Source organism: Bradyrhizobium sp. LTSP849 (assembly GCF_000938255.1).
GTDB lineage: Bacteria > Pseudomonadota > Alphaproteobacteria > Rhizobiales > Xanthobacteraceae > Bradyrhizobium.
Genome location: NZ_JYMR01000052.1, coordinates 339564 through 453383 on the forward strand (window position 1 = coordinate 339564; position 113820 = coordinate 453383).

The 113820-nt window shown below is 63.9% G+C and carries 108 protein-coding genes and 1 tRNA gene (2 of these 109 running past the window's edge); 46 read left to right on the forward strand and 63 right to left on the reverse strand.

From position 1 onward, the window contains the following. The 7 genes from UB31_RS32360 to UB31_RS32390 form a co-directional block, all read right to left on the reverse strand. On the reverse strand, positions 1-82 hold the 5' end (the start) of the coding sequence (locus UB31_RS32360) for an ABC transporter permease (RefSeq protein ID WP_045007740.1). Its footprint begins 1742 nt before the window's first position; only the first 82 of its 1824 coding nucleotides appear in the window; its start codon is at positions 80-82; its stop codon lies beyond the left edge, outside the window. 53 nt (positions 83-135) lie between these two features. Next, complete coding sequence (locus UB31_RS32365) at positions 136-1290, reverse strand: ABC transporter substrate-binding protein (protein ID WP_045007804.1); 1155 nt, start codon at positions 1288-1290, stop codon at positions 136-138. A gap of 61 nt (positions 1291-1351) precedes the next feature. Continuing rightward, positions 1352-1927 (reverse strand): alkylhydroperoxidase domain protein, encoded by a 576-nt coding sequence (locus tag UB31_RS32370; RefSeq protein ID WP_045013750.1) that lies wholly within the window; start codon positions 1925-1927, stop codon positions 1352-1354. 17 nt (positions 1928-1944) lie between these two features. Then, entirely contained in the window at positions 1945-2544 is a 600-nt protein-coding gene (locus UB31_RS32375) for a CMD domain protein (protein WP_045013751.1), read from the reverse strand. Between the two features lie 32 nt (positions 2545-2576). Further along, positions 2577-3611: a putative FMN-dependent luciferase-like monooxygenase gene (locus UB31_RS32380; protein WP_045013752.1), complete on the reverse strand. Its 1035-nt coding sequence runs from the start codon at positions 3609-3611 to the stop codon at positions 2577-2579. A 350-nt stretch (positions 3612-3961) separates the two neighbouring features. Further along, positions 3962-4744, reverse strand: coding sequence for a MetQ/NlpA family ABC transporter substrate-binding protein (locus UB31_RS32385; protein WP_045013753.1), 783 nt, complete (start codon positions 4742-4744; stop codon positions 3962-3964). A 145-nt stretch (positions 4745-4889) separates the two neighbouring features. After that, a complete protein-coding gene (locus UB31_RS32390) occupies positions 4890-6344 on the reverse strand; it encodes an MATE family efflux transporter (protein WP_045013754.1) in 1455 nt (484 codons plus the stop codon). 158 nt (positions 6345-6502) lie between these two features. Between UB31_RS32390 and UB31_RS32395 the strand changes: the two genes are divergently transcribed. Next, a complete protein-coding gene (locus UB31_RS32395; protein ID WP_045013755.1) occupies positions 6503-7078 on the forward strand; it encodes a TetR/AcrR family transcriptional regulator in 576 nt (191 codons plus the stop codon). 21 nt (positions 7079-7099) lie between these two features. On the opposite strand, the gene UB31_RS32400 is transcribed toward UB31_RS32395, so the two are convergent. The 12 genes from UB31_RS32400 to UB31_RS32455 all read right to left on the reverse strand — a co-directional run bounded on the left by UB31_RS32400 (position 7100) and on the right by UB31_RS32455 (position 20942). Next, complete coding sequence (locus tag UB31_RS32400) at positions 7100-10237, reverse strand: efflux RND transporter permease subunit (protein ID WP_045013756.1); 3138 nt, start codon at positions 10235-10237, stop codon at positions 7100-7102. Further along, on the reverse strand, positions 10234-11433 hold the full coding sequence (locus UB31_RS32405) for an efflux RND transporter periplasmic adaptor subunit (RefSeq protein WP_245306114.1): 1200 nt from the start codon (positions 11431-11433) through the stop codon (positions 10234-10236). The genes UB31_RS32400 and UB31_RS32405 overlap by 4 nt, the downstream gene beginning before the upstream one ends. A gap of 756 nt (positions 11434-12189) precedes the next feature. Next, positions 12190-12477: a DUF1330 domain-containing protein gene (locus UB31_RS32410; RefSeq protein ID WP_045013757.1), complete on the reverse strand. Its 288-nt coding sequence runs from the start codon at positions 12475-12477 to the stop codon at positions 12190-12192. 10 nt (positions 12478-12487) lie between these two features. Next, complete coding sequence (locus UB31_RS32415) at positions 12488-13417, reverse strand: NAD(P)-dependent oxidoreductase (protein WP_045013934.1); 930 nt, start codon at positions 13415-13417, stop codon at positions 12488-12490. A 66-nt stretch (positions 13418-13483) separates the two neighbouring features. Beyond that, the gene (locus UB31_RS32420; protein ID WP_045007749.1) at positions 13484-14761 is read right to left on the reverse strand and encodes an amino acid ABC transporter substrate-binding protein; all 1278 of its coding nucleotides are present in this window, start codon (positions 14759-14761) and stop codon (positions 13484-13486) included. A gap of 30 nt (positions 14762-14791) precedes the next feature. After that, positions 14792-15523 (reverse strand): ABC transporter ATP-binding protein, encoded by a 732-nt coding sequence (locus UB31_RS32425; RefSeq protein WP_045007750.1) that lies wholly within the window; start codon positions 15521-15523, stop codon positions 14792-14794. Next, positions 15513-16277, reverse strand: coding sequence for an ABC transporter ATP-binding protein (locus UB31_RS32430; RefSeq protein ID WP_045013758.1), 765 nt, complete (start codon positions 16275-16277; stop codon positions 15513-15515). The genes UB31_RS32425 and UB31_RS32430 overlap by 11 nt, the downstream gene beginning before the upstream one ends. After that, positions 16274-17272 carry a branched-chain amino acid ABC transporter permease gene (locus UB31_RS32435; protein ID WP_045013759.1) on the reverse strand — a complete coding sequence of 333 codons (999 nt, stop codon included), beginning with the start codon at positions 17270-17272 and terminating at the stop codon, positions 16274-16276. Before UB31_RS32435 ends, UB31_RS32430 begins: the two co-directional genes overlap by 4 nt. After that, complete coding sequence (locus UB31_RS32440; RefSeq protein WP_045013760.1) at positions 17272-18150, reverse strand: branched-chain amino acid ABC transporter permease; 879 nt, start codon at positions 18148-18150, stop codon at positions 17272-17274. The genes UB31_RS32435 and UB31_RS32440 overlap by 1 nt, the downstream gene beginning before the upstream one ends. Positions 18151-18249: 99 nt before the next feature. Continuing rightward, positions 18250-19233 (reverse strand): quinone oxidoreductase family protein, encoded by a 984-nt coding sequence (locus tag UB31_RS32445; RefSeq protein WP_045013761.1) that lies wholly within the window; start codon positions 19231-19233, stop codon positions 18250-18252. Positions 19234-19264: 31 nt separating this feature from the next. Then, the gene (locus UB31_RS32450; RefSeq protein ID WP_045007755.1) at positions 19265-19708 is read right to left on the reverse strand and encodes a cupin domain-containing protein; all 444 of its coding nucleotides are present in this window, start codon (positions 19706-19708) and stop codon (positions 19265-19267) included. A gap of 70 nt (positions 19709-19778) precedes the next feature. Further along, positions 19779-20942: a zinc-dependent alcohol dehydrogenase gene (locus tag UB31_RS32455; RefSeq protein ID WP_045013762.1), complete on the reverse strand. Its 1164-nt coding sequence runs from the start codon at positions 20940-20942 to the stop codon at positions 19779-19781. A gap of 188 nt (positions 20943-21130) precedes the next feature. On the opposite strand from UB31_RS32455, the gene UB31_RS32460 reads away from it, so the two are divergent. The 3 genes from UB31_RS32460 to UB31_RS32470 are packed head-to-tail and all read left to right on the forward strand — an operon-like array spanning position 21131 to position 23807. Then, positions 21131-21775: a FadR/GntR family transcriptional regulator gene (locus UB31_RS32460; RefSeq protein WP_197090878.1), complete on the forward strand. Its 645-nt coding sequence runs from the start codon at positions 21131-21133 to the stop codon at positions 21773-21775. A gap of 31 nt (positions 21776-21806) precedes the next feature. Beyond that, positions 21807-22892, forward strand: coding sequence for an LLM class flavin-dependent oxidoreductase (locus tag UB31_RS32465; protein ID WP_045013764.1), 1086 nt, complete (start codon positions 21807-21809; stop codon positions 22890-22892). A gap of 30 nt (positions 22893-22922) precedes the next feature. Further along, positions 22923-23807 (forward strand): polysaccharide deacetylase family protein, encoded by an 885-nt coding sequence (locus UB31_RS32470; protein WP_045013765.1) that lies wholly within the window; start codon positions 22923-22925, stop codon positions 23805-23807. Position 23808: 1 nt separating this feature from the next. On the opposite strand, the gene UB31_RS32475 is transcribed toward UB31_RS32470, so the two are convergent. Further along, positions 23809-26130 (reverse strand): molybdopterin guanine dinucleotide-containing S/N-oxide reductase, encoded by a 2322-nt coding sequence (locus UB31_RS32475; protein ID WP_045013766.1) that lies wholly within the window; start codon positions 26128-26130, stop codon positions 23809-23811. A gap of 297 nt (positions 26131-26427) precedes the next feature. Here UB31_RS32475 and UB31_RS32480 point away from each other — a divergent pair, with 297 nt between their 5' ends. Further along, positions 26428-28215 carry a peptide ABC transporter substrate-binding protein gene (locus UB31_RS32480; RefSeq protein WP_045013767.1) on the forward strand — a complete coding sequence of 596 codons (1788 nt, stop codon included), beginning with the start codon at positions 26428-26430 and terminating at the stop codon, positions 28213-28215. 148 nt (positions 28216-28363) lie between these two features. Here UB31_RS32480 and UB31_RS32485 read toward each other — a convergent pair whose 3' ends face one another. From UB31_RS32485 to UB31_RS32495, 3 genes are all read right to left on the reverse strand, one after another. Next, entirely contained in the window at positions 28364-28798 is a 435-nt protein-coding gene (locus UB31_RS32485; RefSeq protein ID WP_045013768.1) for a hypothetical protein, read from the reverse strand. A gap of 1068 nt (positions 28799-29866) precedes the next feature. Continuing rightward, positions 29867-30046 (reverse strand): hypothetical protein, encoded by a 180-nt coding sequence (locus UB31_RS32490; protein ID WP_045007765.1) that lies wholly within the window; start codon positions 30044-30046, stop codon positions 29867-29869. Between the two features lie 33 nt (positions 30047-30079). Next, positions 30080-30286 carry a hypothetical protein gene (locus UB31_RS32495; RefSeq protein ID WP_045007807.1) on the reverse strand — a complete coding sequence of 69 codons (207 nt, stop codon included), beginning with the start codon at positions 30284-30286 and terminating at the stop codon, positions 30080-30082. A gap of 324 nt (positions 30287-30610) precedes the next feature. Here UB31_RS32495 and UB31_RS32500 point away from each other — a divergent pair, with 324 nt between their 5' ends. After that, positions 30611-30796 (forward strand): hypothetical protein, encoded by a 186-nt coding sequence (locus UB31_RS32500; RefSeq protein WP_045007766.1) that lies wholly within the window; start codon positions 30611-30613, stop codon positions 30794-30796. Positions 30797-30815: 19 nt separating this feature from the next. Then, on the forward strand, positions 30816-31073 hold the full coding sequence (locus UB31_RS32505; RefSeq protein WP_349643878.1) for a hypothetical protein: 258 nt from the start codon (positions 30816-30818) through the stop codon (positions 31071-31073). 141 nt (positions 31074-31214) lie between these two features. Here the strand turns inward: UB31_RS32505 and UB31_RS32510 are convergent, their stop codons facing one another. Both UB31_RS32510 and UB31_RS32515 read right to left on the reverse strand, forming a co-directional pair. Further along, on the reverse strand, positions 31215-32165 hold the full coding sequence (locus UB31_RS32510; RefSeq protein ID WP_045013769.1) for a restriction endonuclease: 951 nt from the start codon (positions 32163-32165) through the stop codon (positions 31215-31217). A gap of 47 nt (positions 32166-32212) precedes the next feature. Continuing rightward, entirely contained in the window at positions 32213-32437 is a 225-nt protein-coding gene (locus tag UB31_RS32515; protein ID WP_045013770.1) for a hypothetical protein, read from the reverse strand. Between UB31_RS32515 and UB31_RS32520 the strand changes: the two genes are divergently transcribed. The 3 genes from UB31_RS32520 to UB31_RS32530 all read left to right on the forward strand — a co-directional run bounded on the left by UB31_RS32520 (position 32436) and on the right by UB31_RS32530 (position 33831). Beyond that, positions 32436-32822 (forward strand): hypothetical protein, encoded by a 387-nt coding sequence (locus tag UB31_RS32520; RefSeq protein ID WP_045013771.1) that lies wholly within the window; start codon positions 32436-32438, stop codon positions 32820-32822. The two genes, UB31_RS32515 and UB31_RS32520, sit on opposite strands and share 2 nt — an antisense overlap. A 374-nt stretch (positions 32823-33196) precedes the next feature. After that, on the forward strand, positions 33197-33445 hold the full coding sequence (locus UB31_RS32525; RefSeq protein WP_045007770.1) for a type II toxin-antitoxin system RelE family toxin: 249 nt from the start codon (positions 33197-33199) through the stop codon (positions 33443-33445). A gap of 11 nt (positions 33446-33456) precedes the next feature. Then, entirely contained in the window at positions 33457-33831 is a 375-nt protein-coding gene (locus UB31_RS32530; protein ID WP_045007808.1) for a helix-turn-helix domain-containing protein, read from the forward strand. A 117-nt stretch (positions 33832-33948) separates the two neighbouring features. On the opposite strand, the gene UB31_RS32535 is transcribed toward UB31_RS32530, so the two are convergent. The 4 genes from UB31_RS32535 to mnmA form a co-directional block, all read right to left on the reverse strand. Continuing rightward, positions 33949-34025: transfer RNA gene (locus UB31_RS32535), tRNA-Met, on the reverse strand. Between the two features lie 227 nt (positions 34026-34252). After that, complete coding sequence (locus UB31_RS32540) at positions 34253-34615, reverse strand: hypothetical protein (protein ID WP_045007771.1); 363 nt, start codon at positions 34613-34615, stop codon at positions 34253-34255. A 46-nt stretch (positions 34616-34661) separates the two neighbouring features. Then, positions 34662-35300, reverse strand: a complete 639-nt coding sequence (locus UB31_RS32545) for a class I SAM-dependent methyltransferase (protein ID WP_045013772.1) — start codon at positions 35298-35300, stop codon at positions 34662-34664. Between the two features lie 222 nt (positions 35301-35522). Further along, positions 35523-36704, reverse strand: coding sequence for a tRNA 2-thiouridine(34) synthase MnmA (gene mnmA, locus UB31_RS32550; protein ID WP_045013773.1), 1182 nt, complete (start codon positions 36702-36704; stop codon positions 35523-35525). Positions 36705-37016: 312 nt separating this feature from the next. On the opposite strand from mnmA, the gene UB31_RS32555 reads away from it, so the two are divergent. From UB31_RS32555 to UB31_RS32595, 9 genes are all read left to right on the forward strand, one after another. Continuing rightward, on the forward strand, positions 37017-38648 hold the full coding sequence (locus UB31_RS32555; protein WP_045013774.1) for a flagellar hook-length control protein FliK: 1632 nt from the start codon (positions 37017-37019) through the stop codon (positions 38646-38648). A 13-nt stretch (positions 38649-38661) separates the two neighbouring features. After that, positions 38662-39384, forward strand: a complete 723-nt coding sequence (locus UB31_RS32560; protein WP_045007775.1) for a flagellar hook assembly protein FlgD — start codon at positions 38662-38664, stop codon at positions 39382-39384. Between the two features lie 338 nt (positions 39385-39722). Beyond that, the gene (sciP, locus tag UB31_RS32565; protein WP_002714638.1) at positions 39723-39998 is read left to right on the forward strand and encodes a CtrA inhibitor SciP; all 276 of its coding nucleotides are present in this window, start codon (positions 39723-39725) and stop codon (positions 39996-39998) included. A 182-nt stretch (positions 39999-40180) separates the two neighbouring features. Beyond that, positions 40181-41791 (forward strand): flagellar basal-body MS-ring/collar protein FliF, encoded by a 1611-nt coding sequence (fliF, locus tag UB31_RS32570; RefSeq protein WP_045013775.1) that lies wholly within the window; start codon positions 40181-40183, stop codon positions 41789-41791. Positions 41792-41809: 18 nt separating this feature from the next. Further along, the gene (gene fliG / locus UB31_RS32575) at positions 41810-42904 is read left to right on the forward strand and encodes a flagellar motor switch protein FliG (protein ID WP_045007777.1); all 1095 of its coding nucleotides are present in this window, start codon (positions 41810-41812) and stop codon (positions 42902-42904) included. Continuing rightward, entirely contained in the window at positions 42904-43524 is a 621-nt protein-coding gene (locus tag UB31_RS32580; RefSeq protein ID WP_045013776.1) for a FliH/SctL family protein, read from the forward strand. Before fliG ends, UB31_RS32580 begins: the two co-directional genes overlap by 1 nt. Before the next feature lie 3 nt (positions 43525-43527). After that, the gene (gene fliN, locus UB31_RS32585; RefSeq protein ID WP_045007779.1) at positions 43528-43878 is read left to right on the forward strand and encodes a flagellar motor switch protein FliN; all 351 of its coding nucleotides are present in this window, start codon (positions 43528-43530) and stop codon (positions 43876-43878) included. 53 nt (positions 43879-43931) lie between these two features. Beyond that, complete coding sequence (gene flbD / locus UB31_RS32590) at positions 43932-45317, forward strand: sigma-54-dependent transcriptional regulator FlbD (protein ID WP_045007780.1); 1386 nt, start codon at positions 43932-43934, stop codon at positions 45315-45317. Between the two features lie 389 nt (positions 45318-45706). Further along, positions 45707-46855 carry a M20 family metallopeptidase gene (locus UB31_RS32595; protein ID WP_045013777.1) on the forward strand — a complete coding sequence of 383 codons (1149 nt, stop codon included), beginning with the start codon at positions 45707-45709 and terminating at the stop codon, positions 46853-46855. A 128-nt stretch (positions 46856-46983) separates the two neighbouring features. Here UB31_RS32595 and UB31_RS42305 read toward each other — a convergent pair whose 3' ends face one another. From UB31_RS42305 to UB31_RS32660, 14 genes are all read right to left on the reverse strand, one after another. After that, positions 46984-47139 carry a hypothetical protein gene (locus UB31_RS42305; RefSeq protein WP_045007781.1) on the reverse strand — a complete coding sequence of 52 codons (156 nt, stop codon included), beginning with the start codon at positions 47137-47139 and terminating at the stop codon, positions 46984-46986. 99 nt (positions 47140-47238) lie between these two features. Next, a complete protein-coding gene (locus UB31_RS32605) occupies positions 47239-47820 on the reverse strand; it encodes a flavin reductase family protein (protein ID WP_045007810.1) in 582 nt (193 codons plus the stop codon). A 34-nt stretch (positions 47821-47854) separates the two neighbouring features. Continuing rightward, a complete protein-coding gene (locus UB31_RS32610; RefSeq protein WP_045013778.1) occupies positions 47855-48712 on the reverse strand; it encodes an ATP-binding cassette domain-containing protein in 858 nt (285 codons plus the stop codon). A gap of 20 nt (positions 48713-48732) precedes the next feature. Then, positions 48733-49539, reverse strand: coding sequence for an aliphatic sulfonate ABC transporter permease SsuC (gene ssuC / locus UB31_RS32615; RefSeq protein WP_045007783.1), 807 nt, complete (start codon positions 49537-49539; stop codon positions 48733-48735). Beyond that, positions 49536-50699, reverse strand: a complete 1164-nt coding sequence (gene ssuD / locus UB31_RS32620; RefSeq protein ID WP_045013779.1) for an FMNH2-dependent alkanesulfonate monooxygenase — start codon at positions 50697-50699, stop codon at positions 49536-49538. The genes ssuC and ssuD overlap by 4 nt, the downstream gene beginning before the upstream one ends. Positions 50700-50715: 16 nt before the next feature. Continuing rightward, positions 50716-50838, reverse strand: a complete 123-nt coding sequence (locus tag UB31_RS42895) for a hypothetical protein (protein WP_283806048.1) — start codon at positions 50836-50838, stop codon at positions 50716-50718. 2 nt (positions 50839-50840) lie between these two features. Further along, positions 50841-51791: a sulfonate ABC transporter substrate-binding protein gene (locus tag UB31_RS32625; protein WP_045013780.1), complete on the reverse strand. Its 951-nt coding sequence runs from the start codon at positions 51789-51791 to the stop codon at positions 50841-50843. A gap of 553 nt (positions 51792-52344) precedes the next feature. Then, a complete protein-coding gene (locus UB31_RS32630) occupies positions 52345-53514 on the reverse strand; it encodes a cytochrome P450 (RefSeq protein ID WP_045013781.1) in 1170 nt (389 codons plus the stop codon). Positions 53515-53663: 149 nt separating this feature from the next. Beyond that, positions 53664-55820: a PAS domain-containing sensor histidine kinase gene (locus UB31_RS40845; protein ID WP_245306107.1), complete on the reverse strand. Its 2157-nt coding sequence runs from the start codon at positions 55818-55820 to the stop codon at positions 53664-53666. Positions 55821-56147: 327 nt separating this feature from the next. After that, entirely contained in the window at positions 56148-60065 is a 3918-nt protein-coding gene (locus UB31_RS32640) for an autotransporter outer membrane beta-barrel domain-containing protein (RefSeq protein WP_082078703.1), read from the reverse strand. 331 nt (positions 60066-60396) lie between these two features. Then, positions 60397-61188: a helix-turn-helix transcriptional regulator gene (locus tag UB31_RS32645; RefSeq protein ID WP_045013783.1), complete on the reverse strand. Its 792-nt coding sequence runs from the start codon at positions 61186-61188 to the stop codon at positions 60397-60399. Positions 61189-61410: 222 nt separating this feature from the next. Further along, positions 61411-62616, reverse strand: a complete 1206-nt coding sequence (locus UB31_RS32650) for an LLM class flavin-dependent oxidoreductase (protein WP_045013784.1) — start codon at positions 62614-62616, stop codon at positions 61411-61413. A gap of 128 nt (positions 62617-62744) precedes the next feature. Beyond that, positions 62745-63992: an acyltransferase family protein gene (locus UB31_RS32655; RefSeq protein WP_045013785.1), complete on the reverse strand. Its 1248-nt coding sequence runs from the start codon at positions 63990-63992 to the stop codon at positions 62745-62747. A gap of 84 nt (positions 63993-64076) precedes the next feature. Further along, complete coding sequence (locus UB31_RS32660) at positions 64077-65144, reverse strand: AraC family transcriptional regulator (RefSeq protein WP_245306108.1); 1068 nt, start codon at positions 65142-65144, stop codon at positions 64077-64079. 227 nt (positions 65145-65371) lie between these two features. On the opposite strand from UB31_RS32660, the gene UB31_RS32665 reads away from it, so the two are divergent. Continuing rightward, entirely contained in the window at positions 65372-66487 is a 1116-nt protein-coding gene (locus UB31_RS32665; RefSeq protein WP_045013786.1) for an ATP-dependent DNA helicase, read from the forward strand. Positions 66488-66581: 94 nt separating this feature from the next. Here the strand turns inward: UB31_RS32665 and UB31_RS32670 are convergent, their stop codons facing one another. Next, positions 66582-68270 (reverse strand): caspase family protein, encoded by a 1689-nt coding sequence (locus tag UB31_RS32670; protein WP_045013787.1) that lies wholly within the window; start codon positions 68268-68270, stop codon positions 66582-66584. A gap of 260 nt (positions 68271-68530) precedes the next feature. Between UB31_RS32670 and msrA the strand changes: the two genes are divergently transcribed. The 4 genes from msrA to UB31_RS32690 all read left to right on the forward strand — a co-directional run bounded on the left by msrA (position 68531) and on the right by UB31_RS32690 (position 70492). Further along, the gene (gene msrA / locus UB31_RS32675; RefSeq protein ID WP_045007791.1) at positions 68531-69235 is read left to right on the forward strand and encodes a peptide-methionine (S)-S-oxide reductase MsrA; all 705 of its coding nucleotides are present in this window, start codon (positions 68531-68533) and stop codon (positions 69233-69235) included. A gap of 44 nt (positions 69236-69279) precedes the next feature. Then, positions 69280-69699 carry a peptide-methionine (R)-S-oxide reductase MsrB gene (gene msrB / locus UB31_RS32680; RefSeq protein WP_045007792.1) on the forward strand — a complete coding sequence of 140 codons (420 nt, stop codon included), beginning with the start codon at positions 69280-69282 and terminating at the stop codon, positions 69697-69699. 120 nt (positions 69700-69819) lie between these two features. Next, entirely contained in the window at positions 69820-69984 is a 165-nt protein-coding gene (locus tag UB31_RS32685) for a DUF3309 family protein (protein ID WP_082078715.1), read from the forward strand. A 214-nt stretch (positions 69985-70198) separates the two neighbouring features. Next, positions 70199-70492, forward strand: a complete 294-nt coding sequence (locus tag UB31_RS32690) for a hypothetical protein (RefSeq protein ID WP_045007794.1) — start codon at positions 70199-70201, stop codon at positions 70490-70492. A gap of 80 nt (positions 70493-70572) precedes the next feature. On the opposite strand, the gene UB31_RS32695 is transcribed toward UB31_RS32690, so the two are convergent. Both UB31_RS32695 and UB31_RS32700 read right to left on the reverse strand, forming a co-directional pair. Then, on the reverse strand, positions 70573-71127 hold the full coding sequence (locus UB31_RS32695; RefSeq protein WP_082078704.1) for a DUF4112 domain-containing protein: 555 nt from the start codon (positions 71125-71127) through the stop codon (positions 70573-70575). A gap of 61 nt (positions 71128-71188) precedes the next feature. Then, on the reverse strand, positions 71189-71614 hold the full coding sequence (locus UB31_RS32700; RefSeq protein WP_045007795.1) for a DUF5413 family protein: 426 nt from the start codon (positions 71612-71614) through the stop codon (positions 71189-71191). 146 nt (positions 71615-71760) lie between these two features. Here UB31_RS32700 and UB31_RS32705 point away from each other — a divergent pair, with 146 nt between their 5' ends. Beyond that, positions 71761-72006 carry a hypothetical protein gene (locus UB31_RS32705; protein WP_045013789.1) on the forward strand — a complete coding sequence of 82 codons (246 nt, stop codon included), beginning with the start codon at positions 71761-71763 and terminating at the stop codon, positions 72004-72006. A 270-nt stretch (positions 72007-72276) separates the two neighbouring features. Further along, positions 72277-72552, forward strand: a complete 276-nt coding sequence (locus UB31_RS32710) for a hypothetical protein (RefSeq protein ID WP_502691302.1) — start codon at positions 72277-72279, stop codon at positions 72550-72552. Positions 72553-73011: 459 nt separating this feature from the next. Here UB31_RS32710 and UB31_RS41785 read toward each other — a convergent pair whose 3' ends face one another. The 3 genes from UB31_RS41785 to UB31_RS32720 all read right to left on the reverse strand — a co-directional run bounded on the left by UB31_RS41785 (position 73012) and on the right by UB31_RS32720 (position 76407). Beyond that, entirely contained in the window at positions 73012-73164 is a 153-nt protein-coding gene (locus UB31_RS41785) for a hypothetical protein (RefSeq protein ID WP_156175653.1), read from the reverse strand. Positions 73165-73461: 297 nt separating this feature from the next. Next, on the reverse strand, positions 73462-75078 hold the full coding sequence (locus UB31_RS32715; protein WP_045013791.1) for a hypothetical protein: 1617 nt from the start codon (positions 75076-75078) through the stop codon (positions 73462-73464). A 36-nt stretch (positions 75079-75114) separates the two neighbouring features. Next, positions 75115-76407 carry an adenylosuccinate synthase gene (locus UB31_RS32720; RefSeq protein ID WP_045002798.1) on the reverse strand — a complete coding sequence of 431 codons (1293 nt, stop codon included), beginning with the start codon at positions 76405-76407 and terminating at the stop codon, positions 75115-75117. A 426-nt stretch (positions 76408-76833) separates the two neighbouring features. Between UB31_RS32720 and UB31_RS32725 the strand changes: the two genes are divergently transcribed. From UB31_RS32725 to UB31_RS32735, 3 genes are all read left to right on the forward strand, one after another. Continuing rightward, positions 76834-77769 (forward strand): DMT family transporter, encoded by a 936-nt coding sequence (locus tag UB31_RS32725; protein WP_045013792.1) that lies wholly within the window; start codon positions 76834-76836, stop codon positions 77767-77769. 121 nt (positions 77770-77890) lie between these two features. Further along, positions 77891-78406: a hypothetical protein gene (locus UB31_RS32730; protein WP_045013793.1), complete on the forward strand. Its 516-nt coding sequence runs from the start codon at positions 77891-77893 to the stop codon at positions 78404-78406. A gap of 7 nt (positions 78407-78413) precedes the next feature. Further along, entirely contained in the window at positions 78414-79088 is a 675-nt protein-coding gene (locus UB31_RS32735; protein ID WP_050044894.1) for a class I SAM-dependent methyltransferase, read from the forward strand. 3 nt (positions 79089-79091) lie between these two features. On the opposite strand, the gene UB31_RS32740 is transcribed toward UB31_RS32735, so the two are convergent. Together UB31_RS32740 and UB31_RS32745 are read right to left on the reverse strand one after the other, a co-directional pair. Then, positions 79092-82283, reverse strand: a complete 3192-nt coding sequence (locus UB31_RS32740) for an AAA family ATPase (RefSeq protein ID WP_050044895.1) — start codon at positions 82281-82283, stop codon at positions 79092-79094. 212 nt (positions 82284-82495) lie between these two features. Further along, the gene (locus UB31_RS32745) at positions 82496-82885 is read right to left on the reverse strand and encodes a DUF1330 domain-containing protein (protein WP_197090881.1); all 390 of its coding nucleotides are present in this window, start codon (positions 82883-82885) and stop codon (positions 82496-82498) included. A gap of 105 nt (positions 82886-82990) precedes the next feature. On the opposite strand from UB31_RS32745, the gene UB31_RS32750 reads away from it, so the two are divergent. Together UB31_RS32750 and UB31_RS32755 are read left to right on the forward strand one after the other, a co-directional pair. Further along, on the forward strand, positions 82991-83926 hold the full coding sequence (locus UB31_RS32750; RefSeq protein ID WP_045002793.1) for a DMT family transporter: 936 nt from the start codon (positions 82991-82993) through the stop codon (positions 83924-83926). 234 nt (positions 83927-84160) lie between these two features. Then, a complete protein-coding gene (locus tag UB31_RS32755) occupies positions 84161-85138 on the forward strand; it encodes a Bug family tripartite tricarboxylate transporter substrate binding protein (RefSeq protein ID WP_045002792.1) in 978 nt (325 codons plus the stop codon). Between the two features lie 122 nt (positions 85139-85260). Here UB31_RS32755 and UB31_RS32760 read toward each other — a convergent pair whose 3' ends face one another. Beyond that, entirely contained in the window at positions 85261-86946 is a 1686-nt protein-coding gene (locus UB31_RS32760; protein ID WP_045002809.1) for a methyl-accepting chemotaxis protein, read from the reverse strand. A gap of 253 nt (positions 86947-87199) precedes the next feature. Between UB31_RS32760 and UB31_RS32765 the strand changes: the two genes are divergently transcribed. The 5 genes from UB31_RS32765 (at position 87200) to UB31_RS32785 (ending at position 92997) form a co-directional block, all read left to right on the forward strand. Next, positions 87200-88243 (forward strand): C-terminal binding protein, encoded by a 1044-nt coding sequence (locus UB31_RS32765; RefSeq protein WP_045013795.1) that lies wholly within the window; start codon positions 87200-87202, stop codon positions 88241-88243. Between the two features lie 88 nt (positions 88244-88331). Further along, complete coding sequence (locus tag UB31_RS32770) at positions 88332-89678, forward strand: ABC transporter substrate-binding protein (RefSeq protein WP_045002790.1); 1347 nt, start codon at positions 88332-88334, stop codon at positions 89676-89678. A gap of 33 nt (positions 89679-89711) precedes the next feature. Next, positions 89712-90668: a carbohydrate ABC transporter permease gene (locus tag UB31_RS32775; protein WP_045002789.1), complete on the forward strand. Its 957-nt coding sequence runs from the start codon at positions 89712-89714 to the stop codon at positions 90666-90668. Further along, positions 90661-91557 (forward strand): carbohydrate ABC transporter permease, encoded by an 897-nt coding sequence (locus UB31_RS32780; RefSeq protein WP_045002788.1) that lies wholly within the window; start codon positions 90661-90663, stop codon positions 91555-91557. The genes UB31_RS32775 and UB31_RS32780 overlap by 8 nt, the downstream gene beginning before the upstream one ends. Positions 91558-91641: 84 nt before the next feature. Further along, complete coding sequence (locus UB31_RS32785; RefSeq protein ID WP_045013796.1) at positions 91642-92997, forward strand: esterase-like activity of phytase family protein; 1356 nt, start codon at positions 91642-91644, stop codon at positions 92995-92997. Positions 92998-93122: 125 nt separating this feature from the next. On the opposite strand, the gene UB31_RS32790 is transcribed toward UB31_RS32785, so the two are convergent. From UB31_RS32790 to UB31_RS32815, 6 genes are all read right to left on the reverse strand, one after another. Then, positions 93123-93953 (reverse strand): energy transducer TonB family protein, encoded by an 831-nt coding sequence (locus UB31_RS32790; protein WP_045013797.1) that lies wholly within the window; start codon positions 93951-93953, stop codon positions 93123-93125. After that, entirely contained in the window at positions 93953-94402 is a 450-nt protein-coding gene (exbD, locus tag UB31_RS32795) for a TonB system transport protein ExbD (RefSeq protein ID WP_045013798.1), read from the reverse strand. The genes UB31_RS32790 and exbD overlap by 1 nt, the downstream gene beginning before the upstream one ends. Before the next feature lie 3 nt (positions 94403-94405). Then, positions 94406-95179: a tonB-system energizer ExbB gene (gene exbB / locus UB31_RS32800; RefSeq protein ID WP_045013799.1), complete on the reverse strand. Its 774-nt coding sequence runs from the start codon at positions 95177-95179 to the stop codon at positions 94406-94408. Between the two features lie 27 nt (positions 95180-95206). Next, a complete protein-coding gene (gene hutX / locus UB31_RS32805) occupies positions 95207-95710 on the reverse strand; it encodes a heme utilization cystosolic carrier protein HutX (protein ID WP_045013800.1) in 504 nt (167 codons plus the stop codon). A 30-nt stretch (positions 95711-95740) separates the two neighbouring features. Next, the gene (hmuQ, locus tag UB31_RS32810; RefSeq protein WP_045013801.1) at positions 95741-96073 is read right to left on the reverse strand and encodes a heme-degrading protein HmuQ; all 333 of its coding nucleotides are present in this window, start codon (positions 96071-96073) and stop codon (positions 95741-95743) included. 98 nt (positions 96074-96171) lie between these two features. Then, on the reverse strand, positions 96172-98520 hold the full coding sequence (locus UB31_RS32815; protein ID WP_082078705.1) for a TonB-dependent hemoglobin/transferrin/lactoferrin family receptor: 2349 nt from the start codon (positions 98518-98520) through the stop codon (positions 96172-96174). A 263-nt stretch (positions 98521-98783) separates the two neighbouring features. On the opposite strand from UB31_RS32815, the gene UB31_RS42715 reads away from it, so the two are divergent. From UB31_RS42715 to UB31_RS32835, 4 genes are read left to right on the forward strand one after another with little or no spacing between them, the layout of a single operon-like run. After that, positions 98784-98990, forward strand: coding sequence for a hemin uptake protein HemP (locus UB31_RS42715; protein ID WP_045002780.1), 207 nt, complete (start codon positions 98784-98786; stop codon positions 98988-98990). Positions 98991-98996: 6 nt separating this feature from the next. Beyond that, a complete protein-coding gene (locus UB31_RS32825) occupies positions 98997-99950 on the forward strand; it encodes a heme/hemin ABC transporter substrate-binding protein (protein ID WP_045013803.1) in 954 nt (317 codons plus the stop codon). Beyond that, positions 99947-101038 (forward strand): FecCD family ABC transporter permease, encoded by a 1092-nt coding sequence (locus tag UB31_RS32830; RefSeq protein WP_045013804.1) that lies wholly within the window; start codon positions 99947-99949, stop codon positions 101036-101038. Before UB31_RS32825 ends, UB31_RS32830 begins: the two co-directional genes overlap by 4 nt. Then, a complete protein-coding gene (locus UB31_RS32835; RefSeq protein WP_045013805.1) occupies positions 101035-101838 on the forward strand; it encodes a heme ABC transporter ATP-binding protein in 804 nt (267 codons plus the stop codon). The genes UB31_RS32830 and UB31_RS32835 overlap by 4 nt, the downstream gene beginning before the upstream one ends. Here UB31_RS32835 and UB31_RS32840 read toward each other — a convergent pair. After that, positions 101835-103526, reverse strand: coding sequence for a mucoidy inhibitor MuiA family protein (locus UB31_RS32840; protein WP_045013806.1), 1692 nt, complete (start codon positions 103524-103526; stop codon positions 101835-101837). The genes UB31_RS32835 and UB31_RS32840 overlap by 4 nt on opposite strands. 181 nt (positions 103527-103707) lie before the next feature. Further along, the gene (locus UB31_RS32845; protein ID WP_045002775.1) at positions 103708-104328 is read right to left on the reverse strand and encodes a response regulator transcription factor; all 621 of its coding nucleotides are present in this window, start codon (positions 104326-104328) and stop codon (positions 103708-103710) included. 201 nt (positions 104329-104529) lie between these two features. Between UB31_RS32845 and UB31_RS32850 the strand changes: the two genes are divergently transcribed. Further along, a complete protein-coding gene (locus UB31_RS32850) occupies positions 104530-105567 on the forward strand; it encodes an AraC family transcriptional regulator (protein WP_045013807.1) in 1038 nt (345 codons plus the stop codon). Positions 105568-105615: 48 nt separating this feature from the next. On the opposite strand, the gene UB31_RS32855 is transcribed toward UB31_RS32850, so the two are convergent. From UB31_RS32855 to UB31_RS32865, 3 genes are all read right to left on the reverse strand, one after another. After that, positions 105616-106251, reverse strand: a complete 636-nt coding sequence (locus UB31_RS32855; RefSeq protein WP_045013808.1) for a GNAT family N-acetyltransferase — start codon at positions 106249-106251, stop codon at positions 105616-105618. Positions 106252-106272: 21 nt separating this feature from the next. Then, positions 106273-106923 (reverse strand): 3-oxoacid CoA-transferase subunit B, encoded by a 651-nt coding sequence (locus UB31_RS32860; protein ID WP_045002772.1) that lies wholly within the window; start codon positions 106921-106923, stop codon positions 106273-106275. A 74-nt stretch (positions 106924-106997) separates the two neighbouring features. Beyond that, a complete protein-coding gene (locus tag UB31_RS32865; RefSeq protein WP_045002771.1) occupies positions 106998-107705 on the reverse strand; it encodes a CoA transferase subunit A in 708 nt (235 codons plus the stop codon). Between the two features lie 285 nt (positions 107706-107990). On the opposite strand from UB31_RS32865, the gene UB31_RS32870 reads away from it, so the two are divergent. From UB31_RS32870 to UB31_RS32890, 5 genes are all read left to right on the forward strand, one after another. Continuing rightward, on the forward strand, positions 107991-109871 hold the full coding sequence (locus tag UB31_RS32870) for an AsmA family protein (protein ID WP_045013809.1): 1881 nt from the start codon (positions 107991-107993) through the stop codon (positions 109869-109871). Positions 109872-110062: 191 nt separating this feature from the next. Next, positions 110063-111448, forward strand: coding sequence for an ABC transporter substrate-binding protein (locus tag UB31_RS32875; protein WP_045013810.1), 1386 nt, complete (start codon positions 110063-110065; stop codon positions 111446-111448). Positions 111449-111544: 96 nt separating this feature from the next. Further along, positions 111545-112417, forward strand: coding sequence for a carbohydrate ABC transporter permease (locus UB31_RS32880; RefSeq protein ID WP_045002768.1), 873 nt, complete (start codon positions 111545-111547; stop codon positions 112415-112417). Continuing rightward, entirely contained in the window at positions 112414-113265 is an 852-nt protein-coding gene (locus UB31_RS32885) for a carbohydrate ABC transporter permease (RefSeq protein ID WP_045002767.1), read from the forward strand. The genes UB31_RS32880 and UB31_RS32885 overlap by 4 nt, the downstream gene beginning before the upstream one ends. A 112-nt stretch (positions 113266-113377) precedes the next feature. After that, positions 113378-113820 carry the 5' end (the start) of a hypothetical protein gene (locus tag UB31_RS32890; RefSeq protein WP_045013940.1) on the forward strand. 550 nt of this gene lie beyond the right edge of the window, so 443 of the gene's 993 nt are visible here — the first part of the coding sequence; it begins with the start codon at positions 113378-113380; its stop codon lies beyond the right edge, outside the window.

Genomic DNA, 113820 nt, shown 5'->3' on the forward strand with positions numbered 1-113820 from the left:
TCAGCGCGAGCCCGACCGCAACGAGGGCGTACACATTACCGACGATCAGCCCGTTGATCGTGTAGTCGAGCCAGGAAGACACGCGATGGTCCTAATAAGAGAAAAGGGCCGGAGTTGATCACTCCAGCCATCATGTCAGGTCGGCTTGCCGTCCCAAAGCGCGAACTGGCCCTTGCGCACGACGAGCTCGGCGTTCATGGCGCCCTTGACGCGGCGGCTCTCGACGTCGAACGTCGCCGTCCCGAAGATGACGCTCGAGACGTCCTTTACTTTCGTGAAGGCATCCCGAATGGCGCGGCGATCGGTGCCGCCGATCTTCACCACGGCGGCGGCCATGTTCATCGCATCGTAGGCGTAGGCGTTGAAAGCGTCGGGCTCCAGCCCGTTGTACTTCTTCTTGAAGCCGGTGATGAATTTCTGCACCTCGGGCCGTGGATCTTCCGGGAAGTAGCGCGTGCCGACATGGACGTCCTCGACGGCCTCGCCGCCGAGCTCCAGGAATTTCGGCGAGTAGACCGAGCTGGCAGCGCAGATCACCTGCTTCAGCCCGACCTGGCGTGCCTGCCGCGCGATCAGCGCACCGTCGGAATAATAGGAGATCAGGATCAGCCCATCCGGGTTGGCGTCGCGGACACGCACCAGCGTCGAGCGGAAGTCGCGCTCTTCCGCGATGTAGGCCTCGGTGACGGCGATCTCCGCGCCGTACTCCTTGGCTGCCTTGACGAAATAGTCGCGGCTGGTGCGGCCCCAATCGGTGTTGAGGTGCAGCACCGCGAGCTTCTTGAGGCCGAGCTTCTTCACGGCATAGGCCGCCAGCAGCGGCTGCTCGTCGGCCTGGCTGACCGAGGTGCTCCACATGAAGTCGCCGCCCTTGGTGAAATCGGGATGCGAATTGGTGAAGCCGAACTGCACCAGCCCGCCCCGCTGATAGATCGGCGATGCCGCCATCGAGGCCGGGCTTGAGAAATCGCCGAGCTCCAGGACGATTTTGGGATCGGAGACGAATTTCTGCGCGATCGCGACCGATTGCCGCGGGTCGCTCTGGCTGTCCTCAAAGCTGTAGGCAAGCTTGCGGCCGTTGATGCCGCCGCCGGCGAGGATCTCGTCGAGGGCGAGATCAAAGCCCTGCTTCCATTGGGTGCCATATTGCGCATTCGGTCCGGTCAAGGGACCGCTGACGCCGAGCAAAATCGGCTCGGAAGTGTCAGCGAAGGCAGCGCGCGATAATGCCGTTCCTGCCATCACGGCGAGAGAGCCCTTGACCAGGGTTCGGCGATTGATGTTGCTCATGTACGGCTCCATCCCGTCAGGTGTTACAAACAAATGGCAATTCTTGTGCCAGTGAAGATGCCTATTTCGAGGGCTCACCGAGCGACAGCATCAGCCGGTTCGCCCAGTTGAAGAACGACGCACCGTTGACGACATCGACGATCTCCGCATCGTCGAGACCCGCATGCCGCAGCTCAGCGATATTGTCCGGCCCGAACGCGATCGGCGTCGAGGCCAGCGCCACCGACGCCTTGACGATGGCGTTCCAGCGCTCGCCGAGATCGGCCTTGATGCCTTCGTCGAGCAGCCGCTGCACGTCGGCGCGGCGCTTGGAATAGGTGCTGGCAAACCGCGCATGGACGGACGCGCAATAGATGCAGCCATTGTAGCGCGAGGTCGCGGCGGCTGCGAGCTCACGCTCGGCGCGCGGCAGACCGTCGGCGACGTTGTAGAAGATGTCCTTGTCGGTCTTGGTGCGGGCTTCCAGCACCTCGGGATCGCGCACCAGCAGCCGGAAATATTCCGACTTGGCGCGGGCGCGATCAACCAGACCGGCGAAATGCCGCTCGGTCAGCTCCGCCTCCGGCAGCGGCTCGATCCAGGACACCCAGCCGAGCTCATCCTGGGTGAAGACGACGGGCGGATTGATGGTGCTCATGATGCAGCCTCCATTTCTTACGCGTTGGCCGCGGCAAGCGTGCGCAAACCGCTGACGACGCGCACCTGAAACGACAGGAACGCGACGAGCTGGGACAAGGTGACGATGCCGGTGTTCGACCAGCCGGCGCCAAGCAGCGCCTTCATGTCGGCCGACGCTGCATCACGCGGCCGGAACACCAGGAGGTGCGCATGTTCAAGGGCCGCGACAAGCCGGGCGCCGATGGCGGATTTGCGCTCTGCGCTGACGCGATAAATCAAACCGGCCGTGTTCTCGACTGACAGCGGGCCGGCCGGAAACGAGCCATACGGACCCGACGTCTTGCCCCGCGCGACCTCTGCCTCGATCGCCTCTACCAGGGCCGCGCCATTCGCGCTCGCCGCAAGCTTCGCCCGATAGAAGGCAGCCACCGGGGATTCACCATGGAGGCCGGTGACGAAGAGTGCAACCGCCGCGCGTTCCGTCAGTGAGAAGTCGCTGGCGTCAATCGGTTCGAACAGAGAGAGATAGCTCTTCTGCGCGTTGTCGCGCGCCTGCACGCGCTTCGCACGGATCGCGTCCAGCGCCGATCCCGGTTCGATCCCGGCGAGCGTGTCGATGATATCCTTCGTACTCATCAGTCAGCCTCATGCATTCCCTGAAATCCCGACTAGCCCGCCAGGGCCACATCGGGCGCTGTTCTGGTCCAGCCCAGCGCCGGCGCAACCTTGTCCGCGACCAATTCGATCGAGCGCAGGATGTAGGGGTGCGGCGGATCGACCGAATGCGCCTGGAACACCAGATCGGTCACCCGCTCCAGCGTTGCGTCGGCGCGCAGCGAGGCGATGACATCGTCGGCCGCGCCGACATGGGTGTCGAACGCCTTGATCATCTCCTCCAGCGTCTCGCCCGGAGGCAGGTGGCCGCCCTTCATGAATTGCGGCAGCGCACGCCGCAATCCAGTGTCGGCAAGCCGCATCGCCTCGCGGCGGTCGTCGGCGACGAAGATGCTGCGCGAAGCCATGATGCGGGGCTCGCAGCCCGGCGGCAGCGCTTCGAGATAGGCGTCGATGACCGGGTTCTGAATGTCGGCGAGCGTGGCCTTCGGCGCGTCCTTGCTCCGCGGCTGGGTGCGCGACAGCAGCAGGCCGTCGCCGGCCTTGCCGGCGCGCGCGCCGCCCGCCACCGAGAACGTCGCCTGCCAGATGCGCTTGTCCAATTGCGGCCGCTGCGGGTAGAGCGTGTCGCCGCCGTCGAGCTGCTTGCCGGTCAGCGCCGCGCGGACGACCTGCAGGTTGCGCGCAAAAATCTCGTTGCGCTGGGCGCTGTCGAGGCCGAAGGCGGCAAAGGCCGACGGGTTGCCACCGGTGCCGACGCCGAGCTCGAAGCGGCCATCGCAGAGAAGGTCGAGCACCGCGGCGTCTTCCGCCACCCGTACTGCGCTCTCCAACGGCAAGGTGACGATGCCGGTGCCGAGGCGGATGCGCGAGGTCTGCGCTGCGACATAACCGAGAAAGGTGAAGGGCGACGGCAGCCCGCCCTCGCGCTCGTGGAAATGATGCTGCGCGATCCATGCGGAATCGAGACCGGCCTTCTCGGCGCGCACGATCTGCTCGGCCGCAAAACGATATCGATCGGCCGGCGGCGCCTCGTCGAGCAGCCGCGTGAAGAACCCCAGTCTTTTCAGGTTTGCAAAACGTTTCATACGATTCCTGCCGGGCGAGGATTGCCACGGCCCGGATGATGTCGGTTGCGAGAGCCCGAGACAAGCGGGCAATGCGCAAGGCTGCCAATTCGCCCGGATCCCTCCGCCCAAGGGCGGCGGGCAGTTTGCCTACCAACTCGGCGGCATCGCGCCTTGAAGTTAGCCAGGAGGAATTCTTTCATCTTCGGCGTGTGATGGTTGCCTGCTGCAATCTCGATCCGCGGTGTCACGCCGATCTTGATGGTCTCAACCGACCGCGCGGCAAGGACGGCTGCGAGGGCGGACAAGGCGAAGTTCGCGCGCGATTGTAGATCTTGCCTGCGACGCGGTCGCGTGGCTCGCGTTCCGGCCTACCAGCTCGGCAGCACCGCGCCCTTGAACTTGGTCAGGATGAACTCCTTCACCTCGGGCGTGTGATAGCTATCGACCAGGATCTTGACCCACGGCTTGTCCTTGTCGGCGGCGCGCACCGCGATCAAATTGACATAGGGGCCCTTCGGGTCCTCGCGCAGGATCGGATCCTTCACGGGATCGAGTCCAGCCTGCGTCGCGTAGTTGGTGTTGATCGCGGCGGCGTCGACATCGTCGAGCACGCGCGGCGCCTGCGCGGCATCGACCTCGATGAATTTCAGCTTCTTGGGATTTTCGGTGACGTCCAGCACCGTGGGTTTGAAGCCGACACCATCCTTCAGCTTGATCACGCCCTTGTCACGCAGGAGCAGCAGCACACGTCCGCCATTGGTCGGATCATTGGGGATCGAGACCTTGCCGCCGTCAGGGATATCGGCGAAAGCCTTGTGCTTCTTCGAATAGACGCCGATTGGAAAATTCACGGTCAGGCCGACTGCCTCGATCTTGTAGCCGCGATCGGCCTTCTGGTTGTCGAGATAGGGCTGGTTCTGGAATGAATTGGCCTGGATGTCGCCGGCATCGAGCGCGGCGTTCGGCACCACATAGTCGGAAAACTCGATCAGCTGGATATCGATGCCCTGTTTGGCCGCGACCGGCTTCACGGCCTCGAAAATCTGCGCATGCGGGCCTGGCGTCACGCCGATCTTGATGGTCTCGGCCGAAGCTGCAGCCGACCATGCGGCGAGCACGGTTGAGAGGATCAGGGCGGAACGAAACGACATCTTTGGTCTCCGTGAAGGCTGTGACAACGGTTGGAACCGTCTTCTCCTGCCCGGAGTACGAAATCAATGAAAAGAACGTTCATATTTATCGCCCGCGGCGGGCAACGTTTCTCCGTGAGGCGTCAAATGGGAAACAAATCCGGGATCACGCGCCACGCTCGGTGCGCCAGGTTGCCGGCGACAGCATGATCAGCACGCAGATCACCGCGTAGGCGGCGAGCGACACCGTGACCATGGTGGCGAGCCCCGTCATTCCAGCGCCAAAGCTCGTAACCGCGATCCAGCCGCCGCCGGCCGCGATCAGGATCCGCGCGATCGAACCGACGAGCGGGCCCAGTGCACGACCCGTGCCTTGGACCGCGAAGGACGTGACAAAGCCGAAGCCGAGCGCGGCATAAGCCGGCGCGACGATGCGCAAATAGGTCATGCCTTCGTTCACGACTTCGGCGTCATGGCTGAAAAGATGCAGCCAGGCGGTCGGGGCAATCGCCACCAGAAGGCCGATCGCCCCCGTCATGATCATGCCGGCGAGGCCGCTGATCCAGCCGATCTTTTGCGCGCGCGCCGTCTGGCCCGCGCCCATGTTGACACCGACCATGGTCAGGGTCGCGGTGCTGATGCCGAACAGCAGCGGGATCATGATGTAGTCGAGCCGCGAAGCGATGCCGTAACCCGCAAGCGCCGAGGTGCCGAACAGGCCGACCGCGCCGGTGACGAGGATGACGGTGAGGTTGGTCAGCACCGCGTTGAACGCGGTGGGGATACCGACCTTCAGCATGTCGCCGAAGATCTTTGCCCGCAACGGCACGATGCGCAAGGTCAGCCCGGCTGCGCCCGACGACATATAGCGCAGCAGGAACAGCATTGCCGCGCCATAATAGAGGCCGAAGGCGATGCCGGCGCCGCCGATGCCGAGGCTTGGGACCGGCCCGAAGCCGAAGATCAAGAGCGGAGAGACCGGGATGGTCACGATCGCGCCGATCAGCGTCACCAGCGCGGGCACCTTGACGTTGCCGGAGCCACGCAGCGCCGCCGCCTGGAGATTGACGATCCAGACCGGGATAGCGCCGGCGAAGAGATAGCTGGAATAGGTGATGGCGGCGGCAAGCGCCCCATCGCGGCCGCCGAGCGCGCGGAACAGCGCGGGACCGCCGAGGACCGCACCCAGTGTGAACAGTGCGCCCGCAATGATCGCGAGCACAATGGCGTGGAACAGCGCGGCATCCGCGTCGTCGCGACGACCGGCGCCGACCGCACGCGCCACCGAAGAGGCAACGCCGGAGCCGAACCCGCCGTTCGACATCATCGTCATCAGCATGAAGATCGGGAATACAAGCGCGGCGCCGGCCAGCGCATCCGTGCCGAGATAGCCGACATAATAGGCTTCCGCGATGTTGACCGCGGTCTGTGCCACCAGGACGGTCACCGTCGGCGCGGCGAGCTTGAGCAGGGTCGGCAGGATCGGCGCCGTCAGCAGCGCGGCGCGCCGCTGCTCGGTCGCGCTTTGGGCGGTCGCTGCCGCAGGGCGAAGGGGAGCCGCGGGGCGTACTGGGGCCTCCATTGCGGACAACGGCGATGCGGCGACGTCCTCGACTGACATTCGTTGTAGTCCTGTTGTTCCCTGGAGGTCGGCGCCCATCAGGCGACTATTGCATTACGTTTATAATTCATTATTATGATCATAATGCAATAGATAAATCGCTCACGATCCTGTGGCGTTGGCCTCAAGCCGGGCTTCACAGGAGGGAGTCAAGGCCCATGCGCTACGAAAAGGGACACAAGGACGAAACCCGCCGGCACATTCTCGATGTCGCCTCGGCGCAGTTCCGTGAGAGCGGCATCGCCGCGGTCGGCCTTGCCGGGATCATGTCGGAGGCGGGCCTGACCAATGGCGCCTTCTACACGCACTTCTCCTCCAAGGAGGAATTGGTGCGGGAGGTGCTCATGGATTCGCTCACCCGGCGTGAAGAGCGGCACAAGGCCAATCTCGAGAGCGGCGCCGCGCTCGAGACCACGATCCGCGACTACCTCTCGACGCAACACCGTGATCGTGCCGGAACCGGCTGCCCGACCGCCGCGCTCGTCGCCGAGATCGCGCGGCACCCGACGGCGACGCGTGATGCCTTCACAGGGAAGGTATCCGACATCATCGCGCTCATGACGAAGCAGATCCGCCAGGGCTCCGCCGAAGAGCGGCGGCGCAAGGCGATCACGATCTATGCGACCATGGTCGGCGCGCTGCAATTGGCGCGCGCGGTCAACGACAAGCAATTGTCCGAGGAGATTTTGGAGAATGCGGTGGAGGCTGCGGTTGCCCTCGCAAACGGACAATAGCTTCAGACTCGGGCCGGATTGCTAAACTTGTTCCGGCGTCTGCTTCTTGCGCGAGAGCCGTTTTGCCGCTTCGCGCCAGTTCTGGAATGTCACGTAGAGCATCGGCACCAGGAAGATGCCGATCGAGCTCGCCGCGAGCATGCCTCCGAACACCGCCGTGCCGACGGCCCTGCGGCTGATCTCGGCGGCGCCAGTGGCAACCACCAGCGGCACCAGACCGAGGATGAAGGCAATCGAGGTCATCATCACGGCACGAAAGCGCATCTGCGATCCCAGGATTGCCGCGTCCACTACTGAACGGCCCGCTTCGCGCTGCTCCTTGGCGAACTCGACGATCAGGATGCCGTTCTTGGCCGCCAGCGCAATCAGCACCACAAGGCCGATCTGGCCATAGAGGTCGAGATTAAGGCCGGCAATTTTGATGGCGAGATAGGAGCCGAGCACGCCGACCGTGACCGCCAGCAGCACGGGCACTGGAATGGTCCAGCTCTCGTAGAGCGCCACCAGGAACAGATAGGCGAACAGTACCGCGAGGCCGAGGATGATTCCGGTCTGCCCGGAGGCGGCCTGCTCCTGGTAAGCGGTTCCGGTCCATTCAAAGGAGTAGCCGGCCGGCAGTGTCGACTTCGACAGCTCCTCCATGGCCGCAATGGCCGTTCCCGACGACACGCCCGGCGCGGGTCCGCCGTTGACCGTCACCGAACGGAAATTGTTGTAGCGGGTGATGACCTGCGGTCCGGTCACGATCCGCAGGCTCGCGATCGAACGGATCGGCACCATGTCTCCGGTCGCGTTGCGCACATAGATCTGCCAGATATCGGGGATGTCGCCACGATTGGCGGCCTCGCCCTGCACGTTGACCTGCCAGGTGCGGCCGAACAGGTTGAAGTTGTTGACGTAGATGCCGCCGAGCGTCGCCTGTAGCGCGGTGAAGACATCGCTCATGTTGAGCCCGAGCGCCTGAGCCTTTGCCCGATCGATGTCGAGAAAGATCGACGGATTGGTCGCGGTGAAGGTCGAGAACACGCGGGCCAGCCGGGGATCGCGGTTGGCTGCGGCGATCAACCCGCCCATCACGCTGCCAAGCGCGGCCGGATCCTGTCCTTCCAGCGCGTCGAGCTGATATTCAAATCCACCCGACGTCGACAGACCAATGATCGGAGGCAGGTTGAACGGAAGGACGTTGGCCTGGCGAATCTGCGCTCCCTCGCCGAACGTCCGCCGGATCGTCGCCTGCACTGACTCCGCTGCCGTCTGGCGATCGGCGAACGGCTTCATGCGCGCGACGATAAAGGCGGCATTCGGCTCGTTGCCGCCGTCCAGCAGCGAGAAGCCGATGATCGCAAGCACGTGGTCGATCTGCGGCATCTTCTTCAGGAGCGCCTCGACCTGTTTGGTGACCGCACTGGTTCGCGCCACGGAGGCACCGTCGGGCAATTGCACGGCGATGAAGAACGCGCCCTGATCCTCTTCGGGCAGGAATCCAGTCGGCGTGATCTTCGATACGCCGAAAATGCCGCCGGCGAACACCAGCACCGCAACGAGCGACAGCGCAGCCATCCGCAACAGCCGACGCACGCCACCGGCATAGCGGTCCCGGATCCAGTCGATGCCACCAAGCACGCGTCCCATGATGCCGCGCCGCGGGCCGGTATGCCGCAGGAACACCGCGCAAAGTGCCGGAGACAGGGTCAACGCGTTCAGCGCGGAAATCACCATCGCCGCGCTGATCGTCACCGCAAACTGCCGGAACAGCGTTCCGGAAATGCCGGGGATGAAGGCGATCGGGACGAACACCGACAGCAGGACCAGCGAGATCGCGATGATCGGCGCCGTGATCTGCGTCATCGCCTTCTTGGTTGCGTCTGCCGGCGAAAGATCAGGCTCCTCCTCCATTACGCGCTCGACGTTCTCGACCACGACGATGGCATCGTCCACCACAATGCCGATCGCGAGCACCATGGCGAGCAGCGACACGGTATTGGCGGAGTAGCCGAGCGCAAGCAGCACGGCGAAGGCGCCGATCAGGCTGACCGGCACAGCGACCGCCGGAATGATCGTGGCGCGCAGATTGCCGAGAAACAGGAACACGACGATCACGACAAGAATGAAGGCTTCGCCGAGAGTCTTCAGCACTTCCTTGATCGTATCGGACACGAAGGTCGTGGAGTCGTACTGGACGAGATAGGCGAGACCCGGCGGAAAGCGCTCCGACAGCCTGGTGAGCGTGTCCTGCACCGCCTTGGCCGTCGTCACTGCATTGGCGCCGGGAGCCAGATAAATGCCGATCGGCACACCGGGATTGCCGTCGATGCGCGACTCGCTGTCCATGTTCTGGGCACCGATCTCGACCCGGGCGACGTCCTTGATGCGCAGCACCGATCCGTCCGTATTGGCGCGCAGCACGATGTTGCCGAACTGGGTCGAGGTCGTCAGGCGCCCCTGCGTCTGCACGTTGAACTGGAACTGCTGCTCATCACTGATCGGGCGCGCGCCGATGCGGCCGACCGGAGCCTGAACGCTCTGTGCCCGGATTGCCGCGATCACGTCCGAAGGCGCCAGATTGAGGCTGGTCAGACGCTGGGTATCGAACCAGATCCGCATCGAATAGTTCAGCTTGGCGAACAGCGTCGCCTGGCCGACGCCCGGCGTGCGGGAAATCGCGTCCAGCACGTTGATAATGGCATAATTGGTGATGAACAGCGGATCCTGCGCGCCGCTCTTGCTGTAGAGCACGATGAACTGCAGCACGGCGGAGGATTTCTTCTGCACGGTCAGGCCCTGTGCCTGCACCTCCGTCGGGAGCTGCGCGAGCGCGCTCTGCACGCGGTTGTTGACGTTGACAGTATTGATGTCGGGATTGCTGCCGAGCGCGAACGACACGGTCAGGGTATAGCTGCCGTCATTTCCGCTGGTCGACTTCATATAGAGCATCTTGTCGACGCCGACGACTTGCGCCTCCAGCGGCTGCGCGACGCTGGACTCCACGACCTCGGCCGACGCGCCAGGAAAGGTGGCGCTGACCGTCACCTGCGGCGGCACGATATCGGGGAATTGCGCCACCGGAATCTGCAACAGCGCAAGCGCCCCCGCGATCGTGATGACGAACGCGATGACGATCGCAAGCCGCGGGCGGTCGACGAAGACGGACGAGATCATGGAGACGTACCCGCGGACTTTGGTCCAATGCCATCGCGGCTCTTTTGGGTGCCAGTATCATCCGCCGTCGTCTTCATGCTCGACTGCAACAATGCGCTCGCCGGCCCGGGCGATACGGGCTGCCCCGGCCGCACCCGCTGGAGACCTTCGACGATGACCTTTTCGCCAAGCTTGAGACCACTCGTAATCGAGGCGACGGTCGAGGTGGACTGTCCGAGCTGGATGCGCCGCTGCTCGGCCTTGTTGTCGTCACCGACCACATAGACATATTCGCCTTGCTGGTCCGACAGCACCGCCGCCCGGGGGATCGCCAAGACCTCGACCGGCTCAACGCCTTCCAGAAGCACAGTCACGAATTCACTGTCGGTCAGCTCGCGTACCGCGCCCTGAGTCGCAGACCGCTCATAGAGCGGCGGATTCGGGATCGTGCCGCGCAGCGTGATCGTATCGGTATTCTGGGCAATGGTATTGTTGACGAAATTGAGCTGACCGGTCTGCTCGTAAAGCCGGCCGTCGGACAAGCGGATCCGGATTACGACCGCCTTGAAGCCGCCGCGCGTGACATAGCGCTCGCGCAAGATCAGGGCCTCGCGCACGGACACGGGGAAGACGACGTACATCGGGTCCTGGCTGACGATCGTGGTCAGGACGCCGGAACTCGGAGAAACGACATTGCCCTGCGTCACCGCCGTGCGGCCGATCATCCCGTCGATCGGTGAGCGAATCTGGGTGTAGTCGAGGTTGATTTGTGACTGATCGACCTGCGCCTGCGCACCCTGCACTTGGGCTTCGAGGCTTTGCTGATTGGCGACGGCCGCATCGTAGGTCGACTGCTGGCCGGCCGGACCGCTCAGGAGCGTTCGTGCGCGGTCGGTGGTCAGCCTTGCGTTCACGAGCGTTGCCTGCAACTGCGCGACCTGGGCCTTCTTGGCCGCAAGATCCGCTTCGAAGGGGCCGCGCTCGAGCTCGTACAGCAAATCGCCGGTCTTCACCTCGGCGCCTTCGACGAAATTACGCTTCTCCAGGAAAGCTGTCACGCGAGCGACCACGCTGACGCGATTGGGAGATTCGATGCGTCCCAGAAACTCGTTCGACTCGGTAATGGGCCGCTTGACCGTCTCCATCACGCCGACCGCCGGCGGACCGGCCTGGCCTGTCTGCGCCTTCGCCGGGCTGAACGCACCAAGGGAAGCCATTCCAATCACGATAGCACCGGCCGTCCGATTGATCGTCATCTTCAGCACGCTCACTTCCTCGAGCCCACCGTCTTGCACCTGACGCCGGCGCCCGCGCGGGTCAGTTGCGCCGTCGTGACCTCAGTCCGAACCGGCCGACATGGTCGCAAACCGTCGGCGCGGACGCAATAGTCCGCCGCAGGCGCCTGCGAACGCAGACATTGATTCAGAGGGAACCGGTTCACTTTCTCGGGAATAGGACTGGGCGAGCGTGCATGAGGGGCACGCGCATTCACGCCACGGCATCGCGAGCCAATGCGGTATTCCAGCAAGGTAACAAGTTATCAGTTTTCGTTGATCATGCCGTTCGCCGGAGCGCGTGGAAGCCATTCAATCTGAAGCAGCTATCTCGTGGCCGTTTTGCGGCAGCCGCAATGAATCTCTGGCCGGAGCAACACAGCGAAACTTGATGTGCTTGCATCGATCGGGTTAGCGTTGCGCGCGGCCTTACAACTTCCCCAAGTTCGTTTAGTTCGCACTGGATTGCCGCCTGACCCTGCCGTCAGGCGGCGGTCCAGTTACACCTTTCTCAGGTGACGCCGCTCCGCTTTTTCTCCCGCCCTTGGGCGATGCGTCGTTTCCGTCATTTCGACACGCGCAGCTTGGAGCGGGCGTCCCGATCGAGTTGAACTGCACTGCGGCTAGCCCGCGCGCCTTCGCAACGCGACGTTTCCTACCGCAAGAGAGAAACGCCACGAAACAATTTTCTTCGCCGAGCTATTCAATGCCTTCGACAGCCACCATGTGGCGCTCGGACGAGCCGATCGTGTACTTGAGCGCCTCGCTGTATTCGGGCGAATTGTAGCATTTGACCGCAGCATCGAGGCTCGGGAAGCGCGCAACGATGCTGCGCTCGTAATTGCCTCCCTCGAGGATCACCTGCTTTCCGCCGCGCGCGAGAAACACGCCGCCATGTTTTTCGATCGCCGGTCCCGCGAGCGCGGCGTACTTCCCGTAGGTCTCTGGATCGGTCACGTGAACGCGTGCGCACCAATAGGCGGACATGGATCTTCCTTTACGATTGAGGGGACGAAGTTGTGGACGCGCTCGCGCCACCGTGACGGTCGAAGCCGTTCATACGTTCGAGCACAGCGCAGATCGACGCGGTGTCGCGCGCCGCAAAGCCCAGCCCCTCGCCCGCGCGATAGAGCTGCTCCGCGGCGGCATAGACCGGCAGCGCGCAGCCGAGTTCGGCCGCGAAGCTCGAAATGATGGAGAGATCCTTGAGGTGGGTGCGCATGGTGGCCGTCGGCGTATCGTAATTTTCGTCGCGCATCAGCGGTCCGCGCATCTGGAACATGCGTGACGTCGCCGCGCTGTCGGCAAGCGTATCGTAGATCAGGCCAGGAGCGATCCCGGCCTTCATGCCAAGCAGCATCGCCTCCGCCGCGGCAGCATTGTGGATCGTCACGAGATGATTGGCGATGTATTTCATGATGCTGCCAGTGCCGAACCGGCCGAGATAGACCTGCCGCCGCGACATCGCCGCGAACGCCGGCCCGCACCGCGCGAAAGCCTGTTCGTCACCGCTTCCGAGGATCACCAGATCGCCGGTCGCCGCCTGCGCTCCGGTCCCGCTCACAGGGCAATCGAGCAGGGTCTTTCCTGCGCCCTCCATCGCGACGAGCGCCGCGCGTTTTGCAGAGAGAGGGAGCGTCGAACACTCGATCAGAATCTGCCCGGAGCCGCCTGCGCGGATGACGCCCGCGGGGCCCTCGATGACCTCGGCGAGCGCGATTCCGCTCGGCAACGAGGCAAAACTGATCGCGGCAGCTTCCACAACATCCCTCGGCGAAGCTAGCGCTTCGCCACCCATCTCGGAAAATCGATCCCGTGCCGCCGGCACGGGATCGTATCCGACCACGGCAAAACCCGCCTTGACCAAGTTCCCCGCCATGGCGGAGCCCATGATCCCGATGCCGAGCATGCCGATCGTCTCAGTCATGACGTCTCGTTTCTTCTTCTGAACGGTGCCCGGAATGGCGCATGCCCGCGCCATTCCGGTGACGCGTCAGTTCTGTGCGTTCTTCTGCGCATTCGTGAAGGGGTAGATCAGGTCGCCGGACTTGTACTTCGGCGGGAAGATGATCACCTCTTTGCCGGGTTGGGTGAACTGCTGGATGTCATTGCCCTTGATGTTGCGGAACTGGACCGCGAACATGCGAGGCTCGACCCACTCGCCATCGGGACCGAAGGTGATATCGCCGACCACGGTCTGGAACGTGTTGCCGTGGATGTAATTGATCAGCTTCTGCTGATCGACGCCGCCGGTCTTGGTCACGGCTTCACCGAGGATCTGAAGCGCCGAGTAGACGAACGCCGGCACGTAGTATCCTAGCGCGTCGACGCCAACCTCCGCTGCCTTGGCCTGATACTTCTTGAGCATGTCCTCGATGCCCGGGAATTTGACGGTGGGCTCGGGGATATACTGCTCGAAGCTGACGACGCCGTTGAGGGCCTCGCCGAGCTGCTGCTTGATCGCGGCATATTGGGTGCCGACCATGGCGCCGCCGAACACTTTCGGCTCGAGATTGATCTCGTGCGCGGTCCGGATGATGCCGACCGTATCCGACGGATAGGACGCGACGAACACCAGGTCCGGCGACGTCGCCTGGAGGGCCTTCAGCACCGGCGTGAAGTTCACCGTCGTCGGCGGATAGACCTTGTCATAGACGACGGTGAGACCGAGCCGCTTGGCCTGCGCGCGGGCGCCTTCGAGCGCGTTCTTGGCGAATTCCGCGTCCGCTCCGACCAGCGCCACTGTCGTGGGCTTCGGGTCCATCGCGATCGCGTTGTCGAAGAAACCGCGGGTCAGCGAATCCTTGCCGTTCGGTCCATAGGGCTGGATCTGGAAATAGCCGGGGTATTTGAACTGCTCGTTGATCGCCAGCGCGAACATTCCCATGATCAAGCGCTTGTGCTGGATGATCATGGGCATTGCCGGCGCGGTCTGGTTGGTGTTGTTGGACAGCAGCAGGTCGACCTTGTCGACATCGAGCAGCTTCGAATAGATGCCCGGCACGAGCCCGGGATTGCTCTGGTCGTCATAGGCCACGAGCTCGACCTGCCGGCCAAGCAGGCCGCCGGCCTTGTTGACCTCGTCGGCCCAGATCTGCGCACCGAGCAGCGCTGCCTTGCCGTTGCCAGCGAGCGGCCCGGTCAATTGCATGCCGAAGCCGATCTTGATCGGATCCGCCGCGCGCGCTGCGTCGGTGAACGCATACGCGGCAATCATTGTCGAGAGCGCCAGTGTGACGCCCCTTAAAGCTTTCAGCCGAAACATCCTCATGCCTTCCTCCCTTGTTTGTTGTTTCGCGTTCTACGTGCCGAGGTAATGCTGTCGTATCAGATCGCTTTGCTGCATTTCTTCGGCGCTCTCGCCGCGGAACGCGATTTCCCCGTGGACGATCACATAACCCTTGTCGGCGATCCGCATCGCCTGCGTAAAATTCTGCTCCGCCATCAGCACAGTCAGATGATAGCGCTCTTTGAGCTGCGCGATCATGTCGATGGTGCGGCTGACGAACAGCGGGGCTAAGCCCACCGAAGGCTCATCGACAATCAGGATGCTCGGCGCCGACATCAGCGCCCGCGCCAGTGCCAGCATCTGCTGCTCGCCGCCGCTCATCGTGCCGGCCAGCTGCGCGCGGCGCTCGGCAAGTCGCGGGAACGCCTCATAGCAATAGGCCATGTTGTCCTTCAGCCGCGCCCGCGCCGTCGGACGATAGGCACCGAGCAGGAGATTCTCCTCGACCGTCAGGCGTGGAAACAGCCGGCGGCCTTCCGGGACAAGTGCCACGCCGAGGTCGATGATCTCCTCGGTCTCCTTGCCGATGAGGTCGTGCTCCTTGCCGTCGATGGTCGCGACGATGCGCCCCGAGGTCGGCCGCACCACCCCCATGATGGTCTTGATCAGCGTGCTCTTGCCGTTGCCGTTGGTGCCGAGCAGCGTCACGGTCTCGCGGGCGGCCACGTTCATCGACACGTTGTGGAGAACGCGGACCGAACCGTAGCCGGCATGGATGTTATCGATGCGAATGCTACTGGCCAAGATACGCCCCTATCACCCGTTCATCGGCGATGACGTCCTTCGGCGCGCCGTCAGCAATCTTCTCGCCGGCGACGAGCACCACCAGCCGCTCTGAGAACGCCATCACCGCGCGCATGATGTGCTCGATGAAGATCACCGCGACGCCGCGCCTGTTCAGCGCGAGCAGCAGCGCCAAAATCTCGTTGACCTCCGAATGCGAGAGGCCAGCGAGCGCCTCGTCCGAGACCAGCAGCGTCGGATCCGTCGCCATCGCGCGCGCCAGCTCCAGCTTGCGCATCTCAACCTGGGTCAGATCGCCGGGTAGACGGTGCAGCTTGCCGCCGAGACCGAACTCGCCGAGCAAGTCCGTACTGCGGGTCCGGATCTGCTGCTCGGTCAGATGCGTGCCGCCGCGCGCATTGACGGCATAGACCAGCGGAATACGGAGATTGTCGAGCAGCGACAGGCTGTGAAACGGACGCGGCAGCTGGAAGCTGCGGCCGAGCCCGAGCCGCGCACGCTGGTAGGACGACAGCCTGTCGATGCTCCTGCCGGCAAACGAGATCGAACCACCATCGGTCTGGAGCGCACCGCACAGGCAGTTGGTCAGTGTGCTCTTGCCCGAACCGTTCGGACCGATCAGACCAAGCCGCTCGCCGGGCCGGACCGCGAGATCGATCTTGTTCAGCGCCACGAAGCCGCCAAAGCGTTTGGTGATGCCCCGTGCGTCGAGAAGCAGATCGCTTGCCGCCGCGTCCGCGTCGATCATCGTCATTGACTGCTCCGCTTTTCGGCAGCCAGCATCGCAGCGAGGGGATTTGTTTCCGGGTCGGGTTTCTTGCCGCCCATGGAGCGGATCAATCCCAAAATTCCATTCGGCGCGGCGATCACGAAGATCACGAGCAGCACACCGACCACGAGTAGATTGACCGATGACGAGATCAACACCGTCATGGCCTGTTGCATGGTGCCGAGCAGGACCGCACCGATCACCGGCCCGAGCCAGCTTGTGGTCCCTCCGACCAGCGGCATCGCGACGCTGTTCACGGTGTAGGCCAGGCTGAACGACGAGGTCGGCTCGACATAGGTCAGATAGAACGGCAGCGGCGCGCCGGCCATTCCCATCAAGGCGCCGCTGACGGCCGCGGCGACCAGCTTGAGCCGCAGCACCGGAACGCCGGATGCGGCCGCAGCGATCTCATCGTCGCGAATAGCGGCAAGGCCGAAGCCGAAGGTCGAGCGCTCGATCACGCGCGCGGTCACGACGGCTGCGACCGCAAGCACCGTCATCAGGAAGAAGAGATAGGCGACATAGCTGCCGAACACCAGAACCTCGCTCGGCCGCATGATGTAGATGCCACGCGAGCCGCCCACATAGTCCCAGTTGGTGATGAAGGTCTGGACGACGACCGAAAGCGCAAGCGTCGCGATGGTGAAGTAGACGCCGCGCAAGCGGATCGTCAAATAGCCCATCGCAAGACCAACGCCTCCGCACAGCACGCCCGCAATGAGAATGAGCACGGGGATCGGCAGATCGAGCCATTTATTCAGGGCCGCCGCGCTGTAGAGGCCGATGGCCAGGAACGCCGTCGTGCCGAAATTGACGTAGCCGACATAGCCGCCGAGGATGTTCCAGGCCGTCGCCAGCACGACATATTGCAGCACGAAATAGGCCGCGAACACGTAGTACTCGTTGGTCACGAACATGCTGCCGGCGACCAGCGCGATACCGACCAAACAGGCGAGAGCGATGAACCGTCCGTTGGACATCAAGCTCTCCCGAACAGGCCGGCCGGCCTGACCACCAGCGCGATCAGCAGGAAGCCGAATGCGATCGCCGGCGACCATGACGGACCGTAGAAGGTCGCCGTGATGCTCTCCGCGACACCCACGATCACGGCCGCGATGAAGGTGCCCGGCAGCGAGCCGACGCCACCGAGAACGCAGATCGCAAAGATCCTGCCGATATAGTCGCGCCCCATCGACGGCTCGACCGGCTGGAGAATGATGAGGAAGGCGCCGGCCATCGCGGCCGTGGCCGTGGAGAGACCAAAGGCAATGCGCTTGACGCGAACGGGTGAGGCCCCCATGAGCTGAAGCGCGAACTTGTCCTGCGCCACCGCCATGATGGCGCGCCCGGTGAAGGTGCGCGTGAAGAAGATTTGCAGGCCAATCAGGAGCAGGACCGAGGCCAGGAACGGGATCAGCATTCGGACCGGCAGCGAGATCGGCCCGAAATTGTAGGACGGCCCGATATAGGGCGCTTCGACCAGACGATAGTCGACGCCGAAGATTAGCTGAAGCCCGACCTCGGTGATGAAGAGGAGGCCGAAGAAGAACGCAAGGCCGCGGATCAACTGCGTGCCGCGCCGCTCGAAGGCGAATTCATAGGCGCCATAGAGCAGCGTGCCGAGAAAGTAGAACGGAACGGTCGCGAGCACACCGACCAGGATCGGATCCCATCCGAACTTGGAATTCAGCACATAGACGATGAACGATCCGAGCAGGATGAGCGCCGGATGGGCGATGTTGCTGATGCCGAGCATGCCGAATGCGATCGAAATGCCGACCGCCATGGCCGCGTAGAAGCCGCCGACGAGAATCCCGGACACGATGGAATCGAGCAACAATCCCGCGACTTGTCCCATCCGCTCCCGGCCTCCTCCTGTTTGCGCACGCAATGAAAATTATTGTTCTTGTTTCGGCGGTGGCATGGAGGCGGGACTTTTCCGCCGCCATCGATAGCATCAGGGTATCAGCAGCGACGACCCTCGAGTTGATCCGGCCTCAAGATCATGGTGGGCAGTTGCCGCCTCGGACAGGGCATAGCGGTGCCCAATCATCGGCTTGATCACGCCCTTGCCGACCAGATCGAACACGGCGACCGCCGATGCTAGCAGATCGTCGCGCGCAGCGATGTAGGTCGCAAGCGTCGGGCGGGTATAATAGAGAGATCCGTTCTTCTGGAGCAACGCCGCCTCGAGCGGCGGCGGCGCGCCCGTGGTCGCGCCGAAGGTGACGAAGAACCCGCGCGGGGCGAGTGAGGCAAGCGTGGCTTCAAAGCTATCTTTGCCGACGGAATCGTAGGCGATCGCGACACCCTTGCCGCCGGTCAGCGCCTTCACGCGCTCGGGGATCCGCTCGGTCTTGCGATCGATCACGGCGTCATAGCCGTGCGCGAGTGCCAAAGCCGCCTTCTCGCCGCCGCTGGTCACGCCGATCATGCGGGCGCCGAGATGCTTGCCCCATTGACCGGCAATCAGGCCGACGCCGCCCGAGGCCGCATAGAACAGCACCTGCTGCCCCGGCTTGACCGGAACACACCGGTTCAAGAGATACTCCGCGGTCATCCCCTTCATCAGCACGGCCGCGGCAGCCTCATCGCTCACGGATTGCGGAATGGGAACGAGACGTGCAGCCGGCATCAGCCGGTGGGTCGCATAGGCGCCCGGCGCCGAGCCGCCGTAAGCGACGCGGTCGCCAACCTTGAAGTCGGTCACGCCCTCGCCGACGGCCTCGACCACGCCGGCCGCTTCCGCACCTAAGCCTGCCGGCAGATCGAGCGCATAGGAGCCGTCGCGAAAATAGATGTCGATGAAGTTGAGGCCGATCGCAGTCTGCCGCATCAGCACCTCGCCCTTGCCGGGCGCGGCGAGTTCGACCGCCTCCAGTTTCTGGACATCCGGGCCGCCCTGCGCGGCCATGCGAATTGCGTTGGCTTTCGTACCCATACAAGAATTCCTGTGTGCCGTTCCTGGTCTATCAGGATGCCATCTTGATGTCGGCGCCCTGCGGAATCTTCAGCCGCACGCTGTCGGGGATCGTTAGGGGCTGGTTGGCACTGTCGAGGAACTCGACCGTGGCGAACAGGAGGTCCGTGGTCCCGATGTTTTCGACCGCATGCACCATATACTCGCCCGCACCAAATGCGAGATGCTTGGTCTCGCCCTTGTAGTGCTCGACGTCGACGATGCGGCCGTCCTCGAAATAACCGCGCGCCTTGCCCGCGTTGTGCGCCGTCCAGAAATAGGTCAGCACGTGGCGATGGAAGCCGCAACGCTTGCCCGGCGCGATCGACAGATGCCAGACGCGGACGCGATCGGTCTCCGACACCAGCACGCTGCCGACGCACCCGCTGTTGCGCCCCTCCTCGTATTCGCGCTGCACTTCGACGGGCCAGTGCGCGCGTGGATTTGAGTCAGACATGAGCCGGTTCCTTCCAGATGCTAGCCGCTGTCGCGGCCATGATTCAGGCAACGCCGATCAGGCGGCGTCATCACGCCACTTCTTTCTTGGTCTGGGTCACCACCCCGCGGGTCTTGATGACGACCTTGATGGCGTCATCAATGCGGTTGCGCGCGTAATGCAGCGCCATCGGCAAATCCGTGAGCGGGAATGTGTGGGTGTGGATGAGCGTGGCATCGAAACGCTTGGCCGCCATCAGCGCCATGGCGCGGTGTGTCGCGCTCTTGCCTTCACCGCGAATGCCGTAGACGTAGACATTGTTCTTCACCAGCGCGCCGATATCGGCAAGGACCGGCTCGTGCGGAAACGCCGCGAGGCAGATCCTTCCGCCGCGATTGACCATCTTCGCGGCTTCGTTGATTGCCGTGTCGGTGCCGGCACATTCGACGACATAATCGGCGCCGCGGCCCGTCATCTCCTTGACGACGGCAACGAGATCCTCGTTGCGCACGTTGACGACGCGATCGGCGCCGAGCTTGGTGCCGATGGCGAGCCGGGCATCGCGGGTGCCCGACAGGATCACCGGACTGGCGCCAAGCGCCTTGGCAACGGCCACGGCGAGAAGCCCAATCGGGCCCGGCCCCGTAACGACCACGCTCTCGCCGGCAACGAGGCCGCCGAGCTCGGTGAGGCCGTACATGGAGGTGCCCGCGGTCACAACCAGCGTCGCCTCCTCGTCGCTCATGTCATCAGGCACGCGCGACAGCGTATTAATGTGGTTGACGGCATATTCGGCGAAGCCGCCATCGGTCGTGAAGCCGTTGGCGCGATGGCCCTTGTCGACGTTGCCGTAGTTCAGGCCGTAGTTGTGGCAGGAGGTGTACATGCCCTGCCGGCAACGCTTGCACTGGCCGCAGCCGGCATGGATCTCGACCGTGACGCGCTCGCCGATTTTGTATTCATCGACGCCGGGGCCGAGTGCCGCGACCGTGCCCATATACTCATGGCCGGGCGTGAAATTCTTGTTGAACGGCGGCCCGCCCTGGATCAGCGCCGGCGTGCCATGCTCGATGATCTCCAGATCCGTGGCGCAGATCGCAACCGCATCGATGCGCACGAGCACCTCGGCGCGCTTCGGCATCGGCACGGGCTTTTCGGCCAGACGCAATTGGCCGGGGTCACCCAGCACCCAGGCCTTCATCGTCTCAGGAATCGGCATGTCGGTTGACGTGCGAACGCCAGCGGCCTCGACCATCGCAACGATCCTCACCTATTGGTCAACCAATTTTGACAATTGGCCTTTTGATTGGTTGAAGCCTCGCTTTCAAAGCTGCTGCTGTCAACGCCAAAATTCCAGGTCTGTCGTTTTGGTCTTGCATTCGTGAACACAATGCGCGCGAAATAGAGATTGGTTGATATTGGTTGCGAAAGAGGATTGGACCGGTGTTCGATTTGTTGGCTCGATTGACGGAAGACGGTCCCGGCACGCGCCTTCCTCCGGAGCGACAACTCGCGGCGCAGTTCGGAGTTTCGCGCAACGAGATCCGCAAGGCGCTGGCGCGGCTGGAATTGGACGGCCGCCTCTCTCGCGAGGTCGGTCGCGGCACCTTCATTCGCGCGCCTGCGGAAGCTGCGACTTCGAATCTCGACGCGCTGCGCGACAGCACCAGCCCGCGCAATGCGATGGAGGCGAGGCTCGTGCTCGAGCCGGAGATCGCAAGCCTTGCCGCGGTCAACGCCACTTTCAAGCAGATCGAAGGGATGCGCGTGCTGGCGCGGCAGATGCGCGAAGCCGAGACGTGGAAAGACTACGAGACGCTGGACGGGCGGCTGCATCGTCTGATTGCGGAGGCGACTGGCAATCCGCTGCTGTCGGCGATCCATCAGACCGTCGATGACGTCCGGCGCGCCGTGGTCTGGCGATGGCTCGACACCAGGCCAGAGCGTCCGCCCGGGGATTATTCGTCGTTTGCCGAGCACGATGCGCTGATCGACGCGATCGAGCAGCGCGATCGCATCCGGGCGATGGAAGCAATGCGGCGGCATTTAAGAACCACCGTGGACAAGCTGATGGGAACGCAGGCCTGAATTCCCAGACAAAACCAATAAGGTGCCGGCCATGAAACTGGGCTTCTTCACGATGCCGATCCATCCGCTGGACAAGGACTGGAAACAGTCCTTGCAGGAGGATCGCGAAGCGTTCCTGCTCGCCGATGAACTCGGTTTCAGCGAGGCTTATGTCGGCGAGCACATCACCGATCGGGCCGAGAACATCACCTCCTGCGTCGCGTTCCTGGCCTGGATTGCAGCTGCGACGAAACAGATCAAGCTCGGCACCGGCACCGTCAACATGCCGAACGTCCATCCGGCGACTGTCGCCGCTACCATCGCGATGCTGGATCACATGCTCGACGGGCGGCTGATATTCGGCATCAGCCCGGGCGGCCTGCTCTCGGACGCCGAATTGTTCGGCACGCTCGAGCGCGATCGCAACGCGATGTTCCTCGAGGCGATCAACCAGGTCCTGCAAATCTGGGCGAGCGAGCCGCCCTACAATATCGAGGGCAAATTCTGGAACATCACGACGCAGAAGACGCTGATGGCCGATATCGGCCAGGGACATATCGCGCGGCCCTTGCAGCGGCCGCATCCGCCGATCGTCGTCACCGCCGTTGCGCCGTTTTCGAAGGGCGTCACGGAAGCCGCCGCACGCGGCTGGGATCCGATCTCCGCCAACTTCCTGATGCCGGTCTGGGTGAGGAGCCACTGGCCCAGATATGTCGAGGGCTGCAAGCGCGTCGGCCGCACCGTTGATTTTGCCAACTGGCGGGTGGCCAAGAGCGTGTTCGTGGCGAAGGATATGGCGACCGCGAAGGCCTATGCCACCGATCCGGATAGTCCTTACGTATATTACTATCGCTCCCTCTTCACCAAGCTGAAGCGCAACGGGCGCATCGAGCTGTTCAAGACGCGGAGCGAACAGCGGGATGACGAAATCACGCTCGAATCCGTCTGCGACAAGCTGATCATCTGGGGCACGCCCGACAGCGTCGCCGACCAGATCCTGGCGTTTCAGGAGGAGGTCGGGCAATTCGGCACGCTGCTCTATGCCGGCAAAGATTGGAGCGATCGCGAGCTCGCGCGCCGCTCGATGATCCTGATGGCCGAGCAGGTGATGCCGCGCGTCACCGCCGGCACACGATAATTTCAGCCCTTTCACGACAGGAGGCTCGCGATGGCCCTCAGTGACCGCATTCCCTATCAGGCCCTGATCGACCGGCCGAAGCTGAAGCTGCCGAACGGCAAGCGGCTTGCTGTGTGGGTGATCCTCAATGTCGAGGAATGGCGGATCGAGAACGCGATGCCGCGCGTCGTGCTGAGCCCGCCGATGGGACAACCACTGCTGCCTGATGTCCCGAACTGGTCGTGGCATGAATACGGCATGCGCGCGGGCTTCTGGCGACAGTTCAAGGCGCTGACGGATCGCAATATGAAGGTCACGCTGGCTGCAAATGCCGATGTCTGCAACGCTTATCCCCGCGTCGCCTCGGCCGCGCGCGAGGCCGGCTTCGAATTCATGGGCCACGGCTTCATGCAAGGCCCGATGCACAGGCTTCCCGACCAGGCCGACGCGATCAAGCGATCGGTCGAGACGATCGCGAAGTTCACCGGTCGCGCGCCGCGCTCGTGGGAGTCTCCGGGCCTGACCGAGACCGAAGAGACGCTCGATCTGTTGCGCCTCAACGGCATCGAATATGTCGCGGACTGGGTGATCGACGACCTGCCGCAGGACATCGCGACGCCGCACGGCACCATCACGACGATCCCCTATACGGTCGAGACCAACGACATCGTCGTCCACGCGCTCCAGCATCTGCCGTCCGACCAATTTTTGCAGCGTGGTATCGATCAGTTCGATCGGCTGTATCTCGAGGGCGCCGACAATGCGCGCGTGATGGCGATCTCGATCCATCCCTACATCACCGGCGTGCCGCACCGGATCAAGTATCTCGAACAGCTACTCGACTATGTCATCGGCCACGACGGCGTCGCGCTGATGACCGCGAGCGAGATCGGCGACTGGTATCGCGCGGAGATGACGCGGATCGCGCGCGGTTAGCCTAAACCGGATCGAACGCGCGGATCGGCGGCAAATTGCCGGTGAACTTCTCCACCTCCACCGTCGTGAGCTGGCCGGTGCAGCCTTGCGCAAAGGACGAGGTGCCGATGTCGCGGGTGAGCACGTTCGGATTGCCGTGAACGCAGAGCGGCGCCTCGTCCTCGGGATCCATCGGGTCGTACCAGGCGCCGGTCGGCAGCTGCACCACGCCGGGCGCGATGCCGTCGGTGACGTTCACCGCGGCGAGACAAGCGCCGCGTTCGTTGAACAGGCGGATGATGTCGCCATCCTTGATACCGCGGACATCAGCGTCGCGCGGATTCATCCGTGCGACCTCGCGGCCGCGATGTTTTGCGGCGAGCGAATGCCCGCCGAAGTCGAGCTGGCTGTGCAGGCGCGTCACCGGCTGGTTGGCGACGAGGAAGCACGGCGCGTTGCTCTTCGGCATATCGGACTTGTCGAGCCAGACCGGATGGCCCGGACAATCCGCATCGCCATGCCCTGCGATCTTCGCCGAAAAGATCTCGATGCGTCCGCTCGGCGTCGGCAGGGGATGAGCGACCGGATCCTCGCGGAAGCTGCGCAGCCTGCCGCCATCGTCGGGCTGTTGCGGCACGACCAGGCTGCCGCGCTGCCAGAATTCGTCAAAGCTCGGAGCCTCGAGGCCGCGCTTGGCGAGCGAGGCCCGGGTCGGCTCGTAGAGATGTTCGAGCCATTCCCTTGATGTGCGCCCTTCGGTGAAGGGTTCGCGGGCGCCGAGACGATCGGCAAGATCGGCAAAGATATCGTAGTCGTCGCGCGCAAGACCAAACGGCTCGGCGATGCGGTGCATCGCGACCATCAGCGGATCATTGGTGGAATAGCCGATGTCCTCGCGCTCGAGCGTCATGGTCGAGGGCAGCACGATATCGGCGTGCCGCGCCGTCGCGGTCCAGGCGAGCTCGTGCACGACCAGCGTGTCGACCTTCGCGAATGCCTTGCGCAGGCGGTTGATGTCCTGATGGTGATGGAAGGGATTGCCGCCGGCCCAGTAGACCATGCGAATGTCCGGATAGGTGCGCGTCTCGCCATTGTAGCGATAGGTGGTGCCGGGATTGAGCAGCATGTCGGCGATGCGCGCCACCGGAATGAAATCCCGGACAGCATTGCGGCCCTGCCCCAGCGTCGGCCCCGGCACGTCGTTGACGCGGCGGCCGTAATAGCCGATCGCGCCGAGCGAATAGCCGTAGCCGCCGCCCGCAAGACCGATCTGGCCGAGCGCCGCCGCCAGCACCATGCCCATCCACACCGGCTGCTCGCCATGCTCGGCGCGCTGGAGCGAATGCGAGACGGTGATCAGCGCGCGCTTGCCGGCAAGGCGACGCGCGAGCTTGCGGATCGTCTCCGCATCGATGCCGCAGATCGCGGCGGCCCATGCGGCATCCTTGGCCTGGCCGTCGCTCTCGCCGGTGAGGTAGCGCAGGAACACCGGCCAGCCCTCGGTGTAGCGATCGAGGAAGGCCTGATCGTGCAGGTTCTCGTTCACGAGCGTATGGACGATGCCGAGCATCAGCGCGGTGTCGGTGCCGGGCGTGCAACTCATCCATTCGGCGCCGGCCTCGACGGGCAGATCTTCGCGCAGCGGGCTCATCAGGATGAACTCGCAGCCGCGCTTGCGCGCCGCTTCCATGGCACCGCGCTCGACATGCTTGCTGATCGAGCCGCCGGCCACCATCGAGTTCTTCAGCGCCATGCCGCCGAATGCGAGCACGATGTCGGTCTCGGTCGCGATCTGCTCCCAGGTGACGTTGCGCTTGGTGATGTCTTCATAGCCCGCAAGGATCTGCGGCAGCAGCACCGAGGACGCGCCCGAGGAATAGGAATTGACCGAGCGCACATAGCCGCCCAGCGCGATGTTGAGGAAGCGGTGAACCTGGCTCTGCGCGTGATGCAGGCGGCCCGCGCTCGACCAGCCATAGGAACCGCCGAAGACGGCGCCGGGGCCGCGCGTGTCGCGGATGCGCGCCAGCTCATCGCCGAGCAGGTCGAGCGCCTTCTCCCAGCTGACCGAGACGAATTCGTCGCGGCCGCGCCGATCGTCGGGACCGGGTCCGCGTTCGAGCCAGCCGCGGCGAATCGCCGGCTGCGCGATGCGTGCCTGGTGGCGCAAGGCGCCCGGAAAATTGTCGATGATGCCGTTCGGATCGGGATCGCCGGCATAGGCCCGGACCTCGAGCCCGGCGGCGCTGTTACGGGCCGAGAACACGCCCCAATGCGAGGTGTGCGGCTTGAAACCGTCCGACAAATCGAGGCCGGGGTCGGGGAAGCCAATCGTATCATCCATCGCGTGGTCCTCATCGCGGAGCGCCGCGCAGGCGGCTCCGAGGGACACTATAATGAGGCGGCCCGGTTGAGGGCAACGGCCTAACCATGGCCGCGGCTCGGAGCATAGCGGCCTCGCGGAGATCGCAGCCCTTTAGGGCAAGCAGCTTCAACATTGTTATTGCGGCCTTTCATCGCAAGCGCACCATTTCACGCCAACTGCCTCATCTTTGACTCCACGCGGCCCGACGACCCGCGTTAGAGTGCATGTCAGTTGCGGCCGGCGACGACTTTTCTTTGCGAAGGTGGAGCTCATCTGATGAACGAAAACGACATCCGCAACGCCATCGCGGAGGTGAAGCAAGGCACGCTGTCGCGCCGCTCGTTCATCCAGACACTGGCTGCGGTCGGGATCGCGGCGCCAGTCGCGAGCCAGATCCTGATCTGGAACGACGTGGCGATGGCGGACTCCACGCTTGCCTACAAGCCGACCAAGGCCGGCGGCGGCGGCCCGCTCAAGATGCTGCTCTGGCAGGCGCCCACTTTGCTCAATCCGCATTTTGCGCTCGGCACCAAGGACCAGGTCGCCTCGCGCATCTTCTTCGAGCCGCTCGCCGGCTGGGACAAGGAAGGCAACCTCATCCCCTGCCTCGCCGCCGAGGTCCCGACCAAGGCGAACGGCGGCCTCGCGGCGGACGGCATGAGCGTCACCTGGAAGCTGAAGCAGGGCGTGACATGGCATGACGGCAAGCCCTTCACCGCCGACGACGTCGTCTTTACCTGGACATACGCCGCGGATATCGCGACCGCGGCGTACACCACGGGGTCCTACCAGAATATCAAGGTCGAGAAGATCGACGACCACAACGTCAAGGTGATCTTCAAGGACCCGACGCCGTTCTGGGCCGACCCCTTCGTCGGCTCGGTCGGCCAGATCCTGCCAAAGCATCATTTCGGCGACTATGTCGGCGCCAAGTCGCGCGACGCACCGGGCAATTTGAAGCCGGTCGGCACCGGTCCCTACAAGTTCGTCGAGTTCAAGCCGGGTGACCTCGTCAGAGCCGAACGCAATCCCGACTATCACGTCAGGAACCAGCCGCATTTCGACACGCTCGAAATCAAGGGGGGCGGCGACGCGGTCTCCGCCGCCCGCGCCGTGCTCCAGACCGCCGAATACGACTACGCCTGGAACCTGCTGGTGGAGGACGAGGTCCTCAAGCGCATGGAAGCCAGCGGCAAAGGCAAGGTGGAGTTCACGACCTCCGGCGGCCTCGAGTTCATCATCCTCAACACGACGGACCCATGGACCGAGGTCGACGGCGAGCGTTCCAGCGCCAAGACCAAACACCCGACGCTGTCCGATCCGGCCGTTCGCCAGGCGATCAACCTGCTGATCGATCGCGAGGCGATCCAGAAATACATCTACGGCCGCGGCGGCATCGCTACCGCAAGCTTCGTCAACCAGCCCTCGCAGTTCAGGTCGAGCAAGCTGACCTACGAGTTCAACGTCGAGAAGGCGAACAAGATCCTCGACGATGCCGGCTGGAAGATGGGCGCGGACGGCGTCCGCGAGAAGGACGGCAAGAGGCTCAAATATGTCTTCCAGACCTCGATCAACGCGCCACGCCAGAAAACGCAGGCCATCATCAAGCAAGCCTGCCAGAAGGCCGGCATCGACATCGAGATCAAAGCGGTCACCGCCTCGGTGTTCTTCTCGTCGGACGCCGGCAACCCCGACACCTACTCGAAATTCTATTGCGACATGGAGATGTACAACGCGACGCAGCCGCAGCCCGATCCGGAGCGATTCCTCAACCAGTGCGTCTCCTGGGAGATATCGAGCAAGGACAACAAATGGCTCGGCCGCAACGTCTCGCGCTGGTCTGATCCCGAGGCCGACAAGGCCTACAAGGCCGCGCAGAAGGAGCTCGATCCGGTCAAACGCGCCGCACTGCTGATCAGGGTCAACGAGATCTTCTGCGAGGCCAACGTGCTCGTGCCGCTCCTCTCGCGCAACATCGTCGGCGGTGCCGTCAATAGCCTGATGGCGGATATCTCGGGGTGGGACGTGACGACATGGAATCTGGGGAGCTGGTATCGGAGCTGAGGGTGGAGAGAGGATCGCTGCGAACGCTTTCGTCATTGCGAGCGAAGCGAAGCAATCCAGAATCCCTCCGCGGGAAGCCTCTGGATTGCTTCGCTTCGCTCGCAATGACGGAGCAAGGAGCATCGTCAGCATCCTCCAACTCTCGCCGCTATATCTTGCGCTGCCTGATTGACTTCAGCCAATCCGACAAGCGTGGATGCCCTCTGAATCTGTCCTCCAGGCTCGCCAATTCCTGCTGGAAGAGTGGCAGCGAGAGCAGCCTTTCAATATCGGGCTCCCTGATCTTCCAGATCGGCGATGGAAAGAAGCCGTGAACCCTGAGTTCATAGAGCTCGCAGATCGAGTGGATGATTTCATGCACGGCCCGCCGCTCTTCCGCAGTGATCTCGGTGCTGCCAGGCGCCCCGCGTTCGAGGAACGCGGTGACCGGGAGGCGACGCCGCAAGTCGGAGATCCGGTCGGAATATCTCAGGAAGATATCGGCACCCAGACGCCGGTTGTTGGTGTGCAGCGCCGTGTAGATCGCGATACTGCCAACGATGACGGTCCCAAGCGTCATGAATTTGAGAATATGATCGAGCACTCGCAGGTCTCCTTGCACGGCGCGTCGGAATGACCACGGGAAACTAGCTCGATCTGCCGTGAAGTCGAGTGTTGAGGTAGCGCATAGGGTGGGCCGAGCACTCTCCCGGCTCCTCATCCTGAGGGGCGCGGAACGCGCGTCTCGAAGGTGAAGGCCCGGCTCCTGGCCTCAACATCGTCATTGCGCCTATGCTCACAATGACGGAGCGAGATGCATCATCGCCGTTCTCTCATTTGCACTTATAGACACGCCTTCGCGTTCTCGCGGCGCATTTCGCCCGAGCTTTGCTTCGACACTCCACCCACTTGAGCCAAGAGGGCGCAGGGAAGGCCGGGTGCCGGCTGGCACCCGCGGTCTGCTGCGCGAAAGGTAGCGCAGAAGAGACCGCACAGCAGCATACAGGTGTAGCCAATCACTCGGCCTTCCCTGCGCGATGGTTGGACGGCTTATGCCGTGCTCTCCCGGGAGCCGAGTTCGTTCTGGCCTCCCTCACTCCAGCGAAATTCACCGGCACCGCGCCGGTTGACGCGACTGCCGCATCCGCAAGAGCTTGGCCGTAGCAACGACGGCCAGGACCACACGGTCTTGCCGTACGCACGGCTCGCCATTTCGCCGCAGTTTTCCCAGCCCTGTCGACGGAGCCGGAAACTTACAGACGAGACGAACCTGACAGCGCCGCTCATCCAGCACGAAGTTTTGGGCTCACGGAGAGCAATCCGCCCTGCCCGCACTTCTCGCGCCCGACGCTGCCGCGTCCACCGCAAGCCCGGCTCGCGAAAATGACGACACAAGATCGCCTCTCAAGGATGAGCCAGGATGGCCGAGAGATACGCCGTTTCCGAATTTCGGTAAAGTGGAATATTTTTATGAGGAAGGATTGACGGGGCGGCGAAACAGGCCAGGATTTTGCCCGACGGGCGAGCAGCCGGCTGCGCTTCCGGTGGCTTGGCAGCTGGGCCAAGCAAGGGACTTAAGCCACGAGGACGACGTTCTGAAAAGGAAGGCATGCTGAAAAGCAAGGCACGCTGAAAAGGACGACATGCCTGGACCGTCGCCGCAATTCACGGCTCATCCGATAAGCCATCGCCCTTTGTGGATATCGAACTTCACCGAGCCTTCGTCGCGCATTTTCAACAGGAGGGACTGGCAAGCCTCCTCGTTCGCAACATTGGCGCGTTTCATGACTTCGTAGACTTTGAGCGGCTTCTCGCGAAGCGCATTCAGGATATTTTCTCGATCATTCAGCACGACGAAACTCCTCCTACCAACAAGCGCGCAAGATCACTGAAAGTACGATAGCTGATCTTCCGTTACGACCCGCTCGACATTCTCCGACTTGCTCTTGATACGGTAGCGAAGACGTCCATCTGCCTCGATCGGCATACATTGAACGATGGTGTAAATCATGGCTGGATCAAGTGCTGCACGTCCTTGTGGACCTTGGGGCTGGTGGCGAACGTCGTCATTCAGCTTATAGGCATATGCCATGTGCTTACCTCTGAAGTCATCTCCCATTCCTCTAGCGCAGAGCATGCTGTGACGCAATGTAACCATTGCCCTCCGGCTCAGGCTCCTGGAAGCAGAAACAGCGCTGCGCGGTCCGACCGTGTCCGGCGATGTCCTCAGGTTTCGGGCGGGTCTATCGCCCTTTGCAGTCTCCCCACCAGAAGCGTTCATGTGGCAGTTTCGCCGGTGCGCTGGGACCGTTGGGCCGGACGCCCCGCACTTTTGAGGTCGCCGCCTGCGCGACAAACGTCTATTGTTCCCGGGAATCATGGTTTCTGGACCAATCGCAGGCGCAAGGATCGAGCAATGACCAAACGGAAGCGCTCCGCCGAGCAGCAGGTCGCGGATGAAGCGGACCGAAAGGCGCAAAATCCAATCGGGGCGCGGCAAACGATCGCGGACAGCCACGCCGATCCGGAGTTCCAGGAAAACCATAAGCGTCTCAGGGCGGAGCGCCTGGCGCGAGATGCCGGGCCCACAGGCAAGAATTGACCCGACTTTCGAGAAGCATTTGGATCGAGAAAAGATGACAAAAGAAGTTAGTGAATACCAACCGCCGCAGCCGATCAGCAAAGCGGAGCGTGAAGCACGCAAGGCCTTCCGCCAGGTCGATGCGGAGAAGGCAATGTCCGAGCACGCGGTCGCCGAGAAGGCCTTCGCTCAGAATCGAGAGCGGCTGAAGGCAGAGCGGCTGGCGCGGGAAGCCGCAGCGGGCCCGGTGCCAAAAAAGCAACCCAAGACCAAGAAATCCAAGACGAAGAGCGAGTGAACCCGCACGGGCAGCTGCACGACTTGAGATTGCAGGCGGCTCTAAAGCGCCGGCGACTTGGGACCGCATACTTTGATGTAGACAACGACGAAGCCTGATGGGTTTCGCAAGAGTTCTACCTATCCTTGTACTTCTCAAACGTCACTGGAAGGTCGGCGCTTCGGCGTGCCACCGCACCAGGGCGTCCATATCAACCAGCGCTATTCTATCCGACAGCTCGGCCGATTCTATAGCCTCCTCAGTAAACGCGGCTGTGGTGACGATGTAGCCCCGGAAAGCACCCTGCTCTTCGATGACGCCCTTGAATTGCTGAATGGTGGGCCGTCCGACCTTATTGTCAGTCGAATTCCGCTTGCATTGTATGACCATCAAACCATCAGGATGAACGGCAAAGCCGTCGGCACCGAAGTCGTTCGATTTTCGCGTCGCCCATGCCTCAAAGCCTGCGGCTTCGAAGAAGCTCATGGTGTGGCGCTCGAACTGGAAAGGATCCATACCGAGCAGATGTTTCCGAAGGGCCAACTCTTCGACCGGCACGGCGAACCGAGTTGGGTCCATCGGCTGCTCCTTCATCGCAGCCTTCAGTCGCGCACTGGTGCGGCGCAACCGTTCGTCTTGGATTATGACCTCTATGATCTCCGCAATATGAGGCCGTACCTCAGGGTTTGTAATGACAGCTTCGATTATCGATGTGATGCCCGCGGCGCCGAGAAAAATCAGCAACAGCACCGGCACCCCGAGCGCACCGCCGAATGCTGCGATGCCGGCGGCATGTCCGCCGACCAACGGAATAGCAGCCAATGTCGCGGGCAGAGCGATCTTCATCGACAACGGAAGGTCAGATTTCCGGTAATTTGAAACCGCTTCAGAAACACTCTTCGCAATCGCTACGATAGCCGTTCGTGAGTTGATCAGCGAATTCAGCTCCTTGAATTTTTCGACAGGACGCAGATCACTGGCAACGATAGCGCGCGACTCGTTGAGCCATTGTATGGCGAGCACCCGATCTTCAGCCCGCGTCGTATGCTTGATAGCCGAAGCAAAACGGCCAACCAGCCACCTTCTGATGCCCTCTGTAATTGCATCGAACATGATTGCTTTCTAAAATTGTATAGATTTCTATAGTGTCTGCGAACGATTTAGCCAAGGAAATTTGAGATGAGAGCAATATTGATACTCGTCTTGTTGGCCGTCGCCACTTGCAGCGCCCGGTGTGAGGAGACTTCCGCTCCTAGCCGGATCGACGGAATAACCAAGTCAGCGCGTGACATGATACCCGCCATGCCTTCAATGCCGTCCGTATCCTTACCGTCGATGCCCGACCTCTCGTTACCAGACCTTTCAGATGCGACCGGCAGAGTCATGACGGAGTTCAACACATTTACTCAGCAAGTCGGCGACGCGCTGCCGATCCTCGAACAGATGGGTTATGAGGTCACCACGCTCAAAATCACCTGGGGTCTGCCGCCGAAAGCTCGGTTGCGTTTGAAATCAACCGGTAATCCGGACGTTCAAAAAGTGAACGCAATCGCGGCAAAGGCAACGAGCGGCGGCGTACTGATTTCCGCCCTCATCACGAGCGCGGCGACGGCAAAGCGTATCCAGAGCACTATGCGCTTGGGAACGGCGTACCTGGACGTGGATTTCGCGATACCGCCTCGGGTGAACATGAAGTTCGTTAGCGCCAAGGCGAACGACAAGGATGAATCACTTCGCGACGCTGACGAGTTGGAAATTGCTTGCAGGTGACTCTGTGTCGTGTCGATAACCCGTAGGATGGTAGAGCGAAGCGAGGCCGATCACGCTTCTGACCGCGGTGAGGCATGATGGGTTTCGCAAGTGCTCTACCCATCCTACGGGGCCTGAGCCCATTCCAAACAATTCACAGCTTACGAAGCTGCTGACGCATATGAAAAGCCGGCACCGCATGCCGCCTGGGCACGATAGGTGGAAGGTGCGATCGGAGACCTTTCCCTGACATGGTCAGCCAATGGGGCGGCCTGTTGCCTGAAGAAAGCGATCTGTTGGCAAGGGCGCCCGGATCTCGCTTCATCTCTATTGGGATTGACTAATTATCTCTATTGGGATTGACCGCATTGTTGCGGCATGGGATTGATGCTTCCATGAAGGACGTCATTTACAGCGTCGAAGCGGTTCGGGCCTTGCGGCAACATTCGAACCGCAAGGCCGCCATCATGGCGAAGATCGACGCCTATGCAAAGAATCCGGCGGCGCAGGCAAACAACGTCAAGAAGCTGAAGGGCCGTCCGGACTACCGATTGCGGGTCGGCGACTTCCGGGTGATCTTCTCGGAAACGAAAGACACCGTCACCATTCACGATGTCGGACCACGCGGCGGGATCTACGATTGAAGGAAAGCACCATGAACAAGGTACAGCGCATCAAGAGTCCCAGCGGCGAGGACATGGTTGTGCTATCGGCCGCAGATTATGAGCGCTTGGTGGAGGCGGCCGAGGATCAGAGGGACAGCGAAATTGCCGAGCGCTCCCGGAAGGCAATCGAGCGAGGCGAGATAGAGACCTTAACCTCCGCCGAGGCGAAGGAGCTGTTGGCCACCAAGAGCCCGCTTGCTTTCTGGAGGAACAAGCGCGGCCTGACGCAGGGCGCGTTGTCCAAGGCGAGCGGCGTCGCACAGGGCTTCATTTCCGAGATCGAGGCCGGGAACAAGCCGGGCACCGCAGCGACGCTCAAAAAGCTCGCCACGGTCCTGAAGCTCACGGTCGACGACCTGATCTGACGAAATGAACTATCGCAGCGAATTTCCAGGCTCTTCGCCGGACAGTGCCTCACCCAGCCTTGCGGACTGGAATCGCTCGGTTCGCCAATGACTTCAAGGACTGAGCGGGAGGCATTTTGGTAGCGGGAGAGGGACTCGAACCCCCGACCCCAGGATTATGATTCCCGTGCTCTAACCAGCTGAGCTACCCCGCCACAGGGTACGCGGGGGCCGAAACAGGCCGATCTCGCGAACGCGCGGCATATAAGGAAGGGGGCGGCGGGCTGTCAAGCAAAGTGGGGCGTGGCTGGGGGCTGATTTTGGCGGCGGAATCGCGCCTATCAGGCACCAGACTCGCGGACAGTCCCCCTCACCCGAAATCCGCGCTTTTGCGCGGATTTCGGCCTCTCCCCGCAGGCGGGGAGAGGCGAAGGAAGAACCGCTATTTCGGCCGGACCGTCGGGTCGCCGCCGGGGCTACCGGGGGGCGGGATCACGGGCATGGCGCCGTCGGTCGAGGGCGCGGGGGCATGCATTTCGGGGTCTACGCCGGAGGGCGGGCAGAGCACGCCGTCGGTTTTGGCGAGTTTGTCGCCGAGCGGTTCCCGGGACTGGCCGGTGGTGGTGCCGTCGGGCGCGGTGGCGCGGTTCGGGCGGTCCTGGGGCGCGCAGTCGGCGGCGCGTTGCGGGGATTGCGGCGCGGTCGCTTGCGGCGGCGTTGCCGAGGCGGGCGGGGCCTGCGCGATCGCGGCGCCCGAGGCGGCGATCAGGAAGCCCGCAAGGATGAGGTTTGATGTCTTGTTCATGGAGGGGAAACGCGCGGGTCAGGCCCGATGTTCCCGGCGTGCAACATTACGATTTGACGTACCTGATCAGCGAAAAGTGCCCCATCGGCGACATCGGGCGGCGCTCGGCCAGCGTGATGCCGCCGTGCTTGGCGGCCCAATCGACCAGGCGAGCCCACGGGAATTCCGGGCGCCAGCCGAGGCGGCGGGCGAGCGGCGCGAAGGCAAGCTCGGAGAGTTTTCGCAAACCACTCTCGGCGCCGATGTGGTTGACGAGGATCAGCTCGCCGCCAACTTTGAGCACGCGCACGAACTCGTCGAGCGTGCCTTCGGGATCGGGCACGGCGGTGATGACATATTGCGCGACCACCGCGTCGAAATAGCCATCGTGGAAGGCGAGGTTCTTGGCGTCCATCACCGAGAGCACTTCGACATTGGACAGCCGCATCGCGCGCACGCGCGCCTGCGCCTTGCGCAGCATCGGCTCGGAAATGTCGACGCCGCAGATCTTTGTGGTGCGCGCATAGTCGGACAGCGAAAGCCCGGTGCCGACGCCGACGTCGAGGATGCGGCCGCCGATGCGGTCGGCCTCCGCGATGGTCGACTGCCGTCCGGCGTCAAACACCTTGCCGAACACGAGATCATAGACCGGCGCCCAGCGGCCATAGGCCTTCTCGACCCCGGCCCGCGAGATGTCTGCTGCCATGCCCCCTGCCGTTTCTAGAGTTTAATTGGTGAGATCAAAGCCAGCCCCGGGCGCGGTCTGGGCCTCTCCCGCTTGCGGGAGAGGTCGGCGCGTAGCGCCGGGTGAGGGTTCTTTCCGCTCGCGAGATATCGCGTCTGGAGAGAGCCCCCTCCCCAACCCTCCCCCGCAAGCGGGAGAGGGAGCGCACTTCCGGTGCTGCGGCAGCGCGATCCGAACTCATGATTACCCGCGAACCGCTTCAGCGAGTGGCCGCGCTGTGCTGCTCGCGACCTTTGCGGCCGCGCTCTGGATGAAGCCGCCGCCGAGTACGCGGGCCTGGCCCGTGGGCGCGTCGTAGAACACGCAGGCCTGGCCGGGCGAGACGCCCTCCTCGCCGGCGATGAGCTCGACTTCGTAATGACCGTTGCTGCCGCGCAGCCAGGCTGGCTGGGGGCTGCGGGTCGAGCGCACGCGCACGAACATCTCGAGGCCATTGCCGATGGCGCGGTCGATGTCGCCGTCGCCGATCCAGTTGACGTCGCGCAAGCTGATGCGGTGCATCCTCAGCGCCTCGCGCGGGCCAACGATGACGCGGCGGTTGGCCGCGTCCAGCCGCACCACGAACAGCGGCGCGGCTGCCGCGATGCCGAGGCCGCGGCGCTGGCCGATGGTGAAATTGGCGATGCCGTGATGCTGGCCGAGCACGCGACCGTCGAGATCGACGATGTCGCCGGGGTCCATCGCATTCGGCCGCAGCCGGGTGATGATGTCGGTGTAGCGGCCGGTCGGCACGAAGCAGATGTCCTGGCTGTCGTGCTTGTCGGCGACGCTGAGGCCGAAGCGACGCGCGAGCTCGCGCGTCTCGGGCTTGGTCATGTCGCCGAGCGGAAAGCGTAAGTAATCGAGCTGCTCCTGCGTGGTCGCGAACAGGAAATAGCTCTGGTCGCGATCGGCATCGGCAGCGCAGACCAGCGCGCGCGAGCCGTCGTCGCGACGGCGCGAGGCGACGTAATGGCCGGTGGCAAGCGCAGTGGCGCCCAGCTCGCGCGCGGTCTTCAAGAGGTCGCGAAACTTGACCGAGCGGTTGCACTCGATGCACGGCACCGGCGTCTCGCCGAGCGCGTAGCTGTCGGCAAAATTGTCGATGACGGACTCGCGGAAGCGGTCCTCGTAGTCGAGCACGTAATGGGGAATGCCGAGCTTGGCCGCGACGTCGCGGGCGTCGTGGATATCCTGGCCGGCGCAGCAGGCGCCCTTGCGGTGGATCGCCGCGCCATGGTCGTAGAGCTGGAGCGTGATGCCGACGACGTCATAGCCTTCGGCCTTCAACAGCGCAGCCGTCGTCGAGGAATCGACGCCGCCCGACATGGCGACGACGACCCTGGTGTCCTGCGGACGGCCTTCGAGATCCAGACTGTTGAGCATGGGTTCCTGATGCCTTGAGCCGGGACATCGGCGGTCCCCGGGAACTTCGGTTCCCCCGGGGGCTGACTTGCCCGGTCGAAAGCGGCTGAGAGCACCCTTTAATATAGGCGGCCTTCCGGTGAAGCAATCGCGCGGGCCCAAAGCTTAGGGCAATTCTTGCCGGGGCGGCAGAAATGGCGGGGCCGAAGGGGGCCCCGCGGCGCTGGTGCCGATTCATCAAGATATTGATTTTACTATATAAAATGGCTTCGCGTGGAGCTGGCCCGCTCCTTGCTAACCTCCTGCTCCGAAGATGTTTTTGAGGGGTCGCCTGTGGTTGGTGTCACGTCAGACGTAGCTGCGAGCACGCAGGTTTCGAGCGCGCAGCAGAAGCCTGCCCGGTCGCAGAGCTCGAACACCTCCCCGAACGATTCCTTCGGTGCGCTGGTCGACAGCAACACCCAGGCGATCAGCAACAGCGCCTCGTCCTCGACCCAAGACACCGCGCCGCGACGCAGTGATTCCTCATCGTCGTCATCGTCCTCCGCCTCGTCCGACCGGAGCACGCGCGACAGCTCCTCGACCGATGATCAATCCTCGCAGAGCCAGGCGAGCGACAGCACCGATTCCACGACGCCGGCCAGCACCGACACCACGACCGATCCGGCCAAGGCGAGCGGGAAGACCAAGGACAAGTCCGACACCTCCAGCACCAAGTCGGGCGACAAATCCGACAGCTCGAAGAGTGACAAGACCGACGGCACCGATGGCCTCGCCGCCGCGGTCGATGCTTCGGCCAACGCCCAGACCACGGCGACGCAAGCCGTGCCCGATCCGAACGCGATTGTCGTTGCCGCGCCCGTCGTGCCGATCGATCCGAACGCGGCCGCCAACCAGGCCGCCTCCGCTGCCTCTTCGCCGCTGACGATCGCGGCTGCCGGCATCGCCGCCAGCGCCTCGACCGCGGCGCAGATCGCCGGCACCAAGCTTGATGCGACCGCCACCGGCGCCAAGACCGGCAAGACTGGCGATGCCAAGACCACCGATGCGAAGGCCGCACTTGGCGATGCCGCCGCAACGGCCACCGACGCCACCGCAACCGATGCCAAGGCGAACGCCGCACAGCTCACAGCTGTCGACCAGGGCACGCCGAAAACCTCGTTCAAGGCCGCCGCAACGGCGCAGGGCTCGAGCGACGCCTCCAATATCGGCCAGGATGCGGGTAAGACCGCAGCTTCAGCCACCACGCAGACTGCCGCGACGACTGCGACCGCCAACGCCGCCGCGCATCCGCAGACCGCAAAACCGCAGGCCGACGCCGATGCGACCGACGCGAAGGCCGGTGCCGCGGACCACACCGCCGATGCCACGGCGGCCGCACCCACCCCGCACGTCCATGCCGACACGCAGGCCGTCGCTAGCGCGACGGACAGCAGCGCGCAGGCGGCCAACGCCGTGCAGGCACCGCTGACCAATACGACATCGACCGCAACCGCTTCCACCGCGACGCTCACCGCGACCGCGGCGACATCGACGGCGGTGCCGATCAGCGGCATCCCGGTCGAGATCGCGGCGGCCGCGCGCGCCGGCAAGACCCGCTTCGACATCAGCCTCGATCCGGTCGATCTCGGCCGCATCGACGTCCGCATCAATGTCGACCGCAACGGCCAGGTCACCTCGCATCTCACCGTCGAGAAGCCGGAGACGCTGTCGCTGCTGAAGCAGGACGCGCCGCAATTGCAGCGCGCGCTCGACGATGCCGGGCTGAAGACCGGCAGCAACGGGCTTTCCTTTAGCCTGCGCGACCAGAATTCGTCGGGGCAGAACTCCGGCAACAACAACGACAATAACGGCAATGCCCGCCGGCTGATCATCAGCGACGAAGATGCAACTCCCGCGGCGCCCGTGAGCCGTAGCTACGGCCGCATGCTCGGATCGAGCAGCGGCGTCGACATCAGAGTGTGAGGAGTATTCGCAAATGACCACCACGAATTCCGCCACCGCACCTGCCGTCGTCTCCGGCACGACCTCGACGTCATCGTCGTCATCCTCGTCGAGCTCGAGCCTGGGCTCGACCACCGGCGCGACGCTCGCCGGCAACTTCCAGACCTTCCTGACGCTGCTGACGACGCAGCTCCAGAACCAGAACCCGCTCGATCCGCTCGACACCAACCAGTTCACCCAGCAGCTGGTGCAGTTCGCCGGCGTCGAGCAGCAGCTCAAGACCAACGATTCGCTGTCCCAGCTCGTCACCCTCCAACAGACCACGCAGGCGACCCAGGCGCTGGGCTTCGTCGGCAAGACCGCCGTGGTCGACGGCACCACCGCGACCATGACGAGTTCGTCGGCGACCTGGCATCTCAACGTGCCGACCGACGCGACCGTCGATATTTCCATCGCCAATTCCAGCGGCCAGACCGTGTTCACCGGAAAATATACTGCCGGTGCGGCCTCCGACGTTCCCTTCACCTGGAACGGCCAGGGCAATGACGGCACGCAGTGGCCGGACGGAAAATATACGATCACGGCGACGGGCAAGGATGTCTCGGGCAACAATGTCGGCATCGCGGCCCAGGTGCAGGGCACGGTGTCGTCGGTCGACCTGACCCAGTCGCCGCCGCTGCTCACGATCGACGGCAACAGCTACACGCTGAGCCAGGTGAAGAGCATCGTCGCCACCAGCAGCAGCACCGGCAGCTAAGATAAGTGTCGTCCCGGCGAAGGCCGGGACCCATACCGCGTGATGTATCTATGAGACGCAGGTAGCAGTACCGCGAAAGACTCCTCAACTGCGGGTCTTCGCCAAATTTCTCCCTGTGGTTGGGTCCCGGCCTACGCCGGGACGACAGCGAAAGTTAGTAAAGTATTTACGAAGACCGCGCCCGGCCGCCTGAAACCATGTGTTCAGCCCGCCGGGCCGGTCGCGTTCCCGCAAGTTTCAACGAGAATTGTATTGAAGCCTTAGGCTTAGCGGATTTTTAAGCCGCGATGCGTACGGTTGTGAAGTGAGTTCAGTGGTTGAGAGTTTGTGAGTACGCCATGACAGAACCCCATCGCCCGAGGGTAAAATACGTCATCGGGCCGGACGGCAGTCCGCTGACGATTGCAGATCTGCCCGCACCCGGCACCAAACGCTGGGTCATCCGCCGCAAGGCTGAAGTCGTCGCCGCCGTTCGTGGCGGACTCCTCTCGCTCGAGGAGGCCTGCAGCCGTTACACCCTGACGGTCGACGAATTCCTCTCCTGGCAGTTTTCCATCGACCAGCATGGTCTGGCGGGTCTTCGCACCACCCGCATCCAGCAATATCGCCAGTAAGCGATCCGGAAATCTGCGGCTTTTGACGAAAATCGGTCTCGCGATGCGAGGCCGATTTTTTTCATGACGCTACTTTTGTCCGAGCCCTTAACCTTCGTTAACCATATCGAAACCATCACCTAGGCAATAATTGCCCAGTCGGCCTTTCCAGGGAAAGCAGCCGAATCTGTTGGGGCGGTTGCTTGCAAGGTCTTGCGGAATTTTTGAAGGGTATCGGCGCCGCCCGGTTCGGGGCGATGATCGCGGTCACCGCCGCGCTCATCGGCTTCTTTGCCTTTGTCATCATGCGCGTCACCACGCCGCAGATGACGACGCTGTTCACCGACCTCAGCGTCGAAGATTCTTCCGGAATTATCAAAGACTTGGAGCGCCAAGGCATCCAGTTCGAGCTGCGCAATGAAGGCAGCGTCATCATGGTGCCGAAGGACAAGGTCACCCGGCTGCGGATGAAGCTCGCCGAGGGCGGCCTGCCCAAGGGCGGCGGGGTCGGCTACGAGGTGTTCGACAAGTCGGACGCGCTCGGCACCACTTCTTTCGTCCAGAACATCAATCATCTGCGCGCGCTGGAAGGCGAGCTCGCCCGCACCATCCGCGCCATCGACCGCATCCAGGCCGCCCGCGTCCATCTCGTGCTGCCCGAGCGCCCGCTGTTCTCGCGCGAGGCGCCGGAGCCGTCGGCCTCGATCGTGGTGCGGGTTCGCGGCTCGCTGGAAGCGCAGCAGATCCGCGCCATCCGCCACCTCGTCGCCTCTGCCGTCAACGGGTTGAAGCCACAGCGGGTCTCGATTGTCGACGAGGCCGGCACCTTGCTCGCCGATGGTGCTGCGACCGATCCGGAGCAGGCGGTCGGCGACGAGCGCCGCACCGCCTACGAGAAGCGGATCCGCAAGCAGGTCGAGGACATCGTCTCCTCCGTGGTCGGCTCCGGCCGCGCCCGCGTCCAGCTCGCCGCCGATTTCGACTTCAACAAGGTCACCCAGACCTCGGACAAGTTCGATCCCGAGGGCCGCGTGCTGCGCTCGAGCCAGACCCGCGAAGAGCAGAGCATGACCGCCGACAATAACGGCCAGGTCACGGTCAACAACGAGCTCCCCGGCAACCAGCAGAACAGCGGCGCGGCGGCCAAGGACCAGAGCAAGAAGACCGAAGAGACCAACAATTACGAGATCTCCCGCACCACCAAGACCGAGGTGACCGAGGTCGGCCGGGTCAACCGCATCTCGGTCGCGGTCCTGGTCGACGGCATCTACACCAAGAACGACAAGGGCGAGCTCGCCTACACAGACCGCACCAAGGAGCAGCTCGACCGCATCGCCACCCTGGTCCGCTCGGCGATCGGCTTCGACCAGAAGCGCGGCGACCAGGTCGAGGTCGTCAATCTGCGCTTTGCCGATGCCCCCGCCACCGCCCCGATCGCGGAGCCGAGCGGGTTCCTCGGCATGCTCCAGTTCACCAAAGACGATGTCATGTACTTCGTCGAGCTCGGCGTGATGATGCTGCTCGGCCTGGTCGTGCTGTTCATGGTGATCCGGCCGCTGGTCAAGCGCATCCTCGCCTCCGAGGAGGTTGCCGCCGCCATTTCCGGCGCCCTCACCGGCCCCGCCGCCTCGGACGAGGCCGCGCCGGCCGGCCAGGCGCTGCTGCCGAGCGGTGCCGCCAGCGCGATCGACGTCGCCACCGTCCAGGGCCAGGTCCACGCCCAGTCCGTTCATCGCGTCGGCGAGCTGGCCGAGCGCAACCCCAACGAAACCGTCGCCATCATCCGTCAATGGCTGACCGAACCCGCGAAATGATTCGAGAAGTGAACTGACATGGCCGGCAACCTGCAAAACGCCAACTCGAACGACATCACCAGCGTGATCTCGACGCTCGGTCAGCGCGCCGGCAGCCGCGTGGGCAGCGCCAAGACCGAAGCGGTGGCGGGGCCGAAGCGCGCCGCCATCCTGATGCTGGCGCTCGGCGAGCAATATGGTGGCAAGATCTGGTCGCTGCTCGACGACGACGAGGTACGCCAGCTCTCGCTGGAAATGTCGACGCTCGGCACCGTCGAGGTCGACACGGTGGAGGACATGCTGCTCGAATTCGTCTCGCGCATGTCGGCCTCCGGCGCGCTGATGGGCAATTTCGACGCCACCGAGCGGCTGCTCCAGCAATATCTGGCACCCGAGCGCGTCAACGGCATCATGGACGAGATCCGCGGCCCTGCGGGGCGCAACATGTGGGAGAAGCTTTCCAACGTGCAGGAAGAGGTCCTCGCCAACTACCTCAAGAACGAATATCCGCAGACCATCGCGGTGGTGCTGTCGAAGCTGAAGCCGGAGCATGCCGCCCGGGTGCTCGGCATCTTCCCCGAGGACCTCGCGCTCGACGTCGTCAACCGCATGTTGAAGATGGAAGCGGTGCAGAAGGAGGTGATCGAGAGCGTGGAGAAGACGCTGCGCACCGAATTCATGTCCAATCTCTCGCAGACCCGCCGCCGCGACGCCCACGAGGTGATGGCGGAAATCTTCAACAATTTCGACCGCCAGACCGAAACCCGCTTCATCACCTCGCTGGAAGAGGACAATCGCGAATCCGCCGAGCGCATCAAGGCGCTGATGTTCACATTCGATGACCTCGTGAAGCTCGATTCCGGCTCGGCCCAGACTCTGATGCGCAACGTCGACAAGGACAAGCTCGGCGTGGCGCTGAAGAGCGCCAACGAGGACGTCCGCAACTTCTTCTTCGGCAACATGTCTTCGCGCGCGGCCAAGATGCTCCAGGACGACATGGCGGCGATGGGCCCGGTGCGGCTGCGCGACGTCGACGAGGCCCAGGCGCTGCTGGTCAACCTCGCCAAGGACCTCGCCGCCAAGGGCGAGATCATGCTGACCAAGAACCGCGCTGACGACGAGCTGGTGTATTGATGGCCGCTCCGGCAAAATTCCTGTTCGATACCGACTTCGCCGCGCCCGACCGGACGCGCGAGAAGGCCGCGACCGCGGCCGAGATCGCGCAGAAGGTCGCGGAAGCCGAAGCGCGTGCCTATCAGGACGGCTTTGCCGCCGGCCAGCGCGAGGCCAAGGCGGAGAGCGACCGCCGCGTCGCGCTTGCCATGGAAGAAATCAACATCGGCATCCGGGGCATTGCGGCGGGCATCGGCAATATCGAGAGCAAGATGGAGACTGAGGCGGTCGACGTCGCGGTCGCGGTGGCGCGCAAACTCTGCGCCGACCTGGTCGCCGCCGAGCCGCTCGGCGAGATCATGGCGCTGGTCAAGGACTGCTTCTCGCATCTGGTCGCGACGCCGCATCTCGTCGTCCGCATCAATGACGCGCTCTATGACAGCGCGCGCGAGAAGATCGAGCGGCTCGCCAAGCAGAGCGGCTTCGAAGGACGGCTGGTGATCCTGGCCGAGCCCGAGATTGCGACCGGCGACTGCCGGATCGAATGGGCCGATGGCGGCGTCGTGCTGGAGCGCACCGCCATCGCGGCCAAGGTGGACGAATTGGTCGGACGCTATGTCGCGTCCCGCAGGGGGAATTAAGCCATGAGTGACACCGATGGACAGGTCCCGCTGCCCGATCTCAACGGCCCGATGCCGCCGACCGGCAACGACGTCAGCTACAATGAGGAAGAATATGCGGCCCGCGTCGCCGCCGACCTCGAAGCCGTGTTCGACGTGCCGGTGCAGGTCTCGGCGGTGCTCGGCCGCTCCAAGATGGATGTCGGCGAGCTGTTGAAGCTCGGACCCGGCACCGTGCTCGAGCTCGACCGGCGCGTCGGCGAGGCCATCGACATCTACGTCAACAACAAGCTCGTCGCTCGCGGCGAGGTGGTGCTGGTCGAGGACAAGCTCGGCGTCACCATGACGGAAATCATCAAAACTGAACGCGGCTAGCGCCATACAGGGAATGACGCGCGGCAGCGCGAACAGACGGACAGGAGACTGACATGCGGCTTCTCATCGTTGGCACACTCAAGGGCCAGCTCACCACCGCCACCAAGATCGCGATGGAGAACGGCGCCACCGTGACCCACGCCGAGGATCTCGATCAGGCGATGCGCGTGCTGCGCGGCGGCAAGGGCGCCGACCTCTTGCTGGTCGATGTCGCCCTCGACATCCGCGACCTCGTGATGCGGCTCGAGGCCGAGCACATCCACGCCCCGATCGTCGCCTGCGGCATCACCAACGATGCCCGCGCCGCGGTCGCCGCGATCCATGCCGGCGCCAAGGAATACATCCCGCTGCCGCCGGATCCGGAGCTGATCGCAGCCGTACTGGCCGCAGTGGCCAACGATTCCCGCGAGCTGATCTATCGCGACGAAGCGATGGCGAAGGTCGTCAAGCTCGCCCAGCAGATCGCAGGTTCCGACGCCTCGGTGATGGTCACCGGCGAATCCGGCACCGGCAAGGAAGTGCTGGCGCGCTATGTCCATACCCGCTCGCAACGCGCCAAGCGTCCGTTCATCTCGATCAACTGCGCCGCAATCCCCGAGCATCTCCTGGAGTCCGAGCTGTTCGGCCATGAGAAGGGCGCCTTCACCGGCGCGATCGCCCGCCGCATCGGCAAGTTCGAGGAAGCGACCGGCGGCACGCTGCTGCTCGACGAAATCTCGGAGATGGACGTCCGCCTGCAATCGAAGCTGCTCCGCGCCATCCAGGAGCGCGTGATCGATCGCGTCGGCGGCACCAAGCCGGTTCCGGTCGACATCCGCATCATCGCGACCTCGAACCGCAATCTGGCGGAAGCCGTGCGCGAAGGCACGTTCCGCGAGGATCTGCTGTTCCGCCTCAACGTCGTGAACCTGAAGATCCCGCCGCTGCGCGAGCGCCCTGCCGACATTCTCGAACTCGCTCAGCACTTCGTGAAGAAATATGCCGACGCCAACGGCGTGCCGGTACGCCCGATCTCGGCGGACGCCCGCCGCGTGCTGTCCACCAACCGCTGGCAAGGTAACGTCCGCGAGCTCGAAAACACCATGCACCGCTCGGTGCTGATGGCGCAGGGCGACGAGATCGGACCCGACGCCATCCTCACGCCGGATGGCGACCGCCTCGATCTCGCCAAGACCGTGCCGGCAGTGGCGCATGCCACGTTCGCCGCCGAGCAGGTGACCCGCGCCCTGGTCGGCCGCACCGTCGCGGACGTCGAGCGCGACCTGATCCTGGAAACACTGAAGCACTGCCTCGGCAACCGGACCCACGCCGCCAACATCTTGGGCATCTCGATCCGCACCCTTCGCAACAAGCTCAACGAATATTCCGACGGCGGCATCCCGATCACCCCCGCCGGCACGCCGGGTGAGTATCCGCGGATGCCGATGGTGGGGGCGTAGAGCTTCTGCAAATAATGAGGATACGAATGCCCGGGCTTGGCCCGGGCATTTCTTTTGCTGCCGCGACGTACATGCCCACCCCGTCATCCTGAGGTGCTCGGCATGCAGCGCATGCCGAGCCTCGAAGGATGAACGGCCACGGACGCAGCCGGGCCGTCGCCCTTCGAGGCTCGCCGAAGAGGCGAGCACCTCAGGGTGACGGGGAAAGGTCTCGTAGCCCTGATGGAGCGAAGCGCAATCCGGGGTTCGCTTCGCGATCGGGATTCCCGGATTTCGCTTCGCTCCATCCGGGCTACGGGACTGAACACATGGCCGCACCGCATCCGGCGACTAGGTCGCGCCCGCGCAAAGCCCTATAAGCGCCACCGAGAACCCACGCGAGGAAAAGCATGTCTGAAGCTCAAATCACGGATTGGCTGGCGTCGCAGCGGCAGGCGATGATCGATCTCTTGCGCGACGTCGTGGACATCGATTCCGGGTCCTATGACAAGGAAGGCGTCGATGCGGTCGGTGCGCGGTTCGAGCGGCATTTTTCCGAGCACGGCATTCCCTCCCGGCGGGAGAACCACGGTACCTTTGGCGACGCCCTCCATGCCGAGGTCGCAAAGCCCGGCAGCAACGAGAAGCCGGTGCTGTTGATGGGACATCGCGACACCGTGTTCGGAAAGGGCGAGGCCACCCGCCGTCCGTTCACGATCAAAGACAAGCGCGCCTATGGGCCCGGCGTCGCCGACATGAAGGCCGGCCTCGTCATGAACGTGTTCGTGGCCACCGCCTTCCACAAATTCGGCGGCAACCCGCACCCGATCAAGCTGCTGATCACCTCGGACGAGGAAATCGGCTCGCCCTCGTCGCGGCCGGTGATCGAGCGCGAGGGGCGCACCGCGCGCGCGGTGTTCAATTCCGAGCCGGGCCGCCCGACCGGCAACGTCGTCACCAGCCGCAAGGGCGGCATCTTCATGCACATGGCCATCACCGGCAAAGCCGCACATTCCGGCGCCAATTTCGCCGCCGGAATCAGCGCGATCGGCGAGCTCGCGCACAAGATCATCCAGATCCACGCGTTGACCGATCTCACCAAGGGTATCACGCTCAATGTCGGCCTGGTCGCGGGCGGCCAGTCCGTCAACACGACGGCGCCCTCAGCCGAGGGCCAGATCGACATGCGCTACGTCAATCCCGCCGATCGCGCCACGGTGATGGCCGAGATCGAACGGATCGTCGCCACGCCTTCCGTGCCCGGCACAAGCGCTGTGCTGACCATCAAGGGCGAGTTCGTGCCGGTCGTGCAGAGCGAGAGCTCGAAGGCGCTGTTCGAAGGCTATCAGGCGGCCGCAAAGCAGGCCGGCCTCACCACGCTCCAGGGCGAATTCTCCGGCGGCTGCGCCGATTCCGGCTTCACCGCCGCGGTCGGCACGCCGACCATCTGCGGCGTCGGGCCGGTCGGTGGCCTCGCACATTCGCCGGAGGAATATCTCGAGCTCGACAGCATCGTGCCGCGCGCGCAGGCGCTGGCGCTGGCGATTTTGCGGGGGTGAATTCGCGGACTGCGTAGGTGCCGTAGGGTGGGCAAAGGCGCACTTGCGCCGTGCCCACCGTTTATCTTCGTTGGATAGAAGTGGTGGGCACGCTTCGCTTTGCCCACCCTACGAGACCGAGCAAAACTTTACGAATAACTCGGCGCATCCGGCCTACGAAAAATGTGGATGGGGTCGCCCGGCACGAACGGCTGGCCGCGAAACATCGCATAGGCGTAGAGCGCGAGATAGGCGATTGCCAGCGCGCCGACGGCGTAGAAGGCCCAGGTCCCGACGCGCTTCATCGTTCCGCTCCATTGCCTTCCCGGACGGAAAGGCTCAGCCAGCGCTTCTAGAGCGATGATGAAGAAAAGGCCAGCCTCCGCCGCCTGTGGCGCAGCCGCTCAAACGCCGCGCCGGCTGCGCGCGGGAACGCTGACGTCCGCGAGCTTTGCGGCGTCCTCGTCCTGGTCGACTGCCACATACTGGCCGTGCCAATAGGCCAGCGCCGCGTTGCGGGTCGAATTCTTGATGTCCCTGACACGGCCGATGACGATGCCATGCGAATGCCGCTCGACGATCTCCTCGACCTCGCAATCGACCGCCGACAATGCACCGACCAGCAGCGGAACGCCCGAGACCGCCGTCACCCACTGGCTGCCTGCAAAGCGATCGGCGCCTTTCAGCCCGCCCTTGCCGGCAAAGCGCTCGGCGATGTCGAGCTGGTCGGCCGCGAGGATGTTCACGCCGAAGGCGCCGTGGCGGCGGATCAGCGGGAAGGACGAGGCGTCGCGGTTGATGCTGACCAGCAGCGTCGGCGGATCGACCGACAGCGAGGTCACCGAGGTCACCGTCATGCCGGTAATGTCCCTGCCCCGCCCGGCAGTGATGACGCTGACGCCGCCGGTGAGGTGGCGCATGGCGCCGCGGAAATCGGCAGACGAGACGGGAATTTCGGTCATGAGATCGCGGGGGACTACATTCATGGCATGCTCCCGCGAAAGCGGGGTTCCTCTCTATCTATATACGATCGTCCGCCGACAAAAGATGGCTCAGGATCGAGCCTTCGAGTCCTGCGAGCTCGACCGAGCCGCGCTCGCGCGGCCGGGCGACGTTAACCATCACATCGTGGGCAATACGGCCCTCGTCGATCACCAGCACCCGGTCGGCCAGCGCGACCGCCTCGGCAACGTCGTGGGTCACCAGGATCGCGGTAAAACCCTGGTCGCGCCAGACCCGCTCCAGCAGCCGCTGCATCGAGATCCGGGTCAGCGCGTCCAGCGCACCGAGCGGCTCGTCGAAAGCGAGCACGCGCGGGTGGGAGACCAGCGCGCGGGCGAGCGCGACGCGCTGCTTCTGTCCGCCCGACAGCACCGAGGGCCATTGGTCGCGCTTGTCGGTCAACCCGACCTCCGCAAGCGCCTTCTCGGCGCGTGCATGCGCATCGCTGGATGAACGATCGCGGCCGAGACCGACCTCGACATTGGAGAGCACCCGCGCCCAGGGCAGCAGCCGCGGCTCCTGGAACATCACGCGGATGTCCTCGGGCTGAACCACCGCATCACCGAAGCTGACGCTGCCGGCGTCGATCTTCTCGAGGCCCGCAATCAGGCGCAGCAGCGTGCTCTTGCCGCAGCCGCTTTTTCCGACGATCGCCACGAACTGACCGGCGGGAATGTGCAAATCGATGCCGCGCAGCACCTCGTTGTCGCCGAAGGATTTGCGCAGGCCGCGGATGCTGAGCGGCAGGCCGCTGCTCTGCACCTGGTGCCCTTGGCGTTCTTGGCGCTCCTCGCGCACCACTCGGGCCGTCGGCGCGAAATTGGCGCGGCTGGCGAGCTCGGTTTCCGGAAGGGAGGTACGAAGGGCTGTCTGCATGTGATTCCCAGTATTTCTGCTCAACGTTTCTGGAAGGCGGGGTGCCAGGAGAGCGTCGCCCGCTCCAGCACACGGGAGGCGCTGTCGGCGAGCTTGCCGAGCAGGGCGTAGATCAGGATCGAGAGCACGACGACGTCGATCAGCATGAACTCGCGCGCCTGCATCGCCATGTAGCCGAGGCCCGAGGAGGCCGCGATGGTCTCGGCGACGATCAGGGTCAGCCACATGATGCCGAGCGCAAAACGGATGCCGACGAAGATCGAGGGCAGCGCACCCGGGAAGATCACCCGGCGAAACAGTTCGCTGTTACTCATGCCGTAGATCCGGCCCATCTCGATCAGCTGCGGATCGACGGTGCGGATGCCGTGCAGCGTGTTGAGGTAGATCGGGAAGAAGACGCCGAGCGCCACCAGGAACAGCTTTGCGCTCTCGTCGATGCCGAACCACAAGATGACCAGCGGGATCAGCGCCAGATGCGGCACGTTGCGCACCATCTGGAGCGTGGTGTCGGTCAGCTTGGCCGAGAGCTGCGACAGCCCGTTGGCAAGGCCAAAGGCGAAGCCAATGCTGCCACCGATCAGAAAGCCGATCGAGGCGCGCCAGAACGAGACCCAGATGTTGCGAATGAGCTCGCCGGAAAGCAGCAGCTTCCAGCCGGCCAGCGCAACGTCGCTCGGCGCGGGCAGCACGCGGGTCGGCACGAAGCCAGTGACGCAGGCGATCTGCCAGACCACGACGATGCCGAGCGGCACGATCCACTGGATCAGCCCGTCGACGCGCGGCAGACGGAAGTTGCGCGGAAGCGAAATGCTGTCGATGAGGCTCATGATTGCGACACCCGGTGCTGCGGACGGTAATCGCTGCCGACCGTCTCGCCGAAAGGACCACCATTGAAGTGGAGCTTGGTCACGTTGCTGGGCTGCTCCAGCGAGAGCAGCGGGAACACCAGCTCGGCGAAGCGATAGGCTTCCTCGAGATGCGGATAGCCCGACATGATGAAGGTATCGATGCCGATATCCTGATACTCCTTGATGCGGGCCGCGACCGTCTGGGCATCACCGACCAGCGCCGTGCCGGCACCGCCGCGCACCAGGCCGACACCGGCCCAGAGATTTGGCGCGATCTCGAGCTTGTCGCGCTTGCCGCCATGGAGCTGCGCCATGCGCTGCTGGCCGACCGAGTCCATGCGGGCAAAGTTCTTCTGCGCGATCGCGATGGTCTCATCGCTGACATGCTTGATCAGCTCGTTGGCGGCGCTCCAGGCTTCTTCGTTGGTCTCGCGGACAATCACGTGAAGCCGGATGCCGAAGGAGAGCTTGCGGCCGCGGGCGCTGGCGACCTCCCTCACCTTCGCGATCTTCTCGGCGACCAAAGCCGGCGGCTCGCCCCAGGTGAGATATTTGTCGACGGCGTCGACGGCGACGTCGATGCCGGCATCCGAGGAGCCGCCGAAATAGAGCGGCGGCCGCGGCGACTGCACGGGCGGGAACAGCAGCTTGCCATCCTCGATGTGGATGTGCTTGCCCTCGACATTGACGGTCTTGCCCGCGAGCAGGTCGCGATAGACGTTGAGGAACTCGCGGGTGACTTCGTAGCGCTCATCATGGCTGAGGAAAATGCCGTCGCCCTTGTTCTCGACGGGATCGCCGCCAGTAACGACGTTGACCAGCAGCCGGCCATTGGTGATGCGGTCGAGCGTCGCCGTCATGCGCGCGGCAACGGTCGGCGATTGCAGACCGGGCCTGACCGCTACAAGATAGCGCAGCCGCTCGGTGAACGGCGCAACGCTGGAGGCAACGACCCAGGAGTCTTCGCAAGATCGCCCCGTCGGCAGCAGCACGCCGTAATAGCCGAGCTGGTCGGCGGCCTGTGCGACCTGGCGCAGATAGTTGAAGTTGACCTCGCGGCCGCCGATGCCGGTGCCGAGATAGCGGCCGTCGCCGTGGGTCGGCAGGAACCAGAGGATGTTACTTTTGGATTGGTTCATGGATGTACTCCGATGACTAGCCGTAGGACGTGCCGACCGCGGCGGCGACGATGCCGATCGACAGGACGATGGCTGCGATCAGACGTTGAACGATGCGCCTCATGTCTAGACCTTTTGATATGGGGAGATTGGTCGGCACGATCAGGTCGCCGCGCTGCGCCAGACGATGTCGCGAATGACGACCGGCTTCGGGATCAGGCCGAGCTTGTAGAAGCGATCGGCGACGCCCTGCTGGGTCGCGACGATGTCGTCGGTGACGGGACCGATCACGTAGTTCGAGCGGTTGGCGGCGACGGTCTGGATGTCCAGCGGGACGCCGGTCACCGCGGCCAGCGATCTGGCGACCTCGTCGCGGTGCTGTTCGGCCCATTGACCGGTTGCAGTCGTCACGTCGACGATCTGTTGCAGGATGGGGCCGTGGTTTTTGGCGAAATCGCGATTGGCGATGTAGAAGGAATTGGTCTTGGTCACCTCGCGCGCATTGATCAGGATGCGGCCGCCCTGCTTGGTCTCACCGATCGCAAAATACGGATCCCAGATCGCCCAGGCGTCGATGCTGCCATTGGCAAACGCAGGGCCCGCGTCCGGCGGCGTCAGATAGACCGGGGTGATGTCGGCATAGGTGAGACCGGCCTTCTCCAGCGTCTGCACCACCACATTGTGGGCGCTGGATCCCTTGGTGAAGCCGACGCGCTTGCCCCTCAGATCGGCGATCGCGTGGATCGGCGAATCCTTCGGCACCAGGATGCCCTGGCCGTTGGTGATCGGCTGGCCGGCGGCATAGACGATCGCGGCGCCTGCGGCCTGGGCGAACACCGGCGGGGAATCACCGACCGCGCCATAATCGATGCTGCCGACATTCATCGCTTCCATCATCGGCGGACCCGATGAGAACTCGACCCATTTGACCTCGATGCCTTGCGGGGTGAAATGTTTTTCCAAGGTCGCCTGCTGGCGCGTGATAACCAGCACGCCGGTCTTCTGGTAGCCGATACGAATTTCCTTCACCGCGCCCTGCGCAGTTGCGCGCGTGGCAAAAGCAGCCGCGGCTGCGGTTCCAACGGACAGTCTCAGAAAGTCCCGACGCTGCATTCCAAGCTCCCGGCCGCACGCGGCCGTCATCATTCAGGTCTGGAGAATGATGGTGCGGCTTGTCGGAGGTGTCGAGACAGGCGGAAAAATAGCGATGCGAGCACTGCGCTTGCGACAAGCGCATGATTAATCTTTCAAGCGCCCGCGCTCATGCAGAGGGATTTTTTTCCGCACGCGAATGTGAGAGTCGCGCGGATTTGGGCCAATGCTCCCAGGCCGAACGCAAAAGGTGAAAAACAACCCCATGCACAGTAGCCGACGATAGCCGGATCAATGGCTTACGTGAGAGGCCAAGTCGTTTGCCCCGTCGTCGTTTGCTCCGTCGGGCAAAACAGGGGCATGATGGCGGAGTGGAGCTGCTGTGGCGCGAAGCTCTCTCCACCGCCTCGCTGTCATTCCCCGCGAAGGCGGGGAATCCAGTATCCCAGAGACGTCGATGCGTCACACGACTGCCGCGGCGTACTGGATCGCCCGCCTTCGCGGGCGATGACGCCGGAGCTGAGGAAAGCGCGCGCCTCAATCGCCTTGGTGCGAAGCACAGAAACGCTACGAGCTATTGCAGCCATCTCACCGGCAAATTGAGCAGCCCACGAAAAGCCCATCCGCCGATCCACACCGGCTCGTCGTCGGCAATCTCGAGCTCCCTGGCGCGGGCGAACACGGTGGGCAGCGCGACGTCGGCAATCATGGCGCGCGAGGCCCAGGCACCGGCACAAAAATGCGGGCCAGCGCCAAAAGCGACGCTCTTGGAGGTGTCGCGCCGTACGTCGAACTGGTCGGCGCGCTCAAAATACTTCTCGTCGCGGTTGGCGGAGCCGAACATCAGGAACACGCGCTCGTCGGTTTCGAAGGTGACGTCGCGGATGATCCACGGCTTTGCGATGCGCCGCGGCGACATGCCGATCGGCGAGATCCAGCGAGCGTATTCCTCGAACGCCTGGAGCCAGGACACTTCGCCCTTGCGCACGAGATCGAGCTGGTCGGGATGGCTGAGCAGCGCCCACACCGTGCCGGCGATCGCCTTGCGCGGTTCGTTCTGGCCACCGGAGATCGCAAGTTTGACATTGGCGCGCACGCTCTCCATCGGCATGCCCGAGGCGAGCAGCACGCCCAGGATGCTCTGATCGGGATTCTTTGTGATCACCGGCAGGATGTCGTCGATCGCCGCATCGATGCCTGATGTCGCAGCATGGCAGCGCGCTTCGACCGCGGGATCGCCGCCGTAATTGGCGATGCCCTCGATCATGCCCTGCGACCACGCATCCATGTCGGCGAAGCCGATATTGGTGAGGCCGGTGATCGACTTCAGGCACTCGCCGGAGAACGGCAGCGCGAAGTCGCGCATGAAGTCGATCCGCGCGCCCGGTTCAATGCGATCGATGATGCGATCGGCATGAGCCTGGAACAGCGCGGTCCAGTGCGCCTTCACCGTCTTCGGCGACACCGTCGGAAACATCGCGCGGCGCTCGATTTGATGCGCCTCGCCATCCTTGCGCATCATGTTGTGGCCCATCAGCCGGTTCATCAGCCCTGCCGGCTGGTGCGAGGAGAACACGTCGATCTGCTTCTCCGAGATCGAGATGTCGTCGCGGCTAGCGAGCAGCGTCGAGCCGAGCTGCGGCACGAAGGCGATCGGCGCTTCCTTGCGCATTTTTGCCAGCATCGGATAGGGGTCGGCCCAGAACGAGGCCGGGTCGATGTCGATGCGCGGCGCGGTGCTCACAGCAGGCTCCCTGGATTCTCGTGTGATCCAGGCCAGACTAGCGAACTCAGGTGCCGGCGTCTGTCCCTAGCGATAGGGACAGAGAGTGTCTCAGTACGTCGGGTTGACGTGCCCGACTTTTGGCAGCGTCGAAAACAAGCCATAGATGCTCAATTCCGGTCGCCGGACCTGGATGCGAACGTCCTCGGCAGAGTGATGATGAATTCGGTAAATCCGTTCGGTTCGGTTGCGACGTCGATTTTTCCGCCATGCTGTTTCACCACGATGTCGTGGCTCATGGACAGGCCCAGACCGGTGCCTTCCCCGGCGGGTTTGGTGGTGAAAAACGGATTGAACATCTTCTCCATGACATTCGGCGGAATGCCAGCACCGTTGTCGCGAACCCGGATTTCGACATGGTCACCTAGGCTCTTCGTGGTCGCGTCCAGCAACGGTTCGAAGCCCTCACCGCCGTCGGCCTCCTTGCGCCTGGCGGCGGCATAGAAGCCGTTGGAGAGGAGGTTGAGAAGCACACGCGTGATCTCCTGTGGGTAAACCTCGGCCATACCGGCATTTGGATCGAGATGGCGCCGCAGGGTAATATTGAATGAGGGGCTTTCCCCACGCGCCCCGTGATAGGCGAGATTTAGGCTCTCCTCGACCATCGCGTTGATATCGGTGGGTCGCAGTTCGCCTTCTCCTTCACGCGAATGCAGCAACATGTTCTTCACGATGGAATCCGCGCGCTGGCCGTGCTGAACCACCTTCGCGAGATTGCCCTTGAGCATCGATGTGAGTTCGTCGATTTCGTCCCGGGCCGTGTCAGAGAGCGCCACGTCCTGCAGCGTATCGTTCAACTCATCGACCAAGTCCGACGAGAGCGCGGAGAAATTGTTGACGAAATTTAGCGGATTCTTGATTTCATGAGCGATTCCCGCGGTGAGTTGCCCAAGAGACGCCAGCTTCTCGGTCTGCACCAGGCGACCCTGGGCGGCGCGCAGTCCTTCAAGCGAGGCCGACAGTTCCTGGGTCCGCGCCTGCACCTGATCGAACAGGCGGACATTCTTGATCGCTATGACCGCTTGATCCGCAAACGTTCGCAGCAACTGCACGTGATGTTCGGCAAACGCTCCCGGCTCCCTGCGGGTGATGCTGATCAGACCGATGAGCCCCTCCTCGCTGTTCAGCGGCGTCAACAAGATACTGCGGAATCCGCGAGCGCGGCCGATAGCCCTCACCCCCGCCCTGATTCCCAACGAGGAATCGCTGTCGGAAATTTCCATCACTTGACCGTCGCGAACGAGTTCGAGGAGTGGATCGGTCGCGACCGGTCGCGGAAACGATCCGAGCAACGCCTTGTCCGCTTCCGCACCCATGGACGTGAAAGCGGCCACTTCCACCATGTCGCCGACGATGCGGAGCACGGTGGTCGAATGGGCGTCCACCAGCCGGCTCGAGCGCGTCGCAATCGCATCGAACACCGGCTGAGCGTCCGACGGCGAACTGGCGATCACCTTCAGGATGTCGGCCGTCGCCGTCTGCCGCTCCACGCTTATCCGTAGCGCGTTCTCCGCCTCTATCTGCTCTGTCACATCGGTATTGGTGCCGAACCAACGTATGACATCACCGGCTTCGTTGCGGATCGGCAAGGCCCGGGACAGGAACCAGCGATAGCCGCCATCCTTGCTCCGGAGGGGAAAAGTGTCCTCCCAAGGGGTACCGGTCTCAAAGCTTCGTTGAATATGCTGGACCACGCGGTCCACGTGATCGGGGTGATGGACCTTCCGCCAGCCCCACCCCTGCATCTCTTCCAGCGTCGTGCCTGCATAGTCGTGCCAGCGCTTATTGTACCAGTATATCGAACCCGTGGCATCAGCGGTCCAGGCAAACTGGCTGAGGTTATCGGCGAGTTCGCGAAAACGTTCTTCGCTTTCGCGCAACGCCTTCTCGTTGGCGACGAGCACCGCCTCCGCACGCTTGCGTTCGGTGGTTTCCTCCGCGGCCACATTGACGCCGACGATCTCGCCTGACGCGTTGCGAACCGGGTGCCAATAGGAAATCCACGAACGGTCGTCGATCTGGCCCGCAATTTCGACACCGAGAACCGGCTCCCCGTTCCTCATGATCGAGCCGACAATACCCTCCACCGCGTCCGCCAGAGCCGGTACGCAATCCCGCACCCTGCGCCCCAAATGATCTGCCACCGAGATTCCGCAGATACCGGTCAAGTGGTGATTGATCTGAAGATATCGGCAGTCCGGAGAAAGGAAGGCGAGACCGATCGGCGCGGTATCGTAGATCAATTGAAGTGTCGGCTGTTCGTTCAACCGGGAAACCGTTGAATGCCTTCCGGCGACTGCTTTGTTCTGGTCATCTGGCAAAACCGAGGACCTTCTCGTCAGAACTTGTTGACATGGTTGAGCATCACCGTCCGAGAGACGCCTGCACATGGTGTCTGCGCATCAAAGCGCATGGGCAAACGTGGCGGGGTCGCCACAGCACAAGAATAGCTCTATCCCGGCTGCTGGGATGTGCAGTTTGTGCCAACCGCCTGTTTCGTCAATTTCTTCTTTAATTGGCGGCATTTCCGCTTCGGACCACCAGGCGACGATCACGGAGCGCGGGCAGAATGGCGGGTCCGCTTGGCCCGGTGTCTACCAGCTCACGCGCACACCGGCCTTTCCGGTGTAGGCGAATCCACCGCTGTCGAACCGGCTGGAATAGGATGCGTTGGCATACAGCGTCGTGGACGCGGTCACCTGGCCGCTGACGCCAACATTGATTTCGCCCCACAGTCCGCGGAGATCCGCGTGGAACGGAACAAGGCCGGTCTCCGATGAGAACGAAGTGATGGGGCTCCCCAAAAATTCATTCCAGAGATTTGGCCTGATCCAGGCGGTGATGGTCTGCAAACTACTGTCCAACGTCCAGGTGCGACCGAACCGGGCGCCGATCCGTGCGGCGAGCGAGTCGACGTCGGAGAAGCGTATCTGCGCAGCCACATCGCTGGAATCATTGATGTGGATGTTTTGATAAACGATCTGCGCCTGCGGCTCGATGAAGTAGCCGCTGGAAAATTTGAAGGGATAGCCGGCCTCGATCGACGCGGCCGCGCCTTGTCCGCCGGTGCGCAATGCAGGCAGTCCACGGTTCGCGGAGCTGTTGATGTCGTAGAAGGTGCCCTGAAGGATCGCGTCGGTGTACCAGCCGCTGGTGCCGAAATGTGTCCAGTATCCGCCGAGCGTATAGGCGCTGAAATTGCTGTTGCCCTGACTGCTGTCGATGTGGGTGACGCGCCCCTGATCCCCGCCGATCGCGAAATAGGCGCCGGCCTGATCGCGCGACCCGTCAGGGCGATCATGGCGATAGACGTCCATGCCGGCCTGAAGGCCGAGGAATGTGTAGTTGTAGCTCGGACCGGAGCCCAGCACGCCGATGACATCGCCGCTCTGATGGCCGCTCACGCCGATGATCCGGCCCCAACCGAGTTTGCCGTTCTCGGGGTCGGGCCGTCGACGTTGATCTTCTTCCTCGCCGACCCGCTCGTGCAGCGTATCGAGCAGTGTGCGGCCGTAGAGCAGCGCCATGGACGGGATCGCGGCATAAAGCGAGGTCTCGACGCGGAAGTTGGGCGGCGGAACCGGCGGGTTTGGCTGGCACGCCGGATTGGTGGGCTCGCGCGTGCAGTCGAGCGTGGAGCGCAGATACCAGGCATCCGGATTACTGGCGTCCACGCTGCTGCGGAACAGGCCGTATTCGTAAGGTCCCGCCACCACGGGGGCCGCGAGGGCGAATGTCGCCGGCACGGTCGTGCCGGCATTGATCGTATCGACGACAAGGATGCCATTGCCATGGGTCAGATCGCCCTTGCCGGTCGTGTTGGCGATGCGGAGCGGGGAGAATCCGCTGGCATTGCCGCCGTCGATCACCAGCCGGTCGGACGGCGAAGGATCCGAACCCAGGAAGGTGTTCAGGCCGATCACGCCGCCGAGGCCGAGATAGTTCACGGTTGTCAGCGTTTTGTAGCTCGACAGCAGCGTGGGGTCGCCGACGGGCGGTGTGAACTGGATCAGGCTGGGATCGTTGACCAGATTGGTCACGTTGGAGTTGCCGGTCATAATCCAGGTGGAGTTGTCCAGCAACGTGACGTTCGACACGCTGCCGGGCAGCGTCGTCGCAGCGCCAACCACGGTCGAATGCGTCAGCGTGACGTTGGCGAGCCCCGGTGTCGGGGCCGACACAGTCGGGGGCGGCAGCGTGAACGGCGGCGGCGTATCGGGCGCGTCAGGATCTGGCACGCCGAAGATCGGAAGCTCGACCGCCGTCAGCGGCGGGAAATTAACGGAGGTGCCCACCCTCAGCCATTCGCTGCTGCCGCCCGCGAATGAATTTGTCAGCGACACGTTTCCGGATCCGGCGACGCCGATCGTCGGACCGCTGGTGTTGAGAAGGTTCGTGTTGGTGAAGAGACCGGTGGAGACCGCTGCCGGCGTGCCCACGGCGTAGAAGGCGGCCGCATTTCCGCCCTGGGCTGTGATGGTCGAGTTGTTGCCGACGATCAGGCCGCCGGCATCAGCAACCGATCCGTGCGCGAACAGGCCAGTCGTGAGCACCGAAGTCTGGTTCATCGTGACCGATGTCGGGTTGTCGCGGGAGAGCGCCCCGTAGGCGGAAACGCCCTCGGTCAGGACCGTGCTGCTGTTGGCAACCACGGCCGCTTCACCACGGCCTGTAATTGGTCTTGTACCGTAGTCCCCGAGCACGGCGCGCAATCCGGCGGCGCCGTCTCCATGCGTCGTGACCGATGACGCGTTGATGGTGGCCAGCGCCTTCTCCACGGGGGCGTCGTTGCGCGCCTGGGCGGTGACGCCATGCGCATTGAGCCCGAACGTTTCAAGCGTGACCGACGTGGCCGTGAGATTTGCCGGGAATTGCGCGCCGACCTGTTCCGTCACGGCAAACAGGCCGATGCTCTTCTCGCCATGCGTCGTGATGGCGTTTCCACTCAGGATGACCGTCCCGCCATCGTCAGCGATCGCTCCCATCGCAGTTGCTCCCGTCGTGATGATGGTGGTGCCGATCGCCGTCAGAATGGCACCCGGGTTGCGAGCAGCGAGAGCATGAGGGAAGGAGGATAGCCGCACGGCATCCCCGTGCGTCGTGACAGATCCGCCGTTGAGCGTGAGCTGGCCGTTGAGGTCTGCCAGCGCGCCGATGGAGTTGTCGTTGCCCAATGTGGTCACGGCGACATTGGTCGCGGTGAGCATTCCGCCCGCAACGAAAAGCCCCGATGCATCACGAGCTTCCGTGGTCGATGAACCTCCGGTCATGGTTGCAGATGCCCCGGAGTTGACCCGCAGTCCGAAGCCGACCGGGCTCGTGCTTCGCAAGGTGGAATTGGTGATGGTGACGGAAGACCCGGCATCCTGGACCAGGACGGCATTGCCGCCGGACGCCGTACTCGTCGCCGAGATGCTGCTGTTGGAGATCGTGGCCTGCCCCCCGCTGAAAATGAAGGCGCCACTGGCTCGAGCGCCGCTTGCCGTGATGTCGGATCCTGTGATCGTCGCCTGCGAGCCCGCGTCCTGCACCGAGAAGCCGTGCCCGCGTTGTCCCGACGCGTTGATCGTGACCCCGGTCAATTGCAGGACACCGCCGGACAGGGCGCGAGCCGCGGAGGACGGATCCGTGTCGGCGGCGGCTACGCTCGTCGACGTAATGGAGCTAGCGGAAAGCGACACCGTGCCGCCGCTCTCCGCACGGACGCCGCTCGCCTGCTGGCCGGATACGTTGATCGTGTCGTTGCTGCCGCTGATCTGGCTGCCGGAGCCGGTTGCGAACAATGCGTGGCTACCGGCGATGACGGCCGTGCCCGCACCCGTTGTCGTCACGGTGGCGCCGTTGAGGGTGATGCTGCCGCCGCCCTGCGCGAAAGCGCCGAAGGACGTTCTGGACTTTGTCGTGATCGCTCCGTCCGAGAACGAGATCTGGCTGCCCGCGCCGGTTGCCACGAGAGCGTTGTTGTTGAGGCCCGCAGCGCCGCCGAGCATCGAAACATTGGTGCTTTGGAGTACGACACTGCCGCCGGTGTCGGCGGCCACGCCGGTCATGTTGTTCGCGGTTGTGGTTCCGTTTGGCGGCCCGAGCGTGACCGATGAACCAGTCGCGTTGATCGTGCTGCCGGCGCCGGTTGCGCGAAGGCCGAGATGATTGGCGGACGTCGCAGTCGTGGTCGATGTCGTCTGCAACGTGCTGCCATTGAAATTGATCGTGCTGCCCGATTGCGCCAGCGCTCCCGTGGTCGTGGTGATCGTGCTGCCGGCAGCAAGGTTCAGCGTGATGCCGTTCGCAGTGATCGCGCCCGACGTGCCAGATGCGGTGAGGCCTGTCGCACCAGCAGGAGTGACATTGATGATCGTGGCGGGTGGGACGGTGCATTGCGTGTTACTGACGACAGCCGGCGAAGGACATGCTTGCGCCAAGACGCAGCCGCAGCTCACGGCAACCAGCGAAATGGTCGCACTCGCGGTGATCAGGCCCTGCCTGAGAGATCGCGTAAAGGCGCACATCATTCCTGCCCCCGAGCAAGAGGATCCACAGTTTCAGACGTGAAAATGGAATGTGCGTCTCGGTATTCTACGTCGGCGCAAATAACCTAAAGCCTGGTGCCAAGGCTCAGGAATCAACGTATCGGACGCGATCAATGTTTGGGTGAATATTGTTTAGATTGTGTCGCAGAAGTTGTGGTGATGATTTTCGGCCCGCGTTATGGCGTCGCAGACGCACTTATGTAAGCCTCTCGTACGTGGTTGCGTGAAGCTCACGAACTTCGAAAAGATGCGAGTGTTTTGGTGCGTGTGCGCCTTGCTCCCGGAAGCAGGAACCGCGGACCTGGCGCACCCCTCAGTTCAGGCGACCAGGCCCCGCGAGCAGGCCCAGCACGATCGAAAACAATTCGTTCTGCGCGGAGATACCGAGCTTTTCATAGGCGCGCTTGCGGTAGGTCAGCGTCGAATGCAGGCTGATGCCGAGCGCCTGCGAGATCGCTTCCGAGCTGAAGCCGAGCAGGATGTGTCGGCACACCTCCTGCTCCCGCGGCGTCAGCGCGGAGAGTGGCGCACGCATCGCGAACAGCGCTGCGAGGGATTGGTCGGACGTCGCGGTCGCGGCCTGCTGGAAATGACGCGCGACGCTGGCGCCGATGGCAGGCGCAATGGCCTGCAGCCGCGCACGCTCGGCGTCGGCGAAACGGCCCTGGGCGGTGATGCGGTAGAAGTTGACATAGAAGCAGGTGTCGCCAGTCCAGATCGCTGTCGCGCATTTGTCGACGATGTCCGAGTCGTTGAAGAAGATTTTCCGGTAGCGGGCGCCATACATGCGCGGCGCGAACGATGGCAGCATGATCGGGCGCGCGCTGCCCTCGCCTTCGAAGAGCGCATCACGATTGGGATCGGATTCGTGGAACTGGCCGGCATAGGCCGCACCGAGATCGCTGCCGGTCGGAATGTTGCCGGCATCGAGCAGACAGCTCGCCTCCCCGGCGCGCGTCAGCGCAAACACCATGCAATGACCGACGCCAGCCTGCCGGCGCAACGTGTCGATCAGGATGTTTGGAAAATCGGGGCAGCCGATCGCGAGCACTGCGGGCGTGACATCGCCTGCCGTCGGATTTGAGGCCATCGCGTGGGGCCGCATCGGTTTCCTCCGCCAAGGTTCTTTTGGCGGACGATATCAGTAAGGGGACTATCGAGAAAGACAGCCAAGCCGCTTCTGGGTCCCGGCTCTGCGCAGCATCGCTACGCGCTGCAGCGCGTCCGGGACACGAGAGAATGCGCGTCGTTAGCTAGTCTCGTGCCCCGGACGCAGCGCAGCGTGAAACGGTGCGCTGCTGAGCCGGGGCCCATGTCCGACGGAGCGCTACCCCGCCGCGGCCTTCGCGGGCGCGACGCTGACCGCGAGCTTGCCGTAGCGGTCGGTGAAGGCCTGCGTGTCGATCTCTTCGAGCTTGATCTCGCCGCTCATCACACCCTGCTTCCAGGCCGCCTGCGCCGGATCGTTCTGGAACTCCGGCATGACCTCGCGACCGAACAGCTCCAGCGATTCGCAGATGTGCTCGTGGCTGTTCTTGCCCGCTTGATTCAGGAGGATGACTTGGTCGATATGCGAGCTCTGGAAGCGCTTGAGCTTCTTGCGGATCGTCTCCGGCGAGCCGATCAGGCCGCCGCGCAGCGCCGCCTCCTGCGCCTCCGGGTTGTCGCGCTTCCACTTGTTGTACTCGTCCCACATGTTGACGGTGTAGGGCGCGGGGCGCTGGCGGTTCTGCGCGGCGCCATAGAAGCGCAGCGCGAACTGGAAGAAGGTGGCGCCGTCGGCGCGCGCACGTGCCTCTTCATCCGTCTTGGCGCACATGAAGAACGACACCAGCGCCATGTTCGGATTGATCTCGTAGTCGGCCAATTTGTGCAGCCGCTTGGTCATGGCATTGTAATAGGCGTGCACCCAGGCATGCGCGGCGTCCGCACTGACGAACTGGAAGCCGAGCGCGCCAAAGCCGTGGCGGCCGGCACGCTCGATGGTCGGCAGTTGCGAGCAGGCCATCCACAACGGCGGATGCGGCTTCTGTACCGGCTTCGGCACGACATTGCGCAGGGGAATGTCGAAATACTTGCCGTGATGCTCGCTTCCCGCGTCCTTGAACATCGGGAAGATGGCGGCGACGGCCTCCTCGAACACCTCCTTCTTGGTCTCCATGTCACGGCCGAACGGCTCGAGCTCGGTGATCGACGCGCTCTCGCCCATCCCGAATTCGCAGCGGCCGTTCGAGAGCAGGTCGAGCACTGCGACGCGCTCGGCGACGCGAGCCGGGTGGTTGGTGGTGAGCTGGAGGATGCCGTGGCCGAGCCGGATGTTTTTCGTGCGCTGGCTCGCGGCGGCGAGGAATGATTCCGGCGAGGGCGAGTGCGAATATTCTTCGAGGAAGTGATGCTCGACGACCCAGGCGTGGTCGTAGCCGTGCTTGTCGGCGAGCTCGAGCTGCGAGAGCGCATTCTGGTAGAGCTTGAGCTCGTCGCCGGCGACCCAGGGCCGGGGCAGTTGCAGCTCATAGAAGATGCCGAACTTCATGACGCCATCTCTCCCAATTTTTCCTGCAAGTTTTCTTGCCCGCATTATTCTTTGTTGCGCGCATCTTAATGCGTGAGGCGGCGCTGTCTACGGAAGCGCAATTCCGTCGCGCGGGAGAACGCTCGGCATTATGGCGCGGCGGAGCCTGTGACCACGGCAGCGGGCGCCGCTTCACGCGGCGCGCGGTGTCCGTTCAGCACCACGCCGATCAACGTGAAGCGCACCAGCAAATGATAGCTCGCCAGCATCAGGGGAAGCGCAATGGCGAGAATGGTTGCGAACTTGATCGGCCAGGGCCAGTCGCGTTGCGACACCGCGACCTGCAACGCCATCACGATCGGCATGTGGATCAGATAGAGCCAGTAGGATGCATCGGCGAGGTAGCGCCGGGTTGGACTAAACCCGGACATGAACCGGAGCGCGAGACCAATGACCGCGAATGTCGACGTCCATATCGCCGGCGCATATAGCACGACAGAGACGAGCCTCAGCGTGTCGGAGCTCATCGGCAGCCTTGGCGCACCCGGCGCAGACGTCATCACACCGGCCAGCACGAAACCGATCAGGATCAGGCCGACCGACGGCAGGAGATTCCACAGCCAGCGCCGCTCCAGGATCCGCAGCAGGTCGACCTGCCGATGCAGCAGCCAGCCGAAGCCGAACGCGGTGCCGAACCCGATCCAGGCCTGGAGGTTGGTGACGAACGATTGATCCGGCGTCCTCACCCCCATCATATTGATCCATGTTGGGTCGAGGCTGAAGGCGATGCCGATCGGGATCGCCAGGATCACGGGCGCCAGCGGATTTCGCATGATCCGTGCGACAAGCCGATCGAGGGTCGCGCGCCAGGCGCCGGACGCATCGAGCCAGACGATTGCGCCACGGAGCAGAAGCATGGCGGCATAAAGCTCCAGCAACACATAGAGAAACCAGAGATGGGTCAGGGGGAAATTCGGCAGTGCCGGTAGCCAGCCGGACGTACGGTGGATCGGACCGCCATTCGGAAAGCCCGAGGCCCACATGATCACCAGAACCATCGGCACAAACACGAGCGGCCAGCCGACCACGAGCGGCAGCCCGATCCGCTGCAACCTGTCCCTGACGAAGGCCCAATTTCCGCGGCGATGGAAGCTCATGCGGGCGAAGAAACCGGCCATCAGGAAGAAGGTCGTCATCCGGAAGACGTGGATGGCGAAGAACAGCAGACCCAGCAGCAGGCTTTGATGGGTGTCCTGAATGATCCAGAACCGGGTCGGGGCTGGAACAAACGACAATGTCGCGTGCAGGACGATGCCGAGTAGCAGCGCAAAACCCCTGACCGCATCGAGCGCGTGCAGCCGTTCTGATGCAGGGGTGGCGGCGATCAAACGGGGCATGGGCGGGCTCGGCTTGCTGGAGAAGCTTCTCTCCAACAATCTGCCCGATCGTATCAGGGCTCTCTCGCCCAATCCAGAAATCGGCTAGCCGATTTCTCGGCGCGGCGGGCTGATTTCGAGAGGGCGGTCGGTTTCCAGCCGGCTCAAGGCCTCGCGTCGGAATTCGGTTGGAGTCATGCCGGTCTCGGCCTTGAAAGCGCGGTTGAAAGGTCCGATCGACTGGAAGCCTGCGTCCATCGCGACGGTCAGCACCGGAACCTCCCGTTGTGTCACATCGGACAGCGCCAACTTGGCATCCTCGATGCGGTAGCGATTGAGGAACGCATTGAAATTGCGATAGCCCAGCCCTTCGTTGATGGCCTGACGGAGCCGGTGCTCGGGAACGTCGAGCCGTGCCGCGAGCGCCCCGATCGCAAGACCTTCCTGCCGGTAGGTTCGCTCCACAGTCATCAGATGGTCGAGACGCCGCAGCAGGATCGGATCGACGACGACCCGCTCCGCGGCGACCCGGGCCGGCCTCCCCGCATCGCCGGATGCGATCGCGGCCGTGGCGTCGCTGACGGCCACCACCGGCGGACTGAGCACGCCCAAGGCCGCGAGCATCGCCATCGCGAAGAGGCTGAGACCGGTCGGCAGACTGCCGGACGCGCCGGGCGCCAGCACAGGAATATCGGCGAAGCCCGCAACGGCGACGAGGGCGATGCTTACGACATTGATGGCGAGCACCGCCAGCCGCAGCCGGCGCCGCCGCATCACCAGATCCACGCGCCAGGTCTTGACCGTCTGGACCGCGGCCGCGAGTGCCAGCAACAAGGCCACGGCCGCCAGGACCTTGCCACCGCCCTTGGCCAGTGCGGGCCAGTGCGGCCAGACCAGCGACACTGCAAATCCCCAGGCCACAATCGCCAGCCACAGAGCGCCGTGCCAGCGCTTGAGCACGAAATCGTCGTCGAACGCCGCGCGCGCCCACAACCAGAAGACGGCGGGGAGCGAGGACAGGATCGGCAAGGTCCACCACCAGAACGCTTTGGGAAACAACGGCGCGGTCACGATCGCGTAGAACATGCCGCAGGCGCACATGGCGATGCCGAGACAAGCGTTCTGATTGGCGGCCCGGCGCTGAAGCGCCACGAGGACGATCAGCAGGAACACGCCGCTCGCCGCGCCGCGAAACCCGAGATCGATCGCCGTCAGCCCGCTCACGATATTCCTTCTCCGCTCGATCTCAATGTTCGCATCGGCCCCGTATCGGTACAATCTAAACTTGCGGTGACGGTCCAGCCGGCATCGCCCGGCCGGCCCCGCTTGAACCGGCAGGGGGAATGGTTAGTTTCGGGGGATGGCGAATCGCTTCGATTTCGCCCCTCCTCAAGACAGACATGGCCACTTTCACCCCGCATCAGGATGCCGCGCTCAAGGCCGTTGCCGATTGGCTCAAGGCCAAGCCCGGCCGCAATGGCACGCCGCCGGTTTTCCGGCTGTTCGGCTTTGCCGGCACCGGCAAGACCACGCTGGCGCGGCACATCGCCGACGGCGTCGACGGCGAGGTGAAGTTTGCCGCCTTCACCGGCAAGGCCGCGCTGGTGATGCGCAACAAGGGCTGCGACGACGCCTCCACCATCCACTCGCTGATCTACCGCGCCCGTGAATCCGGCGAAGAGCAGCCGAGCTTTGAGCTCTGGGACGACGCGCCGGCTTCGAAAGCCAAGCTGATCGTGATCGACGAATGCTCGATGGTCGATGCGGAATTGGGCCGTGACCTGATGTCGTTCGACTGTCCGCTGCTGGTGCTCGGGGATCCAGCGCAGCTGCCGCCGATCCAGGGCGGCGGCTTCTTCACCAATACCGAGCCCGACGCGATGCTGACCGAGGTGCACCGCCAGGCCCAGGACGATCCGATCGTGCGGATGTCGATGGACGTGCGTGAGGGGCGCGAGCTCGACATCGGCCGCTACGGCGAGAGCGAAGTGGTATCGCGCAAAGAGCTCGACCCCGACCGCGTCATGAGCGCCGACCAGATCCTGGTCGGCCGCAACAACACCCGCCGCGCCTACAACACCCGCTTCCGCCAGCGCCAGAACATCGAGGATCAGTTTCCGGTGGCCGGCGACAAGCTGGTCTGCCTGCGCAACAACCGCAAGAAGGGCCTGTTCAACGGCGGTCTGTGGCGCGTGAAATCACGCAACACCTCACGCTCCAAATCGCGCATCCTCAGCATGCGGCTGTCGCCTGACGAGGATCTTGGGCACAAGGTGACGAAGGTATCCGTGCGCGCCGACTGTTTCGAGGGCGGCGTCGAGGCGATCGCCTGGGAGCAGCGCAAGCCCTATGACGAGTTCGACTTCGGCTATGTGCTGACCGTGCACAAATCGCAGGGCTCGCAATGGGACGACGTCATGCTGTTCGACGAGAGCTTTGCGTTCCAGGAGAGCCGCGCGAGGTGGCTGTACACGGGGATTACGCGCGCGGCGAAGCGGTTGAGCATTGTGGTTTAGGTGTCGTAGCCCGGATGGAGCGCAGCGCAATCCGGGGTTAGCTCCGCGACCGTGATTCCCGGATTTCGCTACGCTGCATCCGGGCTACGAGATCTCACTTCCCCGCCACGAAATAAAAATCCTCGCGGCCCGGCGGCGAGCCATACGTGAACGGCTGCTGCTCGTGCTTGGTCGCGGTCCAGACGTCGTCGCGGACGATGTCGAACAACTTTCGGATCTCGACGCGCGGCTCCTTGATCTCGCGGGCGAGCGCGGTGGAGAACGGGCTGTCGGCACCATTGTCGCCGTCAATCGCGGTCTCGCCGTGCTTGGCGGCGTAGACCACCATGAAGCCGGCGCCGGGCTCGATGTTGGAAAAGCCCTTGTCGACCAGCTTCAGCGACAATGTGTGCTGCATGGTCGGCGCAAACGGATTGTCTCGGCAGGCATCCAGGATCACGAGACGCACCTTTCGCGCGGCACCAACGGCGGCGATCACCTGCTCGAGCGCGACCGCCTGGGTCTCGGCGTCCCTGTCGGCGGCAAGCTTGGCGTCGACAGGGACGAGGTAATTCACCCCGCCGATCTCGAAGCCGTGGCCGGCGTAATAGACCACCGCCCAGTCGGACTTCTCGGCTTCGTCGGCGAAGGTCTTCAGCGCGTCGAAGAACTTGTCGCGGGTCAGATCAGTGGCCGAAATCACCGTCTGGAATCCGACATCGTGCAGCACACTCGCGATCAGTTTCGAGTCGCGCGGCGGATTGGGCAGAGCGTGGACATTCTTGTAGGCGCCGTTGCCAATCACCAGCGCGACGCGGCGCCCGGTGGGTGCGCCGCCTGGCGTTTGCGGCGTCAACGCGGCGAGCCGCTCCTGCGCGATGGCACGGGCACGCGCGACGTCGAGCTCGTCGAACTTGGTCAGCGAATAGGCCGCCGCGCGGTAGTCGGCGCGGGCCTGGGCGAGATCCTTCTTGCGCTCATAGAGCTGGCCACGGCCGGAATGAGCGCGGATATTGTTCGGGTTGATCTGAAGCGCCGTGTTGTAGTCCTTCAGCGCGGCATCGAGGTCGCCCTTCATGAAGTAGACGTCGGCGCGGTTGTTGATCGCGTAGACATTCTTCGGCTGCTTCTCGATCAGGCCGTTGCAGTCGGCGAAAGCCAGATCGTACTTGCCCATCATGCCGTAGGTTGTGCAACGGTTACCGGCGATCTGCTGCGCGGTCGGATCGATCTTCTCGGCCTCCGCAAAATCGGCGATCGCGCCGTCGTAGTCCTTCATCAGCGTGCGCACGCGGGCACGATTGGTCCAGCCGAGCAGGAATTTGGGCGTGGATTTGATCGACAGGCTGAAATCGTCCAGCGCACTTTGCAGCGCACCGTGGCGCAGCTGGATGACGCCGCGATTGTTGTAGGGAACACCGTAAGTTGGTCGCTTCTGGAGTGCGAGGTTGTAGTCGGCCAGCGCGAGGTCGTCCTGGCCGGTGCGCTCATAGGCGAGGCCGCGCGAGTTGAGCGTAAAGACATTGTCGGGATCGAGACCGGCGGCCGTCGACAAGGTCTCGATCGCGTGGACATAGTCACGCTTGTTGATCATCGTATTGCCGCGCACTGTGAGCGCGACCGCCTTGTCCTTGCCGGTGACCCGGTCGGCGTTGAGCAGATTCTCGCAGGCGGTCGCGCGCGCCGGCAACTCCGCCTGGCGGTCGCGGCAGGTGGCGAGGTCGTCGCCGGCTTGCGGCTCGGCCGCGGCAATCGCGGCGCCGGAGACGAGTATGACGAATGTCAGGGGAATGACGCGCAGCATGTTGTCAGATCAGCTCCAGCCACCACATTTTTAAGTCGATCAGCGATCGCGCGGGTTCATCTAGCCCGGAGTTCCTCATCCCGCCAAGCCGGACCGTCGCCGGACGATCCTGGGCGGCGTTTTTCACAGACTCGTGTCCGTCCCGGCGTAACATTCGCGGGCTGCGCCCGTATCTCAGGTAACTGAAAGAGCCGCCGGGCAGGCTGTTCGCCCGGCCCCGGCCGCCCTAGACTGTCAGCCCTTCCGAAAGAGGATCCGCCATGCGCCGCCCCGCCCTCCTGTCCCTGCTCGCCGCCACCACCGCCCTGACGCTGGCCTTTGCCGTGCCGTCGCGGGCCGCGGAGGACGCAGTCGTCATCCCCGCCCCCGCAATGGATGCAGCGCCCGCGAGCGGCATCCAGACCGCCGTGATCGCCGGCGGCTGCTTCTGGGGCGTGCAGGGCGTATTCCAGCACACCGCGGGCGTCGTCAACGCGGTCTCCGGCTATGCCGGCGGCAGCAAGGCGACCGCCGATTACCACACCGTCTCGTCAGGCACGACGGGCCACGCGGAATCGGTCGAGATCAAATACGATCCGAAGAAGATTTCCTACGGCAAGATCCTCCAGATCTACTTCTCGGTGGCGCACGACCCGACCCAGCTCAACCGCCAGGGCCCCGACAGCGGCACGCAATATCGCTCGGCGATCTTCACCACCTCCGACGAGCAGAAGAAGGTCGCGGAGGCCTATATCGCCCAGCTCAATGGCGCGAAGGTCTTCAACAAGCCGATCGTGACCAAGGTCGGCGCGCTGGAGGCGTTCTACCCGGCGGAGGCCTATCATCAGGACTATCTGACGCTGCACCCGAGCCAGCCCTACATCGCCTACAACGACATCCCGAAGGTCGAGAACCTGAAAAAACTGTTCGCGGATAACTATATTGAAAAGCCGACGCTGGTCAGCGCCAGCAAGGCTACCAACTGATCGCAACATCACCGAAAACAAGATCATCAAGAAACGGGAGACCCATGCCCGACACCAAGACGAAAACCACAGACGACAAGGTCATCAAGAGCGAAGAGCAGTGGCGGCAGGAATTGTCGCCGATGCAGTACGCCGTGCTGCGCGAGAAGGCGACCGAGCGTCCCTTCTCCGGCGAATATGAGCACGACCACCGCGCCGGCACATACGTCTGCGCCGGCTGCGGCAACGTGCTGTTCGAGTCCGATGCCAAATTCGATTCCGGCTGCGGCTGGCCGAGCTTTACCCAGCCCGCCGTCGAGAGCCATGTCGACGAAGAGCACGATGTCAGCCACGGCATGGTCCGCACCGAGGTGCTCTGCTCCAAATGCAGCGGCCATCTCGGCCATGTTTTCCCGGACGGCCCCGGACCGACCGGCCTGCGCTACTGCATCAATTCGGCTTCGCTGAAGCTCGAGCCGAAATAAATATTCGAGTACACTTGGCGCGCCGCCCGGTTCCGACATGGAACCCGGCGGCGCGATGTGCTTTTCTTCTCTGGCGATCCGGCCGGTCATCGCATTTCGGCGGCCGCCAGGGAGGATGCCATGTCACTCGGGACCATCCTGATCATCCTGGTGATCATCTATCTGCTGGGCGGCATGTCAGGCCGCATCGGCGGCTATGGCTACGGCATGGGCCATTCCGGCATAGGGATCGGCGGCGTCGTGCTCGTGGTGCTGATCGTGCTGCTGCTCCTTGGCAAACTTTAAACCATTTAAGTTATTGAAATAACTTGTATTACGGCAGTTGCGGACCTGCCATGCGTGGATTCATCATCTCCCATCACAGGGGTCGCATTTTTGTCAAAACGGCCTATATTAGAGGACGAAAATGACGTGTGCGGCGGGCCCACCCGATTGTGGCCTCCGCCCGCCAAAACCCCACGCGCTTAAAGCCCCAGAGAAGATCACGAGGTCTTTGACCATGCGTCCACTGCGTCCGTTCAACTTCAACACCTCCGCCGAACTCTTCCCCGCTGCGATCCGCAAGAAGAAGCGCGCAGGGTTCACCTATCGCCGGTTCGGCACCGCGGCCGAAGCCGTGCAGTTCGCAATGGAGCAGTTGCCAACGGATTCGCTGAACGGGGCCTATCTCCAGGTGGAGGAAGCGCGCTTCGACCAGAACGGCATCCGCTCGCTGTATGAGAGCGAAGCCTTCCCGCTGGAGCGCCACCGCAAGCCCGAGCCGGTCGCAGAGGCCGACGCCGACGCGGCGTAAACTTTTTCGCAAAGCCTTCGATGTGCGCTGAAAGCGTGATGGCCAAACGGCCGTCGCGCTTTTCGCGTTTTAAGCGTGCCTCAGATGCGCGGCTGCTTGTCGAGCCAGCGCCGCAACAGGCGGACGTTGCGCATGTTGGCGCGGAACATCACGTCGAAGGCGTCGCCCGCGAGCGGGACCATGCCGACCACGCCGTCGACCGCGACATTGCCGAGCATCCGCGCGGTGAGGTACCAGGGCGCGCCCAAGGCGCGCGCCTCACGCACCAGCCACAGCGAGATCGCGGTGGTGATGATATCGCCGACAATCGGGATCAGCCCGATCAGCCCGTCGATGCCATAACGGATATTCGTGCCCGGCAGGATGAAGGCGACATCGAGCAGCTTTGCCAGCGCCTCGAGCCGCGCGATCCGCTGCTCCCGCGTCAAATTGCCGAACGGGTTGCCGTTGCCCCGTCCTTGCCCGAACACGAAGCGGAACTCGCGAAACCCCTGCTTGAGCGCCTCGGGCCGGATCTCATGGCCGTCCTGGTCGATGATCGGCCCGCGCGGCTCGGCGCCCGCGAAATTGGCGCGCGAACGGCTCCCTGAACGGGATTGGCGCGGAGCAAGAATATCGTCGTCGGACATGGTCATAGCCTGGAGGAAACGCGCCAACGCGCCGGAGGTTGCTGCGCAGCGGCCGAAGGTCGCGCGCTCAGGTCGCCGCGGGGGCCGGCAGCGGCTCCTCGATATAGCGGTGCACGAGCCAGGATGACAGCACCGCCGGAACGAAACCGACCAGGCCGTACAGGATGAACTGCACCGCGCCCGAATCCGATCCGCGCGAGCTGTAGGTCAGCGCGGCCAGGATGAAGGCGAACATGCCGACCAGCAGCATCCGCAGCACCGGCCCGATCCGCCTGATGTGGAGCAGGATATCGTCCACCGCGCCGATCATCAGCGACGGCAGGAAGCCGAACAGATAGCTGTATTGCAGGGTCTTGAAGAACACTGCGAAGAGCTTGCCGACTTCGCCGAGATTGGTCTGGGTCCAGTAGCCGGACTGGTAGGTCGTCGTCAGCAGCAGCAAGAACCCGCCCACGAACGGACCGACGAGCGCAAACACCAGATAGCGTTTCATCAAGGACTCCTCACAGCCTGGCGGCTTTTATAGCAGCGCGGCGGGAACCTTGAATAGCGGGGTTGCGGGCTGTTTGGGGGAACAAGTGGCAAAACGACGAGTTCAGACAGGACTTGAAATTGACCTGTCAAATTTTGGAGCCGCCAATGTCTCGTAAACTGTTGTTCCTGGCGACGATCACACTGACGACCCTCGGCGGCCTGTCGAACGCGCCCGTTCTCGCGCAGGGCCATATGGGCACGCCGCAGGAACAGAACGCCTGCTCGCGCGATGCCTCGCGGCTGTGCCGCAAGGACCTCGGCAATGACGGCGCGATCCAGGGCTGCCTGCAAGCTAACCGCGCCAAGCTGTCGAGATCGTGCAGCAAGGTATTCGAGAGCCATGGAATGTAAGATCGGCATGTGAGTGCACGTCCGCATTGTGCGTGACGGACGCGCAACAATTGCAAATTCATTCGCGCCGCCCATTGCAGCTCTTTGACAATGGCGCATAATTCATTCGGGCGGCGCAGCACTTTTCGATTCGAACATCACGAGAGATCGAGCGACTACATGCAGGGATGAGTTCTCTGCGTGAAGGCTGTGACATGCGGCAGATCAAGCCGCGTGCGGCGCCCCAAAACCAAGCGGCTCAAGCCCACGGAACTCGGGGACGCATTCTTCATGACACGCTACCAGACCATCGCGACGTTGTTCGCCTTCACCACTGCCGCCATCGCATTCCAGACATCGCCGAGCCTCGCCTTCTCATCCGAAGCACAGCAGATGTGCTCGGGCGACGCGATGCGGTTGTGCTCCAGCGAAATCCCGGACATCCCGCGCATCAGAGCCTGCATGGTGCGGAACAAGGCGAATGTCAGCCCCGGCTGCCGCGCCGTGATGGACCGCGAGGCCGCGGCCGCCGCAGCAACGCACAAGCGGGAAGCGGCCGCGCAATAGTACCGGTTTAATTTCGGTTGGATCGCTGAGAGCTTGGTTCACCTCTCCCCTGGAGAGGTGAACATCGTTCACGCGCGCGGCTCACTCGCCGACTGCGCGAAGGTGTCGTTGAACGCGCGTTCGCCGGGGGCGCCCTTCCCGATGGCGATGATGGCGCGGCAAGACGCCGCTCTTTCACACAGTGGCCGGAAAGATTCCCAGCTTTCGCCGCAAGCCGGCGCGTCCCGCGCGAAACATTGTCGGGGGCGTCGGCATTATGCGGATTGGGAGATCAACGGAGCGTAATATGGCGTCGCGAAAACTTGGAATGCTGGTCGCACTCACTGTGGTCGGCGTTTGCGCGCCGGCCCTTGCACAGGGCACTGGCGGAGCTGCGGGCGGAACCGGGGCCGGTGCGGGCGGCACGGGTAGCACCGGGTCGACGGGAGCGTATGGTGCGGGTGCGTACGGTGCCGGGAGTTACGGTGCGCCCAGCGCAGGTTCGTTCAGCGGACCGAGCGGCAACATGCGAAGTACCACATCGAGCAGCACCGATACGACAGGCAGCACGACGACGGGCAGCACGACGACGGGCACCTCAGGCGCGATCAGCACGCCAAGGAAGGCCACCAATTACTTCGTCCCCTCCGATCCTGCCGTCGGCCCCAGCGCAACGACGGCCGCTCAGCGAAGCTCGGCCATCAACGGTTCGAACTCCGCGCCAGCGGCAGGCGCGTCGTCAGGCTCTGTCAGCGGAGCCGGTGTCGGTGTCGGCCACTCCGCAAATGGACAACCGATCGGCTCGAACGGTTCCGGGCTCGGCTCCCCGGAGAATCCAATCGGTTCGGATTCAAGATAGCACTTCAGCGCGCGGCCCGATGGAGTCCGCGCGCTTCGCCGGCAGCCCGGACATGACGTGGGTGGTGAGTCCTAGTCGCCCCACTGCGCAAACGCGTCGTTGAAGGCGCGCTCACCTGGTGCGCCCTTCTCGATGGCGATGATGGCGCGGCGCTGGTTGGCGTAGACCAGCGGCACGTCGAACCAGGAACGCTCCTTCAGGAGCTGGACGTTGCGGGCGCGGTCGGCGTCGACGTTGGAGAGGCCGACCAGGAAGAAGCCGTCGGTGACCTTGACCGCGAGGCCGGCGAGCGGCGTGCCGCGCGCCTGCTCGTTCGACTTCATCAGGATGCCCGGCACGTTGGAAACGCTGCCGCCCGGAAAATCCGGCGGCAGGATGAAGGTCAGCTCCGCGGTGTGGCTCGCCGGCAGCGACGAGTCGGTGTTGCGGCGGAACGACATCGTCATCTTGAACTTGCGATCGGGAATCTCGATGTCGGCGCGCACGGCGACGTCGGCCTTCTGGTTGCCCGAGGCCTTGATCGGCTCCAGCCGCCACACCACCGAGCCGACATATTGCTTGCCCTTGGGATCGGACGGATCCTCGTCGTAGAGCACGACCTTCTGCGCCACCGGCGCGGCCGGCTGATCGGTCGCCGAAGGCTGGCCGACGCGATCCGGAATCTTGGGCTTGTTCTGCGGCTGCGAGGTATCCTTCGGCGCCTCCACCACCTGGGTGGGCGAGGACTTGAACAAATTGGTCGCGGTCTGCACCAGCGACTTGCCCCAGAGGATGCCGGCGCCGACCAGGATCAGCACGATGCCGACGGCGATCGCGCTCTTGAACGGGAAGATCGAGCCGGCGCGCTTGGGCTTCTTGGCATCGCGGCCGAGCACGGGAATGTGCGGGCGCCCCGACGGCTGCTGCCGCGGCGCATAGCGCTCGGCCTCCTCCATCGATTCGTCATACGAATAGGGCGCGTCAGGTTCGGCCGCGCGGTTTTCCAGGCTCGGCTCGAGACGGTCGAATTCCGGCGAGGGCGAAGGCACGTTGGCGTAAGTGCGGCGCGCGGCGCGATTGGCCTGCGCGGCGGCGCCGCCGAGATCATTGACGTCAGCGGTAATGTCGCGGAAGCCGCGTACGCCGGGGGCCGGCGGCGGTCCGCCATCCGACGGACGGCGCCCGGGGGAGCGATCGCGTCCGGCTGGCGGTGCGGGCGGCTCCGGCATCGGCGGGGGTGCCGGCGGACCGGGCTGGCGCGGCGCGTCGAAACGCGGAGCGCGCGGCGGACGCTGGGCATCGCCCTGATCGTCGCCGCCGAGAGGCGGGCGGTCGTTGCGCGGCGGCGGCGCGGCCGGACGGGCGCGCGGCGGTGCAGCCGGCTGAGGAGATGCAGGCGCGTTGCCTTCGGTGGCGCGGGCGCTGGCCCGACGGAAGGCATCGCCGCTGCCGCTGGGGCGAGCGCCGCCGCCGGGGCGCGAGGCCTCGCGGGCGCGCTGAGCGGCCTCCTGCTCGACCTTGCGGACAGCCTCTTCCAGCGACAGCCGTTCGCGGGTGATCTCGGATTCGGAGAGCGGCGGCTGCACGCTGCGGAGCTGCGCGATCAGAGCCGTGCGCGCCCGCTCATAGAGCGCGCGACGGCTTTCGCCGGGAGCGTTGGGGTCCAGGGCGGAAATAGCGCGGGCGATCAGCGGATAGTAATCAGCCATTTGAACTCAACTAGCGCACGTCCTGGTAAGATATCGTTAAGCCTCAAACGGATTTTGCACCAGAATAGTATCCTCGCGTTCGGGGCTCGTGGAAAGCAGTGCGACCGGGCACCCCACCAATTCCTCGATCCGGCGGACATATTTGATGGCCTGGGCCGGCAGGTCGGCCCAGGACCGCGCGCCGGCGGTCGGCTCCTTCCAACCCTCGATGGTCTCCCAGATCGGCTCGACCCGGGCCTGCGCGCCCTCGCCGGCCGGGAAATGGTCAATCTCCTTACCGTCGAGCTTGTAGCCGACGCAGACCTCGATCGAATCGAAGCCGTCGAGGATGTCGAGCTTGGTCAGCGCCAACCCGTTGATGCCGCAGGTCCGCACGGTCTGACGGACCAGGACGGCGTCGAACCAGCCGCAGCGGCGCTTGCGTCCGGTATTGACCCCGAACTCGCGGCCGCGACGGCCGATCTCCTCGCCGATCTCGTTCAGAAGCTCGGTCGGAAACGGACCCTGGCCGACCCGGGTCGTATAGGCCTTGCAGATGCCGAGCACGTAGCCGACCCCGCCCGGCCCGATGCCCGTTCCGGTCGCAGCCTGCGCCGCCACTGTGTTCGACGAGGTGACGTAAGGGTAGGTGCCGTGGTCGACGTCGAGCAGCGCGCCCTGCGCGCCCTCGAACAGGATGCGCTTGCCCGCACGTCGCTCGATGTCGAGCAGCCGCCACACCGTCTCGGCATAGGGCAGCAACTGCGGCGCGAACGCGGTCAGTTCGGCCAGGATTTCCTTGCCGTCGAACTCCGGCAGATTGAGGCCGCGGCGCAACGCGTTGTGGTGAGCAAGGAGCCGGTCGATCTTGTGCGGCAGCGTGTCGAGGTCGGCGAGGTCCATCAAGCGGATGGCACGGCGGCCGACCTTGTCTTCATAGGCGGGGCCGATGCCGCGGCGGGTGGTGCCGATCGCAGTCGCCGAGTTGGAGGATTCGCGCAGGGCGTCGAGCTCACGGTGCAACGGCAGGATCAGGGTGACGTTCTCCGCGACGCGCAGATTCTCGGGGCTAATCGCGACGCCCTGCCCGCGCAGCTTGGCAACCTCGTCGAGGAAGGCCTGCGGATCGAACACGACGCCGTTGCCGATCACCGCCAGTTTCGACGGGCGCAACACGCCCGAGGGCAACAGCGCGAGCTTGTAGGTCTCGCCGTTGATGACCAGCGTATGGCCGGCGTTATGGCCGCCCTGGAAACGTGCGACGATGTCGGCCTGCTCCGACAACCAGTCGACGATCTTGCCCTTTCCTTCGTCGCCCCACTGGGCGCCGACGACGACAACATTGGCCATTCGCGGGTAATCCTTCGAAGAATTTCTCTGTAAGTGGCATGATCCAAACGGAAAACCGGTACCCACTTTTCCGGAATCATGCCTGCGCCCAGCCCAATTCCCGGCCGAAGGCCGTTCGCACGCGAGGCAGCCCAACCGGATAAAGGAAGCAGCCTCTCTAGGCAAGCAAGAACGGGGCTTTTTTCGGGCTCAGTGGGCACCCCAAGCCTTTGATATCCCCCGAAAATCCGGAAACATTTTGGGGCTGCGCCAAAGCCTCGACCAAAGCGCTGGAAGCTATCTCTGCCGCTGCATGGTCGCGATGCATCCGCCCCCCGTTGCTGCAACCTCGATTTCCGTGTCTTTGAGTGGAGCCGGGCTACGTGCCGGCCCGGACATCGCCGGGCCGGAGGTCTCGGCGCATGACGCGGGACCATAACAACTAAAATGTCCGCCACCGGCCAGACCACGAGCGCCGAAAAGCCCGGCCACAATCGGATCGCCAACCAGCCTTATCTGCTGCTCAGCATCACCGCGCTGTGCTGGGCCGGCAACGCTATTGTCGGGCGGCTCGCCGCCGGCCACATCCCGCCGGTCACGCTCTCCTTCCTGCGCTGGTCCTTTGCCTTCCTGCTGGTGCTGCCATTTGCCTGGAAGCACCTCGCCCAGGACTGGCCCGCGATCCGCAGCAAGCTCGGCCTGATGATCGTGCTGTCGATCATCGGCATCGGCGCCTTCAACACCCTGCAATATTGGGCGCTGGAACATACCCAGGCGCTCAACACGCTGCTGTTGCAATCAGCCGCGCCGCTGATCGTGGCGCTGTGGTCGCTGGTCATCCTCGGCGTCCGGCTCACCGCAGCCCAGGCCTTCGGCGTGCTGCTCTCGATGTGCGGCGTGCTGATCATCCTGCTGCACGGCGATTTCACCACGCTGTCGAACATCGACTTCAACAAGGGTGACTTGATCTTCATCGTCGCGCTGATCTTCTTCGCGCTCTATTCGGTGCTGAGCCTGAAGCGCCCGCCGATGCACGGCCTGTCGTTCCTGGCCTTCACCTTCGGCGCCGGCGCCGCCTGTCTCATTCCGCTGGAGATCTGGGAGCTGTCCGCGCGTCCCGTGATGAAGCTCGACGGGCCGAACCTCCTGACGCTGTTCTACGTCGCCGTCTTCCCCTCGACGCTGGCCTATCTCTGCTTCAATCGCGGCGTACGCCTGATCGGCGCTAACCGCGCTGCGCCGTTCTTCCACGTCGTGCCGGTGTTCGGCGCAATCATGGCGATGGTCTTCCTCGGCGAACGCCCGCAGGCGTTCCATTTCATCGGCTTCGCGCTGGTGCTGTCCGGCGTGTTCGTGGCGTCAAGGAAGCAGGCGGTGGGCTGAGCGGCAGATCGACACGCATTGCAAATTGGCGTCCTTGCAATTTATCCGGGACCAAGGTTCAATATCCTTATTGATGACTTTCTAATCCAATAACCTAACTCTGGCTGTCAGGGAGAGTGGTATGGGCGCGTTGATGGCCGAGGACGATATCTATATCGGCCCGCTGTTTGATTTGTTCAATTTGAGGTTTGGTCCAGAGCAGAAAGATCACGAGCACACCGCCGGGGGCGTGTCCGAGATCAAGGCCCTCCAGGACGAATTCGAGATCTTCCAGGACGGGCGGCCTTTCGTCGAAAGCGCAAAGCTCCTCGGGCTGGGCGGCCTGCACAACAACCGCGCCAAGAACCGGTGGTTCAGCCTGTTAACCTGGCTGGCCAAGGTCCCCTCGGACCAGGCCGGCGAAACCGGCGACGAGCGCATCGTGAACGCGCTGATCAAGAACTTTGCGCGCAAGCCGCCACTGCCCTGCTTCATGAAGGCCCACGATTCCCGCGGTCCCGACGGCCTGAAGGTCATCGTTCGCGAGGACAAGCCGATCTTCTACATCGAGCGAGCCTACCTCACGATCTCGCTGCCGATGGCACCCAGCGTCCCGCCCGGAGCCAAGGGCAAGGCCAAGAAGAAGCCGAAGAAATAGGCGGCCGATGCGCGCCGCCGCCGTCGCGAGGGAGCTTGCTTCTCCAGGCGACGGAGAGCTGACCGGGATCTATACCGGTATCGCTGCCTATTATTCGGCAAAGATCGCACGCTTCGGCGCGACGCCGTCCGGCGTCGACTGGACCTGCCAGGCCACGCAGGAGATGCGCTTCGTCCAACTCCTGAAATTGTGCGACTTCGCATCGCCCTTCTCGCTGAACGACCTCGGCTGCGGCTATGGCGCGCTGATCGCCTATCTCGACCGCCGGCATGACGACTGTGCCGTCGACTATCTCGGCATCGACGTCTCGGAGGCGATGGTTCGGCGGGCACGGCGGCTGTGGCGGGACCGCGGCAATGCCGCCTTCGCCCTCGGCTATGCCAGCCCGCGAATGGCCGACTATGCGATCGCCAGCGGTATCTTCAACGTCGCGCAGGACCAGTCGCGGCACGACTGGGAGCGCTTCGTCGCGGCGAGCCTCGACGACCTCCATCGCACCACCAGGCGCGGCTTCGCCGTTAATTTCATGAAGCGGCCGGCGGAGGCGACCGCCCGCCACGGCCTCTACACCACCGACACCGCGCCCTGGGCGCGCTACTGCGCCGCCCGGTTCAATGCCACAGCCGAGGTTCATGACGGCTATGGATTGATGGAGTTCACGCTCATCGTGCGGAAAGTCTAGCTCTCACGCGCCGACCGACAGTCGCCGCCGCGTCTCCTCCAGCAGCCGCCGGTAGATGCCGGCCCCAGTCAGCTTGATCAGGGCATCGGCGCGATCGACGAGGCGGGCCACCTCACCAAGGTCATCAGGATCGTTGCTCGCCGCAAGCGCGGCGGCGAGCGTGATGGTGGCGCGGCATTCCGGCAGGCGGGCGCGCCGCTCCTGGGCGACCGTGATCGCTTCCCGCGCCTTGTCGATCGCCGCGGCATGGGCGCCCGAACGGAGCTGATAGTCGGCAATGCTCGCAAGCATCTCCGGCTCGATCTCCATCGCCACGCTCGCCGCGCGCACGAACTCGACGCCCTCCGTCAACGACGGGATCGCCGCCTGATAGTTCTGGGCGATGCCCTGCGCCGTGCCGATGCAGGCCAGCGAATAGGCGCGCAGATAGGGGCTGGCCTGGCGCGTCGCCAGCTCGACCACGCGCCAGGCATGGGTCGAGGCCATCGCGGAATCGCCGAGGCACCAGGCGAGATCGACGTGCCCGAGATTGGCGATGAACTGCACCGTCGGATCAATCAGCGTCGGATCAATGGCGAGGATGCGATCGAAACACAGCCGCGCCTCGTCGAAACGCCCGAGCCGAACCAGGATCCGGCCACGCAGGCTGAGGATCCAGTGCTCGACATTGTAGCCGAGGAATCGGTGCTCGAAGTCGGTGATGGCGGGGACGCCGGCGAGCGCCGCATCGCTTGCCGCGAGCGCTTCGCGCAACAGGCCCGCCCAGCCATAGGCCTGGCTGAGCGAGGCATTGAGCATTGCTGCGCGGCCGGTGAGCTGGCGCGATTCCGTCAGCACCAGGGCCTGCTTGACCGTGTCGACATAGGCATCGGCCTGCCCGCCGCTCGCACCTGCGATCCGTCCTTCGACGAACAGCAGCAGCGGAATCATGGAATCGTCGGTGTCCTGCGCCCATTCCAGCGCTTCCTGGATGAAGGGCTTTGCGTCCTCCGACGTCATGCCCTCGCGCCAGCCGAGCCAGGCGATCTGGCTGCTGGCCGTGATCCTGAGCGCATCGCCCGCCGGGCTGCGCTTCTGTCCTGCCTTCAGCGCACGCACCTTGTGCCAATGCCGGATCGCTTCCGCCGGACTGGTCGAGCCGATCCAGCGCGCGGCGCGCGCGGCATATTCGGCGGCGGCATCGACCTCGCCGGCCTGCTCGAGATGGTGCGACAGGAGCGCGGCGAACTCTTCGAGCCGCTCCGGATAGAATTGCTCGATCGCCCGCGCCACCCGCGCGTGCAGGAGGCTGCGCCGCGCGCGGAGCTGGGTCGAATAGGCAACTTCCTGGATCAAGGGATGACGGAAGCCATAGCCCTGGCCGTCCTGACCGCTGCGCGCCTGGAGCATCTCGCCCGAACAGAGCCGGATCAGCGTCGCCTCAAGTTCAGCGGCGGGCAGGCCGGCGACGCTTTGCAGGACCGCGAGCTGAAACTCCTTGCCGATGATCGCGGCCGTGTGCAGGAGGTCGCGATCGCCGGGCGCCAGCCGATCGATCCGCGCGCCGATCACGGCCTGCACGGTCGGCGGCAGCACGTCGGAGGCGCCGGAGAAGCCGCGCCGGTAGCCACCCTGCTCGCCGACGATAGCTAGATGCTCGACCAGGGAGCGGATCAACTCCTCGGCGAAGAACGGGTTGCCGCCGCTGCGCTCGGCGACACGCCGCCGCACATCGAAAAGCTCGTCCTCCAGCCCGAGCAGCTCGTCGACGAGATCGTGCGTATCCGTTGGCGAGAGCTCGGCGAGCTCGATTTGCTGGTACAGCGGCCCGCGCATCCAGGGCGCGAAATAGGCCGGCCGGAAATTCACGATCAGGACCGTCTTGGTCGAGATCACCGCGTCGACGAGCGTTGCGACGAACTCCTCGCTCGCCTGATCGAGCCAATGCAGGTCCTCGATGATGATCACCGACGCCAATGCGCCGCGCTGGCGAATCATGTGCCGGATGATGTCGAGCAGACGGACGTTGCGGGCACGCGGACCGAGCCAGGAGGGCGGGCCCTGGCCGTGCCTGATGCCGAGAAAATCGCAGACCAGCCACAGGTCCGCCTCGAAGGTCGAGCCGAGCTCGGCGAGGCAGGTGGCGATCTGCTTCACCGCCAGATCGGGTTCGTCGTCCGGCGAGACGTTGAAATAGGTCGAGCGCAAGAACTCCAGCACCGGCTGCAGCGGCGTTGCCGCGCCATAGGGCTGAGCGCGGGCCTCGAACACCGGAATGAGACGCGCGCGGCACCATTCCGCGAACTCGTAGCACAGCCGGCTCTTGCCGGTCCCGGGCGGACCGACGATGCCGGTGACGCGCGAGCCGCCGGTCTCCACCGCCGCCAGGGTCCGTTGCAACAGAGCCATCTCCCGCTCGCGCCCGCGGAACGTCGCCAAGGCGACACCGCGGAATTGCTGGCTGGCGACCGCCGGCTTGAGGTTCTTCAGAAGATACAGCTCGATCGGCTCCGGAACGCCGCGCAGGCGATGACGGCCGAGCGGGCCGACGTCGCAGAACGAGCGCACCAGACGATAGGTCTCATCGGTCAGGCAAATCTCGCCTGGCTCCGCCTTGGCCGGCAGGCGACTTGCGAGGTGAATGGTCAGTCCGTAAGCGCCGTGCTCGGTGACGGTGTCGACGAGCGGAGCATCCGCGACGATCTCGCCGGAATGCAGGCCGATGCGCACCGACATGGTATCGTCGCGCGCGCGAAACGTGTCCCGGATCGCCAGCGCTGCCTCGCACGCCAGCAGGGCGTGGCCTTCCTGCGCGCGCGGCGCGCCGAAGAAGGCGAGGATGCCGTCGCCGAGCGTTCGCACCACCGTGCCCTCGAACCGCTCCACGGCGTCGCACATCGCATCGAGCGCGGGCTTGAGACGCTGCATGGCATCTTCGGCGGTGAGGCCGGCAACGATCTCGGTCGAGCTGACGAGATCGGCGAACAGCACCGTCACCTGCTTCAGCTCGCCCCGAACCGGTCTGGTGAAATGCCCCGTCGGTGCCGGGATTGGCCTGCTCTGGGCGCTCAGGCCCGTGCCGCAGGCTCCGCAAAAGCCCGAGCCGGGCGGGCTGAGATGATTGCAGGCGGGACAGGCGATCGACAGAGCCGAGCCGCAGCCGTGACAGAAGCGATTCGTCGACGGATTGTCCCCGCCGCAACGCTCACAAATCATCTGATCCCCAAACGAAGCAAAAATCGGCCAGGAGGAAGCAGCACCACAACGCCTCATGCCAAGCCGGCAATGCCCCGACATGCGCGCTCATCGGCCAAAGGCACCATCTTTGGTACCCCCACGCAATCGAATAGTTCACATTTGGCGCGTAACTGCGCCAAAGCAGTGCGGAAAAGTCGCGAAATTCGCCCCGGACGCGCGCCTCTGGCGAGTCAGCGGGCGCTGAACTTGCTGTAGGCCTGCTCCGTCGCGATGATCACGTGTTCGGCGCAGCCGTTGACGCGATGCGGATCAGCCTCTCGCTCGTAAGTCTCCGACGTCATCATGTCGAGGAAGGCCGCGACGGATGGATAGTAGACCAGTGCGACGAAATCCCATTCGTTGCCATCGTGCGGGCCGAGCGCGACCGCCTTGGCTTCGCCGGTCCAGAGCAGCGTGCCGCCGCGCGCCTTGATCATCGGCACGGTGATCGCGCTGTAGCGCAAATAGGCGTCCCAGCCGGAACCGTCGCCGTCGCGCGAGTGCGTGTGGAAGCGCATCAGGTTCAGCATCACCACCGGCGCATTTGAATCGAGCCGCTCCAAGCCTTCGATGTTCAACATATTGACCGCCAATGCCACCTCCTCAGGTCATGCCTGCATTGTAGCCTTGCGGCCGCGTGACTTGTGTCACAACAGCAATCCGGCGCAAGATCGTATCCAACGCCAATGACGATCGCTTCGCCCGCGCCACCGGCTTCGAATCCAGCCAGTTGGCTCAATAACCAGCCTTATCTGCTGTTGAGCCTGAGCTCGCTGTTCTGGGCCGGCAACATCGTGCTCGCACGCCATGTCGGCGCGCATGTGCCGCCGCTGACGGTGACCACGATCCGCTGGTTCGGCGTGTTCCTGATCCTGCTGCCGTTCTCCTGGCCGCATCTAAAGCGCGACTGGCCCGCGTTGCGCAACAGCCTGCCGCTGATGCTGTTCCTGTCGCTGGTCGGATTCGCCTTCAACAACGCGATCTCGTACTGGGCCCTGCAATACACGGAAGCGCTGAACGCGCTGCTGATCCAGTCGGCCGGCCCGCTGTTCGTGGCGCTGTGGTCGCTGCTGCTGTTCGGTGTGCGGCTGACGCGTGCGCAGCTTGCCGGCATCGCGATCTCGCTTGCGGGTGTGCTGATCATCATCCTGCATGGCGATTTCGCGGCGCTCGCAAGCATCAGCTTCAACAGGGGCGACATCATGTTCGCTTCCTCGCTGGTGGCGTTCGGGATCTACTCCGCCTTCATCCCGCGCCGGCCGAAGGTTCATCAGCTCTCCTTTCTCTCCTTCACGACCTGCTGTGGCGCGATGATGCTGCTGCCGACGGCGATCTGGGAGACCTGGAGCGGCCGCGTGCTGCAATTCGACACCGTGACGCTGGCGACGCTCGGCTACATCCTGATCTTCCCCTCGACGCTTGCGTATCTCTTCTTCAATCGTGGCGTCGCGCTGATCGGGCCGAACCGCGCCGCGCCGTTCTTCCATCTGGTGCCGGTGTTCGGCTCGGCCATGGCGATCCTGCTGCTCGGCGAAAAACTCCAGCCGTTTCACCTGATCGGCTACGCGCTGGTGCTTGCCGGAGTCGTGATCGCATCGCGCCGGGGCTCGGCGGTGAAATAATTCCGCGCCGCGGACGCGCGACAGGTCTCGTGTCCCCGACGCGGCGCGGCATGCAATGACGCGACGCTGAGCCGGGACCCAGTCTGCCGCAGCATGGGCCCCGGCTCTGCAGCGCACCGCTGAAGAAGCGCTGCGCTGCGTCCGGGGCGCGAGACTTGGCGACAAACTCACGCCTTCCGATTCCAACGCAGAGAAGCTAGGTTCCCCGCCAACGAAAAGAGGGAACGCTCCAACATGCTTTCATCGCTGATCAGAGTCCTGCGCACCGTCGGCGTCGCCGCGCTGTGTCTTGCCGCCGCATCCGTCGCGCAGGCCGACAACTGGCCCAGCCGCAACATCACACTGGTGCTGCCCTTCGCGGCCGGCAGCGGCACCGACACCACGACGCGGCTGATCTCGCAACATTTGTCGCAGGCGCTCGGCGTCGGCATCGTCATCGAGAACAAGGCCGGCGCCAACGGCATGATCGCCGCGACCTTTGTCGCCCGCTCAGCACCTGACGGCTACACCCTGCTGGTGACCACTAACACCACGCATTCGGCCAATCCTTTTCTGCTCAAGAGCCTGACCTACGATCCGGTCAAGGATTTCACCCCGATCGCGCGTACCGGCGACCTGCCCTTCATGCTGGTCGTTCACCCCGACGTCCCGGCCAAAACCGTCGGCGAGCTCGTCGCCTATGGCAAGGCCAATCCGGGCAAGCTGAGCTACGCGTCGGGCTCGTCCTCCGCAATCGTGTCGGGTGCGACCTTTGCGCACAATGCCGGGCTCGATCTCCTGCATGTGCCCTACAAGAGCTCGCCGCCGGCGCTCAACGACGTCATGGGCGGACGCGTCTCGATGATGTTCGTCGACATCCTGACCGGCCAGCCGCACGTCAACGGCAACGCGCTGCGGGCGCTCGCCGTCACCACCAAGGACCGCTCGCCGCTGGTGCCGAATCTCCCCTCGATGCAGGAGGCCGGTGTGCCGGACTTCGATATCTCGTCGTGGCAAGGCTATTTCGGCCCGGCCGGCATGCCGAAGGAGATCGTGACGCGACTCAACGCCGAGATTCGGAAGATCGTCGAGAAGCCGGAGATCAAGGCCCAGCTCGCAACGCTGGGCATGGACGCGTTCTCCGGCACGCCGGAGCAGCTCGGCACGTTTGTGGGCGAGCAGCTGGTGCTGTGGGAGCGACTGATCAAGGACGCGGGGATCGAGAAGCAGTAGCGGTCTCGTAGGGTGGGCAAAGCGTAGCGTGCCCACCATCGATCGTCGCGACCTCAAAAAGAAAAGGTGGGCACGGCGCTCTCGCGCCTTTGCCCACCCTACCGATCTTGCTGTGCGGCGGCTTACGCCGCGCGCACCTTGGCGAGGAAGCCGTCGACGGCGCTGCGCAGCGCGCCGGACTGGCTGTCCAGCTCGCGGGCGTTGGTGAGCACGTCGCTGGCCGCCGTGCCGGTCGCTGCCGCGGCCGAGGTGACGCTGCCGATATTGGCGTTGATCTCGTTCGATCCAGCCGCGACCGACTGGATGTTGCGGGCGATCTCGCGGGTCGCCTCGCCCTGCTGCTCGATCGAGGCGGAAATGCCCGCGGTGATCTCGCTCATCTCGGCGATGGTCTGGGTGATGCCGCCAATCGCTGCGACTGCATCGCTGGTCGAGGTCTGCATGGCCGCAACCTGGGCGGAGATTTCCTCGGTGGCCTTCGCGGTCTGGTTGGCGAGCGCCTTGACCTCGGAGGCGACGACGGCGAAGCCGCGGCCGGATTCACCGGCACGCGCCGCCTCGATGGTGGCGTTGAGCGCAAGCAAATTGGTCTGCGCCGCGATCGAATGAATGAGCTTGACCACCTCGCCGATCTTCTCGGCACCGGTGGAGAGCTCCTGCACCGTGGCGTTGGTACGCTCGGCGTCGCTGACGGCGCGGCTCGCCACTTCGGTCGAGCGCGTCACCTGGCGGGAGATTTCCGCAACCGAGCTCGACAGCTCCTCGGCGGCGGCTGCGACCGTCCCGACATTGCCCGACGCCCTCTGCGAGGCCGCGCCGACGGTCGCCGCCCGCGACGAGGCGTCGCTGGCGGTCGCGGTCATCGACTGCGCCGTGCTCTGCATGCCGGCCGCGGCCGAGGAGACCGAGTGGACGATGCCGTTGACGCTGCGTTCGAAGTCGCTGGCGATGCCTTCCATCGCGCTGCGGCGTTCCGCAGCCGCACGCTCCTTGGCCTCCGCTTCGGTATTCTCGATAGCGCGAATGCGCACCGCGTTGTCCTTGAAGATCTGGACCGTGGCAGCCATCGCGCCGACCTCGTCGCCGCGGCCGACGCCTGGGATGTCACCCTCGAGCTTGCCGTCGGCGAGATCCTTCATGCGGGCACCGAGCAGCGCCAACGGACGGCTGATGCTGCGGCCGATCATCCAGGCCACGCTGCCGGCGACGATGACGATGCCGAGCATGGCAAGGCCGAGCGACCAGAACACCGGAGCCATCTTGGCGTCGATGTCGTCGAGATAGGCGCCGGTACCGAGATACATGTCGAGGCCGGGGACAGCCACGGCGTAGCCGATCTTGCGGATCAGCCCTTCCACACCCGGCTTCGCATATTCATAGTGCAGCAGGATCGATCCGTTGGCCTTCGCGCCATCCATCAGCTCCCAGGACAGCTTGCGGCCGTTGGTGAGGACCTCCATGCGGTTGGTGCCAATCTGCTTCGGATCGGGCGCGAGCTGGGTGATGCCGTCATAGGACGTGCCGAACAAATAGCCCGAACCGTTGTCATAGGTCATCGCATTGCCGTAGCGGCGAAGATCGGCCATGGCCGCGTCCTTCGTCATCTCGCCGGCATCGACGCGCTTCTTGAGCGTTAGCGCGTAGTTGCGCCCCATTTCGACGATGGCCTTGGCCTGGTCGACGCGCGCATTCACCATCTCGCGTTTCATCAAATAACCGGCGAGAACTCCGGCGACGCACAGGCCGAACAGGGTGACGCCGACAAGGATGCCTAGCTTGGGCGCGATCTTCAGATTGCTCAACTTCACGATGGGCTCCTCGGGTGGCGCGGACTGAAGCGCAGACATTCTTGATTTGAATCAACTTTTAGTGGGTGACCCCTTAGCAAGTTACTTACACGCCTCCGTAGAAGCCCGGACGATGCCGGAAAACCTGCAAATAAATCGTCAGGCCGGCAACCGGCGATTGTACGCGAGCGCCTCGATTTCGCGTAAAAGACGCAAAGGCCCGCCGCAGGCGCGGGTCATAACAAGAACCGACAAACCAAATCGGGAGCAGGAAATGCCGAAATACAGGGTGGTGACGCCGAAGGGCGCAAGCTTCACGGTCGCCGGCAGCGACTATTCGTACGAGCGCGAGGCGCTCGATCCGATCGATGCCGAGATCATCGAGGCGCCCGCCAACGAGGCCGAGTTCATCGCCGCAGCGAAAAACGCCGATGCCATCTACGCCAAGGGCATCCCGATCACCAAGACCATCATCGACGCACTGGAGAGCTGCAAGGTCATTACGCTCGGCTCGGTCGGTGTCGACAGCGTCGACATCAAGGCCGCCACCGCCCGCGGCATTCCCGTCACCAACGTCCCCGACACCTTCATCGAGGAAGTCGCCGACCACGCCATGACACTGCTGCTCGCCGGCTTCCGCCGCCTGGTCGAGCAGGACAAGATGGTGCGCACCGGGCGCTGGGCCGAAGGCCGGCCAGCACTCCTGAAGGTCCCGCGGCTGATGGGCCAGACGCTCGGCTTCATCTCGTTCGGCCGCGTCGCGCGTGCGGTCGCAAAGCGCGCCACGCCGTTCGGCCTGCGCATGATGGCCTACGATCCCTTCATTCAGGAAACGCTGATGTATGATCACGGCGTGATGCCGGCGACGCTGAACGAGGTGCTGTCGCAATCCGACTTCGTCTCGATGCACGCGCCCGCCCGGCCCGAGGTGCATCACATGCTGACCGAGAAGCATTTTCGGCAGATGAAGAAGGGCTCGATCTTCATCAACACCGGTCGCGGCGCCACGGTCGACGAAGAGAGCCTGATCAAGGCGCTACAGGAGGGTTGGATCGCGCACGCCGCGCTCGACGTGCTGGAGAAGGAGCCGCCCTCGCACAACAATCCCATCCTCAGCATGGAGAACGTCACCTTGACCGCCCATGTCGCCTCGGCCTCGGCACGGTTCGACGAGGCGCGCAAGCGCCGTGTAGGCTACGAATTGTCACTGGTGCTTCAGGGCATGTGGCCGGTAAGCTGCGTCAATCCGTCGGTGCTGCAAGACACCGCGCTCCGCCGCTGGCAGCCCGTCAGCATGGACCGCGGCCCGAACAGCTAAGGCGGCCGGCGCAAAACGCGCCGAAAGACCGAAACGGCCCTTCACCGGCGATCAACGCCGGGAAGGGAGACATCATAGGGAGGAACTGATGAGGAACGACATCACACGTCGTGATGCCTTGGCGCTGGGCCTGTCCGCTGCAACGGTCGCTGCAACTGGTGTTGCAGCGCACGCTCAATCCGCGATCAAGGCTGCCGACGTCCCCGCACCGAAACTGCCGATCGAGAAGGGCGCAACACTCCGCATGCTGCGGCCGGTGCGCTTCGTCCAGGCCGACGAAGACGTGTTCCGCGCCAATGCGGCCAAATTCACCAAGGAGACAGGGGTCGAGGTCAAGGTCGACTTCGTCGGCTGGGAAGACATCAACCAGCAGACCGCGGTGACCTCGAATTCCGGCGCCGGCCCCGACATCATCATCGGCTTCTCCGACGCGCCGCATATCTATGTCGACAAGCTGATCGAGCTCACCGACGTCGCCGACTATCTCGGCAAGAAGTATGGCGGCTGGCAGAACCTTGCGAAGGCCTATGGCAAAAAGGCCAGGAGCGATACCTGGATCGGCCTCCCGTTCGGCGCCACCGCCGGTCCCCTGATCTATCGCAAGTCGATTCTCAAATCCGTCGGGTTCGACAGGGCGCCGGACGACCTTCCCGGATTCCTCGACCTCTGCAAGAAGTTGCAGAAGGCCGGCAAGCCCGCCGGCTTTGCGCTCGGCAACGCCGTCGGTGACGGCAACGGCTTTGCGGACTGGATGATGTGGTCGCACAACGCCTCGCTGCTGGATGAGGAAGGCAATGTCACCATCAACAGCAAGGAAACCATCGCGGCGCTGAACTATGTGAAGGAGCTTTATCCGACCTTCATCGCGGGCACGCCGTCCTGGAACGACGTCAGCAACAACCGCGCCTACTCTTCGCAGGAAATCGGCCTGACGGCGAACGGCGTCTCGCTGTACTTCTCGCTGAAGAACGATCCAGCGACCGCCGCGATCGCCGAGGACAGCGAACATCAGCTGTTGCCGAAGTTTCTTGCGCCGATCTCGCCGATGTCGGGGCTGACGCTGAACGCCATGGTGTTCAAGCACAGCCCATATCCAAACGCCGCAAAGGCCTTCCTCCAGTACATGCTGGAGAAGGACCAGTATGAGCCCTGGCTCAACGCCAACAGCGGTTACTGGTCGCAACCGCTGGCGGCCTATGCCGATTCGGCGGTGTGGAAGGGCGATCCCAAGGTCGCGATCTTCAGGGACACCATGAACAGCACCTATTATGCCGGCTACAAGGGTCCGATTTCGACCGCCACCGGTGCGGTTCGCGCGGACTACGTGACGGTGCAGATGTTCGCTTCGGTCGCGACCGGCGCCGCGACGCCGGAGGCCGCGGCCGCAGAAGCGGAGCAGCGCTGCAAGCGGTACTTCCGGCGTCAGGCCCGATAAGGGGGTGACTTTCAAGAACAGGACAACGACCCGATGTCCGTGACCACACTCCCCTCCCCGGCCCTTGCACAGCGGCAACCGTCGTGGCTGGTGCGCCTGTTCGACTACAAACCGTTCCTGATCGTGATGTGCCTTGCGCCTGCGATCGGGCTGCTCGCGGTGTTCCTGACCTATCCGCTCGGCCTCGGCATCTGGCTCGCCTTCACCGACACCACGATCGGCCGGCGCGGCGTCTTCGTGGGATTTGAGAACTTTCAGTACCTGCTCACGGATCCGCTGTGGTGGGGCGCGGTGTTCTACAGCGTGTTCTACACTGGCGTTGCGACCTTCGGGAAGTTCGCGCTCGGCTTCTGGCTGGCGCTTCTGCTCAACAACCATTTCCCGTTCAAGAGCCTGCTGCGTGCGATCGTGCTGCTGCCCTGGATCGTGCCGACGGTGCTCTCGGCGCTGGCGTTCTGGTGGATCTATGATCCTCAATTCTCGATCATCTCCTACCTGCTGGTCGACGTGCTGCATTGGCGAACGACCAATATTGACTTCCTCGGCTCGCCCTGGCCGGCGCGCTTTTCGCTGATCGTCGCCAACATCTGGCGCGGCATTCCCTTCGTCGCGATCTCGCTGCTGGCGGGCCTCCAGACCATCTCGCCCTCGCTCTACGAGGCCGCGATGCTCGACGGCGCCAGCGCCTGGCAGCGCTTCCGCTACATCACCTTCCCGATGATGATGCCGATCCTCGCCATCGTCATGACCTTCTCGATCATCTTCACCTTCACCGACTTCCAGCTCGTCTATGCCATCACCCGCGGCGGGCCGGTGAACTCGACCCATCTGCTCGCGACGCTGGCCTTCCAGCGCGGCATCGCCGGCGGCGAGCTCGGCGAGGGCGCCGCCATCGCGGTGTCGATGATCCCGTTCCTGGTGTTCGCAACGCTGTTCTCCTATTTCGGCCTGGCGCGCCGCAAATGGCAGCAGGGAGAGGCCAATGACTGACACCGTCGCGCAACCTGCCTCCGTCGCGAGGGCGGCGCCCGACACCATGGCCTGGGATTCCGGGTTGCGGCGGCTGATGATGATCTATTTGCCGCTCGGCTGCTTCGTGCTGATCCTGCTGTTTCCGTTCTACTGGATGGCGATCACGTCGTTCAAGCCGAACGCGGAGCTGATGAATTACAAGGAGCACAACCCGTTCTGGATCACCTCGCCGACGCTTGCTCACATCAAGCATTTGCTGTTCGACACCGCCTATCCGCGCTGGCTGTGGACGACCATGCTGGTGGCGATCGGCTCGACCACGCTGTCGCTGTTCGCGAGCACGTTAGCTGCCTACGCCATCGAACGCTTACGCTTCCGCGGCAGCCCCTATGTGGGCCTCGGCATTTATATGGCCTACCTCGTGCCGCCGTCGATCCTGTTCATCCCGCTCGCCACCGTCGTGGTGCAGTTCGGCCTGTTCGACTCACCGCTTGCCCTGATCCTGGTCTATCCGACCTTCCTGGTGCCGTTCTGCACCTGGCTCCTGATCGGCTATTTCAAATCGATCCCCTATGAGCTCGAGGAATGCGCGCTGGTCGACGGTGCGACCCGGCTTCAGATCCTGCGCCGGATCACGCTGCCGCTCGCGGTGCCCGGCCTGATCTCGGCCGGCATCTTCTCCTTCACGCTGTCCTGGAACGAGTTCATCTACGCGCTCGCCTTCATCCAGAGCGGCGCCAACAAGACTGTGCCGGTCGCGATCCTGACCGAGCTCGTCACCGGCGACGTCTACCAGTGGGGCGCGCTGATGGCGGGCTCGCTGCTTGGCTCGCTGCCGGTTGCGATCTTCTACTCGCTGTTCGTGGATTACTACGTCTCCTCGCTGACCGGCGCGGTCAAGGAATAGCCGGCGCCTGCGGCGTTTGGCCCGGTTTCACAAAACTGCAATGTGCGGTCCGCATAAGACGGCCTCCGTTAACAGGAGACGCACATGCGCGCGACTTTTCTCAGCACCGTCGCAACGATCATTCTCATCGCGAGCCCGGCGCTCGCGCAGAGCGAAGGCGAATTCCCCGCCAAGCTCGCCGGCCACGTGGTGATGCCGGCCGCGACCTTCATTGACGCGCCGGCTGACGCGCCCGCCGATCTCAAGACCTCCGGCAAATACACCACGGGCAAGCGCGTCGACGCGCTCGGCACCGTGATGGGCAAGTCGTTTGAGCGCTCGACCGGCGTCTCGCTGCCGTTCAAGGGCCAGCCGCTCCAGGGCCATTCCGGCATCAAGAAGATGCCCGACGGCAGCTTCTGGGTCATCACCGACAACGGCATGGGCGCGCGCGCCAACTCGCCGGACTCGATGCTGTATCTCAACCGCTACAAGATGGATTGGGCCGGCGGCAAGATCGAGCGGCAGGAGACCATCTTCCTGCACGATCCCGACAAGAAGGTGCCGTTCCGCATCGTTCACGAAGACACCCAGAAGCGCTACCTCACCGGCTCCGATTTCGATACCGAAGGCTTCCAGATCATCGGCGACACCTTCTGGATCGGCGACGAGTTCGGCCCCTACATCCTGAAGGCCGACAAGACCGGCAAGATCCTCAGCGTGTTCGAGACCATCGCCGACGGCAAGCCGGTGCGTTCTCCCGATCATTGGGCGGTGGGGACGCCGGGCGCACCGGGCGCGACCTACACCAACGTCAACCTCCGCCGCTCCAAGGGTTTTGAGGGCTTTGCCTCGTCCAAGGACGGCAAGTTCCTCTATGGCCTGCTCGAGGGCCCGCTGTGGGATGCCGACAAGAAGGACTGGGAGCGGGTCGACGGCAAGGAAGCCTCCCGCATCCTCGAATTCGACGTCGCTGCTGAAAAGTTCACCGGCCGCTACTGGCAGTATGTGTTCGAGCAGAACGGCAACGCCATCGGCGACTTCAACATGATCGACCCGAGCGCCGGCCTCGTCATCGAGCGCGACAACGGCGAAGGCACGCCCGACAAGGCCTGCCCGCAGGGCACCCGCGGCGACAACTGCTTCCCTGATGTTGCCAAGTTCAAGCGCGTCTACAAGATCGAGCTGACAGAGGCCAATGTCGGCAAGCCCGTGCGCAAGATCGGCTATATCGACCTGTTGAAGATCAGGGATCCCGACAAGAAGGCGCGCAAGCCGCTCAATGACGGCGTCTACACCTTCCCGTTCTTCACCATCGAGAACGTCGACCGCGTCGACGACACCCACATCATCGTCGGCAACGACAACAATCTGCCGTTCTCGTCGAGCCGCGATCCCAACAAGGCCGACGACGACGAGTTCATGCTGCTCGAAGTGGCGGATTTCCTGAAGGCGAAGTAAGCAACTCTCTCACCACGGTCATCGCCCGGCTCGACCGGGCGGTCCAGTACGCCGCGGCGGTCGTGTGATGCGGAAAGGCCGCGGAGTACTGGATGCCCGCCTTCGCGGGGCATGACAGCGGTGGGCTACCTCACCGTAAACTCCACCGGAATCGTAAAGCTCATCGCGCCGTTCTTGATCTCGTCCGGGATCGGCGGAAACGGCGAGGCCTGGCGGACCATCGACATGGCCTGGGCATCGAACGCGGCAACGCCCGACGAGCCACTGAGACGGCTGGACGTGACTTGCCCGCTGCGGCTGAGGGTAAAGCTCAGCCTGGCAACACCGCGCGCACCGCCGCCACTGGACGGATATTGGTGGAAGCGCATCAGATGCGCGCGGACGCGCTGATTGTACGACGCGATGATTGACGCCACCGCGCCTGCGCTCATCGCGGATGCCATCGGCGCCTCGCGCTCGGCGCGCGGCGGCGCGCTGGTGCGCGGCGCAGGGGTCGCTTCCGACGGCGTCCTGGCCTCGCGACGAACAATCTTCGGCTTCGCCGGCGCGGTCTTTTCGACCGGCACGATCCTGGCCGGCTCAGGCTTGGCCGGCGTCGGCTCCAACTTGTGCTCCGGCGACGCCACCACCTCCGGCTTCTCCTGCGGCGGCGTCGGCGCGATTGTTTCCTCGACGGCCTGTTGCTGCACGGGCTCCGGCGGCGAGGCGTCGGCCGCCTGCATCAGTGGTCCCGGCGCGACATCGTCCCGTGTCGGTTGCGGCGCCGACGTCGCCGGCGCCATGTCGACCATGATCGCCGGCAGGCTGACGCCGAGCTCCGGTTGCGATCTGAGCCAGCTCATCGCAAGCACCGCGGCGGCAACATGCAACGCCACGATCACCGCGCCCGATACGCCCCAGCGCGCGGTTTCGCGTTCGCCAAGCGGCTGGTGCAGGGCAAAGGCGTTCGCGGCCATCAGCTGCGTCCGTCGAGGCCGACCAGCGCGACCTTGAGATAGCCGGCATTGCGCAAGGTATTCATGACGTCCATCAGGTCGCCATAGCTCACAGCCTTGTCGGCGCGCAGATAAATGCGCTCGTCCTTGCTGCCCTTGGTGGCGGCATCGAGCGAGGAGCCTAGCCCATCTCGGGCCACGACATCTTCGCCCACGGCGATCGAGAGATCCGGCTTCACGGTGACGAAGATCGGCTGGTCTGGCCGCGGCGCCGGCTCAGCGGCGGTCGCCGGCAGGTCGACGCCTATGTCGACGGTCGCGAGCGGCGCGGCCACCATGAAGATGATCAGCAGCACCAGCATCACGTCGATGAAGGGCGTGACGTTGATCTCGTGGGTAACGTCGAGGTCATCAGGCGCGCCGCGCGACCTGAGTCCAGATAGCGAACGTCCGCCGAGCTTCGCGGCCATGGCCTACTCCGCCGCCCGCGACAAGCGGAAGTCACGGTGGTCGCGCTGGCGGCTGACCAGCAGCATGAGCTGCGCCGAGGCGTCTCCCAGAAGCGCACGGTAATTGGTGATGCCGCGGACAAGATGATTGTAGATCACCACCGCCGGGATCGCGGCGACGAGGCCGAGCGCAGTGGCAAGCAGCGCCTCGGCGATGCCGGGCGCGACCACGGCGAGGCTCGTGGTGTGGCTCTCGGAAATGCCGATGAAGGAATTCATGATGCCCCAGACGGTGCCGAACAGGCCAACGAACGGCGCGGTGGCGCCGATGGTCGCAAGCACGCCGGTGCCGCGCGCGATCTGCCGCGACATCGCCGCCTCGACCCGTTCGAGCCGTAGCGCCACCCGCTCCTGAAGGCCGTCATCGAGGATGCCGCCGGAGAGCTCCGCTTCCTTCGCGCAGGACTGGATGAGCTGAGCCACCGCATCGTGTGCCTCACCGATCCGCTCGGCCGCCTCAGCCAGCTTCATATTGCCTTCGAGTGCGCGTGTGCGCTTGAGGGCAAGCGCGCCCTTGCGGCGCAGCTCGATGGTTTTGGCCAGCCACACTGTCCACGTCACCAGTGAGGCGCAGGCCAACCCGATCATCACCGCCTTCACGACAACGTCGGCGCTGACGAACATACCCCAGGGCGACAGATTGCGCGGCAACAGCGCTTCGTCCGTCGCGGCGAAGGCCGATGCCGGCGTGAACGCGATCGTTGCGATCACGTGCCGAAGCCAAAATTTGCCCTGCATCCTGATCTCCCGACAGATAGAAAGAAGCTATGCCGCGATCCGGTCCGCAAGCTGCCGGAACCGCGCGAGCTGGTCCGCACGCAGCGCCCGGGTCTCGTCGCGGCCGACGAAGACCTTGAACATGATGCCGCCGTCGGCATTGACGAACGCAACGAAGGCCGAGCTCTTGCCCATGAAGGGACGCTCGACGAAGGTAACGGCCGCGCAGCGCTCGTGACGGAGATGGCCGTGCAATCCCTTCGGCTGCATCAGGTTGAAATAGCCGCGGCCAATCTCGCCCGCGGGAATGCTGCCTGTGAACTCGAAGATCGCATCATCCGTGTGGACGATCAGGGTGACTTCGCCCCACGCCGCGATGTCCTGCATGGCGGCGGCGAAATGCTCGCCGCCCCCCACGCGTACCATCGACAACGGGAGCGCCTCGATCACGGCGCGCGGCGAGACCTTGCGCTCGCGCGCGACGTCCTCGATCACCGCGCCGGGATTGTCGGCCATATACGCCCTGAGATCGGCGAGATCGGTGCTCAGCATGTCCGGCTCCTCTCGTGCTTCACGCGGCCGTCAAGCCGCCGCGGCCTTGCGTTCGCTCTGGATCACCTCAAAGCCCTCGAACTTGGGATGACCGAGATAGAGGCTCTCGCCGGTTGGATTTTCAGCGCGGGCATGGGCGCGGCGAAACTGGTCCGAGCGCGTCCAGGCCTCGAACGCGGCCTTGTCGACCCAGGTGGTGTGCGAGGAATAGAGCGTGTGGTCCTCGGCCTCCGGGCCCTTCAACAGATGAAACTCGACGAAGCCCGGCATGCTGCCGAGATAGGATTCGCGGGTGGCCCAAACGGTTTCGAACGCGGTCTCCGCGCCCTTCTTCACCTGAAATCGGTTCATGGCGATGAACATAAGAGTCTCTCCTTCTGATCTAGACGGAAACGCGCCGAGGCCGCGCTGGAGCATCAGCGCGGTCCGGCGGAGATTGGCGGTGTTGCGATGCCTCCCGGCTACGCACCTCCGAAGTGGATCTTCAAGCCGGCCTTGTAGACCCGGCCCGGTCCGGGGCTCGACCACAGCACGTCGTTCTGCGTGGTGCCGTCGGTCGAGCTGCCGGGAATGGCGTAGGGCCGGTAGTACTGGTTCAGGAGATTGTCGATCGAGGCCGAGAACACGATGTCCTTGGTCGCGTTGTAAGTCAGGTACAGGTTCACCAGCTCGTACCCGGTCGCGGGCAGATAGCCGGCGGGCACGTCATTGTTGGGACCGAACGAGGCCCACTGCGCGGTCAGGATCAGCGTGCGATCGAGCAGGCGGATACCGCCTGTCGTGACGACCTTGCGCGGCGTGATGGTCGCGAGCCCGACATTGGTGGCGACGTTCTTGCCCTGGATGTAATGGCCGGCGACACCGACGAACCAGTCGCCCGCATCGTACATCGTCTCGGCCTCAAAACCCTGGATACGGGCGCTGGTGATGTTCTGATACTGGTAGAACTGGCTGAACGAACCGAACCCGGTCGGGACCGGCGTCGAGGCGACGAGGTCGATGTAGTCGGAGACGTCGTTGCGGAACAGGTTGATCTTGCCGCGGAACGAGTCCGACGAGATGAAGATGTTGTCGTATTTCAGGTTGATGCCGACTTCCTTGTTCTTGCCGACCTCGGGGCGAAGATTCGGGTTGGGCAGGAAGCAGAACAGGCCGGAAGTGCCGTCCGGGCAGACGAAGAAGGCCGGTCCGCCGCCGGTCGCGTGCGCGCCGGAGATCACAGTCTCGGTGATCGAGGGCGCACGATAGCCCTCGGCATAACTCACATAGGGCTGGAAGCCCGCCACCGGCGTCACGCCGAGCGTGATCTTCGGTGAGAAGCGGTCGCCGCCGGTATTGGTCGTGCCCGACTGCAGATTATAGCGGTCATAACGGATCGCGCTGACAGCCTCGAACCAGGTACTGTAGTTCTGCTTCAGTTGCAGGAAGCCGCCGGACACGGTGCGGATGCCGCTCGGCGTCGTGATGTTGGAATTGCCGCGGCTGTCCGTCGTGATCACGTCGTCCTGGAACGCGTCGACGCCATAGGTCAGCGCATTGCGCCAGTCGCCGACATTGAAGCGCGTGGTATTGTTGGCGTCGAAGCCGACCGTGTTGAGGACATATGCGCGCTTGTCGCCGACGCAGCCCGAAATGTTGTTGCCGAAATTGCCGGCGCCGCAATAGGCCGCGCCCGAGGTCGAATAGTGATAGGTCTTGGTCTGGTCGTTCTCAGTGCGGTTGCCGTAGGCCGACATATGCCAGTCGAATAGATTGTCGCTCGGCAGCGCATAGTTCCATGTAACGGTGCCGGTGTAGTTCTTGGTATCGGAGGCATAGACCGACGAGCCCTGATAGAGCGCGCGCTGGGCTGCGGTCGCCACTGGGCCGGTGTTCATCTGGCCGATCGTGTATTGATAGTCCTGGAACGTGGCGCCGAACTTGACCTCGTGACCGAGCGCCGGGCGCACCGTGACCTTCATCAACCCGGCTTCGACCTGGTTGCCGGTGTTGCCGATCTCGGTGCCGTTGCCGTCCTTGTAATTGCCCTGGGTGCGGTAGACCGCGCCACCGAAAATATCGACGTCGGGCGTGGCGTGCACACCGCCGAACACCGAGCCGAGGCCGCGGCTGTTGTTGGAGCCGTAGGAGCCGGAGAGATCGACACCCCAGCGCTCGCCGGGGCGCAGCACGTCGTTGATATCCTTGGTGCGGAACGAGACCAGGCCGCCGATCGCGCCGGAGCCGTAGATGTTGGCGGTCGGACCGCGCACCACATCGACACCGCCGATCAGCTCGGGATCGAGGAAGAAGGAGCCGTTGGCGTTGTGGCCGGTGCGCTGATAATTCTGCCGCGCACCGTCGACGACCACGGCGACGCGGCCGAAATCCTGCAAGCCGCGAACGTTGATGACGGTCGCGGGATCATCGCCGCGCTCCTGAAACGACACGCCGGGGACGTTGTAGAAGACATCCGACAGCCGGTTCGGCTGGAGCCCCTGGATCTGGTCGAGCGAAACGGAGCTCACCGGCGCGAGCGCATCGATCGCGCGTTCCTTGGTCTTTGTTGCTGCGACCGTGATGGTGTCGAGCGCCTGAACGGACGCCGTGCCACTCGCCTGGGCACGAGCATTCATGATGTCGGGCGCTGCCTGCTGCGCGACCTGCGGCCTGGCTTGCTTGCGCTTGGCCTGCTTCGGCCGCTCCGTTGAATTCTGTTCGGCCTGCGGCTGAGCAGTCTGCGCAAGACCGCTCTCCGTCATCATCGCCGCAATTGAAACCACCGACGCGCCCAAAATCAGGACGCGCGAATACCTAGCCCCGTCAGCCATATCACCCCAGCCTGCACTTCACTTTAGTTTTTGGAGTCGTTTGGCTGGCGTGCGCTCGCAAACCGCGAGCGACTGGCTGGCTAATTTTCTCAAGACGCGGGCAAGTTGCCCCGCGCCTTGATTGGTTACGTGGCAACACTCTGACGGTCAATGTCGCGAGGTTGCAGTTTATATCGATTGTAAGTTGCTGCGGTTGGAATGCGCCTGATGCCGCTTATACAGACAGACAGCATCTGAAATTTCGAAAGCGCATCACGGGACCCATGTCAGCCGCATCCGGAGACAACATCGGCGACGCCGGAGGGCACGCGGAAAGCCCTTCCGCAACAACGAGAACCCTGATGATGCGGGGCAACCGGATCGACAGCCGCGAGCTGTTTGCCGCCGAGCGCGAGATCTTCATCGCGCATGGCGAGGAGAGCTATCGCCTCCGTCTGACCTCGCAGAACAAGCTGATCCTGACGAAGTAACCTGCAATGACATTTTGTCGCACCCTTACACATGTCCTGCTCGCCGGAACGATCGCACTCGCCTCCGCAGCTCACGCCGCCGGTATCACCGTGCATGATGCGCGCAACCGTGACGTTGCGGTCAACGACTTCGGGCGCACGATCTCGATCGGCGGCGCCATCACCGAGATCCTCTATGCGCTCGGGCTCGAGAGCCGGCTGGTCGGCGTCGACACCACGAGCCTCTATCCGGCGGCGGCGCTGCACGACAAACCCAATGTCGGCTATATGCGCCAGATCTCCGCCGAGGGCGTGCTGGGCCTCAACCCGACGCTGATCCTAGCGATCCAGGGGTCGGGCCCACGCGAGACCATGGACGTATTGGAGACAGCAAAGGTGCCGCTGGTGCTGGTGCCCGAAACGTTCTCCGAGGAAGGTCTCGTCGATAAGATCAGGCTGGTCGGCCACGCCATGGGTGTCGATGCGCGCGCGGAATGCCTGAGCGCCGCGGTCGGCGCCGATCTCGCCCAGCTCCGCGCACTGCGTGCCAAGGTGACGAAGCCGGTGCGGGTGATGTTTGTCATGTCGCTTCAAAACGGGCGGGCGATGGTCGCCGGCCACAAGACCGCCGCGGACGAGATCATCCAGCTCGCGGGCGCCGCCAACGCTGTCGACGATTACGACGGCTACAAGATCATCGGCGACGAGGCGATCGTGGCGGCGAAGCCCGACGTGGTGCTGTCGATCGAACGCGGCAAAGATTCGCTCCAGGCCGACGCAATTTATACGCATCCCGGCTTTGCCTTGACGCCGGTCGCGGCCAACAAAAGCTTTGTCACGATGGACGGGCTTTATCTGCTCGGCTTCGGGCCGCGCACCGCGGCGGCCGCGCGCGACCTGTCCGTGAAACTCTATCCGGCACTGGCCGACCAGGGCGGCACTTTCTCGTCGGTCTTGTCGGCGGCGAATTGCCGGCAATGAGCGTGGCGACTGCAACGGAAGCGCGGGGCCCGCGACGGAGCGCGGGACGGCGATCCGCATCGTTGGCGATGTCACTTCTCCTCGCGGCGCTCGCTGCCATCGCGATGATCGCGCTGACAGTTGGAGCGGCCGGCATTCCCATTTCCCGATTGCCGGCCGCACTCGGCTTTGTCCCGGACGGCACCGCGAATGCGCTGACGGCCCGCGACCAACTCGTGCTGTGGTCGATCCGCATCCCCCGGGTTGCCGCGACCGCAATGGTCGGCGGCCTGCTCGCAGCCGCCGGCGCGATCATGCAGGGACTGTTCCGCAACCCGCTCGCCGATCCCGCGCTGGTCGGCGTCTCCAGCGGCGGCGCGCTCGCAGCAGCAAGCGCGATCGTCTTCACCGATTCGCGCTTCGGCGAGCCGCTGCGTTTTCTCCAGACTGAACTGCTGCCACTTGCGGCCTTTGCAGGCTCGCTTGCAACGACTGCGATCCTCTACGGCATCTCCAGCCGCGCCGGCAAAACCTCGATCACGATCTTCCTGCTCGCCGGCGTCGCCATCACGGCCATCACCAATGCCGGCATCGGCCTGCTCGTCTTCATCGCCGACGACCGCCAGCTCCGCGACATTACGTTTTGGCTGCTGGGCTCGATGAGCGGCGCGACCTGGACCAAGGCTGCGATACTTGCGCCAGTTCTCGCAGCAGGGTTAGCGGCCTGCGCCTTCATCGCGCGCGGCCTCGATCTGCTGGTGCTTGGCGAAGCCGACGCCTTTCACGGCGGCGTCGACGTCGAGCGGCTGAAGCGGATCTCGATCGTCATGGTCTCCGCGATGACCGGCGTCGCGGTGTCGATCAGTGGCGTCATCGGCTTCGTCGGCATCGTCGTGCCGCATCTGCTGCGCCTGATCATCGGACCCGCACATCGCCTGCTGCTGCCGGCCTCGACGTTGCTCGGCGCGATCCTGATGGTCGGAGCCGATACACTGGCGCGCACCATCGTGGCGCCGGCCGAGATGCCGATCGGCATATTGACCGCGGCCGTCGGCGCGCCGGTCTTCCTGGGGATTTTGCTGCGGCAGCGCGGCCTCGCCTCGCTATGAGCGCCGTGATCGAAGCGCACGCTTTGACCAAGCGCGCCGGGCGCGCGACGTTGCTTGATGGCGTCGGCCTGACCGTCACAGCCGGCGAGATGGTCGCCATCATCGGTCCGAACGGCGCCGGCAAGTCGACACTGCTGCGGTTGTTGTCCGGTGACCTCCGCCCGAGCGCGGGCGAGGTACGGCTGACGGGGCGCAATATCCGCAGCTTCATCCCACGCGAACTCGCCGCGCGCCGCGCGATGCTGTCCCAGCACATCAACGTCACCTTCCCCTTTACCGTCGAGGACATCGTGCTGATGGGCGCGGGCGACCGCAGCCCGCGCGATGCGCGACGGCTGGTTGACGCCGCGCTGCACGAGGTCGGCCTCGAACATTTTCGCGACCGGCAATTGCCGACGCTGTCCGGCGGCGAGCAGCAGCGCACCCATTTCGCTCGCGTGCTGGTGCAGCTTGCCTGCGGCGAAGCCGAGCACGGACCCGGGCTTTTGCTGCTGGACGAGCCGACATCGAGCCTCGATCTACGCCACCAGATCGACCTGGTCGAAGCGGCACGCAGGCGCGCGGCAGGTGGCACGGCGGTGATCGCGATCCTGCATGATCTCAACCTCGCGATCCGCTTCGCCGACCGCCTCGTCGTGCTGAACAGCGGCCGGCTCGCTGCCGACGGCCCGCGCACTGAGATCGTCACGCGCGAAACCATCCGCGACATTTTTGAGATCGACGCCGTCGTCCATCAGGCCGACGATGGCGTGCCTTACGTGCTGCCACAGTCGATGAGCGCGGCGGCGCCAGGGATCTAGCCCGACGGCACGATCACCATGCTCTTGTCCTTCGGCCAGCGGACGCGCCAGGCGAAGTTGATATCCTTGACCTCGCCGGGCTTGGCGTCGAACGACCATTCCAGCACGCCGCGCTTGTCACGGATGTCCTTTGCCGTGGGCGACGTGGTCGAGGGCAACATTTCGACGACGATGTCCTCGTTCTCGCTGACCGGCAGCTGATCCTCGACCGCCACACGAATCGGGAAGTCGTGACCGTTGCGGATCGTCGTCTTGAACGAACGCTCGTCGGTCTTCGACGTCGTGACCAGCAGGCCCGCCGAGCCTTCGTTGCGCTTGAGCACGGCGCGCTCGACCTTGACCTTGTCGTCGGCGCCGAAGCCGAGCCGGACGATATCGTCCTTGGCCGAGGCCGAGAGCTTGCCACGGCCGACAAAAACGCCGTCGCGATAGATCGCGACCTTGCCGGGCAGCAACGTCGTGTCGTCAGTCTGCTTGAAGCTGGCTTCGAGGAAGGCGGTCGGGTCCAGCACCGGTGCGGCGCGCACCGCGAGATCCGCGGGCACGCTCATGGAGGCGATGCGCAGGCTCTTGGCGCCCTCGGCGGCGCCGAGGCTGACGCGGCCGGGGATTTTGAAGGTCGCTTGGAAGCCGCCGATCTCAGCGGTTGTCTCTTGCTCCTCAATGGTCGTTGATGCACCAAATTTGAACTGCTGGAGCCGATCGGCTTGCGCAGGCTCCGCGGCAGGCGCCGGCACCAGCGCGGAGCGCAAGCGCGCACTGTCCGACATCGAGCCCGCCGCCATCGGCTTTGGCACCTGCGGATATTGCGCCACCAGCGAGCCCAGCTCCGGCGCGCTGCCGCCACGGGCGATACGGACCGTGGAAACGCCAAGCGTGACGTTGGACCAGTCTTCGCCAGTCGATTGCGTGACCTCGGCGCGGCGGACCAGCTCGAGTTGCGGCTTGCGGTCTTTGGCGCCGGTATCGAGCCGGGCGTCATAGAGCGGCAGCCAGCGCGCATTGCGCACGGCGTAAGTGACTCGCAGCGTCGCCTTCGTCGCGGCTGCCGAGGCGACGTCGATCCGCACCTCCAACTTGCTCGGCGGCTTGGCGGACCGGTCGGCTTCGAGTTGCGCGATCTGGCGATCGAGCTCGCGCTGCTTTCGCGCCGCGTCGCGGATCGCAGCGTCGGCAGTCGCGATCTCCTCGGCAACCGCGGCAAAGGCCGCGCGCCATTCGGTGATCGGCCGCGCCTCGCCCTTGTCGCCGAGGCCGGCAGGGGAGGCTTCGGCAAAATGCTGCGCGAACTTGCGCCGGGCGGCGGCAGAGTCGATCGCGCCTTGCAAATCGGCGCGCTGATCCCTGAGCGCCTCGATGCGCTGGTCGAGCTCGGGCAGATTGACGGGAGGAGCCGCACGCGGCGGCCGCGCATCGATGGTGCCGATGGTGAGCTTGGCGCCCGCCTCACCCTCAACGCGGAGGGAAGACGGATCGAGCGAGAGCGGAAAATCCTTGGCGACCAGCGTGCTGTCTCCGGAGGCGAGGTCCAGCGCGATCACGCGCGTGACGGTCGCGCCATCGGGATAGACGGTGACCGTGTCGATGCTGGATGTGGCATCCACATCGGCGGCCCATAACGGTGAAGCGACCACCGTGGTCACCAGGACCAGGCTCGTCGTCGCCAGACATCTTGCGATCGTGCGCATCAAATTCCTCCCTGCCGATATCGTCGCGCCGCCAGCCGGACGCGCGAAACATGCCACGCCATCGTGGTGAGACGCGGCAGGGAAGGAACCGGTTCGATTGGGGTTTCCGTTGGGCGACGCTGCGGCGGCACCATGGCCGCGGAACGCGTCATCGCGCCGCGGCGAAACCTCGCTTCGAGCTTCAGACCTGACTAGGCGAAGCCTGGCCGAAGATGCGGCGGAGCAGGTCGGTCACGTTTCGCGCACCAGCCTTCTTCAAGATGCTGGCGCGATAGCCCTCGACCGTGCGTGCGCTGAGATGCATGCGCCGGGCGATCTCCTTGTTGGTCAGGCCGGCAGCGAGGTGTTCGAGCACGTCGCCTTCCCGCAAGGTCAGCGGTTCACAACCGGGCAGCCAGCGCTGCCGGCTCGAATCCGGCTGTGCGGACTCGTCGATCGCGGCATCGATCCGGTCAACGATGTCGCGGGTGCGGAACGGCTTCTCGATGAAGTCGGCCGCGCCGCTCTTGATGGCGTCGACCGCCATGGCGATGCTGCCGTTGGACGAGGTCACCAGGACCGGCGCCATGCAGTTCTCCTCGCGCAGCCGCTTGAGCACGTCGAGAGCGGAGCGATCCGGTGGCATCTCCAGCAGCACGCAGGCCGGCATCCGCGCCTTTGCTTCCGACAACAGCGATGCGCCGTCGGCAAAGCAGATCACGTCATAGGCGCTGTGTTGAAGCGCCGCTGAAAGTTGTTCGCGGGAGGCGGCGTCAGTTTCAATGACGAATACCTCACCCTTGGAAAGCATGTTTCCCGGCATAATTCCGATCCAATAATGTCTTGGTCAAATGGTCCGAGACGGCCGAGGGCCCCATCGCGCCCCGCCGTCGTGAGCACGGCATTCGCGCCAGTGCTTCGGTTTCACTTATGTATGTTCCACCCTGTTCCCGGATTTGACGGATCGGGACAGAAGTTTTACATTTCGGGACATCTGCGGGAATGGCTGGCAGGAACGGTTCGCATGACCGACCTCATTCGCAGCGCGGGCTTGAGCTGTTACCCGGAGGTCGCCCGGTCGGTCGGGCTCGACCCCAGACAGATGATGCGCAAGGTCAGGCTGCCGCTGGCCATCCTCGACAAGCCCGATACGCCCATTGCGGTCACAGCCTTACGTCGCCTGCTCGAATTGTCGGCAAAGGCGTCCGGCGCTGAAGACTTCGGCTTGCGGCTCGCCGAACGCGGCGGGCTGACCAATTTCGGTGCGGTCGGCCTGATCGTCCGTGAACAAGCGACCGTCGGCGAGGCGATCGAGGCGTTCTCCCGCTTCATCCATATCCATCATGACGGCATGCGGCTCGACGTCGCCCGCAACAAGCAGACCGTGACCATCACGCTGCATCTGCGCGGCCGGCAGCCGACTGCGCCGCGCCAGTCGATCGACATGGCTTTGGGCAGCGTCCACCGCATCATCCAATCGCTGTTCGGCAGTGATTGGCGGCCGCAGGAGGTGCGCCTGCACTACGCACCGCCGCACGACCGCAAGCGCTACCGCGACTTCTACGGCTGCCGCGTGACCTTCAATGCGGAAGACGATGCGATCCTGTTGTCGGCGCATGACATGGAGCGCCGGATCCCGAGCGCGCATCCGCTGATCGCGAGCTATCTGCGCAAGCGGATCGAGGCGATCGAAACACGACCGGCAAGCTGGGAGGAAAAGGTCGACGAGGTCGTGCGCACCCTGCTCGCCAGCGGCGACTGCTCGGTCGAGCGCGTGGCAGAGCATCTCGCCTGTACACGCCGCACCATCCACCGCCACCTTGCCGAAGCCGGCACCAGCTTCTCGGCGATCCTCGACGCGCAGCGCGCCGATCTGGTGATCCAACTGATCGACGACCCCGACCGGCCGTTGGCCGATATCGCCGTGCAGCTCGGCTTCTCCGCGCAAAGCGCCATGGCCCGCTGGTTCCGCGGTCGCTTCGGCTGCACCATCACGGCATGGCGCAAGGGCGTGCGGCCGCTGGCCAAGGCTGCCGGCGTGCGTTCTGCGACGGCGGCCTGAGCGGATGGGGGCAGCAGGACCCGGACGAGAGCGGCGCGGCAACGCCGCTCAAATCGCCCGCGCGAACATGCGAAAGCCGGGTGCTCCGATGAGCGCCTCGAAATCCGGGTCCCGCTTCTCCGCTGCAAAGACAAAACCGGCCTTGGCGTAGGCGCGCTCGGCTGGCTCATTGCCAATCAGGAATGATATCGTTGCCCGGGCAAATCCGGCCGCTCGCCCGGTATCCAGCGCGTGCGCAATCAACGCCTGCACCAGGCCGCGGCCGCGATAAGCGGGATCGGTCGCGACATGCTCGATCATCCAGTCGCCCTCGCCGCCCTGAACCCAGCACGCGCGCATATAGGCGCCACGTTGACGGATCGCTTCCAGTTCAGGCGCAGCAAGCCGGATTGCGGCTGCAACTTCCTCGATCGCGCGCCAAGCTGCCGGTCCCGTACCCGCTGCCGGCACAGCGCAGAGCGCGGCGCCCGGCCTGCCATCGACCTCCGCGACCAGGAATTGCGAGACATGCCACATCGACACCGCGCGTGCGACCGCGACGCACGCGATAAAATCGAGGCACTGTGCTTCTGGCCAGCCGAGCGCAACGTCGAACCAGCCGCGCGACCGATAGCCGCGCTGCGACGACAGGATGGTTCTTGCAATGAAAGCGGCGTCGTCGGGACGCGCTGACCGTATCGTCATGCGCGCCCCACTGCGAAGGTCTTACGTGTTCTTCAGCGCGACGCGGAATTCGGCTTCAGTCTTGGACTTGACCTCGTCGAGCGAGACGCCGTCGGCGAGCTCGATCAGTGCCATACCGCCGTCACCGTGCTTGTCGATGGTGAAGACAGCGAGATCGGTGACGACCATGTCGACCACGCGCTCGCCGGTCAGCGGCAAATTGCACTGCTTGAGCAGCTTGGCGCCGTCCTTGGCGGAATGCTCCATCACCACGACGACGCGCTTGACGCCGGCGACGAGATCCATCGCGCCGCCCATGCCCTTGACCATCTTGCCGGGGATCATCCAGTTGGCGAGATCGCCGTTCTGGGCCACCTGCATGGCGCCGAGGATCGAGAGATCCATGTGGCCGCCGCGGATCATGCCGAAGGAATCGGCCGAGGAGAAATACGAGGTCGTCGGCAATTCGCTCACGGTCTGCTTGCCGGCATTGATGAGATCGGCGTCCTCTTCGCCCTCATAGGGGAACGGGCCCATGCCGAGCATACCATTCTCGCTCTGGAGGCTGACGTCGACGCCATCAGGGATGTAGTTCGAGACCAGCGTCGGGATGCCGATGCCGAGATTGACGTAGTAGCCGTCACGCAATTCCTTCGCTGCGCGCGCGGCCATCTGTTCACGGGTCCAGGCCATCTTATTCTCCTGAAGTCTTATGTTTGCACATGATCTTGTCGGAAAACCGGTGCCCACTTTTCCGGATCATGCGCCTAAGCTGCCGTGCGCGGGCGGGTGTTGCGGAATTCGATGCGCTTTTTGGCCGTGCCAACCTCGACGATGCGCTTCACGAAAATGCCGGGCGTGTGGATGTGGTCGGGGTTGAGTTCACCGGCGGGAACCAGATGCTCGACCTCGGCCACCGTGACCTTGGCGGCGGTCGCCATCATCGGGTTAAAGTTGCGCGCGGTCTTGCGGTAAATCAAATTGCCGGCGGTGTCGCCCTTCCAGGCGTGGACGATGGCGAGGTCGGCGAACAGGCCACGCTCCATCAGGTACTTCTCGCCGTCGAACTCCTTCACTTCCTTGCCTTCGGCGATCAATGTGCCGACGCCGGTCTTGGTGTAGAAGGCGGGGATGCCAGCGCCGCCGGCGCGGATGCGCTCGGCCAGCGTGCCCTGCGGATTGAATTCGAGTTCCAGCTCGCCGGCGAGGAATTGCTGCGCGAACAGCTTGTTCTCGCCAACATAAGACGAGATCATCTTCTTGATCTGGCGGGTTTCCAAGAGGCGGCTGAGCCCGATGCCGTCGACGCCCGCATTGTTGGAAACCACCGTCAGGCCCTTGACGCCGGAGTCGCGGATTGCATCCGACAGCACCTCGGCGATGCCGCAGAGGCCGAAGCCGCCCGACATGATCATCATGTTGTCCTTGAGAACGCCCTCAAGCGCCGACTTGGCGTCGGGATAGACCTTGTTCATGCAAAAAACCCTCGACTGAGCCGTCAGCTTGCAGGCGTCGCGCCTTATTGGCGGCGATTATTAGGCGAAATCGTCCGAAGCCGTCAATGATACGGGGTTCTCCGCTCCGCGGCCCGGTGGTAGAAGCTGCCCACGCCGTGGGCAGAACCGTCCGCGGCCTTGAAAGCGACAAGAAAACCCATCAAGTTGCGGGGGTTGGGCGAGGGGCGCGCAGGTTTTCCCGCCCCGCCCTCCTGGCTCCAACGACCAACCCGATCAGGACATGCCATTGACCATGCCCAAGGAATGAAGCGCCTCGGGACGCCGATCGCGGCGCTGCTCGGCGTCGTGCTGATCACCCTGATCGCGACCTCCTGGCTCATCAACCGCGACGCGCTGCGCAAGGCGGTGGAAACCCAGATCCGTGAGGTCACCGGGCTCGAGCTCAGTGTCGCCGGTGCGATCGACATCTCGGTGCTGCCGGCGAGCTATATCTCTTTTCACGACGTCGGCCTGAAGGGCGGCGGCACCAGTGATCCCGCGCTCCATGTCGACGTGCTCACGGCCAATCTCCGGCTGCTGCCGCTGCTGCTGCAACGGTTCGAGATCGCCGACCTGACGCTGTTGCGGCCGCACATTCATGTCAGCCTGAAGCCGGACGGCGAGAGCAACTGGACGCCCTTCATCCAGACCATCGCCCGCACCATGAAGCCCGGCGCCGACAGCCAGGTGTCGTTCTCCGAGATCAGGATCCAGGACGGCGTGCTCAATTACGAGGACGCCGCCACGCACGCGACCGAGCAGTTCGACGACATCGACCTCTCGCTGGCCTGGCCCTCGATCTCGCGCTCCTTTGCCGCGACCGGACAGTTCGACTGGCGCGGCGAGCGCGTCGACGGCTCGATCAGCTTTGCCGATTTCGTCGCCGCCCTCTCCGGCGACCGGTCCGGACTAAAGGCGCGGATCGCCAGCGCGCCGCTCAAGCTCGCTTTCGACGGCAGCGTCGCCAACCGCACCAGCCCGATGATGGAAGGCACGCTCACCATCGACAGCCCCTCCTTGCGCAACGCGCTGCGCTGGACCGGCCAGCCGCAGCCCGGCAGCGGCGGCTTCGGCCGCTTCGCACTGAAGGCGCGCGCCAACGTCGTGGGCGCCTCGATCGCGCTCACCAATGTCAATGTCGAGCTCGACGGCAACACCGCCGAGGGCGTGATGACCTATGCCAATAACGGCCGGCAGACGCTGCAAGCGACACTCGCCGCCGACGCGCTCGACTTCACGCCCTACATCTCGACCTTCCGTCTGCTCGCAAGCGGCGCGCGCGACTGGAACAGGCAGCTGTTCGATCTCAACGGGCTGTCGACCACCGACCTCGACATGCGCCTGTCGGCGGCGCGGCTGACGGTCGGGCCGACAAAGCTCGGCCGCACCGCAATCGGCGCCAATTTGCGCAACGGCACGCTGGCGCTCTCGGTCGGCGAAGCCCAGGTCTATGGCGGCATCGCCAAGGGCTCGTTCGGCATCGCGCGTTCCGACACTGTCGCCGACATCAAGGCACAATTCCAGTTCATCGATGTCGACCTCCAGGCCTGTGCCTCCGAACTGTTCGGCCTCAACAAGCTGTCCGGCCGCGGCAACATCAACGTGTCCCTCCTCGCCTCCGGCTCAAGCCCGTTCGGCCTGGTGCAATCGCTCGACGGCACCGCCACCGTGACCGGGCATGACGGCGCGATCGCGGGCTTCAATGCCGAACAGCTGCTGAAGCGGCTGGAGCGCCGACCGCTGTCCGGCGGCGGCAATTTCCGCAACGGCTCGACGCCTTACGACAACCTCACCATCGCGGTGAAATTCTCCGACGGGGTCGCCACCGCCGAGGACATCCGCATCGAAGGACCCGCGGCGAAGATCACGCTGACCGGCACCGCGTCGGTGCCGACGCGTGAATACGACATGAAGGGTGTGGCGAGCCTCAACACCACGTCCGGCTTTCAATTGCCGTTCATGGTGCAGGGTCCCTGGGACGATCCCCTGATCTTCCCCGACCCCGAAAGCCTGATCCGCCAGTCGCCTGCAGCGTCCCCCTTCCTCGACCTCCTGAAGCAGCGCATCACCGGCACCGGCAAGCGCCCCGCGCCGCCAGAATCGCCGACGGCGGAGAACGCCAAAGAGAACGCGAAGTCCAATTGAGGACAACCCCGATCGCGCGAATTGATCAGGGCGAATTGATGCGGCGATCGCATCGATACCCGCGTTAAGCATCCACCAGAGCCCGATACCCCACGACCTAGGTCTGACAACATGCCGCTAGATCGGATAGCGGCCATGCGCTAGTGTTTTGTCCGACCGGTTAAAACACCGGCGGCTTGAGGGAGAAAAACGTGAAATCCAAGGTTATTGGCGCAGTATCATTGGCGGTCGCTGCGGCCGGGCTGTTTGCAGCCGCTGCACCCGCATTTGCGCAGCAAAAGACGATTACGGTCTGGTGGGGCAAGGGCTTCTATCGCTCTGAAGACGACGCACTGCTCGACACGATCAAGAAGTTCGAAGCCAAGACCGGCATCAAGGTCGAATTGTCGCAGTACGCGATCCAGGACATGATTCCGAAGACGGTCGCCGCGCTCGATGCCGGCACCGTGCCCGATGTCGCCTACTCCGACACTTACGACGTCCAGGCGCAGGGCAAATGGGCCTATGAAGGCAAGCTCGAGGATCTCAATGATGTCATGGAGCCGATCAAGGATCGGTTCGCGCAAAACACGCTCGATGCATCGATCCTTTACAACGACGTCACCAAGAAGAAGGCTTACTACGGCTTCCCGCTGAAGCAGCAGAGCATGCATGTCGAGATCTGGAGCGACATGCTGGAAAAGGCCGGCTTCAAGATAAGCGACATCCCGACCGACTGGGAAGGCTACTGGACGTTCTGGTGCGACAAGGTGCAGCCGGGGATCCGCAAAGCCACCGGCCAGCGCATCTACGGCGTGGGCCAGCCGATGGGCGTGGAATCCACCGACGCCTTCCAGTCGTTCTACACCTTCATGGACGCCTATCACGTCAAGCTGGTCGACGACGACGGCAAGCTGCTGGTCGACGATCCCAAGGTGCGCGACGGCCTGATTCATGCGCTGAAGGACTACACCGATACCTATATCAAGGGCTGCACGCCGCCCTCCTCCACGACATGGAAGGATCCGGACAACAACGTCGCCTTCCACAACAAGACGATCGTGATGACCCACAATTTCACGATCTCGATCGCGGCGAAATGGTACGAGGACTCCCAGAACCAGGCGCTCACGCCCGAGCAGCGCGAAGCCGGCAAGAAGGCCTATGGAGAGGACATCGTCACCGCGTCCTTCCCGAAGGCACCGGATGGTTCGACCATCCGCTACCGCTCCGACGTCAAGACCGGGCTGGTCTTCACCGCGGCCAAGAACAAGGCCGAGGCCAAGCAGTTCATCAGCTTCCTGCTCCAGGAAGACAATGTCCGTCCCTATATCGAGGGCGCGCTCGGCCGCTGGTTCCCGGTAACCAAGGCGAGCCAGGAGAGCCCGTTCTGGCAGGCCGACAGGCACCGCAAAGCGGTCTACGCCCAGTTCACCGGCGGCACTGCGCCGTTCGACTTCACCAAGAACTGGAAGTTCACGATCCTGAACAACGAGAACGTCTGGGCCAAGGCGATGAACCGGGTTGTCAGCGAGAAGGTCCCGGTCGACAAGGCCGTCGACGAACTGATCGCCCGCATCAAGCAGGTCGCGGGTTAGACTCCATCCCTCCCTCTCCCCGTTCTTACGGGGAGAGGGAGAATACCAACACCGGCCGCCTCGTGCGGCCGGTAGCCCATTTAAAGAGTCCGAAGAATGGCGATCACGCTCTCTGACGATCACGCGATCCCCTCGCAGCCCTTGTCGCCGCGGCTGACCACGCCGCAGGTCTGGGGCATCGTGCTGATCGCGCCCTATCTGCTCGTCTTCCTCGCCTTCGTCGTCTATCCCGTCTGCTACGGGCTGTGGCTGGCGCGGGCCCCGTCGAACTATGTCGCACTCTACAACGATCCGATTTTCGCGCGCGCAGCGGTCAACACGCTGATCTTCCTGGTCATCGGCATCAACATCAAGATGCTGATCGCGCTGTTTTTGTCCGGCTTCTTCGCGCAGCAGCGCACCTGGATCAAATGGCTCTCGGTGATCTTCATCCTGCCCTGGGCGGTGCCGTCGATCCCGACCATCCTGTCGGTGCGCTTCATGCTCAATCCCGAATGGGGCATGGTCAACCACCTCATCTTCAACTTGACCGGCGACGACGGCCCGAACTGGCTGAATGACCCGACGGTCGCGCTGACCATGGCTATCGGCGTGCACATCTGGAAATCGCTGCCGTTCTGGACGCTGATCCTGATGACCGGCCGGCTCGCGATCGCGCAGGATTTGTTCGAGGCCGCCGAGGTCGACGGCGCCAGCTGGTGGCAGAAATTCCGCTACATCACCTGGCCGTCGCTGCAGACGCTCTACATCACCTGCTCGCTGCTCTCGATGATCTGGACGCTCGGGGACTTCAACAGCGTCTATCTGCTCACCGGCGGCGGTCCGGCCGACCTCACTCACGTGCTGTCGACCCTCGGCATCCGCTATCTCCGGCTCGACCAGCTCTCGCTCGCGATGGCCTCCATCGTCTGCGCGATACCGTTCGTCCTCCCGCTGATGTACTTCATGATGAAACGGCTGTCGCGATGAAGCTCCCTACCTTGCGCGAAGTCGCGACCGAAACGCGGCTGCTCCTGATCGGCATTCCCGTCTTCCTGTGGACGATGATACCGATCTACCACATGTTCCTGTTCGCGATCTCGCCGAAGGAGGACGCGTTCTCGGGCAAGCTGTGGCCCGATCATCCGACGCTCCACAACTTCGAGATCGTGTTCAAGCAGCAGCATTACTTCCTGCGCGACTTCTACGTGCAGTTCTGGAATTCGCTGGTGATCGCGGCAGCCGTCGGCGTGTTGACGCTGTTCATCGCGACCGCCGCCGCATTCTCGATCTCGCGGCTGCGCGTGCCCGGCGGGCGCATCGTGATGAATCTGGCGCTCTTCACCTATTTCATCCCCGCGGCGTTTCTCGCCGTGCCGATGTACCGCACCATGGGCAATTACGGCCTGCTCAACAATCACTGGGCGCTGATCCTGGCGATGGTGACGATCGCCTCGCCCTACGCAATCTGGGTGCTAAAGCAGGCTTCCGACAAGCTGCCGGTCGAGCTCGATGAGGCCGCCGTCATGGACGGCGCCACCACGCTCCAGATCTTCCGGCTGGTCTATTTGCCGCTGATGATGCCCTCGCTGGTCGCGATCGGCACCTATGCGGTGCTGCTCGCCTGGAACGAATATCTCTACGCGTTCCTGCTGCTCTCCAACGACCGCGAGATCACGCTTCCTGTGGCGCTCGGCAACTTCCTCGCCGCCGACGATTCGCCGTGGGAACTGCTGATGACGACCGGCTTCATCTACGCGCTGCCGCCGGCCGCGATCTACTACGCCTTCCGCCGCTACATGGTGGGCGGGCTCACGGCGGGTGCAGTGAAGTCCTGACGCCGAGGGGCGGATCGGGCGCAGCAAGCAAAGCGTTCGAGCAGGCTCGCGGACAATTGTCAGTTGTCCGCGTCTGCTCTAACCTGTGGTCCGCGATGCCAGCGGGCTCCTCATGCGCAGCAACGATGCACTCCACCTCGGCCTGATGCTGCTGGCGCTCGGAGCCGCCTATCTGGTCCCGTTCGAGCTGCTGCTGCTGGCCTATGTCGTGCTCGGCCCGGCGCATTATTTCACCGAGATCTCCTGGCTGCATGACCGCAGCTACTATCTGCCTCACCGCGGTATCGCGGCTGGGCTCGCGATCATCGCCGTGGTTGCGGCCTTGATCGACAACGCCTCCTGGTTCGGCTTCGCGATGTGGGGCGCGCTGATCGTCTGCGCCATGCTGGCGGCGACCACCTCGGCCATCGAAAGCATGCTGCTGTTCATGGTGGCGATCGCGCTGTCTGCGATCATGTATTCGAGCGGATCGTCGCTCGCCGTCATCGGCGTTCTGATCCCGACCCTGATCCACGTCTGCCTGTTCACGCTGATCTTCATGGTGCTCGGCGCCTA

Bases quoted from the DNA above. Each gene is read 5' to 3' on its own strand.
- UB31_RS32445 (WP_045013761.1), bottom strand. From the start codon at position 19,233: ATGGGTACGAAAGCCAACGCAATTCGCATGGCCGCGCAGGGCGGCCCG.
- UB31_RS32525 (WP_045007770.1), top strand. From the start codon at position 33,197: ATGAAGGACGTCATTTACAGCGTCGAAGCGGTTCGGGCCTTGCGGCAA.
- UB31_RS32580 (WP_045013776.1), top strand. From the start codon at position 42,904: ATGGCCGCTCCGGCAAAATTCCTGTTCGATACCGACTTCGCCGCGCCC.
- fliN (WP_045007779.1), top strand. From the start codon at position 43,528: ATGAGTGACACCGATGGACAGGTCCCGCTGCCCGATCTCAACGGCCCG.
- UB31_RS32430 (WP_045013758.1), bottom strand. From the start codon at position 16,277: ATGACGATGATCGACGCGGACGCGGCGGCAAGCGATCTGCTTCTCGAC.
- UB31_RS32765 (WP_045013795.1), top strand. From the start codon at position 87,200: ATGCCGAAATACAGGGTGGTGACGCCGAAGGGCGCAAGCTTCACGGTC.
- UB31_RS32850 (WP_045013807.1), top strand. From the start codon at position 104,530: ATGACCGACCTCATTCGCAGCGCGGGCTTGAGCTGTTACCCGGAGGTC.
- UB31_RS32470 (WP_045013765.1), top strand. From the start codon at position 22,923: ATGGCCCTCAGTGACCGCATTCCCTATCAGGCCCTGATCGACCGGCCG.
- UB31_RS32825 (WP_045013803.1), top strand. From the start codon at position 98,997: ATGACATTTTGTCGCACCCTTACACATGTCCTGCTCGCCGGAACGATC.
- UB31_RS32465 (WP_045013764.1), top strand. From the start codon at position 21,807: ATGAAACTGGGCTTCTTCACGATGCCGATCCATCCGCTGGACAAGGAC.
- UB31_RS32785 (WP_045013796.1), top strand. From the start codon at position 91,642: ATGCGCGCGACTTTTCTCAGCACCGTCGCAACGATCATTCTCATCGCG.
- UB31_RS32370 (WP_045013750.1), bottom strand. From the start codon at position 1,927: ATGAGCACCATCAATCCGCCCGTCGTCTTCACCCAGGATGAGCTCGGC.
- UB31_RS32420 (WP_045007749.1), bottom strand. From the start codon at position 14,761: ATGAGGATGTTTCGGCTGAAAGCTTTAAGGGGCGTCACACTGGCGCTC.
- UB31_RS32705 (WP_045013789.1), top strand. From the start codon at position 71,761: ATGTCTCGTAAACTGTTGTTCCTGGCGACGATCACACTGACGACCCTC.
- UB31_RS32365 (WP_045007804.1), bottom strand. From the start codon at position 1,290: ATGAGCAACATCAATCGCCGAACCCTGGTCAAGGGCTCTCTCGCCGTG.
- ssuC (WP_045007783.1), bottom strand. From the start codon at position 49,539: ATGAGCCTCATCGACAGCATTTCGCTTCCGCGCAACTTCCGTCTGCCG.
- UB31_RS32775 (WP_045002789.1), top strand. From the start codon at position 89,712: ATGTCCGTGACCACACTCCCCTCCCCGGCCCTTGCACAGCGGCAACCG.
- ssuD (WP_045013779.1), bottom strand. From the start codon at position 50,699: ATGAACCAATCCAAAAGTAACATCCTCTGGTTCCTGCCGACCCACGGC.
- UB31_RS32520 (WP_045013771.1), top strand. From the start codon at position 32,436: ATGACGGAGTTCAACACATTTACTCAGCAAGTCGGCGACGCGCTGCCG.
- UB31_RS32755 (WP_045002792.1), top strand. From the start codon at position 84,161: ATGCTTTCATCGCTGATCAGAGTCCTGCGCACCGTCGGCGTCGCCGCG.
- UB31_RS42715 (WP_045002780.1), top strand. From the start codon at position 98,784: ATGTCAGCCGCATCCGGAGACAACATCGGCGACGCCGGAGGGCACGCG.
- UB31_RS32720 (WP_045002798.1), bottom strand. From the start codon at position 76,407: ATGGCCAATGTTGTCGTCGTCGGCGCCCAGTGGGGCGACGAAGGAAAG.
- mnmA (WP_045013773.1), bottom strand. From the start codon at position 36,704: ATGCTCAACAGTCTGGATCTCGAAGGCCGTCCGCAGGACACCAGGGTC.
- UB31_RS32690 (WP_045007794.1), top strand. From the start codon at position 70,199: ATGCGTCCACTGCGTCCGTTCAACTTCAACACCTCCGCCGAACTCTTC.
- UB31_RS32385 (WP_045013753.1), bottom strand. From the start codon at position 4,744: ATGTCGTTTCGTTCCGCCCTGATCCTCTCAACCGTGCTCGCCGCATGG.
- UB31_RS32645 (WP_045013783.1), bottom strand. From the start codon at position 61,188: ATGCGGCCCCACGCGATGGCCTCAAATCCGACGGCAGGCGATGTCACG.
- UB31_RS32885 (WP_045002767.1), top strand. From the start codon at position 112,414: ATGAAGCTCCCTACCTTGCGCGAAGTCGCGACCGAAACGCGGCTGCTC.
- msrB (WP_045007792.1), top strand. From the start codon at position 69,280: ATGCCCGACACCAAGACGAAAACCACAGACGACAAGGTCATCAAGAGC.
- UB31_RS32380 (WP_045013752.1), bottom strand. From the start codon at position 3,611: ATGAAACGTTTTGCAAACCTGAAAAGACTGGGGTTCTTCACGCGGCTG.
- UB31_RS32510 (WP_045013769.1), bottom strand. From the start codon at position 32,165: ATGTTCGATGCAATTACAGAGGGCATCAGAAGGTGGCTGGTTGGCCGT.
- UB31_RS32830 (WP_045013804.1), top strand. From the start codon at position 99,947: ATGAGCGTGGCGACTGCAACGGAAGCGCGGGGCCCGCGACGGAGCGCG.
- hmuQ (WP_045013801.1), bottom strand. From the start codon at position 96,073: ATGTTCATCGCCATGAACCGATTTCAGGTGAAGAAGGGCGCGGAGACC.
- UB31_RS32695 (WP_082078704.1), bottom strand. From the start codon at position 71,127: ATGACCATGTCCGACGACGATATTCTTGCTCCGCGCCAATCCCGTTCA.
- UB31_RS32865 (WP_045002771.1), bottom strand. From the start codon at position 107,705: ATGAACAAGGTCTATCCCGACGCCAAGTCGGCGCTTGAGGGCGTTCTC.
- UB31_RS32595 (WP_045013777.1), top strand. From the start codon at position 45,707: ATGTCTGAAGCTCAAATCACGGATTGGCTGGCGTCGCAGCGGCAGGCG.
- UB31_RS32745 (WP_197090881.1), bottom strand. From the start codon at position 82,885: ATGTTGAACATCGAAGGCTTGGAGCGGCTCGATTCAAATGCGCCGGTG.
- UB31_RS32835 (WP_045013805.1), top strand. From the start codon at position 101,035: ATGAGCGCCGTGATCGAAGCGCACGCTTTGACCAAGCGCGCCGGGCGC.
- UB31_RS32605 (WP_045007810.1), bottom strand. From the start codon at position 47,820: ATGAATGTAGTCCCCCGCGATCTCATGACCGAAATTCCCGTCTCGTCT.
- UB31_RS32715 (WP_045013791.1), bottom strand. From the start codon at position 75,078: ATGGCTGATTACTATCCGCTGATCGCCCGCGCTATTTCCGCCCTGGAC.
- fliG (WP_045007777.1), top strand. From the start codon at position 41,810: ATGGCCGGCAACCTGCAAAACGCCAACTCGAACGACATCACCAGCGTG.
- UB31_RS32725 (WP_045013792.1), top strand. From the start codon at position 76,834: ATGTCCGCCACCGGCCAGACCACGAGCGCCGAAAAGCCCGGCCACAAT.
- UB31_RS32400 (WP_045013756.1), bottom strand. From the start codon at position 10,237: ATGATCTCGTCCGTCTTCGTCGACCGCCCGCGGCTTGCGATCGTCATC.
- UB31_RS32770 (WP_045002790.1), top strand. From the start codon at position 88,332: ATGAGGAACGACATCACACGTCGTGATGCCTTGGCGCTGGGCCTGTCC.
- UB31_RS32730 (WP_045013793.1), top strand. From the start codon at position 77,891: ATGGGCGCGTTGATGGCCGAGGACGATATCTATATCGGCCCGCTGTTT.
- exbB (WP_045013799.1), bottom strand. From the start codon at position 95,179: ATGCAGGGCAAATTTTGGCTTCGGCACGTGATCGCAACGATCGCGTTC.
- UB31_RS32560 (WP_045007775.1), top strand. From the start codon at position 38,662: ATGACCACCACGAATTCCGCCACCGCACCTGCCGTCGTCTCCGGCACG.
- UB31_RS32405 (WP_245306114.1), bottom strand. From the start codon at position 11,433: ATGGCTTCCCTTGGTGCGTTCAGCCCGGCGAAGGCGCAGACAGGCCAG.
- UB31_RS32655 (WP_045013785.1), bottom strand. From the start codon at position 63,992: ATGCCCCGTTTGATCGCCGCCACCCCTGCATCAGAACGGCTGCACGCG.
- UB31_RS32500 (WP_045007766.1), top strand. From the start codon at position 30,611: ATGACCAAACGGAAGCGCTCCGCCGAGCAGCAGGTCGCGGATGAAGCG.
- exbD (WP_045013798.1), bottom strand. From the start codon at position 94,402: ATGGCCGCGAAGCTCGGCGGACGTTCGCTATCTGGACTCAGGTCGCGC.
- UB31_RS32495 (WP_045007807.1), bottom strand. From the start codon at position 30,286: ATGGCATATGCCTATAAGCTGAATGACGACGTTCGCCACCAGCCCCAA.
- UB31_RS32610 (WP_045013778.1), bottom strand. From the start codon at position 48,712: ATGCAGACAGCCCTTCGTACCTCCCTTCCGGAAACCGAGCTCGCCAGC.
- UB31_RS32845 (WP_045002775.1), bottom strand. From the start codon at position 104,328: ATGCCGGGAAACATGCTTTCCAAGGGTGAGGTATTCGTCATTGAAACT.
- UB31_RS32685 (WP_082078715.1), top strand. From the start codon at position 69,820: ATGTCACTCGGGACCATCCTGATCATCCTGGTGATCATCTATCTGCTG.
- flbD (WP_045007780.1), top strand. From the start codon at position 43,932: ATGCGGCTTCTCATCGTTGGCACACTCAAGGGCCAGCTCACCACCGCC.
- UB31_RS32640 (WP_082078703.1), bottom strand. From the start codon at position 60,065: ATGATGTGCGCCTTTACGCGATCTCTCAGGCAGGGCCTGATCACCGCG.
- UB31_RS32475 (WP_045013766.1), bottom strand. From the start codon at position 26,130: ATGGATGATACGATTGGCTTCCCCGACCCCGGCCTCGATTTGTCGGAC.
- UB31_RS32870 (WP_045013809.1), top strand. From the start codon at position 107,991: ATGAAGCGCCTCGGGACGCCGATCGCGGCGCTGCTCGGCGTCGTGCTG.
- UB31_RS32790 (WP_045013797.1), bottom strand. From the start codon at position 93,953: ATGGCCGCGAACGCCTTTGCCCTGCACCAGCCGCTTGGCGAACGCGAA.
- UB31_RS32665 (WP_045013786.1), top strand. From the start codon at position 65,372: ATGGCCACTTTCACCCCGCATCAGGATGCCGCGCTCAAGGCCGTTGCC.
- UB31_RS32750 (WP_045002793.1), top strand. From the start codon at position 82,991: ATGACGATCGCTTCGCCCGCGCCACCGGCTTCGAATCCAGCCAGTTGG.
- UB31_RS32480 (WP_045013767.1), top strand. From the start codon at position 26,428: ATGAACGAAAACGACATCCGCAACGCCATCGCGGAGGTGAAGCAAGGC.
- UB31_RS32860 (WP_045002772.1), bottom strand. From the start codon at position 106,923: ATGGCCTGGACCCGTGAACAGATGGCCGCGCGCGCAGCGAAGGAATTG.
- UB31_RS32670 (WP_045013787.1), bottom strand. From the start codon at position 68,270: ATGCTGCGCGTCATTCCCCTGACATTCGTCATACTCGTCTCCGGCGCC.
- UB31_RS32855 (WP_045013808.1), bottom strand. From the start codon at position 106,251: ATGACGATACGGTCAGCGCGTCCCGACGACGCCGCTTTCATTGCAAGA.
- UB31_RS32390 (WP_045013754.1), bottom strand. From the start codon at position 6,344: ATGTCAGTCGAGGACGTCGCCGCATCGCCGTTGTCCGCAATGGAGGCC.
- UB31_RS32375 (WP_045013751.1), bottom strand. From the start codon at position 2,544: ATGAGTACGAAGGATATCATCGACACGCTCGCCGGGATCGAACCGGGA.
- UB31_RS32515 (WP_045013770.1), bottom strand. From the start codon at position 32,437: ATGACTCTGCCGGTCGCATCTGAAAGGTCTGGTAACGAGAGGTCGGGC.
- UB31_RS42305 (WP_045007781.1), bottom strand. From the start codon at position 47,139: ATGAAGCGCGTCGGGACCTGGGCCTTCTACGCCGTCGGCGCGCTGGCA.
- UB31_RS32395 (WP_045013755.1), top strand. From the start codon at position 6,503: ATGCGCTACGAAAAGGGACACAAGGACGAAACCCGCCGGCACATTCTC.
- UB31_RS32625 (WP_045013780.1), bottom strand. From the start codon at position 51,791: ATGCAGCGTCGGGACTTTCTGAGACTGTCCGTTGGAACCGCAGCCGCG.
- UB31_RS32700 (WP_045007795.1), bottom strand. From the start codon at position 71,614: ATGAAACGCTATCTGGTGTTTGCGCTCGTCGGTCCGTTCGTGGGCGGG.
- UB31_RS32455 (WP_045013762.1), bottom strand. From the start codon at position 20,942: ATGGTCGAGGCCGCTGGCGTTCGCACGTCAACCGACATGCCGATTCCT.
- UB31_RS32735 (WP_050044894.1), top strand. From the start codon at position 78,414: ATGCGCGCCGCCGCCGTCGCGAGGGAGCTTGCTTCTCCAGGCGACGGA.
- UB31_RS32440 (WP_045013760.1), bottom strand. From the start codon at position 18,150: ATGGGACAAGTCGCGGGATTGTTGCTCGATTCCATCGTGTCCGGGATT.
- UB31_RS32740 (WP_050044895.1), bottom strand. From the start codon at position 82,283: ATGATTTGTGAGCGTTGCGGCGGGGACAATCCGTCGACGAATCGCTTC.
- hutX (WP_045013800.1), bottom strand. From the start codon at position 95,710: ATGCTGAGCACCGATCTCGCCGATCTCAGGGCGTATATGGCCGACAAT.
- UB31_RS32415 (WP_045013934.1), bottom strand. From the start codon at position 13,417: ATGACTGAGACGATCGGCATGCTCGGCATCGGGATCATGGGCTCCGCC.
- msrA (WP_045007791.1), top strand. From the start codon at position 68,531: ATGCGCCGCCCCGCCCTCCTGTCCCTGCTCGCCGCCACCACCGCCCTG.
- UB31_RS32450 (WP_045007755.1), bottom strand. From the start codon at position 19,708: ATGTCTGACTCAAATCCACGCGCGCACTGGCCCGTCGAAGTGCAGCGC.
- UB31_RS32780 (WP_045002788.1), top strand. From the start codon at position 90,661: ATGACTGACACCGTCGCGCAACCTGCCTCCGTCGCGAGGGCGGCGCCC.
- UB31_RS32540 (WP_045007771.1), bottom strand. From the start codon at position 34,615: ATGAACAAGACATCAAACCTCATCCTTGCGGGCTTCCTGATCGCCGCC.
- UB31_RS32650 (WP_045013784.1), bottom strand. From the start codon at position 62,616: ATGAAGTTCGGCATCTTCTATGAGCTGCAACTGCCCCGGCCCTGGGTC.
- UB31_RS32880 (WP_045002768.1), top strand. From the start codon at position 111,545: ATGGCGATCACGCTCTCTGACGATCACGCGATCCCCTCGCAGCCCTTG.
- sciP (WP_002714638.1), top strand. From the start codon at position 39,723: ATGACAGAACCCCATCGCCCGAGGGTAAAATACGTCATCGGGCCGGAC.
- UB31_RS32840 (WP_045013806.1), bottom strand. From the start codon at position 103,526: ATGCGCACGATCGCAAGATGTCTGGCGACGACGAGCCTGGTCCTGGTG.
- UB31_RS32530 (WP_045007808.1), top strand. From the start codon at position 33,457: ATGAACAAGGTACAGCGCATCAAGAGTCCCAGCGGCGAGGACATGGTT.
- UB31_RS32815 (WP_082078705.1), bottom strand. From the start codon at position 98,520: ATGGCTGACGGGGCTAGGTATTCGCGCGTCCTGATTTTGGGCGCGTCG.
- UB31_RS32410 (WP_045013757.1), bottom strand. From the start codon at position 12,477: ATGTCCGCCTATTGGTGCGCACGCGTTCACGTGACCGATCCAGAGACC.
- UB31_RS32710 (WP_502691302.1), top strand. From the start codon at position 72,277: ATGACACGCTACCAGACCATCGCGACGTTGTTCGCCTTCACCACTGCC.
- UB31_RS32435 (WP_045013759.1), bottom strand. From the start codon at position 17,272: ATGTCCAACGGACGGTTCATCGCTCTCGCCTGTTTGGTCGGTATCGCG.
- UB31_RS32545 (WP_045013772.1), bottom strand. From the start codon at position 35,300: ATGGCAGCAGACATCTCGCGGGCCGGGGTCGAGAAGGCCTATGGCCGC.